Here is a 113,273-nt window from a genome sequence, read left to right on the forward strand (position 1 = left end):
GACCCCGAGAGCGGCGCGGAGACGGTCGGTGAGCCAATCAGCCCCGACGACCTCGACTGGCTGACGACCTGGTGGCCCCCTCCCGCGAGCTCGTCCCACGCGGACCCTGATCTGACCTCGACCGACGCGACAAGCGGAAGCGAGTCGGGTTTCCGGGCAACCCCCAGCAGTGACCACCCACGAGCCGAGATCGGCCGAACGCGCGACGACGCCTGGGCGAGCGCGGTCCGAAAGATGGAACGCGGGCTCGCGGTGGCGGTCGACTACGGGCACCTGAGAGAGGGTCGACCGGTGGACGGGACGTTGACCGGTTACCGGGGTGGGCGGCAGGTGCCTCCGGTGCCGGACGGGTCGAGTGATGTCACAGCGCACGTGGCCATGGACTCGGTCGCCTCCGCTGGTGCACAGGTCGCCCGGTGTGCGTACTCCCTGGTCTCGCAGCGGGAGGCGCTGCGGGCGCTCGGGGCCGACGGCGGCCGACCGCCGCTGAGCCTGGCCGGCACCGACCCGGCGGGGTACGTGCGGGCGCTTGCCGCCGCGTCGGCGGTGGCCGAGCTGACCGACCCGGCCGGGCTCGGCGGGCACCTGTGGCTGCGCCAACCGGTCGGCATCGTGCACGAGCCGGCCGTGGCACGATGACGGGCATGACCACCGACGCCGGGGACCTCCGTGAACTGACCGTCGGCACCGGGGCCGGCCTGGTCGCCGGCACCGGCGACCAGCAGCTCGGCACCGACATGGTGCTGAACATCGGCCCGCAGCACCCCTCGACGCACGGTGTGCTGCGGCTGAAGCTGGTGCTCGACGGTGAGCGGGTGGTCTCCTGCGAACCGATCGTCGGTTACATGCACCGGGGCGCGGAGAAGCTGTTCGAGGTGCGCGACTACCGGCAGATCATCGTGTTGGCCAACCGGCACGACTGGCTCTCGGCGTTCTCCAACGAGCTGGGTGTGGTGCTCGCTGTGGAACGCCTGATGGGCATGGAGGTGCCGGAGCGGGCCACCTGGCTGCGGATGGCCCTGGCGGAGCTGAACCGGGTGCTGAACCACCTGATGTTCCTCGGCTCGTACCCGTTGGAGATCGGGGCGATCACGCCGATCTTCTACGCCTTCCGGGAACGGGAGACCATCCAGGCGGTGATGGAGGAGGTCTCCGGCGGCCGGATCCACTACATGTTCAACCGGGTGGGTGGCCTCAAGGAGGAGGTGCCGTACGGGTGGACCGGCCGCGCCCGCGCGGCGATCGGCGAGGTACGCCGACGGCTGCCCGACCTGGACCACCTGATCCGCCGCAACGACATCTTCCTGGCCCGCACCGTGGGCGTCGGTGTGCTCACCGCCGCCGACGCCGCCGCGTTCGGCGCGTCCGGGCCGGTGGCCCGCGCCTCCGGGCTCGACCTGGACCTGCGCCGCGACGACCCCTATCTGGCCTACGACGAGCTGGACGTGCCGGTCGTCACCCGCACCGCCGGGGACTGCCATGCCCGCTTCGAGGTGCTGCTCGACCAGGTGTACGCATCGCTCGACCTCGCCGAGCAGTGCCTGGACCGGGTGGACCAGCTGACCGGCCCGGTCAACACCCGGCTGCCGAAGGTGCTCAAGGCACCCGAGGGGCACACGTACGCCTGGACCGAGAACCCGCTCGGCATCAACGGCTACTACCTGGTGTCCCGGGGGGAGAAGACGCCGTGGCGGTTGAAGTTGCGGACCGCGTCCTACGCGAACGTGCAGGCGCTGGCCACCCTGCTGCCCGGCTGCCTGGTGCCGGATCTGATCGCGATCCTCGGTTCGATGTTCTTCGTGGTCGGCGACATCGACAAGTGAGCCGGACGGCCTGACCGCTCAGCGCCAACGGTCGCCGGGCGGGGTGCCACCGGCACGCGGTACGTCGTCCTGCGGTGGGTAGCCGTAGCGCTCGTCGACCCGGCGCCGACCGGTCCGCTCCGGCACGGGTTCGGCCTGGTGACCGCGCGGACGCGGTGGGCGCCACTCGTCCGGCACCGGAACACCGCCCGCCGGCAGCGCCGGCAGGTCCGCCGGCTCGCCCCGGTGGTACGACTCACGCTCCGGCTGCCGACGTGGCTCCCCGTAGCGCTGCGGCGCCTCGCGCTGGCGCGGCCCGTCATGCTGGCGCGGTTCCTCGTAGCGGCGCGGTTCCTCGTAGCGGTGCGGTTGCTCGTGCTGGCGGGGTTCCTCATGGCGGACCTCGGCCCAGCGGTCGGCCACCCGGTACTCGGTGCCGGTGGCGTCGGCGCGCACCTCGGCCCGGCGTTCGCCGACCCGCAGCTCAGTGCCGTTCTCGTCGTCGCGGACAGTTGCCCACCGGTCACCGGCCCGCAGCTGGGACCAGTACTCGCCCGTGTCGTCGGCCCGCAGGGCCGGCCCGGGCTGGGGAGCGGTCGGACCCGCCGGAGCGCGCTGTGCCGACCAACCGCTGTCGTCCGGGCTGTCCCAGGAGCCCGACGGTGGCCGCTCCGGCGCGTGGTGCGACCTGGCGGCCGGGTCAGGCTCGTCGGGTTGGGCGTACGTGTCGCGCGGATCGGTCCACTCCGGCTCGTCGTGGCGGCCCGTCCAGCCCGGCTCGGCCCCGTCGGCGCCGTGCCGGTCGGCACGCCGACCCGACGCCTGCCGCCCGCCGCTCCACTCGGGCTCCCCAGCGGTCGGCGGCTGCGGCCCCCACGCGCGCTCGCCGGGGCGGGACCGGTCGTCGTCGGGGCGTCGGTCGTCGTCGTACCCGGCCCGGGGCCGCTGCGCGGGCTCACCGCTCGGCCGGCCGGCCGAGCGGGCACGCTCATCCGCGCCGCCGCCTCGGGTCCACTCCTGCGCCGGTGGGGTCCACCGGCCCGGGTATTCGCCCTCGTAGCGCCCGGTCGGCTCGGCCGGCCCGCCGTCCACCACCGTGTGCCGGGTGGTGACGTGCACGGTTTCGGTGTGCCGGACGACGCCGACCGGCCGGTGTGCCGGCTCGGGGCGGTCGTGTTCCCGAGGACGGGCTGAGCCGTACACGGCGTCGGCCGGGCGCGCGGCGCCGTACGTTCGCGCGGTCGCCCGCGGCTCGGCGGGCTCCCGCGGGTAGGCGGGTTCGTCGTCGTGCGGGTGCGGAGCCCGGCCCCGCCGGGACGCGTCATCCGGGCCGGACACTCGGGCCCGGCCCGGCGGTGCGTCCCCCGGCGCCTGGACGCGACTCCGGGCTACCGGCGTGTTGTCCACCGGCGGCTCGACGCTCGGCACTCGTGCCCGGCCGGGGCCCGGCGGTTCCGCGACGGGGGCGGCGGCAGCGACGGGGGCAGTACCGGCGAGAGCGGCACCGCTGGCGTCCAGCCGGCGGCGGATCGCGGCGATCCCCTCCTGGGCCCGGTGTGCCTGGTCGAGCGCCTGGCTGCCGCGCTGGGTGGCGGTCGAGATCTCGGTACGCAGCTCCCGGCGCAGCTCCTCGATCTCGTCGAGCAGCTCGTCGGCTCGCGCACCCTCGCCGTCCGGTCGCAGTGCGATGGAGAGGCCGATCAGCACCACCGCGACGATGGCGAGCACCGCGGCGAAGCGCAGCGGGCCGTTGCCGTCGGCGACCAGCAGGATCAGCGCCGCCACCGGGGCGAGCGCGACGCCCGCCCAGAAGAGCACGGTCAGCAGCGGTGGTTGACGCCGGGCGTCAGAGGTGGCCGGGGCTGGCATGGATGTGCAGCCTACCGACGAGTTGCGCCGGAGGGAACGGGGTCCCGGGACGCGCGGACGCCCCCGCCCGATCGGGGCGGGGGCGTCCGTAGCAGGCCCAGAACGGGCTCAGTTCGTGGCGAACGCGCCGTCCGAGGAGAAGATCAGGCCCACGCTGATCGAGCCGTCCCGCAGACCGCTCTTGGTGAGCGGCCCGCCCTGGTCCAGCGAGGAGAACTTGCCCACCGACAGCCCGTACGTCTTCTCCAGGCCCGGCTTGCAGAACGGGCGCTGCTCGCACTCCGGCGGGCCACCCAGCACCGTCGCGCTGCCGGAGCACTTCGCGGCCAACTCGGAGAGGGTCCGCACGCCGTACTTGTCGGCGAACGCCTGGGTGACGGCGAAGGCGTTCTGGTCCTGGGCTGCGGCCGGGGCACCGAAGGTGATGCCGACCTTGTCGCCCTGGGCCTTGAGCGCGGTGACAGTGCTGTTGATGTCGGGCGAGGAGATCGGCGGCGGAGTGCCGCCCTTGTCCTTGGTGTTGAGGAACTCGGCCATTGTCGCCGCGTACTCCGGGACGACCTGGATCTCGCCCTTCTGCAACGCCGGCTCGTACAGCTCGCGGTTGCCGATCTGCTGCACCTTGACCTGGTAGCCGGCTGCGGTGAGCGCGATCCGGTACAGCTCGCCCAGGATCTGGCTCTCGGCGAAGTTGCCGGCGCCCACAGTGATGTCGCCGCCCGGTCCCTTGGCGATGCCGTCGGTGAGGTTGTTGGCGGCGGCGAACTCCTCGGCCGCCACCCGTGGCGTCTTACGCTCGTCGTTCACCGCCTTGTTGAGCTGGATCAGTTTCGGGGTGTCGAGCGCGGCGGAGACCTTGTCCAGTGCGGCGATCAGTTGCGGGTTGGCGACCTTGCTGTTGACCGCGGGGATGACGTTGTCGGAGTTCTGGAGCTTCTTGTCGTCCTGCAGAGCGATGAGCTGCTGGCCGGCGACCGGGGCGCATCCGGCGCCGGAGGCGCCCTGCTGCGGTGCGTCGGTGCCGGACGAGCCTTCCTTACCGCATCCGGTGAGGAGCGCTGCCCCGGCGACGGCGCCGATTACGCCGATCGCCAGCCGTGTACGTGCGCGCATGTGCCCGCCTTCCGTGTCCCGGCGCGGCCCGTCCCGGGCCGGCCGCGTGTCCGACGGACGAGCCTGACTGTTGGCCGCCCGCGAATATCCACCCAACATGCTCCGCAACCGACCGACAACTCAGGATGGACTTCGTCACCTCATCGTCACCGATCGGCCGGATGTGTGCGGTCGGCTCGACCCAGGGCTCACCCGGACGGGTCAGGCCCGCCCGGTGGCGTCCGCGGGCCGGGGCCGCTGCGTTCGTTGCCGTCCGCGCCGCAGCGGACGGGGAGTGACAAGGCGTTCGACCCCACCGAGAACCACCTCGGCGAGCAGCGCCAGCCCGGCCACCAGCACACCGCCGGCGACGATCTGCCCGCCACCGGCCGCGATGCCGATCCCGAAGCCGGTCCTGATGATCTGGCCGAGGCCGCCGCCGTTGACGAACGAGGCCAGGGCGGCGGTCGCGATCACCTGGACCGCGGCCGTCCGAAAGCCGGCGGCCAGGTAGGGCACCGCGAGCGGCAACTCGACGCGGCGCAGCAGCTGCCCGCCGGACAGGCCCATCCCCCGGGCCGCGTCGCGGGCCTCCGGGTCCACCTGTCGCACCCCGGTGTACGCGTTGGCGAGCAGCGGCGGCACGGCGAAGACGGCAAGCGCCACCACTACCGGCGTCCGTCCGAAGCCGCTGGCGAAGGCCACCGGCAGGATGGTGAGCAGCGCCAGGGTGGGGATGGCCAGGGTGGCGTTGGACACCAGCACCACCAGGCCACCACCTCGGCCGAGGTGCCCCAGCCAGAGCCCGAGCGGCCAGGCCACCAGGCAGCCGAGCGCCACCGCCAGGGCCGAGATCGTCAGGTGCTCACCGAGCCGGTCCAGCATGCCGCCCGGATTGGTCCAGTTCAGTGGGTCGTTGATCCAGGTGATCGCCTGGCCGATCGGATTCGCCGCGACGGTCACCGTGCGCTCCGGGTGGACCAGGGGGTCACCAACCGGGCGACCAGGACGAGCAGGAGGTCGAGCACTACCGCGAGCGCCACGCAGAGCAGCGCGGCGGTCATGATCTCCGCCTTGTAGAGGTTGTTCTGGAAGCCCGCGAAGATCAACTGCCCGAGGCCGCCATGCCCGACCAGCACCCCGACTGTGACCAACGCCACCGTCGAGACGGTCGCCAGTCGCACGCCGGTCACGATGCCCGGAAGCGCCAACGGCAGGTCGATCCGGAACAGCCGCCCCCACCGGCCGTACCCCATCCCCTCGGCGGCCTCGCCGACCTCCGGGGGCACCTGGTTGAGGCCGGCCACCACGTTGCGCACGATCAACAGCAACGCGTAGAGGACCAGCCCGACCAGCACGGTGGTGGTTCCGGTGCCCAGGTAGGGCGCGATGAACGCGAAGAGCGCCAACGACGGGATGGTGTAGACGACCCCACTGACAGCGAGGATCGGACCGGCGAGCGGCCGGAACCAGTACGCCAGCACGGACAACGGCAGCGCGATCAACACGGCGAGCAGCACCGCCCGCCCGGTGAGGGAGGCGTGTTCGCGCACGGCGGCGAGGATCGTGTCAGAGTTGTCCCGCACGTACTGCCAGGAGAACCAGGGGTTACCCGGGTCGGCCCGGTAGCTCAGGCGGAAGGACATACGTGGACGTTACCCCGGAGGCTGCCGACGCGGCCCGATCCCCTCGCGCGGCGTCGATCTCCCTACAGGGCATCAAGAAGCGCTACCCGAACGGCACCGAGGCCGTCCGGGAGCTCAGCCTGGACGTCCGGGCCGGCGAACTGGTGGTGCTGATCGGCCCGTCCGGCTGTGGCAAGTCGACGGTACTGCGCATGATCAATCGCCTGATCGAGCCGACCGCCGGCCGGATCACGCTCGGCGACGAGGACGTCACCGACGTCGACCCGGTGCAGCTGCGCCGCCGCATCGGGTATGTGATCCAGAACGTCGGCCTTTTTCCACACCAGACGGTCCGGGCCAACGTGGCCACAGTGCCGGGCCTGCTCCGGTGGCCGAAGCGGCAGACCCGGGCCCGGGTCGACGAGTTGCTCGACCTGGTCGGCCTGGACCCGGCCCAGTTCGGGGGCCGCTACCCGCACGAGCTCTCCGGTGGCCAGCGGCAACGGGTCGGCGTGGCCCGCGCGCTCGCCGCCGACCCGGTGGTGCTGCTGATGGACGAACCGTTCTCGGCCGTCGACCCGATCGTCCGGACCCGCCTGCAGGAGGAGTTCCTCCGCCTTCAGGCCGAGGTCCGCAAGACGACGGTCCTTGTCACCCACGACCTCGACGAGGCGGTCCGGCTCGGCGACCGGATCGCGGTCCTCTCCGAGGGCGGGCACCTGGAGCAGTACGACACGCCGGCCGCGCTGCTCGGCGCACCGGCCACCCCGTTCGTACGCGAGTTCGTCGGAGCCGACCGGGGCATCCGCCGGCTGGCGGTGACCCCACTCGACCGGGAGTCATTGGAGCCCGTACCCGGCGACGCCGCCGCGGACCTGCCCACCGTGGCACTTGACGGCACCGCCTACGACGCGCTGGCCGTGCTGCTCACCTCGGGACGGGACCAGTTGGTGGTGACCGACGCCGGCCGACCGGTCGGTGCCCTCAGCCGACACCGCCTGCTCGAGCTGGGCCGACCGACGAACTGACCCGACGCCCACCGGGCCGCCACCGTCGGCGGCCCGGTCCCGGCCACCCCCGCCCGACCGCCTCGGACCAGGTCAGGCGCGACCACCAAGGCTGGCGGTGCCGATGATCCACCCGGTGAGGAAGCCGTAGCCGGCGCCCGCGCTGGCGTCCTGCAACGCACCGAGCAGCGACGGATCCGGGGTGAGCACCGCCGCCAGCACGGCGGCCAGCCCACCGGCGAGCACGTACGCGGCCCAACCGGACAGAAACTGGCTCACCGGGCTGGGCACCCGGGCCACCTGCGCGGCGGGCAACAGGTAGAGCAGGGCGACCGCGAGGACCACGAGCAGCACGGCCCGCAGGTCGGCGGCGAACAACCCGCCGGCCTGCCCGTCCGCGTCCAGCCGCCAGGCCGGCCAGGCGAGCAGGCGCAGATAGTAGGCGCCGGCCGACTCCGGGTCGGTCTGGGTGGCAGCCCAACCGGTGTACGCCGGACTGCCGCAGATCCCGACCAGCAGCAACACGGCGAGCGCGCCGGTGCCGGCGGCGGTGCCGTAGCGGCTGACCCGGCCGGAGCGGTGCAGGAACGACGACGCCATCCGTCCAGGCCCCGACCCTGTCCTTCGGGCGGACCTGGGCTGCCCCGGGCGGTTCAGTGCTTCAGCAGGTAGTCGATGAAGGCGGCCCGCAGCAGCGGCGCGGACTCCTCGTAACCGTGACCGGTCAGCTCCCGCCACAGCGCGTTGGCCTCGTCGATGGTCGGGCCGATCGAGTTCGGTGCGCCGTCCAGCACCGTGGCCTCGTCCGCGTTCGGCAGGTGCCGCAGCACCGACCAGTAGAACTTGACGTCCCGCCGCTCCCGGGCCAGGGCGAACGCCCGCTCCCGCAACTCCTCGGTGGGCAACGCGTCAAGCTCGGCGAACGAGGTTCCGCCGGGGGTGGCGGCAGGTGTGTCGGTCATGTCGCCGAGCCTAACCGTCGAGATCAGCTCCGGCTCGGCGGACGTCACCCTGATCACCGCTCGTCGGCGTCCCACCGGCGCGGGCCGTCCTCCCACCGCGGGTCCCGCCAGGGGTCCACGGGTTGCGGTGCGGCAGGCGTCGGCAGTGTCGGCGGCCAGTTCTCCACCGACTGCGACTGCGGCATGGTCCACCCGGTGCTGATCGTGCCGTCGGTGACCGGTTCGGGTCTGTCGGTGCTGCCCGGCCGGGGCCGACCGAACGTCTCGACAAGCCGGGTGACGAGCAACCCGACACCGAGCGCGGCGCCACCCACCGCCCAGGTGCTCAGCGTCCAACCACGCTCCGGCGCGTACGCCTGGAAGACGGTGACCAGGCTGACCGCCAGCAACGTGCCGAACACACCGCCGCGACGCCCGTACGCGCTGGTGCCGGCGAGCAGGGCCACCCCGATCGCCAGGATCGTCCAGTCCAGCCCCGAGGTGGGCGTTACGGACCCCGGGTCCGTGGCCGTCCCGGAGTGGTTGGCGGCGATGAGGACACCGGCGAGGGCGGCCATCACTGTCGAGCTGACAAGCGCGACAGCGGTGACGACGGCGGCCACCGCGCCACGCCGACGAGCCGGGTCGGTGGTCGGCCGGTACCGGCCGACAAGTCGGCGGATCGCCCGGACCGCGCCGAACAGCCCGCCGAGGACGGCCACCGCCGCGAAGCCGGCGAACAGGTATCCGGCACTGCGCCCCGGGTCGTAGTCGCCCTGCACCAGCACGGGCGCCGAACGGCGTTCGATGAACACCACCACCCCGGCCGCACCGGCCAGGCTGGCTGCCCACCCCGGCACGTGCAGCAGCACCACGGTCAGCGCCAGCGCGAGCCCGCCAAGCGCGGCGAGCGCCACGGCCGGGCCGACCGACGCCGGCAGACCCCGATCACCCTGCTCGGCGTAGTGCAGGGCGGCGGCGACCGCGACCGGCCCGACGGCCAGGTTCGGTGCCGCCGTACGCAGGCTCAGCCCGGCGGCCAGGGCGAGCAGCCCCAATCCGACCGCGTCGACGAGCAGGGTGCGCAGGTTGTCGGCGCGCAGCAGGCTCTGATCCTCCTGCCAGAGCAGCCAGCCCACTGCCGCCACGCCGGCGAGCAGCAGCACCTCCCAGACCACCTGCACGCCGAGCCGATCCCGGCCGGGATCACCCTGCGTGGGGTCGTCGAAGACGTTCTCCAGGACGGCGGCGGGCACACCGGACGAGGGCTCGGTCGAGCGGTCCCGACCCGCTTCTTCGTAACCCATCACGCCGCCTCCCCAGTGGCCGACCGTCCCAGGTCCGGCGCGCGGACGGACCGGGGGTGGGCCTTGCTCTCCGATCGCAGGCACCGTACCCGCGCTCGGAGCCGGGCGTAACCCCCTGCTCAGCGCTGGCCGGGACGGCTCTCCCGTGGGTCCTGCTCGTGGTCGTCGTCCGGGCGCTCCGGCACCCGGCAGGAGCGCTCCAGCCACAGCGCGGCACCAACCAGAGCCAGCGAGGCGAGCAGGCCGCCGCCAGCAGCCGGTCGATCGTCCAGGGCCGCGCGGGTGGTTTCCATGAACAGCCAGCCGGTCAGCCCCGCGTAGAAGCCGGCGAAGATGGCCGCGGCCAGCGCCGACGCCTTGGCCAGCACCACCAGCCGGGCAACCAGCAGCGGGTCGACCGGGTCCCGGCCGGGCTTGCGCTCGATCCGGCCCCGGGTGTTGATCGCGGCGTACCCCTCGAGCACGGCGAGCCCGGCCAGCGTCACCACCGGCAGCCAGGGCAGCCTCGGGATGCCGCTGTAGTAGAGGCTGCTGATCAGCAACCAGGCCACCGCCGCGGCGGCCAGTGCGGCGACGACAAGTGTCGAGATCCGGGTGGGGCCCATCCGGGAGCGGTCCGGGCCCGACCCGCCCGGTGGTGGGGACTTCGCCTGCGTCATGCCGGCCGGCTCCGCTCGGTCATGCCGTCGACTCTAACGCCAACTCGGGCCGGGGACGCAGTTCCAGCGCGTCGTCCGCCGCGGGGCCGGTGGTGAGCAGATCGGTAAGCCAACCGTGGCCGGGCAACCGACCGTAGGGCTGGATGTCGATCCACGGCCGCAGCACGAAGGCCCGCAGGTGCGCCCGGGGGTGCGGCAGGGTCAACTCCTGCTCGTCGCTGAACACCGGCTCGTCGTCGTCGCCCCAGACCGCGATCACGTCCACGTCGAGGGTGCGCGGCCCGAACCGCCGCTGCTGGTCCCGGACCCGGCCGGCCGCCCGCTCCGCGTCGCGAGCCCGCTCCAGCCAGTCGCGGGGGGTCGCGGTCGCGTCCTGGGCGAGCACCACCGCGTTGAGGTACGCGGGCTGGTCGGCGTCGCCCCACGGTGGAGTCTCGTACACCCCGGAGGTCACCAGAACGGCGTCGCCGAGCGTGGCGACCGCGGTGCGCAGGTGGCCCAGCCGGTCGCCCAGGTTACTGCCGAGCGACAGCACGGCCCGGGTCACCGGCCCCTCGCCCGGGTCATGGTGACCGCCACGTCGGTGAAGGTGTGCGGCACCGGGGCCTCCGGTTTGTGCACAGTGACAGTGGCGGTGCGCACCCGCTCGTCGGCCAGGCAGACAGTGAGGAGTCGATCGGCGAGGGTTTCGATCAGGTTCACCGGCTCGCCGGTCACCACCGCCACCAGGCGTTCGGCCAACTCGCCGTAGTGGACGGTGTCGGTGACGTCGTCGCTGGCGGCGGCCGGGCCGAGGTCCAACTCCAGGACGGCGTCGACAACGAAGTCCTGCCCCTGTTCGCGTTCGAAGTCGTACACCCCGTGCCGGCCGCGCGCCCGCAGTCCGGTCAGGTGGATCCGGTCCGTCGTCATCGCCGTACCCCATGCTCGTGATCGTGATGCGCTCGCTCCGTGCCGTGCCCCGCCACGACCATGCGCGGGCTGCCGGTGGCGGTCCAGACGGCCAGCGCGTCGACGGTGGCCCGCACGTCGTGTACGCGGACGCCCCAGGCGCCCGCGGCGACGGCCAGCACGCTGGTGGCCACCGTGGCCGCCTCCCGCTGGGCGGTCGGTCGTGGGGTGCCGTCCGGGGCGGCGAGCAACCCACCGAGGTACGACTTGCGGCTGGCCCCGAAGAGCAGCGGACAGCCGAGATCCAGCAGCTCCGGCAGCCGGGCGCTGAGTTCCCAGTTGTGCGCGGCGGTCTTGGCGAAACCGAGCCCCGGATCGACGATGAGGCGGTCGGCGGCCACCCCGGCGGCCAGCGCCGCGTCGATCCGTTGGGCCAGTTCGGCCCGGACGTCGGCCACCACGTCGCCGTAACTGGCCAGGTCGCGCATCGCCCGGGAGTGGCCCCGCCAGTGCATCAGCACCCAGGGGCAGCGCGCGTCGCGAACCACGCGGGCCATGTCCGGGTCGGCCAGCCCGCCGGAGACGTCGTTGACCACCGCCGCCCCGGCCGACAGGGCCGCCTCCGCCACCCGGGCGCGACTGGTGTCGATGCTCACCGACACGCCGGCGGCCGTCAACTCGCGGATGACCGGCAGCACCCGGGCGACCTCGGTCGCGGCGTCGATCCGTTCGGCGCCCGGACGGGTCGACTCGCCGCCGATGTCGATGAGGTGCGCACCGGCGTCGCGCAGACGGACGCCGTGTCCGACGGCCGAGTCGAGGTCGGCGTACCGTCCGCCGTCGGAGAAGGAGTCCGGCGTGACGTTGAGGACGCCCATCACCACCGGGCCCGAGGCCCGCACCAGATCGGTCACGACTAGACGGTACCGGTCGCGGCAGCGGCGCCGACCGGCCCGGGTCGGCTCAACCGACCACCCCTGACGTGCTCGTTAGAACAGGTGTACGATCGGTCATTCGGGCGGCATCGGGCAGTCCCTTCGCGGCTTGTCGCAATCCGGGGCGGCCCGTACGCTTTGGAATTGGCCAGCATCGAGATGGCGAAGCTTGGAGGGAGGGCCGAAGCGGGGAAAATCCGCCCAAACCTCGCCACCCTCCGTGGTGAGTAACGAACGCAGGGTCAAGAACGCCATGCCCTGAGGAGCAGATTTCCCGTCCGGCTTGCCTATCGCACCGCCGCGGCACCGCCGGCCGCGCTATGGGGAGGTTCCAGTGATCGCCTTCGAGCTCATGGAGACGGCGTCTTCCAACGTCGCCCACGCGCTCTCCACCCTGGCGTCGACTCCGCTCGCGGAGCCGGCCCCAAAGGGGATCGACACCAACGGTGTCGTCACCTTCTTCGCCAGCAAGATCGCGCCGATCCTGCTTGCCGTCCTGGGCGTCATCTTCATCGGCCGAGCCAGCCGCGGCGAGATCTCCAAAGTGCTTACCAGCTCCGCGATCGCGATCGTCGGGCTCGCCTTCATCGCCGGCGCGGCAACGCTCTTCTTCGTCGGCGATTACCTGATCGACCTGATCTTCGAATAGGCGCGTTCACCAGATGCGGCTGCGCACCGACGACGACATCTACCGGGCCCGCCTGGTCTACCTCGGGCCGCCCGGTTACACCCTTCCGGTCCACCTGCCCTACGCCCAGTACGGGCTGTTCATCCTGCTGGTCCCCCTCTACATGTTCATCCACTGGCTGTTCACGTTCACTGTCGAGCTCTTCCCGGCCTGGGAGATCGCGCTCGCGATCGTGACCACGTCGTTCATCTTCCGGCACGTCGACCCCGATCGGCCGGCGCGGGTGGTCATCCGCACCGCGCTCACCGACTGGCGGCGCACCCGGGAGCCGGCGATCGAGCAGCGCGACCCGCGCCTGGTCGGCAGCCGGATCAGGATTCGGGAGGAGCTGGCATGACCGGGCGTACGTCGATCGGTTCGTCACACGACGCGGGTGGCAGCCTGCCGCCATCTCCTGAGGCGGTCGCATGAGTCGCTCGTCCACGCCGGATTCTCCGGCCGGCCACCAGCCGGTGCCTGCCGGTCACCGTGCGCAGTCATTCGACTACGGCGATGCCGAGGATGAGGTGGCGCTCGATCCTGCGCTTGTGACATCGCCCGGCCACGGTGCGGTGGGCGTGTTCCAGGCACCCCGGCCGGTCCCCCGGCGGACGCCACCCGCCGAGCCCAGTGCGGTGGCCGCCGGCGAGAACGCCGACATCGACTCGCCCTTCCTGGACCTCTTCGGTGGCGCACGAGCCAGCGCCACGCGAGCTGTTTCGGCTGGTCCGAGCACCCAGGAGCAGCCGGCGATCCCACCGCAGGCACCGCCGCAGATCGGCCCGGCACCGGCCCGTCCGAGCCCCGAACTGGAACCACCTTGGTCGCCCGACGACCAGCCCCGCGGCGGACGCCGGCCGGTCGAGCCACGCCACGGCGGTGGCCACCCGGTCAGCGAGTCCCGGGTGCCGCACCAGGCCGGCGACCGGCTGCCGATGGTCCGGCCCTCGGCTGAACCCGACCGGGCCCCCACCACACCACCGACCAGCACCGAGCCCGTCAACGGGTCGGCAGGCACCACGCCCAGACGCCGGACGCCTGCCCCACCGGCGGCTCGGCAGGCGCCGCAGGCAGCCCGACCGGCTGCTCAACCGGCCCGACAAACAGCCCCGGCTGAGCAGCCGGCGAACACCGGGCCCGCGGACCGGCCGGCGCTGGAGCGCACGCCGCGACGGGTCGCCGACTCGGATCGGGCCGAGGGCTCGGGCACCGTGCCGACCGGACGGGAGATCGCCCCGTCCCGAAAACGTGCCACGAGCCGACTGGACCAACCGACCAAGCCGACCCGGATTCGCGCCCCGAAGATCAAGTTTGGCGATCGGGACCCGTCGGTCGAGCTGGCCATCACCGAGATCGCCGGTCACCTGACCTTCACCCCCAACACCGTGACCGCCTGGTACTGGCTGCCCGAGGTCCGCTGGGCATTCCGGCCGGACGCCGAACGCGAAGCGCTGTTGTCAGCCATCTCCGAGCAGTACGCCGGCCTGGCCGGCTTCCGGCTGCACCTGCGGCGCACGACCCGGCCGTTCCCCGCCGACGAGTGGGCGCGCACCATCGACGCACACACCCCCGCGCCGCTCGCCGACGTGCCCGGCACCACCGGTTGGGCCGATCACCTGGTCGCCGCCCAGCGGCACCTGATGGCGGTCAACCACGCCGAGGGACAGACCTACCTGGGCGTCACCTTCGCCCGCCGCTCCCTCGGTGACTCGCTCACCGAGCGGCTGCTGCGCACCTTCGGTCGGGGCACCGCCGAGGGCGAACGCCGCAAACTGGGCCGCACCGTGGAGCAGTTCGACGAGGTGCTCGGCGCGTTCGGCATGCGCGGCCGACGGGTCACCGCCCAGGAGCTGGAGTGGCTGCTCTACCGCTCGGTGGCGCTGTGCATGGCCCCGCCCGGCACCCTCTCCCCGGTCACCGACGGGCACTGGGAACGCGGTGACCTGCTCGCCCTTACCGAACAGGTCGAGCGCTACCGCACCCCGTACGGCTCGACGGTGAAGCTCGTCAACCGGATGACCGGCGAGGAACGGCACGTGGCGGTGCTCGCCGTCGGCCGGATGGAGCCGCTGGAGATCCCCGAGCGGCACGAGCCCTGGCTGCACTTCCACGAGCGGCTGCCGTGGCCGATGGAAATCTCCACCCGCGTCGACATCCTCGGCTCCAATGACTCCTTCCGCAATCTCGAACACCGGCTGCGGATGATCCGCTCGCAACAGCTCGACTACGCCGAGCACGGCATCGACGCTCCCCCGGAGCTGGAGCGACTGGCCAAACGCGCGTTGGTGATCGGCGACGAGATGACCACCGGTCTGCCGGTCGACTCGGCCCGTGCGCACGGCTGGCACCGGATCGCCGTCGGCGGTCGGACCAGGGAGGAATGCCTGGAGCGCGCCCGCCGGCTCATCCAGCTCTACTCCCGGGAGTTGCGCATCTCCCTGCAACACCCCAAGAACCAGGACTGGTTGGCCCGCGAGTTCATCCCCGGCGAGCCGATCGCCAACACCGGCTACGTCCGCCGCATGCCGGTGCCACTGCTCGCCGCCGCGCTCCCCCAGGCCGCCTCGAACGTGGGCGACCGCCGGGGAGACCTGATCGGTAGGACGGCCGGCACCTGCCGTCGACCGGTCTTCCTCGACCTGCACTTCCCGATGGAGGTCCGGGAACGCTCCGGGCTGGCGGTCTTCGTCGCCGAACCGGGCGGTGGCAAGTCGACCCTGCTCGGCGCGCTGGGTTACCTGGCCGCCCGCAGAGGTGTCCAGGTGACCCTGCTCGACCCGTCCGGGCCGCTGGCTCGACTCTGCGCGATGCCCGAACTGCGACCGTACTCCCGGGTGTTGAACCTGACCGGCTCCGAGCACGGCACCCTGGCGCCCTACTCACTCATCCCCACCCCGCTGCGTACCGAATTCGCTGCCGGCGCGGCTGGTGACCGCGAGTTCGAGATCGCGGTCTCCAACGCCCGGGCCGAGCGGCGGATGCTGGTCCAGGACATCTGCATGATGCTGGTGCCACCACAGGTGGCCCGTGAGGCGTCCACCGCCACCCTGTTCCGGCACGCGGTCCGGCAGGTCCCCGCCGAAGAGACGTCCACCCTGGACGACGTGGTGAGCTGCCTCGGTCGTCTCGACGACGACGCCGGCAAGGAGCTGGCCAACCTCCTGCTGGACACCGCCGAGATGCCACTGGCCATGCTCTTCTTCGGTCGACCACCGGAAGGGCTGCTCGGCGCCGACGCCGCCCTCACCGTGATCACCATGGCCGGGCTGCGGTTGCCCGACCTCAAGATCGAACGGGAGTACTGGTCCGCCGAGGAAGCGCTGGCCCTGCCGATGCTGCACACCGCGCACCGGCTCGCCGTCCGCCGCTGCTACGGCGGGTCGATGTCCTCACGCAAGCTCGTCGGCCTCGACGAGGCGCACTTCATGGAGGGTTGGCGGTCCGGACGGTCGTTCCTGGTCCGGCTCGCCCGGGACTCCCGCAAGTGGAACCTCGCCGCCCTGGTCGCCTCGCAGAACCCCCGCGACATCCTCGGCCTCGACGTGCAGAACCTGGTCTCCACAGTCTTCGTCGGCCGGATCGCCGAAGACGCAGAGATCGCCTCCGAAGCGCTACGACTGCTGCGGGTGCCGGTCAACGACGGGTACGAAGCCACCCTCGCCTCGCTCTCCGCCGCCGACACCAGCTCCGCCAACCGCCTCGGCTTCCGCGAGTTCGTGATGCGCGACGTCGACGGCCGTGTGCAGAAGGTCCGCGTCGACGTCTCGTACGTCGAAGGGCTCTTGGACCACCTCGACACGACACCCGCCGCGATCGCCGCGGCGGCCGGCGTGCTACCGAGCATCTCCCTGCCGGATCTGGAGGCGTGACATGGCGAGGGCCCGGGCAAGGATCACGTCGTTCCTGCTCACCCTCGGCGTACTGGCCGGGGCCACCCTGTCCTGGCCGCTGATCGGCGCGGAGGCCGCAGCCGCCGCACCGCCCGTCGCCCAGGCCCGCGCCGACCTCTGCACGACCAAGGAGTGGCAGGCCGACTTCCGCACCTGCGTGGACAAACTGCAAGCGGTAAGCGAGGACGAGGTCAAGTGTCGTAACGCACCGACCCCAGGAACGCCGGACTCCGGACTCGCCGGCTGGTTCGCCGGCCGCCCAGACTCTGCCAAGGAGCTTGGGCCCAAAGGGCTCTACAGCGACTACGGCTACGCGGGCTACAGCTACCCGACGTACGACATCCCGGGCGGCTGCGCGTCGTCTGTCCTGCATCCGGACTACAAGTTCACCACGACCGTGGCGAATGGCGAGTTCATGATGGCCACCGCGATCGTGGGGGCCTCGAACGCGCTGCGCGAGCGAGCCTGGGATCCGCGATCGATGTGGGGTTGGGCCGACCCGCTGGTGGAGCAGGCGACCAAGGCCGTGTACCAGAAGGTGTTCAGCGTCTTCGGCATCGTCACCCTCTGTGTTGTGGGGCTGTACCTCCTCTGGCGGTCCCGCCAGTCGGACATGAGTAATGCGATGACCACCGCAGGCTGGGCGCTGCTGGTGATGGTCGCGGTCACGGCACTGGCGGCCTGGCCGGTCAAGTCGGCGAATATCGCGGACGGCACCCTGGTCACCAGCCTGGGTGTGGTGCACGATGCCGTGGGTCCCGCAGCCCGGGACACTCCACCTGACCAATGCGACGACTCAACTCCTGGAGCTTGCAAGGACAATCGGCCACCCGCCGTACGAGCCAGTGACACGGCCACCGAGGCAATGCTCTACCGCAACTGGCTACGGGGAGTGCTCGGCTCAGCCGACAGCGAGACCGCCCGCAAGTACGGCCCTGCGCTATACGACGCCAAGGCACTCTCCTGGGACGAAGCCGAGAAACTGCGCGCGAACCCGGCGACCCGGGAAGCGACTATCGCGGCCAAGCAGCAACAGTGGGCGCGGGTGGCCCAACAGATCCAGACCGAGGACCCGGAGGCCTACGAGTACCTCCAGGGCGTACGGGACATGGACCGGGTCGGGGCCGGGTTCATTGCCGTACTGGCCTCGGTGCTCTTCGCCATGTTCGACCTGACCGCGTCGCTGCTGGTCCTACTGGGCTTCCTGATCTTCCGCTGGGCGGTGATCGCCGCTCCGATCCTCGGCACGATCGGGCTGCTTCGGCCGGCCAGTGCTGGGCTGCGGCGCTTGGCGAACGCCGTGGTCGCCGCGGTCTTCAACATCGCCATTTTCGGCACCGGCGCGGCGATCTACCTGTTCGCAGTGGATCTGATCATGAGCACGCCTACCCTGCCCGGTTGGCTCCAGGTCGTGCTTGTCTGGCTCTGCGGGGTGGTCGGCTGGTTGTTGCTGCGCCCGTACCGGCGGATAACCCAGCTGGGCGGCAAGGACAGCAGCGAGGCGGTCAGCTCGGCCGGCTCCTGGCACCGTCGGTTCTTCCGCGACATGCGCGTCGCGGCACGGCTCGACGTGGTGGAGCCCGGCGGCACGGCCGAGCCGGTGGGCGGACGTCGCCGATCGCCGGACGCCGAGCAGACCCGGCTGCGCCCGGAGGCGCGCAGAGAGGACCCGGTGCCGACGCCGGCCGCTCCGGTCGGGGCCCAACGGGCCGGCGACGCGCGACCTGACGGTCGGGAAAACGCTGATGAGGCAACGAAGGAGGGGACGGGAGGCCGGAGCCGTAAGGTCCCACCCCAGCCTCGGCGACGGCAGCCGGCGACCTGGACCGAACCTGACGTGCCAGCCGAGAACCCGTCGTTCGTGGTCTACCGACCGGGCTCCGCTGAGCGCGCGCCGGACCGTACCGGACCGCGGGTGCGCTCAGAGGCGCGGTGACGGCGATGAGACGGGCGCTGGAGTTTCTCTTCACCCGGGCGCTTCGGTCCCGACTGGGAGTGGCGCTGGTGATGGTGGTGCTCATCTTCGGCGTTATCGGGGCTGCCCGCCTGGTCTCCGGTCCGCCAGGTCCGGCGGACGGACTGAGCAACCGGCCGGACCGGCCGATCACCACTGTGGATCCGACGGCCGGTGACGACGGCGTGAAGTCCACCGAGGCGCCGCCATCGCCTGTCACTCCAGCGGGTGCCCGCACCCCCGAGCAGACCGCCGACCGGTTCGCCAAGGCCTGGCTCGGCCAGCCCGGGATGGCCGCCGAACAATGGCATGCCGGCCTGCGCCCGTTGTCGACCCCGGCGTTGACCGACAAGCTGTCCGGCGCCGAACCCAGCGGGGTTCCGGCCGAAGAGGTCACCGGGCCGCCGGAGGTGCGGGCCCGCACCCAGACGTTCGTCGAGGTGCTGCTGCCCCTCGACAGCGGTCGGCTCCGGCTGGAGTTGGTGGCCGCCGCCGACGCCGGCTGGCTGGTCGACGTGGTGGATTGGGAACGGCAATGACCATGGGCGGTGACACGACCCCTCCGCGTCGCCCGCTGCGGATCGGGCTGATCATCACGATCCTCACCGGGGCGTTGCTCCTGCTCTGTTGTACCGGCGGCACCGCCGCGTTCTTCCTCAGTGGGCTCGGTGGCGACGCGGAGAACGGGGACACCCTGGCCGGCTGGGGGTGCGGCCCGATCCGCCCGGTGGACATCGCTGGCGAGCTGCCACGGTTCACCGAGTACGGCGACGCTCAGGTCCGCAACGCCGCGATCATCATCAAGGTCGGCCAGGACCTGGGGGTGCCATCGCGCGGCTGGGTGATCGCTCTGGCCACGGCGATGCAGGAGTCCGCCCTGCGTAACCTGGCCAACAGCGATGTTGCCGCGTCTCTGGCACTGCCACACGAGGGGGTCGGCGCCGACCACGATTCGCTGGGCCTTTTCCAGCAGCGGCCCGGCTGGGGCTCGGTCGCCGAGCGGATGACACCCGCGTACACCGCTCGCAAGTTCTACGAGAAGCTCGTCAAGGTGCGGAGCTGGCAACGTCGGCCACTGACCGTGGTGGCGCAGCAGGTGCAGGTCAGCGCCTATCCAGACGCGTACGCCAAGCACGAGGAGTTGGCCAGCAAGATCGTTGACGCCCTTGCCGGCGGGGCGGCCCGCACCGTCGAGATCAACGGCAAGGCAGTGTGCAACGCTGCCGAGCACGGCGAGATTGCCGCTTCGGGCTGGACCGCCCCGATCCCCGGCGACGTCGGTTCCGGATTCCGGACCGCCGAGCGTCCCAGTCACAACGGGGTCGACATCGGGGCGGCCAAGGGCACCGAGATCCGAGCCGCAGCCGCCGGGCGGGTGCTGGTGGCCCGTTGCGACCCGGACAACCAGGGACGACGGAACTGCGACGTGGACGGGTATCCCGGCAAGGGTGGCTGCGGCTGGTTCGTTGACCTGCTACACGCTGGCGGCAACATCACCCGGTACTGCCACATGGTGGTCCGCCCCCGGGTCGCACCGGACCAGATCGTGCCGGCCGGCGAGGTCATCGGGCAGGTCGGCAGCAGCGGAAACTCGTCGGGGCCCCACCTGCATTTCGAGGTGCACCTGCGCGGCGACCGGTCCAGCCGCGGCGCGATCGATCCGATCCCGTTCATGCGTGAGCGGGGTGCCCCCCTGCGCGCTGCCGAGTGAGGCCGCCACGGGCATGACCGGACCGATGCCGGACCCATTCGCCGACCAGCCCGACTGGGCGCCCCGGCCACCCCGCCCGCTGACCATGGTCCCCGCCACGGACCGGGTCGAGCTACGCGGGCGACGGGTGCTGGTCGGCCTGCCGGGCTTGGGGTGGCGAGGAGACCTGCGCGCGGACGACCGGGTGGTGCAGAGCGCCCGGACCTATGTGCCGGTGATTCCCGAGCACGAGTGGTACCGAGCCGAGGCCGACCAGGTCGAGGTGTTCGCGCCACTGGTGCCGGTGGAACGGGTTTGGGTGGAGACCGTTGGCAGCCGGCCGCAGGCGGACAGCCCTCGCGAAACCGGCATCCGGTTGGTCTCGCTGGACGGCCCGGCGCACCGGGCCCCCATCCCCGTCTTCGAGGCCGACGCCGTCACCGGCCGCCGGGTGGTACACGTCGAGGGCGGTGTGGAGCACCGCGACATGCGGGCAGTCACCGAGACCTACTCGGGTGCCGAAGGGGACATCTGCGTCCGGATCACGCCGGAGGTGGAGTGGTACCGCTGGGCCTGGCGTGGCCAGTCACCCACCACGTTGGAGGTTCCGGTACATCTCCTGTGGATTGAATGATGTCAGCTGGCCCGCGCACCGCCGCAGACTCGCCAGCCATCGTCGTCCTCGACGACGCTAAACGTCCAGTCCTCCCGCCGACCGCTCCGGGGAACGCCATTCGCGGACCCAGCGATGGTCAGCGTCGTGCCGACAGATTCCCCGCCCTGAGACGGCGTCCGGGTCAATGGGCCCCAACTGACTCGAACGGTGACGCCAAACTTCGATTCACGCTGCTCAGTCTCAACTCGGAGATCCCGAACGGCCTGGAGGTCCGACCCGCCCTCGCAGGTGAAGAGGTCTGCTCTCGCGTCGTTGCGGTCGACAAGAAACGCACGCAGATAGTTGTCCACGACCACGTCGGGTGCGCTGCGGTCTGGGGCGGACGCCCGGTGGTAGAGCACCACGCCCGCGATGAGCCCACCGAGGAGGAGCAGTGCGAGCACCCCGGCGACGACCGTGACCACCGTCCGCATTCGACGACGCGGCGGCTGCGTCTCCGGCGGTGCCGGGGCAGGCGGCAGCTGCTCGGATGGGGTCCGTTGGGCCGGTACGTGGGAGACCTGGGAACCGGCGGGGGGCTGCACTGATTCCACCTCCTGACGTTAACGGCTGGACGCTCCGGAGCCAATGCCTCAGATCCAGCGGATCGTGACGGACCCCTACCCATCGGTGAGATCCACGACATCGCTGGCGCAGCGCCGTGCCACCTCCCGGAGGTGCAGCCTCGGCTGGGATACCGTCTCTGCTCGGGAGGGGTTGCCAACCTCGGGCAGAGGGGGTGGACGCGGTGGCCGGTCCGAAGGCACGCACGAACCGCGCTGCTGCCCTGCATCGCCAGGCAGCGGCCGTCGCCACCGCTGCCGCCGGGATCCTGGACGAGATCCGGCCAGCTCCCGCGGACCAGCGTCGCCAGTACGAGCTGGCTGATCGCCTTCGGGTGGTCGCCGCGCGGTTGGCCCCGGGTTGGGCTGGTGCTGCGTTGGACTCGCTCACCGTGAACTCTCCGGCGGGTGACGGCCCGCCGCCGTTCGTCCGGGTCGGCACGGCGGCGCCGTTGGACGATGCTCGCTTTCCCGCGTTGGTGCCGCTGGTTGGCACGGGTCATCTGAGCGTTGACGCTGACGCTCGGGAGCCACGGGTGGCGGGGTTGCTCCGGGCCGTACTGCTGCGGTTGTTGGCGGCGACGCCGGCGGGTGCGTTGTTGATTCGCGCGGTGGATGCCACGGGTTCGGCGCTGGCCCCGTTCGGCTCGCTCGCTGACGCTGGCCTGCTGCCGCCGCCTGCGGTGGACCTGGCGGGGCTGCGCGCAGTGCTGACGGAGGCGGAGCAGTGGGTCACGCCGGGGGCGAGTGGACGACGTCGGCACGATCGCACGCTGTTGCTCGTGTTCGCCGCTCTGCCGGAGTCGACAGGTCCGACCGATCTGGTCCGGATCGAGGCGCTCGCCGAGCAGGGGCCTGCCGCCGGTCTGCATCTGGTGGTGGCCGGCTGGCCTCCGGCCGGCCCGTACGCGACGCGGGCCGCGCTGCCGCACAGCACACCGCTGGCGCTGCGCAACGCGTACGCGCTGCTCGGTGACCCGCCGAGGGCGTCCTTCGCGAGTCCGGGCGCGGACCCGCCGGGCGGACTGAACTCGCCGGTCTTCGTCGAGGTGGACCCACCGGTTGAGCTGGTCGACGCGGTGTGTCGACGGTTGGCCGAGCAGGTGGAGGCCGGCTCGCGGTTGGGGTTGGCGGCGCTGTTGCCGCCGACGGGTGAGCGTCTGTGGGAGTCGGAGTCCGTCGATGGGTTGACCACCACAGTGGGTGATGCCGGGGGGCGGTCGGTGCCGCTTGGTTTCAGCGAACTGACCCCGCACTGGTTGGTCAGTGGGCGGTCCGCGGCGGGTCGCGCGGCGTTCCTGACCACCGCGTTGCTGGGGTTGGCCGCCCGGTACGGCCCGGACGAGTTGGCGTTCTACCTGGTGGATCTCGGCGACGGTGAGTCGTTCGTGGAGTTTCTGCAGACGGAGCGGGACCGGTCGTGGATCCCGCAGGTGCGCGCTGCCGCGATGGCCGCCGACCGGGAGTACGTCCGGGACCTGCTCGACGAGTTGACGGCCGAGGTGCAGCGCCGGGCGGAGGCTGGGGCGCGCGCGGGTGGTCAACGTTTCGCCGAGCTGCGTCAGCACCAGCCGCTGCCCCGGATCGTCTGTGTGTTGGACAATGTGCCGTTGCTCTTCGCCGAGCGGGACCGGTTGGCTGCTGAGCTGGCCGCCCAGTTGGACGGGCTGGCTCGGGCCGGCCGGGCGTACGGCGTGCACCTGGTGTTGGCCGGTGCGGGCGAGCTGGGGTTGGGCACCCGGACCGATGGGGGTCATCGGGATTCGGTGCTCGGGCAGTTTCCGGTGCGGGTGGCGCTGCCCGGCGGCAGCCCGGTGTTGGAGCCGACGAACGATTCGGCCGCCGGTCTGCCGGTGGGCAGCGCGGTGGTGAACACCGCAGGCGGGCTCGGCGGTCCCCGGGGCGCGATCCGAGGTCATGAACGGCTGATCCGGCACCCTGATCCGCAGGACCACCCGGCGGTGGTGGAGGAGTTGCGGCACGAGTTGTGGGCCGCTCGGCCGGCCGGGGCGGTGCCGCCTGTGGTCTTCGCCGGCTATGCTCGCCCGCTGCTCGGCAACGATCCACGGCATCGGGCGGCGTTGGCGGGGCAGGCGCACGGGCCGGCGGCCCTGCTGGGTCGCGCGGTGGACGTGGCCCGTTCGACGGTCGCCGTGCCGTTGGGTCCGGCTGCGGGCCGCAACCTCGCGGTACTCGGGTCGGGTGCCGCGGCGGGCGGGTTGCTGGCGACGGCGGTTCGGAGCACCGCGGACCACCATGCGCCGGGCACCGCCCGGTTCCTGGTGGCGGCGCCGGATCCGGGCGCTCGGGCGCTGGCGAAGGCGTTGACGGCGGAGTTGGCCACCCGGCATTCGGCCGAGTTGGTGGATCTGCCGACGCTGCTGGCCGCCCCGGCCGACGAGCTGCCGACGTACCTGGTGGCCTTCGGGCTGGACCGGCCGGGCCCCCGGGAGCTGCCGGTGGACCGGTTGCGTGCGCTGCTCCGCAACGGGCCGCCGACGGGAAGACACGTGTTGGGTTGGTGGCGGGCGGTGCCCCCGTTCGCCGCGCTTGTCGAGCCGGCGGGAGAGGTCGACAAGTTGGCCGCCGTGGTCGTGCTTGACGTTCCGGTCGCGCAGCTCACCGCGGTCCTGGGTCGGGCGGTGGAATGGCAGCCTCGCCCTGACCGGGCGGTGCTCTGGGACGGTCCGGACGAGCGGGGCACGGTCCTGGTGCCGTTCGCCGACGAGGCCGGGTCCTCCGGTGACACGGACCGGGGGTGTTGAGATGAGTCCGGAGGCGACGGTGACCGGGCCGGGCCGGCAGCGGGTCGCCGCGACGGCTGGGGACGCCACCCAGCCGGCGGGCGAGCAGGGGTCGGCGTGGGCGGAATACCTGGCCGCGGCCCGCCAACTGGACGGGGTACGCCGCAGTGCGGCTGCGGCCGCCGGTGAGCAGGCCCGGTCGGCGGAGACCGCCCGGGAGGAGCTGATGATGGTCCGTACCGGGCTGGCGAGCCAGCAGGAACGGCTGCGCGAGTTGGGCGTACCAGCGATCTCCCTGGTGCCGTCGCCTCCGGAGCTGACCGAGGCATCCCGGTCGATGGCGGGCGGTCCGGCGGCCGTGCTGGCGGCGCTACGGGTCGCGCGGGGTCGGGCCGAGGCGGCGGACGCGGCCCTGGCGGCGCGGCGCCGGTTCCGGCCGGCGTCGTGGCCGGCGCGGGTGCGCAACCTGCTGGTGTACGGGCCGTTGGCGCTTGTGGTACCGCTGATCCAGGTCGCGGTCTGGGCGGCGACGGGGGTGGGGGCGGCAAGTGTGGCCGCGTTGATCTGCGGGCTGCCGATGCCCGCGGTCGCGCTCGTCGCCGGTTGGGTGGGGATCGGGCGGTTGTTCCGGGTGAGCCCCACCGAGCGACTGGACCGCACTGTGCGTTTCGGAGCGCTCGTGTGCCTGGTGCCGGCGGTGCTGGTGACGGCGGGCCTGCTGCTGGTCCTGCTCGCCGGCTGACCTGCCCGGCCGGCGATGGGCAGAAGAGCCGAGCGGCAGGAAAGGCAACGGCCGGCTGACCTGCCTGGCCGGCGATGGGCAGAGGAGCCGATCGGGCGGAATGGCAACGGCCGGCCAGCCCCGCAGGGTCGGCCGGCCGGTGCGTCGGACGGTCAGCGCGGGATGATCAGCGCCATTGCCTCGGCACGGGACTTGGAGTCCGTCTGCAGGATGCCGCGCACCGCTGACGTGATGGTCTTGGCACCGGATTTTTGGATGCCGCGCATCGCCATGCACATGTGCTCGCACTCAAGCACCACGACGACGCCGCGCGGGGCGAGTTTGCTCATCAGCAGGTCGGCGACCTGTGAGGTGAGCCGTTCCTGCACCTGGGGTCGGCGGGCGAAGACCTCGACCAGTCGGGCCAGCTTGGACAGTCCGGTGATCCGTCCGTCCGGCCCGGGGATGTAACCGATGTGCGCGCTGCCGCGGAACGGCAGCAGGTGGTGCTCGCAGAGGCTCATCACGTCGATGTCCCGGACGATGACCAGCTCTTCGTGGTTGGCCTCGAAGGTGGTGCTGAGCACCTGGGTGGGGTCGACCCGCAGGCCGGCGAAGAGTTCGGCGTACGCGCGGGCGACCCGGGCCGGGGTCTGCTGGAGTCCGTCGCGGTCCGGGTCCTCGCCGACGGCGATCAGGATCTCGCGGACGGCCTTCTCGATCCGGCCCAGGTCGACGGCGTCCTCGACCGGGCGACCGGTCAACCTACCGCTGATCAGGCGGGCGGCGACGTAGTCGAGCCCGTCGTCGCCGTCGGGTTCGGTCGCGGAGACGGCCAGCTCCCGGTGGGGGGAGCTGGCCGTCGGGTCGTTGCTCAGTGCGTGCCGTCCGAGTTGTTGGACGGCGTCCCGCCACCGACTGACGCCTGCGCGCCGTCGGCCTGGGCCTGCGCCTTGAGCTTGTCCTTCTCCGCAGGGGTGAGCACGGGCGGCTCGGTGGAGGGCTGGCGCTTACCGAAGCCGTTGTAGGGCGCCAGCGGCGGACGCTTGACCACCCGGGAACCGATCCGCGCCATGTCGGCGGTGGAGAGGGTTTCCTTCTCGATCAGCTCGAGCACGATGTTGTCCAGGACGTCCCGGTATTCCACCAGGATCTCCCAGGCCTCGTCGTGCGCCAGCTCGACGAGGGCTCGCATCTCGCCGTCGATCTCGGCGGCCACCGCGTCCGAGTAGTCCCGCTCGTGGCCCATGTTGCGGCCGAGGAACGGCTCGTCTCCGCTGGTGCCGTACTTGATGGCACCGAGTTTCGAGCTCATGCCGTACTGGGTGATCATCGCGCGGGCCAGTTGGGTGGCCTTCTCGATGTCGTTGCCGGCACCGGTGGTGGGCTCGTGGAAGACCAGCTCCTCGGCGGCCCGACCGCCCAGCGCGTACGCCAGGGTGTCGATCATCTCGGCGCGGGTCTGGGTGTACTTGTCCTCGGTGGGGAGCACCAGGGTGTGGCCCAGCGAGCGACCACGGGACAGGATCGTCACCTTGTGCACCGGGGCGGCGTGCGGCAGTGCCCAGGCGACAAGCGCGTGCCCAGCCTCGTGGTACGCGGTGATCTTCTTTTCCTGGTCGCTCATCACCCGGGTCCGTCGCTGCGGACCAGCGATCACCCGGTCGATCGACTCTTCGAGCGAGTCGTTGCTGATCGCCCGCTGGTCCTTGCGGGCGGTGAGCAGGGCCGACTCGTTGATCACGTTGGCCAGGTCGGCGCCGCTGAAGCCGGGGGTACGCCGGGCCACCGAGTCGAGGTCGACGTCGGGGGTGAACGGCTTGCCCTTGGCGTGCACCCGCAGGATGGCCTTGCGGCCCTCCATGTCGGGGGCGTCCACCGGGATCTGCCTGTCGAACCGGCCCGGGCGCAGCAGCGCCGGGTCGAGGATGTCCGGCCGGTTGGTGGCCGCGATCAGGATGACGCCGCCCTTGGTGTCGAAGCCGTCCATCTCGACGAGCAGCTGATTGAGCGTCTGCTCGCGCTCGTCGTGACCGCCGCCCATGCCGGCGCCACGGTGTCGACCGACGGCGTCGATCTCGTCGACGAAGACGATCGCCGGGGCGTTCGTCTTGGCCTGCTCGAAGAGGTCGCGGACCCGGCTGGCGCCGACACCGACGAACATCTCCACGAAGTCAGAGCCGGAGATGGAGTAGAACGGCACCCCGGCCTCACCGGCGACGGCGCGGGCCAGCAGCGTCTTGCCCGTTCCGGGCGGGCCGAAGAGCAGCACACCCTTGGGGATCTTGGCGCCCAGGGCCTGGTACTTGGCCGGGTTCTGGAGGAAGTCCTTGATCTCGTGCAGCTCTTCGACTGCCTCCTCGGCACCCGCGACGTCCGCGAAGGTCGTCTTCGGAGTGTCCTTGGTGATCATCTTCGCCTTGGACTTGCCGAAGTTGAGCACCCGGGAGCCGCCGCCCTGCATCTGCGACATGAAGAACAGCAGCAGGAGGACGAGCAACGCGATCGGCAGCAGGTTGACGAGCAGGCTCACCCAGATGCTGTCCGACGAGACCTTGGCGTCGGCCGGGCCGGTGACCCGGTTGGCCGCCTTGGCGTCCAGCACCTCGTTCCAGATCTCGTCACCGGCCTGGTACGGGAACTGAGCCTCGATCTTGTTGGTCTCGGTCTTGCCGAACTTGGTCTTCTCGGCCAGGTCCAGCTGGAGCGTCTGCTCCTTGTCCTGGAAGACCACCTTGTTGATCTTGGCGGTGTGGAGCTGATCGAGCGCAACGGAAGTGTCCACGCGGTGGTAGCTGGGACCAGCGGTGAACAGCTGACTGAGCACAACTGCGCCGAGGATGACCAGGATGATCCAGACCACCGGTCGGCGGAAGAAACGCGTACGTTCCATACTGTTGTCGAGCGCCGGAGCGCCCGCATCCTCCTGATCGACGTCCTGACCATCTGATTGGTGTCGCCGCGGTGAGCGGCGGTCGGAGCTGCCATGCGGGGCGGCCTCGACCCCGAGACGCGAAAACTGCCGCGCCGCGGTCATTCGACGGTACACCGTGTACGCGAGGAGCGAGCTCGCGAGCCCCGCACTGGGCGCACCTTTCATATCGATGGCGCGCACCGTGGGCAGGCCCACCAGCACCGCGACCCGCGTACGGCGGGTCCGGGTGGAAACCTGGCGTGGCGGGGAGTCCGGCCCGGCCAACCGACGGCCCGATCACTCGGGCGAGGGGGTCGGGCGCGGAGTAACCTCCGGGCCACCGGGTCCACGGTAACCGCAACAGCTGAGAGCGCGCTGAACGTCGGCTCGATGAAAGCCGATGCGAGTCGACCTCACGCCACTGCGGGACCGCCCCGGCGGGTCGACACCGGGGTCAGGAGCGCGCGTAGACCTCGGGCTTGAGCACCCCGACGTACGGCAGCTCCCGGTAGCGCTCACCGAAGTCCAGGCCGTAGCCGACCACGAACTCGGTGGGGATGTCGAAGCCGACGTACTTGACCGGAACCGGCACCTTTACCGCGTCCGGCTTGCGGAACAGCGCGACTACCTCCACGCTCGCCGCCGAGCGCGACTCCAGGTAGCGCAGCAGCCAGGAGAGCGTGAGCCCGGAGTCGACGATGTCCTCGACGACCACCACGTGCCGGCCGGCGATGTCCCGGTCCAGGTCCTTGAGGATGCGGACCACCCCGGACGAGGTGGTGCCCTGGCCGTAGGAGGAGATGGCCATGAAGTCGAGTTCGGCCGGGGGGCCATTGCGGCCCAGCGCCCGGGCGAAGTCCGCCATGAACATCACCGCGCCCTTGAGCACGCACACGAGCAGCAACCCGTCGGTGACGTGCGAGTAGTCGGCGGAGACCTGCTTGGCCAGCTCCGCAGTCTTCTCGCGAATCTGCGCCTCGGAGATGATCACGTGGTCGATGTCGGCGTCGTACCAGGAGCCGTCAGCCATGACTCCTAGCCTGCCGTACGTCTGATGGCCTCCGTCGGCGGGGCCGCACCTTTTGGCGCGGTCCCGCCGGGGTTTTTCTGGACAAAAGACGCTAATCACATCAGTTGGTACGGGACCGCCAGCGACGGCCATCGTCACTGGGCTTCCAGTCCGCCGAATCGTGGCTGTCGACGGTCAGGCCGGCCGCCGAGGCGGCGACGAGCAGGACGAGGAGAAGGAGAAAGAGCAGGAACTCCATGGCGGCGCTCACTTTCGCATGATTGCTGTCGGTTTCGCCGCCGGTGCGCACCGGACTGAGACCAGTCTGCGACTCTCCGCTCGACCCGGACAGTGGCAGGAATGCCATTGGTCATCGATTTACTGCCACCTGCCGGGTTACCCTCGTCACATGCTCCGGTCAATCGCCGTCCTCGCCCTCGACCAGGTGGCCCCCTTCGAGCTCGGCGTGCTCGCCGAGGTGTTCGGCACCGACCGCACCGCCGACGGTTTCCCCGGCTACCGCTTCCAGGTGTGCAGCCCCGACGGCGCTCCGGTGCGTACCTCATCCGGTTTCCACCTCACCCCGCACGCCGACCTCGGCCCGGTCGACGAGGCGGACCTGGTGGCCATCCCCGCGCACAGCCAGGGCACCACAGTTCCCGCCCCGGTGCTGGACGCGCTGCGGCGGGCCGACGCCCGCGGCGCACACCTGTTGAGCGTCTGCTCGGGCGCCTTCCTGCTCGGCGAGGCCGGCCTGCTCGACGACCGGGAATGCACCACCCACTGGCGGTACGTGGACGAGCTGCAACGCCGGCACCCACGCGCCCGGGTGCGCTGCAACTCGCTCTACGTCCAGGACGGTCGGCTGCTCACCAGCGCCGGCACGGCGGCCGGCATCGACGCCTGCCTGCACCTGATCCGCCAGGAGCACGGCTCGGCCACCGCGACCCGACTGGCCCGGCGGATGGTGGTCCCGCCGCACCGCGACGGCGGCCAGTCCCAGTACGTGGAGGCGCCCATCCCGAAGGCGCCCGAGGCGCCCACCCTGGAACCGGTGCTGGAGTGGCTGATGGGCCACCTGGACCGGACCACCACGGTGGAGGAGTTGGCCGCCCGAGCCGGCATGGCACCCCGCACATTCGCCCGCCGGTTCCGCGCCGAGACCGGCACCACCCCGCACGACTGGCTCACCAACCAGCGGGTGCTGCTCGCCCGGCGGCTGCTCGAGGAGACCCCGTTGAGCGTGGAGGCCGTCGCCGACCAGGCCGGCTTCGGCGACGCCGCGGCGCTACGCCACCACTTCAGCCGCCGGGTCGGCGCCACCCCGCACAACTACCGGAGCACTTTCCGGGACCGGACACACAGCGCGTGAACGGCATTCTCACGCCGACCGGACGGGCGTCAACCGGTCGGCGCGACGGAGCACCCGGACACCCCCGGGCAGGTCGGTCGGCCCCTGGCCGTGCCAGGCGGTGACCAGCGCGTCCAGCGCGTTGACGTGCCGGTGCGACAACGCTCCGGGCCGGGCACCCAACTCCCGCGCCCAGGTGTGCAGCACCCGGCCCCGCACCGCGGGGTGCAGACCGCTGAGCGCCGGCACCGAGAGCCCCCCTTCGGGGCACCGCGCCGCCGCCAGCGCCGCCGCCGCGAACTCGTCGAGCGCGGCGTTGTCGGCCGCCACCAGACCTGCGGTACGCGCGAGGTTGTCCACCACTCCGGGCCCGAGCGCCCGGACCAGCGCTGGCAGCAGGTCGACCCGAACCCGGGAGCGGGCGTACGACGGATCGCTGTTGTGCGGGTCCTGCCACGGGCTCAACCCGAGCACGGCGCAGGCGGCGCGCGTCTGCTCCCGACCGATCTCCAGCAGCGGACGCAGCAGCGGCACCCCGTGCAGATCCCGCCGTGCCGGCATCCCGGCCAGCCCGCGTGGCCCAGCCCCCCGGGCGAGCGCGAGCAGCACCGTCTCCGCCTGGTCGTCGCGGGTGTGCCCGGTCAGCACCGCTACCGCGTGCTGCTGCCGGGCCGCCTCGGCCAACGCCTGGTAACGGGCCTCCCGGGCGGCCGCCTCCGGCCCGCCTGGACGCCCAGCCACCTCCACCCGCACCACTGTCGTCGACGCGAACCCGAAACCGCCCGCCCAACTGGCCACCGCCTCGGCACGCTCCGCGGAGCCGTCCTGCAGACCGTGGTCGACTGTGACAAGCACGGCGGCGCGGCCCAGTCGAGGCGCCACGAACGCGGTGGCCGCCGCGAGGGCGAGCGAGTCGGCGCCCCCGGAACAGGCGACAAGCACCGGCCCACCGGGCGGCAGCCGGGTCAGGGTGCGCCGGACCGCCACCCGGATCGCGGCCACCGGCGGAGCGAGCGCGGCCACCGGCGGGCGGTCAGCCAGCGGCCGGAATGGTGCCGGCCGGGCCGTGCACCCGGGCCACCCAGGCATCCGGGTCGGCCAGCTCGGACAGCCGGGGCAGCGTGAGCGGCGAGTTGAAGATCGAGTTGAACCCCTCCATGCCGACCCGCTCCACCACACCGTGCACGAACTTGCGCCCCTCGGCGTACTGGCGCATCTTGACGTCCACGCCGAGCAGCCGGCGGATCGCCTTCTCCAGCGGGTTGCCCGCTTCGCGGCGCCTGTTGAACGACGCCCGAATCCGCTCCACGCTCGGAATCACCTGCGGACCGACGCCGTCCATCACGAACTCGGCGTGCCCCTCCAGCAGGGTCATCAACGCGGTGAGCCGGTCGAGCACCGCCCGCTGCGCCGGAGTCTGCACGATGTCCAGCACGCTGGTGCGGCTCTCCGGGTCACGGACCGCCTCGGACAGCGTGGCCACCCCGCGCCGCAGCCGCTCGACGAGATGCTCGCTGCCGCTGGACGAGGCGTCGACGAACGCCTGCACCTCGCCGAGGAAATAGGCCCGCATCCACGGGACGGCGGTGAACTGCGTCCGGTGGGTGACCTCGTGCAGGCACACCCAGAGCCGGAAGTCCCGCGGGTCCGCACCGAGCTTGCGCTCCACCTCGACGATGTTCGGCGCGACGAGCAGCAGTTGGCCCGGGTCGGCCGAGAAGACCTCGTACTGCCCGAGCACCCGACCGGAGAGGTAGGCCAGCACGGTGCCGGCCTGCACCCCGGTCAGCCGGGACCCGACCGCCTCGGTCAACGCGCTCGACTGCTTGTCGCCGGACAGCCGGCTCACCAGCGGGGTGATCACCTCGCGGAGGCCGGCGATGTTGGTCGCGGCCCAGTCGCGCCGGTCGACCACCCGGACCGGCGGATGCGCCACCTGCGCCCGCAACCCCGTGTAGTCGGCCACGTGCCCGGCCGCCTCGTCGGTAAGCCGACGCAGGTCGCCGACCACGTCGGTGGCCTCGGCATACGACACCCGAGGGCCCGACTTGCTCAACGCCCCCGCGGTGGCGGCGGCCAGATCCCAGTCCACGAACTGCGCCATGGACCCACCGTACCCGCGCCGCGACACCCCGGCCCGGGCTCGCGTTGCCGATCGACGGCGCTGGCGGCTCCGGTCCGGGGCCGCAGTGCCCGAGCCGGTGACGGTCAGCGGCAGCCGCAGCCAGCCAATGCGGCGGTGATCCGATCCAGCGCCGGTTGGGCGGTTTCCTTCCCACCGGGCACCCGATCCGTGAGCACCGCGAAGGTGAGTAGCCGACCGTCGGCGGTGGTGACCAGGCCCGCAATCGAGTGCACAGCGGTGAGGGTGCCGGTCTTCGCCCGGACGCTGCCCGCCCCGGCGGCGGTGCCGGCGGCGGTGCGGTAGCGCTCGTCCAGGGTCCCGGACCAGCCGCCCACCGGCAGGCCGCCGAAGACCCCGGCCAACTCCGGATGGTCCGGGCTGGCTGCCAGTCGGATCAGGTCGGTGAGCAACGACGGGCTGATCCGATTGTTGCGGGACAGCCCACTGCCGTCGGAGAGGGTGATCTCGTCGGCGGGTAGGCCCAGCTCGGCCACCTCCGCGTCCATCGCGGCAGCCCCGCCGTCGAACGAGGCCGGCTGGTTGCGGGCCATCGCGACCTGACGGGCCAGCGCCTCAGCCACCAGGTTGTCGCTCTCGCTGATCATGATGTCGACCAGCCGGATCATCGGCGGAGACTGCACCACGCCCAGCTCGGTGCCCGGCGCCGGGGAGCCACCGGCGGCGGCGGGAGCCGGTGCCGTGCCACGCTTCACCGCCTCGCTCGGCACGCCGAGCAGCCGGGCGAACGCCTTGCCGGCGGCCAGGTCCGGCTCGGCGAACCGCGCCGCGGCCCCGTGCGGGACGCTCGGGTCCCGGCGACCGCCGTCGGTCATCAACGCCGTCACCGCGCCACCAGACCCGCCGGTGGGGATGTCGTCGTCCCAGCCCGGGCCGTAGACCGGGCCGGAGTAGACCGAGCCGTCGACGGTGACGCTGGTCGGGCTGGTGCCGCCGAGCGCGGTACGCACCTGGGCGGCCAACTCGTCGAGTCGGGCCGCGCCCGGGTAGTAGCCCTTCTTGTTGATCGCGAGGGTGGGATCGCCACCACCGATGATCACTACCTCGCCGGCCTTCGTACCGGCCACCGCGCGAGTGGGAATCCGGTAGCCGGGCCCCCGGGCGGCAAGTGCCGTCACCGCGGTCGCCAGTTTGGTCACCGAAGCGGGCACGGTGCCGTCGTCCGCCCCCTTGTCGAACAGCGTCTGACCGGAGATGACATCGGCCACCGAGACGTTGACCCGATCGCCCAGGGCGGCGACCCCGACAAGCGGGTCGAGCGCGGCACGAACCCCGTCCGGGGTGGGGACCGGGGCGTTCGGGTCCGGGCCGGGAAGCACGTCCGACGGGACCGGGTCCGGGGTCACGCCAGCGGCGTTCGGTGCGGATCCGGCGTCGTCGCCGAGCCATCCCGCGACCGGGCCGGGCCGGACGACGACCACCCCGACGCCGGCGAGCACCAGCAGCAGCACGACGGCCAGCACCACCGGCAGCCGCCGACGAGGCGGCGCGTCCGGCGTGGGTGCCGGCGCGTCACCGGCCGGTGACGGCAGCGCCGAGATCGGCGGACCCAGCGGTGGGACGCCACCGGGGGCGGCGGTCGGAACGGGCCACGGGCCGGGAGGGACCGGGCTCACCGGCACCGACGCGCTGCCCCGCGACGGGCCGCCCGAGGTCGGGCCGGGCGGGACCGGGCCGGGCGGGGCCGGGCTCACCGGCACCGACGCGCTGCCGCGCGGCGGGCCGCTCGTCGGCCGATCACCGCCGAGCGCCGGGAAGCGACCGTTGTTCGGGCTGGGCGGGACCGGGCCGGTCGGCGGACGCCAGGGCAGGGGTGGGTTCACCTCAGCTGCCGGCGTCCCTGGCTCGGGAGCCCGTGGCAGGTGGGCCTCGGGCACCGGAACCCGACCCGTGGCGCCACCGGAGCCGGATCGTCCGGTACCGTGCGCCGAGCCCCCGTCCGGGCGGTAGTGTGAATCTTCCCTCCCCACGACCCCCTCCTCCCCCAGCGAAAATCAGCTTGGGTGACACTACTTCGGTCCGAAGACTATGCGGCGGCCGGAGTCGGCGGGTGGGCATTCACCTGTCCGGAGGGGCCGCCAGTGGTTCCGTTAGCCAGCGTGGGCAGACGAGGGAGCGTGCAGATGGATTTCGACGTGACGGTTGAGATCCCCAAAGGTCACCGGAACAAGTACGAGGTGGACCACAAGACCGGCCGGATCCGGCTGGACCGCACCCTCTTCACCTCGACCCAGTACCCGGCCGACTACGGGTTCATCGAGGGCACTCTGGGCGAGGACGGCGATCCGCTCGACGCCCTGGTGCTGGTCCCCGAGCCGACCTTCCCGGGCTGCCTGATCCGCTGCCGCACCATCGGCATGTTCCGGATGACCGACGAGAAGGGCGGGGACGACAAGGTCCTCTGCGTGCCCTACGAGGACCCTCGCCAGGAGCACCTGCGCGACATCCACCACCTCGGCGAGTTCGACCGGCTGGAGATCCAGCACTTCTTCGAGGTGTACAAGGACCTGGAGCCCGGCAAGTCGGTGGAGGGCGCGACCTGGGTCGGCCGCACCGAGGCCGAGGCCGAGATCCACGCCTCCTACCAGCGGGCCAGGGACGCCGAGGCGCGCGGCGAATCCGCCCACTGACGACCACTCACGCACCGGGCCCGGGGGCCGCTCAACCGAGCAGCCCTCGGGCCCGGTCGTACAGGTCGAGCACCGCACAGGCGATCGGCACCACGGCGACCGCCAGGGCCGTGTCGGTGAGGTCCGCGACCCTCCCGAGGTACGGCGAGACCGGCCGGCGGGCGTATCCGGTGCCGCTGGCAGCGGCCACCAGGGCCACCGCCGCACCGCCCAGGACCAGCGCCAACCGCCCGACGTCGTCGGCCCGGCCGACAAGCACCGCGCCCAGCACGGTGTAGCCGGCCAGCCCGGCCAGCACCGTCGGGACCCGGTGTCGCAACGCCACGAACAGCCGCGACCGCAGCAGCAGCACCGCCGAGGTGACCGCCAGCAGCACCCGACCGGCCGTCGCACCGGCGACCCCGAGGACGACCGCGGCGGCCACCGCCAGCAGGGCGTGTCCGATCAACATTCCGGTGAGCACCTCCTCGGTGCGGGTCACCGCGGCGTGCACCCGACTGCGGTCCGGCAGATCCCGGGCCCGCTCCGGCCCCTCGGTGGCTGCCGGGGTCGGCAGGGTGATCGGCGGCAGCGGCAGCTTGCCCAGCCGGATGGCCAGCAGTGGAATCACCCCGACGGCGAAGACAAGTGCGCTGAGCAGCACCGCCGCCGTGCCGGCCGGGGTCAGCAGCAGCCCACCGAGCGCCGCCCCGGCGCCGACCAGGCCGACCGTGACACCGGCCACGAAGACCCGCAGCCGGCTGGCCACCCCGAGCAGGCCGATCAGCGCCACCAGTGACAGCGCCACCGAGCCGGCCAGCAGCTCGGGCGCGCCCACCCAGCGGACCGGCCCGAACGGGCCTACCGGGTCGCCGGAGCCGACCGCGAGGGCGCCGGCCGTGAACGCGTACGGCAGCGCGTAGCCACCGAGGGTCGCCCCGGCGGCACCGTCGCCGTTGGCGCGTGAGGCGACCGTGCCGGCCACGGTGAGCAGCAGCGCCACCACCGCAGCCGCCAGCCAACCAGCCCGGTACGTCGGGCCGCCGGCGAGCAGGGCGAGCAGCCCGACGGTGAGTGGCACCGCCGCACCGGCCAGCCCGGCGGCCCGGGTGGCGGTGGGCGACCAGGCGCCACCGCGGCGGCGGGCACCGTCGGCGATCGCCTCGACCACGTCGTCGTACTCCAGCTCGGGCCAGTGGGCGCGGGCCGGCACGAGGTGCAGCACCTCACCGTCACGGACCCCCTGGGACAGCAGCGCCTGAGCGGTCGTCAGCAGCGCGCCGTCGGTGCGGCGCAGCACCCAGCCGCCGTGCTGCTCGCCATCGTCGGCCAGCCCGACGCCGGCGTGCCGGAGCACGTCGGGCAGCAGCTCGGCCAGGGGCACCTGCTCCGGCAGGGCGACGTCCACCCGTCGTTGCGGCGCGCTGATCGTGACGCGGGCCAGACCGGTAGTCATCGACTGGTCTCCATATCGACTGGAATCGGAGGCTGCGCGGACGACAGGACTTTACCTACCATGAGTCCGGCTCGGGTTACCCAGCGCTGTCAGGAGGCCGAGTGTCGACAGTCGTCATCAAGCGTCCGCCACGTCGACCGGCACCGGAGATCCCCGCCGGCGAACTGCCGGTCGAGGCACCACCGGAGATCCCCGTGGTCGCCGGCGGGCGGTGGCAGCAGATGCTCATGCTGCTGCCCATGCTCGGCGGCACCGTGGCGATGGCGATGATGTTCGGCCGGGGCGGTGGCGCCTACTCGTACGTGGTGGGTGGGATGTTCGGGCTCTCCTCGCTGGCGATGCTGGTGACCTCCTGGGGCAGCGCATCCGGCACGCCGAAGAAGTCCGAGATGATGGCCGCCCGGCGGGAGTACCTACGCCACCTGGCCACGTTGCGGCGGCGGGTCCGCCGGACCGCGGGACAGCAGCGGGCCGGGCTCTACTACCGGCACCCGAACCCGGGCGGGCTCTGGTCAACCGTGGACAGTCACCGGGTCTGGGAACGACGCCCCGCCGACCCGGACTTCGCGGTGGTGCGGGTGGCCGTCGGTCCACAGACCCTGGCCACTCCGCTCGTGCCACCTGTCACCCGGCCGCTGGAGGAGCTGGAGCCGATGACGGCGGGGGCGCTGCGCCGTTTTCTGGACGCGTACTCCGTGGTGCCGGACCTGCCGGTGGCCCTGTCGCTGCGCAGCTTCGCCCGGGTGCACGTCCGGCCCGCCGGCCGGGCCGGAGGTGGCACCCCGACCACCGGTGGGCCGACCAGTGGCGACCCGGCGGCGCAGGCGCTGGTCCGGGCGGTGCTCACCCAACTCGCGGTCTTCCACGCCCCGGACGAGCTGCTCGTCGCGGTCTGCGCCGGACCCGAACGCAGGGCCTGCTGGGAGTGGGTGAAATGGCTCCCGCACGCCCACCATCCCGGCCGCACCGACGCGCTCGGTCCGGTCCGGCTGGTCACCAGCTCCGCCGCCGAGTTGGAACGGCTGCTCGCCGACGTGCTGGCCAGCCGGTCGCGGTTCAGCCCGGCCGGCCCGGCCACCGACGGGCCGCACGTGGTGGTGGTCCTCGATGGCGGCGACCTCACCGGTGCCAGCGACCTGACCGGTGACGGCGGCATCGACGCGGTCACCGTGCTGGACCTGGACACTCCGCCACCCCGGCTGCTCGACCGGTACGCGCTGCTGCTGGAGTTGCACGGCCGGCGACTGCACTCGCTGTCGTCCGACGGGCATGCCGAGGTGGGCACCGCCGACCAGCTCGACCTCGCCGACGCCGAGGCGGTGGCCCGACGGTTGGCGCCGCTGCGGCTCGCCGGCGCGGCCCGCGGACCGGACGCCCCGTTCCAGGCCGACCTGGGCCTGCCCGAGCTGCTCGGGCTCGGCGACCCGGAGAGCTTCACCGCTGAGCAGGGCTGGCTGCCGCGCTCGGCACGCGACCGGCTGCGGGTGCCGATCGGGGTCGGCACGGACGGCGGCGCCATCGAGCTGGACCTCAAGGAGTCCGCCCAGGACGGGATGGGCCCGCACGGCCTGCTCATCGGGGCGACCGGCTCCGGCAAGTCCGAACTGCTCCGCACGCTGGTGCTGGGGCTCGCCGTCACGCACAGCTCCGAGCAGCTCAACTTCGTGCTCGTCGACTTCAAGGGCGGCGCCACCTTCGCCTCGTTCGACCGGCTACCGCACACCGCGGCGGTGATCACGAACCTGGCCGACGCGTTGCCCCTTGTCGACCGGATGGTCGATGCGATAAACGGGGAGCTGGTCCGCCGCCAGGAGCTGCTGCGCCGAGCCGGCAACTTCGCGAGCGTGCGCGACTACGAGCGGGCCCGGGCGGCCGGCAGCCCGCTGGCCCCGCTGCCGTCGCTGCTGCTGATCTGCGACGAGTTCTCCGAACTGCTCTCCGCCAAACCCGACTTCATCGACCTGTTCGTGCAGATCGGCAGGTTGGGTCGGTCGCTCGGCGTGCATCTGCTGCTCGCCAGCCAGCGGCTGGAGGAGGGACGGCTCCGCGGGCTGGACACCCACCTGTCCTACCGGATCGGGTTGCGTACCTTCTCCGCGCTGGAATCGCGCACCGTGCTCGGGGTGGCCGACGCCCACGAGCTGCCCCGCTCACCGGGTCACGGCTACCTGCGCGCCGGCACGGACCCGCTGGCCCGGTTCAAGGCCGCGTACGTCTCCGGTGCCGTCCGGCGTCGGGTGCTGCCGGCAGGCGCCCCCGCCGACGGTGGTGCCCGGCTGCTCACCTTCACCACGCACGTGGTGCCGGTGCCCGAGCCGGCAACCCCGGCCGTGCCTGTCGTGGCGGAGGAGGAGGGCCGGGAGACGCTGCTCGACCTGCTGGTGGACCGGCTCGTCGGGCAGGGCCCGCCGGCGCACCAGGTCTGGCTCCCGCCGCTCGGTCCGCCACCGGCCCTGGACGAGCTACTCGGCCCGGTCGAGGTGGACCCGACGCGCGGGCTCACAGTGGGCAACCCGGAGCTGCACGGCGCGCTGGGGGTGCCGCTGGCGGTGGTGGACAAGCCGTTGGAGCAACGTCGGGACCTGCTCTGGCTGGCGCTGGACGGGGCCGCCGGGCACGTCGCGGTGGTCGGTGCGCCGCAGAGCGGCAAGTCCACGGTGCTGCGTACGCTGATCTGTGCGTTGGCGCTCACCCACACCCCGGCCGAGGTGCAGGTCTACTGTCTCGACTTCGGCGGCGGCGGGTTGGCCGCGCTGCGCGACCTGCCGCACGTGGGTGGGGTGACCGGTCGGGCCGACCCGACGGCCGTCCGGCGCACCGTCGGTGAGATGAGCACCCTGCTCGCCGATCGGGAACGCCGCTTCGCCGAGCTGGGTGTGGAGTCGATGGCCGGGTACCGGCAGCGGCGGGCCACGACGGTTACCAGCGGTCAGCCGGGCGCTGACCCGTTCGGTGACGTGTTCCTGGTGATCGACGGTTGGAGCACGGTCCGGGGCGAGTACGACGACCTGGAACCGCTTGTCACCGACCTGGCCACCCGGGGCCTGTCGTACGGGCTGCACGTTGTCGCCACCGCGCTGCGCTGGCTGGACTTCCGGCCGGCGATCCGGGACCTGTTCGGCTCCCGGCTGGAGCTGCGCCTCGGTGACCCGTCCGACTCGCTGGTGGCCCGGCGGGCGGCCGCGAACGTGCCGGAGCGCGCCGGTCGGGGGGTGACCGCGGAGGGCCTGCACTTCCTCACCGCGCTGCCGCAGCTCGCCGACGACGGGGACACCGCCGATCTGGTCAAACGGGTCGCCGGCAGTTGGGGTGGCCCGTCGGCGCCCCGGGTGCGGCTGCTCCCGCAGGTGCTGCCGTATGCCGAGCTGGACCTGGCCGCGGCGACCGGGCTGCGGCTGCCGATCGGGATCGCGGAGGCGGACCTGCGCCCGGTGCTGCTCGACTTCGCCACCGAGCCACACTTCGTGGTCTTCGGGGACTCGGAGTGCGGCAAGTCGTCGTTCCTGCGCGCGCTGGCCACCTCGATCATCACCCGGTTCACTCCCGAGCAGGCCCGGGTGATCCTTGTCGACTACCGGCGCAGCCTGCTCGGCGCCATCGAGACGCCGCACCTGATCGGGTACGGCACCGCCGCGGCGCACACCGCCGACCTGGTCGAGTCGGCCGCCGGTTACCTGGAGCGGCGGGCCCCGGGGCCGGAGGTCACCCCGCAGCAGCTACGGGACCGCTCCTGGTGGTCCGGGCCGGAGCTGTTCGTGCTTGTCGACGACTACGACCTGGTGGCGGCCGGGCCGGCCAACCCGCTGCGGGCCCTGGAGGAGCACCTGCCGCACGCCCGCGACGTCGGGTTGCACCTGGTGCTGGCCCGCCGATCCGGTGGCGCGGGCCGGGCCCAGTACGAGCCGATCGTGCAGCGGCTGCGGGAGCTGTCCACCGCCGGTCTGGTGATGACGGGCAGCCCGGAGGAGGGGGCGCTCGTCGGACCGGTGCGGCCGGGTCCGCTGCCGCCGGGGCGTGGTCGGTTGGCCACCCGGCGGGAGGGCGTACGCCTCGTGCAGCTCGCCCAACTGCCGCCACAATGACCTGACTCGCCAGTTCCTCCCGTGACGGGTGAGGAAACCGGTAATCTCCGATCGTCATGGTTCCGTCGGGATGAATGGCTGGGGATGTGACAGGGGTGCGGCACAGCGGTCCGTCGGCGGCCCGACGGGCGACCGTCCGGGCGCTGCTCGGTGTGGCCGCGGCGCTCACCGTCGTCGCGCCGACGGCGGCGGCCGTGCCTGTCGCCGGGCCGAGCCGTGGTGGGCAGTTGGCCGGCGGGCCGACGGTGTTCGCCCCCGGCGACGCTGTCGCGCGCACCGATCAGGTCCGCGACGAGCAGTGGCAGCTCGACGAGTTGCGGGCCGAGACGGCCTGGCGCAGCTCGACCGGCCGGGGCGTGACCGTCGCGGTGATCGACTCCGGGGTGGACGGCAGTCACCCGGACCTGGTCGGCCAGGTGCTGCCCGGTCAGGATCTGGTCGGCTCGGGCGGGGGTGCGGGCCCCGATCCGGTGGGGCACGGCACGACCGTCGCCGGCCTGATCGCCGGGCGCAAGGACGACAAGCGGGGCGTGGTCGGCCTCGCGCCGGACGCGCGGATCCTGCCGGTCCGGGTGCTCGACGAGGACAACCGCTACGACGACGCGTTGATCGTGGCCCAGGGGGTCCGTTGGGCGGTCGACCACGGCGCCCGCGTGATCAACCTGTCGCTGGGCGGCAGCGGCGACAGCCCCGCCCTGGCGGCGGCCCTGGACTACGCGTTCGTCCGGGACGTCGTGGTGGTCGCCTGCACCGGCAACCTGGCCACCTCCAACAGCCCCAAGGTGTGGTACCCGGCGCGCGAGCCCGGGGTGATCGCGGTCGCCGGCCTGGAGCGCAACAGCGAAGACCTGTGGTCCGGGTCGATCACCGGCCGGGCGACGGTGCTCAGCGCCCCCGCCACCGGGCTGGTCGGCGCCAAATCTCCGAACGGATACTGGCGGGTGCAGGGCACCAGCTTCGCCGCGCCGCTGGTGGCGGCCACCGCCGCGCTGGTCCGGTCCCGCTACCCGCAGATGTCCGCGGGTGAGGTGGTCAACCGCTTGCTGGCCACCGCCCGGGACCTCGGGCCGACCGGACGGGACGACCGCTTCGGGTACGGCATGGTCGACCCGGTGGCCGCGTTGACCGCCGAGGTGCCGCCGGTGACCGCGAACCCGCTTGACGATCAGACGTCCCCGGGGGTCACCGGTTTCGGCCCGGCGCCCGGCTCGGCTGACGACTCGATGGCCGGTGCCGGCGCCGATCCGCTCGGTCTCGCCGCTCCTCGTCAACAGAGCCGGTGGACGGCCCGGGCGGCTGGTGGCGAGGACACGTCGGCGCCAGCGCAGTTGTGGACCGGGTTCGTGCTTCTCGTCGCCCTGACCGGCGGCGCAACCCTGCTGGTGCGCCGGTTCCGCCAGCGGTCCCGATGATCGAGGCGTCCCGGCAGGCCTGACCGGCCGACCGGTGGGGTAGAACCGTTCGCATGAGCGCGTCTGGTCCACGTACCCTCGGCACCGCCCGGCACTCGTCCTGGCGGCACCGCCGAGTCGACCCGGACCATGCGCTCGGGCTGCGGCTGACCCTGGCCACGACGGCGGCGTTCCTGGTGCTTGTGCCCTTCGCGCTGCTCGCGTTGTTGGTGCTCGGCGCCTGGGCGCCGCTGCACCGACTGGACACGGCGGTCACCGGGGCCTTGCACGGCTACGCCGTGCAGCACCCGGCCTGGGTCGCGCTGATGCGGATCTGGAGTGAGGTGTTCGCGCCCATGCCGCTGCGGGCTGTCGCCCTGCTCGTGGTGATCTGGCTGCTGCGCCGGGGAGCCCGCCGGCTGGCACTCTGGGTGACCACCACGATGGTGGTGGGTGGGTTGTTCGGTCCGTTGCTCAAGCTGCTCGTCGGGCGGGACCGGCCGGAGTTGCTGGATCCGGTGGCTCGGGCGGCCGGCTATTCGTTCCCCTCCGGTCACGCGCTCAACGCCACCCTGACGGCGGGGGTGCTGCTGCTGGTGTTCCTGCCATACGTGGGCCGAGGGCTGGCGCGGGTCGCGCTCTGGGTCGCCGCGCTGCTGCTCACCGTGGTGACGGGGTTGAGCCGGGTGGCGCTCGGCGTGCACTTCACAAGCGACGTGCTCGGCGGCTGGCTGCTCGGCGTGGCGGTGGTCGCGGCGACCACCGCCGCGTTCACCAGTTGGCGGGCCCACGTCGGCCTGCGGCCCGTCCAGCCGGCCCGCGAGGGCGTCGCTCCCGAGGTCGAGCGGGAACCTGGCGCGGCCTGAGGCGTGCCGGCGAGCCGCACCGGGTACTGGCCCACCCATGTCCGACACCCTGGTCCAGATCATCCGGCGGGTGCTGCTGCCGGTGTCCCTCCTGTTTGGCGTCATGGTGCTGCTCGGGGTGCTTGTCACCCGGGTCTTCGAGCGGACCTGGCCGTTCACCGTCGAGGACGCGGTGAACCGGGAACTCGCCGGCGACCGCACCGGCGGCTGGAACGACGTCTCGCTGGTGTTCAGCACGCTGGCCAGCACCCAGATGATCGTCGTGGTCACCGTGCTTGTGGCGTTGGCGTTGCGGCTCTGGTTGAACCGCTGGCGGGAGCCGCTGTTCCTGTGCGCGGCGGTGACCGCCCAGGCGCTGGTGTTCCTGCTGACCACGCTGGTGATCGACCGGCAGCGGCCGGCGGTGGAGCACATGGATGTCTCGCCGCCCACCTCGAGCTTCCCGTCCGGTCACACCTCGGCGGCGGTGGCGCTCTACGTCGGGATCGCCGTGCTGATGGCCCTGCGGGCGCGGAGCACCGGGGCGAGGGTCGCCTGGTGGACGCTGCTGCTGGTGGTGCCGCTGGGGGTGGCGTTGACCCGGCTGTATCGGGGGATGCACCACCCGAGCGACGTGGTGGCGTCCTTCCTCAACGGCGGCACCTGCGTCGCGATCATGGCCCGGGCGGTGCTGGACCGCGGGCTGCGGTGGGGGCGGGCGAAGTTGCCGAGCACGCGACAAGCCGCACCGGCGCCCAACTGACTCCGGACGGCGCTCAGGTGCACTCGCCGGTGCCGACCTGCCGGTTACGTTCGGCACCGGCCAGCGCCACCGGGCGGGCCTCGGCGGCGGTCACCGCGAAGCCGGTGTTCGGGTCGTCCGCCGCCGCCGCGAAGATCACGCCGAGCACCAGACCGTTCGCGGAGAGCAGCGGACCGCCCGAGTTACCGCTGCGGACCAGCGCCCGGATCGTGTAGATGTCTCGGGTGACGTCGCCGTCGGAGTAGATGTCCGGCCCTTTGATCTTGTCGACGTCGCGGATCCGGGCCGACTGCGCGTTGTAGGGGCCGTCGAGCGGGAACCCGAGCACTATGGCGTCGGTGCCGCTGCCCGCGTTTCCGGCGGCGAACCGCAGGGACGGACCGGGGAGTCCGGGTACGAGCAGCACGGCCAGGTCCCGGTCCGGGTCGTAGACGACCACCTTGCCGTCGTACCGCTCGCCGCCCAACTCCACGGCGACCGAGCGGGTCCCGGCGACGACGTGCGCGTTTGTCATCACCCGGTCGTCGGCGTACACGAAGCCGGAACCCTCGATGCGGCGTGAGCAACTGGGCGCGGAACCGAGCACCTTGACGACCGACCGCTGACCGTTGACCACCACCTGCGAGCCGGCCAGCGCCGGGTCGGGCGGCTCGACCTGCCGGACCCGGGTGGGCGCGAGACCGCCGAAGGGGTCCCGGAACCCGTCGGTGCCGAGGGTGTCCTGCAATGCCGTGGTGAGATCCTGCGCCTTGTTCGGCAGCACCCGGTTCACCGCGGTGATCAGCGCGCTGTTGCGCACCGCGGCGGCGATCCACGGCACCTCGGACGAGCCGAACGGCACGGCGATCAGCCACCCGAACAGGAGCACCGCGAGCAGCGAGACGGCGGCTCCGCCGATGTCGTCGGCCCGCCTGCCCACCTCACTGGTGATCGTCTTACGTAGGCGCGAGCCGAGCCAACCGGCGAGCGCCTGCCCGATCACCGCCAGCCCGAAGATCGTCACCAGCGAGATCAGCACCCGGGTGATCGGTTCCACGAACTGCTTGGCGAACAGCGGCCCGAGCTGGAGACCCAGCAGCAGGCCCAGGAAGAACCCGGCGAGCGACAGGACGCCGATGGCGAAGCCCTGGCGGTATCCGCTGATCGCGAACAGGAGCATGAGCAGGAGCAGCAGCAGATCCACGACGGACACGGGTCAAGCGTACGGGCAGTGTGCCCACGGGATGACCGCCGCTTGCGGAAAGTGAACGTGCGGTCAGCGCAGGGCAGTCTCGTCGGCGTCGTCGGTGCCTGCCGAGGGGGCCGGGGTTGCCCCGCTCGGCGGCAGCTCCACCACCCGGTCGCGCGGCCACGGACGGGCCCAGCCGCCCATCTCCAACAGGGTGGCCAGCACCCCTGCGGTGAAGCCCCAGACCAGCATCCCGCGGGCCGAGAACGCCGGACCGATCCAGCCGCTCGGGTGGCGAACCCGCAGCCGGTTGGCCGGGTCGACAAGCTCGCTCACCGGCAGGCGGGCCACGTGCGCCACTTCGGCAGGTTCCCGGGGGTGCACCGGGTGCGGGTCGTGCCACCAGGCCAGCACCGGGGTCACCACGAAGTCGCTTACCGGGATCCACAGTTTCGGCAGCTCGGCCAGCACTGTCACGGTTGTCGGGTCGAGGCCGACCTCCTCGTTGGCCTCGCGCAGCGCGGTGGCGCGTACGTCGGCGTCCTCCGGGTCGGCCGCGCCTCCGGGGAAGGCCGGCTGGCCGGCGTGCGTACGCAGGGTGGCGGCGCGTTGCAGGACCAGCACGTCGGGGCCGACGCCGGGCTGCTCGCCGAGCAGCACCAGTACGGCGCTCTCCCGGCCGCCCTCGGCTGGCGTGGTCAGCCGGGTGAAGTCCTCGGCGCGGGCGGTGCCGAGCCGGGTCAGCAGCGGCTCGATCCATTCGGGCGGTCGACGGGTCACGCGGACACCGTCAGGCCGAGGTGCGTGCGGACCAGTTCGGCGAGTTGGGCGTCGTCGAGCGCGCCGCTGGCGTCGATGTGCCGGACCCGACCATCGGCGTCGACGAAGATGGTCATGGGGAAGAAATTGCGCTCCAGCTGGCGTTGCAGGGCCTCACCCTGGTCGACGAGGATCGGGAACCGGATGCCGAAGTCCTCCCCGAGGGACTGCGCCGCACTGCGGCTGTCCCGACTGTTGACCCCGATCACCTGGAGCTGACCGGCGGCCCGCTCACTGAGGCGTTGGAAGGCGGGCAGCTCCTTCTGGCATGGCGGGCACCAGGAGGCCCACACGTTGATCACCGCGGGACCGGCCACGTCCCGCAGGGCGACGGGGGCACCGCCGGTGAAGCAGGCGAGCGTCAGCTCCGGCAGCGCCTTACCGCCAGCGGCGCCGGCCGTGGGGGCCCCACCGGTAGCGGAGGCCGCCGGGTCGGGCGCGGCAGTCGTGGCGGAGCCGGACGACGTGGCCCTGGGCGGTGTGCGCAGCGTGGAGCAGTCCCGGAACGGCGATGGTCGCTCGGCCGCGGCCCGGCTGGGGGTCGGAGCGCCGTCGTCCGCGCCGCTCGTGCAGCCGGCGAGGGTCAGCAGCAGCGGCAGGATCACCAGGGCGAGGCGGCGGTTCACGGCACCTCCGCGGCGATCGCCTGGGCGGGCACCAGCTCCGGATCGACCCCGGCGGCCACCGCCAGGTCCCGCGCCCGAGGGCCCTTGAGCAGCTTCGCGGCGGCGGCGGGCTCGGTCGGGCCGGTGCCGTACGAGGGGCAGAGCTTCGCCAGTGTGCACGCGCCGCAGGCGGGCTTGCGGGCATGGCAGACCCGTCGCCCGTGGAAGATGATCCGGTGCGACAGCATGGTCCAGTCGCGTTTCGGGTACATCGCGCCGATCGCGTGCTCGATCTTGACCGGGTCGGTCTCGCTGGTCAGCCCCCAGCGATGCACAAGCCGCTGAAAGTGCGTGTCGACGGTGATGCCGGGTACGTCGAAGGCGTTGCCGAGGATCACGTTTGCGGTCTTCCGGCCGATCCCGGGCAGCGTCACCAGGTCGGCGAGCCGGCCGGGGACGCGGCCGTCGTACCGGTCGAGGAGAGCCTGACCGAGCTTGATCAGCGAGTCGGTCTTGTTCCGGTAGAAGCCGGTGGGCCGGATCAACTCCTCCATCTCGCCACGGTCGGCCCCGGCGTACGCGGCGGCGCTCGGGTAACGGGCGAAGAGTTTCGGAGTGACCTCGTTGACCTTCTTGTCCGTGCACTGCGCGGACAGGATCGTGGCGACGGACAACTCCAGCGCGCTTGAGTGGTCCAGTTCGCAGTGCGCGTCGGGATGCGTCTCGGCGAGCACCCGGCCGATCTTGCGGGCGCGGCGTGTGCGCCCGAGGTCGGTCTCGCTGACGCCGGGGGGACTACTTGTCACGACGGTCAGCCTACGTCGCGCCCCGGCCGCTCCCCCGGGTCAGCCGCCCGTGGGCGGGGAGATCTTGCCCGGACCGTCGAACCGGGCACCGCTCTTCGGGAAGTCGCTCCGGCTCAGGTCGCCGATCAGGCCCAGGCCCCGGTCGTTCGGGTCGAGCGTCGGCTTACCGGCGTCGTTCATGTACGTCGAGGTGAACGAGCCACCGGCCCAGGCGCCGTCCGGCTTCAGCGACACCTTCAGCACCCCGCCCCACCCGAGGCGGCCGTCGTTGTTGAGCGAGTTGCCGCCGCCGGCGAAGTTGCCGAGGCTGTACGCGATCAGCCGCCCCTGGTAGAACTCCATGCCGCGCAGCACGTGCGGCCCGTGCCCGACGATCAGATCGGCACCGGCGTCGATCATCGCGTGTGAGAACTTGACCGGGTCGCCCCGGTTCTCGCCCAGGAACATCTCGGTGCCCGGCTTGACCCGGGTCTTCTCCGCTCCCTCGCCACCCATGTGCACCTGCACCACGACCAGGTCGGCCATGGTGGCGGCCTTGGCGATCACCGTCTTCGCCGTGGCGATGTCGACAAGGCTGTTGGACCAGACGTACGACGAGAAGCCGACCACCGCGACCTTGACGCCCTTGACGTCGACCACTGTGATCTGGTCCGGCGCACCTGTGTGCTTCAGGTCGTACTTCTCCAGCGCCTGCTGGGTGTTCTGGTAGCCCTTCGGCCCGTAGTCGTAGCCGTGGTTGTTGGCCTGGTTGAGCACGTGGAAGCCGGCGTCGCGCAGGTGCGCTGCGTACTCCGGTGGGGCCCGGAACTGGAAGCAGCGGGTGGAGTTGGCCCCGCACTTGCCGGTGCCGGTGTCCACGGTCAGCGGCTCTTCCAGATTGCCCATCACCAGGTCGGCTTTGAGCGCCTCGGTGACGGAGGCGAAGAACCCCTTGCCGCCGCCGGCGGGCAGTCGGCTCGGCGCGTTGCCCATGATGATGTCGCCGGTGGCGGAGAGCGAGATCACGCCGCCCGCGGCGGAATCCTCCGGGCCAGTGGTGGTCACCGGAGCGCCGGTGCCACCGCCGCCGGCACCGGGCTGCCAGACGGGGGCGGGGGCGCCGCCGGGGTCGCTGCCGCAGCCGGCGGCGAGCAGGGTGGCCAACAACGCGGCGAGGCCGAGGACGACGTGGCGACGCCGGCGGGACGCGGGAGGGGTCGGAGAATACATCGCTCGCGACCCTACCGGGCCGACAACGCGCCGACGACAGCCGATCGGCTGGAAGTTCAGCCCCGGAACTGCTCTGACCAGGGCACGACTGCCCGCGCACCCCCGGCGCGCACCGCCGCGTGCACCGCTCGGGCGAGCGGGGCACCCCAGGTGGAGCGCGGCCCCCCGTACGCGGCCTCCGGCCCGTCGACCGGGCAGAGCACCGTGACCGCGTCGGTCGGGGTGCCGGTCCCCGGCAACCCGAGTTCAGTGATCGCCTGGGTCTTCGCCTCGGTCGCCGTGGCCACCGCGTTGACGAGCGCCGAGTCGGCGAGTCGGGCCGGCACGTACACCACGATGTTGACGGTGCCGACCCGGTGGGCCAGCTCGACCGGGGCCGGCGCGGCCGCGAGCAGCGGCGTGCCGAGCCCGACCGTCGCCCAGGCCCGCACCCCGGTGTCGGTCCGCGCCACCACCTCGGCCACGTCGACGCCGGTCAGCAGACCGACGCCGGGTCCGTCGAGGGCGAGGTCGGCGGCGAGCGCGCTCAGGTGGGCGGCCGGGTCGTCCCGGTCGTACGACATCGGCACCGTCGCGTTCAGCACCCAGTGTCGGGCGCCGATTCCACCGCCGAGTGGGCCGCTGCTGACGGCGCGTAGGGGTCCGTCGGCGCGCCACAGGAGCAGCGGGATGTCCCACCCGTCCTCGGGGCGACTGGTCAGAGTCGGCTCGCTCAGCACGTCGGGCAGGTTACGCCCAACGATCAAGATTCCAGGGGCGACCTCTGATTCATGCTCATGTGCGCCTAGACTTGGCGGCGCGCGAGGGGATCAGCGGACGGCGACCCCGGCCGACGGACGGCCCGCGTAACCGGAGGTGCGCGATGGACGAGGTACTTGCCCGCAGCGGGATCTTCCAGGGTGTCGACCCGGAAGCTGCCGAGGCGCTTGCCAAGGAGATGGAGACGATCGAGGTCCGCAAGGGCGAGGTCGTCTTCAATGAGGGCGAGCCCGGTGACAGCCTCTATATCCTGCTGTCCGGGAAGATCAAGGTTGGTCGGCGCGCCGCGGACGGCCGGCAGAACCTGATCGCGGTGATGGGGCCCTCGGACATGGTCGGTGAGCTGTCGCTCTTCGACCCGGGTCCGCGTACGGCGACCGCCACCGCGGTAACGGACACCCGCCTGGTACGACTGCGCAAGCAGGCGCTGCGGCCCTGGCTCGCCAACCGGCCGGAGATCGCCGAGCAGCTGCTTCGGGTGCTCGCCCGACGCCTGCGGCGGACGAACGACTCGCTCGCCGACCTGATCTTCACGGACGTGCCGGGTCGGGTCGCGAAGAACCTGCTCCAGATGGCTGGCCGGTTCGGCACCCGCGACGGTGGCGTCCTGCGGGTGACCCACGACCTCACCCAGGAGGAGATCGCCCAGCTCGTCGGCGCCTCCCGGGAGACGGTCAACAAGGCGCTCGCCGACTTCGCCTCGCGCGGCTGGCTGCGGCTGGACGGCAAGAGCATCATCATCCTGGACCCGGAGCGCCTGGCCCGTCGCGCCCGCGTCTGATCTGAGCGGTACGTCGCGTCCCCGCCTTCCGTCACCGACGGGCGGCGGGGACGTTTCGTCTGCCCGCCGCAGAAATGCTGGCTCGGGGACGGCCGAAGCGGTGAGGGTGGGGCCATGGTGAACAGAGTTGCTGTCCTCTCCGATATTCACGGCGTACTCCCCGCGCTGGAGGCCGTGTTGGCCGAGCCGGACGTCGCCGCCGCCGACCTCCTCGTGCTGACCGGCGACATCGCGTCCGGCCCGCAGCCGGTCGAGGTGCTGGACGTGCTCGCCAACCTGGGTGACCGGGTCTGCTGGGTGGGCGGCAACTGCGAACGTGAGCTGGTCGACGCGCGGGCCGGCCGGCCCGCCGCTTTCGAGGTGTCCAACTGGGCGGCCGGGCAGCTCCGCGAGGACCAGGTGGCCCGACTCGCGGCCCTGCCGGCGACGGCGACTGTCGAGATCGACGGTCTCGGGCTGACGCTGTTCTGTCACGCGACCCCTCGTGACGACGAGGAGGTGGTGCTCGTCGACTCCCGGATGTCCCGCTGGGCGGAGGTGTTCGCGGGCCTCCCGGCGGAGGTCTCGACGGTGGTCTGCGGCCACACCCACATGCCGTTCACCCGGCTGGTCGATCGACGTCTGGTGGTCAACCCGGGCAGCATCGGCATGCCGTACGGGGGTGCGGGCGCGTGGTGGGCGCTGCTCGGGCCGGGCGTCCAACTGCGCCGCACCGCCTTCGACGTGGACGCGGCGTGCGCCCGGGTGGCCGCGGAGTCCACCTTCCCCGACGCGGCGGCGTGGGCCGACGAGTACCTGCGCTCCGAGCACAGCGACGCCGACGCGCTGGCCGTCTTCGGCCCCCGCGACGGCCGCTGACCCGGCCGGTCGGGGACCTGGGTGAGCGTGCCTTCAGAGCTGACTCGTCTGCGACATCAGCTCCGAAGGAAGCACACCGCAGGCCAACCGCTGAGCCACGTCCCCCCACCGCCGCGAGTTCAGTGCGGCAACGCGGCACACAAAAAAAGTCAGTCTTGACTGTTTGTTTCGGAGGCAGCAGGCTGTTCCCGTGTCCACCGCATCGACGCGCGTCCCTCAGCAGGAACGCAGCCGTGCCACCCAGGCCCGGCTGCTGGACGCGACAGTCGACTGCCTGATCGAGCACGGCTGGTCCGGCACCACGACCACAGTCGTCGCCGCGCGGGCCGGTGTCTCGCGCGGCGCCCAACTGCACCACTACCCGACCAAGGCGGCCCTGGTGACGGCCGCCGTGGGTCATCTCGCCGAGCGGCGGGCCGCCGAGTTACGCACCGAGGCCGAGGCGTTGCCGGCCGGCCCGCAGCGGCTGGACCGGGTGATCGACCTGCTCGGCGTGGCGTTCACCGGGCCACTGTTCGTGGCGGCTCTCGAACTCTGGGTCGCCGCCCGGACCGACCGGGAACTCCGCGACGCCCTGGTGCCACTGGAGGCCACTGTCGGCCGGGAGATGCACCTCCTCACCGTGGCGCTCCTCGGTGTCGACGAGCGCCGACCCGGCGTCCGCGAGGCGGTCCAGGCCACTCTCGACCTGCTCCGCGGGCTCGGGGTGGCCAACCTCCTCAGCGACGATTCGACCCGCCGTGCTGCCCTGCTGAGCACCTGGAAGCGCCAACTCGCCACAGTGCTCACGCCCTGACCGCCGGCCACGCCGGCCACTACCGACCGGAGGCACCCATGGTCGACCACACCGACCTGCTCGCGGATCTGGCCGCCGAGTCCGCCCAACTGGATCGCCTGGTGGCGCCGTTGCCGGCGGCCGACTGGGCCCGCCCGACCCTCGCGCCGGGCTGGAGCATCGGGCACCAGATCGCCCACCTCGCCTGGACCGATCACGTGTCGCTGCTGGCGGCCACCGATACCGAGGCGTTCTTCGCGGCGGTGACCGCCGCACCCGACCCGACGCGGATGGCCGACGACGGCGCCGAGGAGTTCCTCGCCCCACCGGCGGAGCTGCTCGCCCGCTGGCGGGCCGGCCGGACGGCGCTCGCCGACGCGCTGGCCGCCGTCCCGGCCGGCGAGAAACTGCAGTGGTTCGGCACCCGGATGTCGGCCACCTCGATGGCGACCGCCCGGATCATGGAGACCTGGGCGCACGGCGAGGACGTGGCCGAGGCGCTCGGCGTCGTCCGACCCGCGAGCGACCGGCTCCGGCACATCGCGCACCTCGGTGTGCGTACCCTCGGGAACGGCTTCGCCGCCCACGGCCGGGACATCCCGACGACGCCGATCCGGGTCGAGCTGGTCGGGCCCGGCGGCGACCTCTGGACCTGGGGTCCGGCGGACGCCGCCGACCGGCTGAGCGGGCCCGCCCTGGACTTCTGCCTGCTCGTCACCCAGCGCCGACACCGCGCGGACCTCGCCCTGGTCGCCACCGGGCCGGTCGCAGACGAGTGGCTCGACGTGGCGCAGGCGTTCGCCGGGCCGCCCGGCGACGGCCGGAGGCCCGTCGGCGAAGACGGCACGCCTACATGATCCGGATCGGCAACGCCTCCGGCTTCTACGGTGACCGGTTCACCGCCTGGCAGGAGATGCTCGACGGCGGCGAACTGGACGTGCTGACCGGTGACTACCTGGCCGAGCTGACCATGCTGATCCTCGCCCGGGATCGGCTGCGCGACCCGAACCTGGGCTACGCGAAGACCTTCCTGCGGCAACTGGAGACGTGCCTCGGCACCGCCCTGGAACGGGGGGTGCGGATCGTGACGAACGCCGGCGGGTTGAACCCGGCCGGTCTGGCCGCCGCCATCGGCGCGCTCGCCGGCCGGCTGGGCCTACCGGCCCAGGTCGGGTACGTCGAGGGCGACGCCATCGGGCGACCGGACGCGTTGAGCGTGAACGCCTACCTCGGCGCGTTCGGCATCGCGGCCTGCCTGGACGGCGGAGCGGACGTGGTGGTCACCGGCCGGGTCACCGACGCGTCGCTGGTGACCGGCCCGGCCATCGCGCACTACGGCTGGAGCCGCGACGACCTCGACGAACTGGCCGGGGCAACAGTCGCGGGGCACCTGATCGAATGCGGCGCACAGGTCACCGGTGGCAACTTCAGCTTCTTCACCGAACTGCCCGACGGTGGGCACCGACCCGGATTTCCGATCGCCGAGGTGCATCCGGACGGCTCGACGGTGCTCACCAAACACGCTGGCACCGGCGGCGCTGTCACTGTGGAGACGGTCACCGCACAGCTGCTCTACGAGATCGGTGGGCCTGCGTACCTGGGGCCGGACGTGGTGGCCCGGCTGGACACCGTGGCGTTGCGCCAGGACGGGCCGGACCGGGTCCGGGTCTCCGGCGTCCGGGGCACCCCGCCGCCGCCAACGCTCAAGGTGGGCGTCAACAACCTCGGCGGCTTCCGCAACTCGATGACCTTCGTCCTCTGCGGACTCGACATCGAGGCCAAGGCCGCCCTGGTCCGCGGGCAGGTCGAGGAGGCGGTGGGGAAGGACGGGCTGGAGTTCACGCTGGCCCGGACCGACCACCCGGACGCCGCCGACACCGAGGCCGCCAGCGCCCTGCTGCACGTACACCTGCGCGACGTCGACAGGGCGCGAGCCGGGCGGGCCTTCTCGGCCGCCGCTGTGGAGTTGGCGCTGGCCTCGTACCCGGGCTGCACGCTGACCACCCTGCCCGGCGACGCGACCCCGTACGGCGTCTTCACCGCCGACGCGGTGCCGCAGGACGCGGTGGCGCACGTCGCGGTGCTGCCCGGTGGTGAGCGGGTGCCGATCGCCCCACCGATCCGCACCGCGCCGGTACCCGTGGACGAGACGGTCCCCGACGGCGTCGCGCCGGTCGGCGGCCCGACCTGGCGCGGGGCGCTCGGCGAACTGGTCGGCGCGCGCTCGGGCGACAAGGGCGGTGACGCCAACCTCGGGGTCTGGGCCCGGACCGACGCCGGGTACGCGTGGCTGCGCGCCTGGCTGACCGTCGAGCGGCTGGCCGAGCTGTTGCCGGAGACCGCGCCGCTGTCGGTGCGGCGCTACGAGCTGCCGAACCTGCGCGCTGTCAACTTCGTGATCGAGGGCCTGCTCGGGGCGGGGGTGGCCGCGTCCACCCGGTTCGACCCGCAGGCCAAGGCGCTCGGGGAGCTGCTGCGCGCCCGCATCGTCGACCTGCCCGCCGATGTGCCGCCGGGGGTGACGCCGTGAGCATCGTGGACACGCCGGAGCGGCGGCAGCTACGCGAGTTGACAAGGGCCTTCGTGACCCGGGAGGTGCTGCCGCACCTGGACGACTGGGAGCGGGCCGGCGAGGTGCCCCGGGCGTTGCACGCGAGCGCCGCGAAGCTCGGCCTGCTCGGCATCGGCTTCCCCGAGTCGGTGGGCGGCAGCGGCGGCGACCTGCTCGACACGATCATCGTGACCGAGGAGTTGATCCGCTCCGGCGGCTCGTCGGGGCTGGTGGCGGCCCTGTTCACGCACGGCATCGCGGTGCCGCACCTCGTCGCGGCGGCCGGTGCCCGCACCGGTGGGTCGCTTGGCGGTCGGCTCGGCGGCACCGCGTCCCCGGGCGACGACGATCTGATCGAGCGGTACGTCCGGCCCACCCTGGCGGGCACGATGATCGGCGCGTTGGCGATCACCGAGCCGGACGGCGGTTCGGATGTGGCCGGCATCCGCACGACCGCCCGCCGGGACGGCGACCACTACGTGGTGAACGGGTCGAAGGCGTACATCACCAGCGGGCACCGGGCCGACTTCGTGACCACAGCTGTGTGCACCGGATTCCCCGGCAGCGGTGGACTGACCCTGCTGGTCATCGACAAGGGGTCGCCCGGCTTCACGGTGGGGCGCCGGTTGGAGAAGCTGGGCTGGCACTGCTCGGACACCGCCGAGCTGTTCTTCGCGGATGTGCGGGTGCCGGTCGCCAACCGGGTCGGCGCGGAGAACACCGGCTTCCTGGCGATCATGCAGCACTTCGCCGCGGAGCGGCTGTCGCTGGCGACCCAGGCGTACGCGACGGCGCAGCGCTGCGTCGAGCTGGCGACGCGCTGGTGCCGGGACCGGGAGACCTTCGGGCGTCCACTGGCGAGCCGGCAGTTGATCCGGCACCGGTTGGCCGAGATGCACACCCGGGCCGAGGCGGCCCGGTCGTACGTGCACGAGGTGGCCGCCCGGGTGGCCGCCGGTGAGCCGGTGGTGACCGAGGTGGCGATGGCGAAGAACGTGGCGGTGGCCGCCTGCGACCACGTCGTCGACCAGGCGTTGCAACTGCACGGCGGCTTCGGCTACCTGCGCGACGCCGAGGTGGAGAGGCACTACCGCGATGCCCGGATCCTGGGCATCGGCGGCGGCACCACCGAGATCATGAACGAGATCATCGCGAAGGGCATGGGCCTGTGAGCGCGAGGAGTGAGCCGGGTCTGCGAGCCCCGCAGTCGCGAACGAAGGAGCCACTGTGAGCATCCTGGACAGCGCGGTCGACCCGGCCGCTCCCGGGTACGCGGCGAACCGGGCCGCACTGCTGGAGCGGCTTGCCGAGCTGGACGCCGCGCTGGACCAGGCGCGGGCGGGCGGCGGCGAGAAGTACGTGTCCCGGCACCACAAGCGCGGCAAGCTGCTCCCCCGGGAGCGGATCGAGCTGCTTGTGGACGCGGACAGCCCGTTCCTGGAGCTGTCACCTGTCGCCGCGTACGGCACCGACTTCCCGGTCGGGGCCAGCGTGGTCACCGGCATCGGTGTGGTCGAGGGTGTGGAGTGCCTGATCGTCGCCAACGACCCGACGGTACGCGGTGGCGCGGTCAACCCGTGGTCGCTCGCCAAGACCCGGCGGGCCGGTGAGATCGCCCTGGCCAACCGGCTGCCGATGGTCAACCTTGTCGAGTCGGCCGGGGCGGACCTGCCCACCCAGGCGGAGATCTTCATCCCGGGTGGTCGGGTGTTCCGGGACCTGACCCGGCTCTCGGCGGCGGGCATCCCCACTGTCAGCGTGGTCTTCGGCAACGCCACTGCCGGTGGCGCGTACGTGCCGGGGATGTCCGACCACGTGATCATGATCAGGGACCGGTCGCAGGTCTACCTGGCCGGGCCGCCGCTTGTGAAGATGGCGACCGGCGAGGTCACCGACGACGAGTCGTTGGGCGGCGCGGAGATGCACGCCGGCACGTCCGGGCTGGCCGACTATCTGGCCTCCGACGAGCGCGACGGCATCCGGCTGGCCCGGCAGTGCGTACGCCGGCTGAACTGGCGCAAGCACGGCCCGTCGCCGCGGACGGCGGTGCCGCAACCGCCGAAGTACGACCCGGAGGAGCTGCTCGGCATCACCAGTGCCGACCTGAAGGTGCCGTTCGACCCGCGCGAGGTGCTGGCCCGGATCCTGGACGGCAGCGACTTCGACGAGTTCAAGCCGGCGTACGGGGACGCGCTCGTCACCGGCTGGGGCGAGCTGCACGGGTACCCGGTGGGCGTGCTGGCGAACGCCCGGGGGGTGCTGTTCAGCGCGGAGGCGCAGAAGGCGGCCCAGTTCATCCAGCTCGCGAACGCTGCCGACACGCCGCTGATCTTCCTGCAGAACACGACCGGCTACATGGTGGGCACCGAGTACGAGCAGCGCGGCATCATCAAGCACGGCGCGTTGATGATCAACGCGGTGTCGAACTCGACGGTGCCGCACCTGACGGTGAACCTGGGCGCCTCGTACGGTGCCGGCAACTACGGCATGTGCGGTCGGGCGTACGAGCCGAGGTTCCTGTTCACCTGGCCGAACGCGAAGTCGGCGGTGATGGGCCCGGCCCAGCTCGCCGGGGTGCTGTCCATCGTGGCCCGGCAGGCCGCCGCTGCCCGGGGACGCTCCTTTGACGAGGAGTCCGACACCGCGATGCGGATGATGGTCGAGCAGCAGATCGAGTCGCAGTCGGGCGCGCTCTTCCTCTCCGGCCGGCTCTACGACGACGGGGTGATCGATCCCCGGGACACCCGTACCGTCCTCGGGCTCTGCCTCTCGGCGATCCACAGCGGACCGGTGAAGGGCGCCGACGGTTTCGGCGTCTTCCGGATGTGAGAGGGCTACGCGGATGATCCAGAGACTGCTTGTTGCCAACCGGGGTGAGATCGCCCGTCGGATCTTTGCCACCTGCCGCACGCTCGGCATCACCACGATCGCCGCGTACTCGGACGCGGACGCCGACGCGCCGTTCGTCGCCGAGGCCGACCTGGCCGTACACCTGCCGGGAAACACGCCTGCCGAGACGTACCTGGACATGGTGCAGATCCTGCGAGCGGCCCGCCGGTCCGGCGCGGACGCCGTGCACCCCGGCTACGGATTCCTGGCCGAGAACGCCGAGTTCGCCATGCGGGTCGCCGAGCACGCCGGGCTGACCTGGGTCGGCCCGCCGGCCAAGGTGATCGCCGCGATGGGCGACAAGATGGCCGCCAAGGCGTTGCTCGCCGACGCGGGCGTGCCGATGCTGCCCACGTGGACCGACGCCGGGCAGGTCACCGACTACCCCGTGCTGGTCAAGGCCACAGCGGGCGGCGGCGGCCGGGGCATGCGGGTGGTCCGCGACCCGGACGGGCTCGCGGAGGCCGTCGCCTCCGCGCGCCGCGAGGCGGCTGCGGCGTTCGGCGACGGCACGGTCTTCATCGAGCGGTACGTCGAGCGCGGCCGGCACGTCGAGGTGCAGATCTTCGGCGACACCCACGGCACTGTGGTGGCCCTCGGGGCGCGTGACTGCTCGATCCAGCGCCGGCACCAGAAGATCGTCGAGGAGGCTCCCGCGGTCCTGACGCCGGAGCTGCGGGACCGGCTGCACGCCGCGGCGGTGGCCGCCGGCCGGGCGGTCGAGTACGTGGGCGCCGGCACTGTCGAGTTCCTGCTCGCCCCCGACGGCCAGTTCCACTTCCTGGAGATGAACACCCGCCTCCAGGTCGAGCACCCGGTCACCGAGGCGGTCACCGGGCTGGACCTGGTCCGGCTGCAACTGCTTGTCGCCGAGGGTGAGCCGCTACCGCTCACGACAACTCCGCCGGCCGACGGTCACGCAATCGAGGTACGGCTCTGCGCCGAGGATCCGGCCCAGAACTTCCGCCCGGTCACCGGCACCCTGCACCGATTCACGATCCCCGGGTTGACCAGCGAGTTCACCCCGACGAAGGGCCTGCGCCTGGATTCCGGTGTGCTGGCCGGGTCGAGCGTGAGCGTGCACTACGACTCGATGCTGGCCAAGCTGATCGCCTGGGCGCCCACCCGCGCCGAGGCGGCCCGGGCGCTGGCCGGCGCACTCGCGCGGGCCGAACTGCACGGCGTGACCACCAACCGGGATCTGCTGGTCCGGGTGCTGCGCAGCCCCGACTTCGCCGCGCTGGAGGTCGACACCGGCTTCCTCGATCGGCATGCGGAGGTGTTCGAACCGCTGCTGCCCGCCGAGCTGCTGCCGGTGGCGGCGCTGGCCGCCGCGCTGGCCTCGGCCGCCGCGCGTCGGGCGAGCGCCCCCGTGCTCGCCGGGCTCCCCTCGGGTTGGCGCAACGTGCCGGCGTTTCCGCAGGTGGCCCGGTACGCCGATCGGACCGGGCGGGAGATCGAGGTCCGCTACCGGCTGGCTCGGGACGGCGGCCTCGCCGAGTGGTCGACGGATCCGGCCAGCGAGATACCGGCCCGGCTGGAGGAGGCCACCCCGGACCGGGTGGTGCTCACCGTGTTGGAGAGCCGGTGGCAGTTGCGCGTACACCGGGTGGGTTCGGAGGTGTTCGTGGACGGCCCGGCGGGGGCGGCGAGCCTGACCGAGCTGCCGCGTCTCCCGCTGCCCACAGTGGAGCTGGCGGCCGGTTCGCTGCTCGCGCCGTTGCCCGGCGTGGTGACCCGGGTGCACGTCGAGGTGGGCCAGCGGGTCGCGGCCGGCGATCCGCTGCTCACCCTGGAAGCGATGAAGCTGGAACATCAGGTGCTCGCCCCCGCCGACGGTGTGGTCGCCGAGTTGCCGGTGCCGGCCGGCGGTCAGGTACGCACCGGCGCCGTGCTTGCCGTCATCGAAGACTGATGAGGAGAACCCCTTGATGACCTTCGACCTCACCCCCGAGCAGGACCAGCTCCGCGACGCCGTGCGGGCGTTGGGCCGCCGCTACGGTCATTCCTATTTCGTGGCGAAAGCGAAATCGGGGGAACACACCACCGAGCTGTGGGCCGAGGCGGGACGGCTCGGCTACCTGGGGGTCAACATCCCCACGGAGTACGGCGGTGGTGGCGGCGGCATCACCGAGCTGGCCATCGTCTGCGAGGAGCTGGCGGCGGCGGGGTGCCCGCTGCTGCTGCTCGTGGTCTCTCCCGCCATCGCGGCGACAGTGCTCAACCGGCACGGCACCGAGGAGCAGCGCAAGCGGCACCTGCCCGGCCTCGCCGACGGCTCCCAGAAGATCGTCTTCGCGATCACCGAGCCGGAGGCCGGTTCCAACTTCCACCGGCTGGGCACTGTCGCCCGTCGCGACGGCGACGGGTGGCTGCTCAACGGCCGCAAGTGCTACATCTCCGGGGTCGACGAGGCAGGCCACGTCCTGGTGGTGGCCCGTACCGAGGATTCCGCCACCGGCAAGCTCAAGCCGGCGCTGTTCCTGGTGCCGACCGACGCCGCCGGGCTGACCCGGTCCAAACTGGACATGGAGATCGTGTCCCCGGAGAACCAGTTCCTGCTCTACCTGGACGACGTGCGGCTCCCCGCCGACGCGCTGCTCGGTGAGTCGCTGGACGCCGGACTGCCGGCGCTCTTCGCCGGGCTCAACCCGGAGCGGATCACGGTGGCCGCGATGGGTGCCGGCACCGGCCGCTACGCCATCGAGCGGGCCAGCGAGTACACCGCGACCCGCAAGGTCTGGGGTGGCCGGAGCATCGGCTCGCACCAGGGCGTGTCCCATCCGTTGGCACACGCGGCGGTGCAGGTGGAGTTGGCCCGCCTGATGATCCAGAAGGCTGCCACCCTGTACGACGCGGGCCGCGACCTGGAAGCCGGGGTGGCCGGCAACATGGCCAAGTACGCGGCCGGCGAGGCAGCAGCCCTCGCTGTCGACACCGCCGTCCAGGTGCTCGGCGGGGCCGGCATGACCACCGAGTACGGGGTGGCCACGCTGCTCGGTGCGGTACGGGCCGGCCGGATCGCCCCGGTCAGTCGGGAGATGATCCTCAACTTCGTGGCCCAGCACGTCCTCGGTCAGGAGAAGTCCTACTGAGCCGACCCGCCCGGCCTGCCCGGCCCGCCCGGCCTGCCCGGCCTGCCCGGCCTGCCCGGTCTGCCCGGCCCGGATGATCGACTCGGTTTCTTTGAGCCGGGGGTGTCCACGGCCCATCGATGCCCCGACTTTCACGAGAACCGAGTCGATCACCTGCGGTCCGCGTCCTGCCTACGCTTCGGACGTCCCCGGCCGCTCGCGGTGGTGCAGGATCACCACGGCCACCGCGAAGAGCAACACGGGGGCCAGCACCAGCGTCGACCACTGCGCCCAGGTGAGCGCATCGAGGACACCGTCGTGGCCGGAGCGCTCCAGGAACGTCCCGGGAGTCCCGAGCCCCACCCGGGTGAGCAGCAGGATGACGCCGACCGGAACGACGAGCGCGAGCAGGCGCAGTCGGAGCACCGTCGGCGTCGACAGGACGGCAATGGCGAAGAGCAGGTATCCGGTGCTCAGCAGGATCGCCTCGACCCGACCGACACCGACGGTGAATACCAACGAGCCGTAGATGGGCGACGTCGAGCTGTCCGCGGCGGTCAGCAGGGCGATGCTCGGCGCACCGACGCTGACAAGCGTCGCCGCCGCCAGTGTGCCGAGCCGCCAGCGTGCGAGGGTGGCAGTGGCGGAACGGGGAGCGCGGACGGCGAGGGCCAGCGGGACCAGCGCGGCGACCACGGCCGGCCAGAGGTTGAAGACAGTCGAGTACTGCAGGTAGGCCTCAGCGACCCGAACCACCTCGAACGCCGCGCCGCCAACGGCGATGGCGGCTGCGGCCCGGCCCCACCCGGATGCGGCGAACACCGCAACGACGAGCCACAGCGCCGCCACGAGACCAACCGGCCAGAAGACGAACTCCTCACCGATCCCGTCGGGATAGCTCTCCGCGAACATGGCGAGGTGCAGCACCGGAACGCGCGCGTCGCGCACGAACAACAGCAGCGCGGCGACAAGGCCGAGCAGCTGCGCCGCATCCCGCCACGCGTCGACCGAGAACCGGGCGCCGACCTGTCGGACGTGCGCCCGCACCGCCCCACCGAGCAGTGCGAGCACGTCTCGTGCGGCCGGTCTGCGCTGGCCCGGCGCGGCGTCGTCGAGCAACACCCCGATCAACTCGTCCTCGTACTGCCGCCGGTACGCGCGGGGGTAGCAGGCCAGCAGCCACCGGTATGCCTGGTGCAACGTCATGCCACACCGCCTTCGAAGATGAGGCCGGCACGGCGTAGCCGCACGCTCGCCGCGTCGGCGTTGCTCCGCAGCCGCGCCGACTCCTCGGCCAGGCGTTGCACCCCGGCGGCGGTGAGTCGGTAGTACCGACGCAACCGGGACTGCACCTGCTCCTCGCGCTCGATGTCGACGAGGCCTTCGGTACGCAGCCGGTCCAGCGCCGCGTAGAGGGTGCCGGCGCGCAGGTCGACGCGCCCGTCGGAGATTCGGCGGACCTCGTCGAGGACCGCGTAACCGTGCCGGGGGGCCTCGACGAGCGCGGTGAGGATCAGATAGCTCGCCTCTTGCATGGACGCCTTCGTCATTGCCACAGCATATACATTTGGTCTGCATATGCGGGCACCGTCCGACCGCCGCGTCGGAAATACTGAGCCCGTGCGCGACGACGTCGAGTTCGACCGGCTGGTGGAGGGGCTCTACGGCGCCTTCGCCCACCACCGGATGCCCGCCGACATGGAGGCCTGCCCGCACTGCGTGGACCCGGCGTACCTGGCCCGCTTCGCGGCTACCCCGCTGCGGAAGCTGACCACCGACCAGCTCGAGTCCTACCTGGGCAATCGGGGCACCTGGGGGGACGGGACCGAGATCCCGCACCTGCTGCCCCGGTTGCTCGACGCGTTCGCCGGTGGCGAGCTGCCACACCTGCCACCGGAGGCGGCCACCGAGCGGATCCGGGACCAGTGGCCCGGCTGGCCGGCCGCCGAGCGGGCCGCCGTCGAGCGGTTCCTCCTCGGCTGGTGGCGACGGACCCTCGGGGAGTTCCCGTCCACCACCTCGGCCTGGAACCTGCTGGAGGCGGTCGCCGGGCTGCAGATCGACCTCGGGCCGTACCTGGCCGAGTTCGCGCTCACCACGGGCGAGGACACCGCGCGGCACCTGGCCGAGGTCGTCAACGGCTGGTCGTGCCGGGATCCCCTGCCCGACGAGGCGCAGGAGTCGATGCGGCGCTGGCTGGCCGGCGCCACACCCACCGACGTGCTGTGGACCGCCGCCATCAACGCGACAAACCCCCAGATCGCCGACGAGTTGGCCGACGCCGCCGACGCGACGGCACGCCTGCCGCACTGATCGGACCTGCCGCCCGCCACTGGTTCAGCCGGGGATCCGACAGGCGGCGTCGATGCGGTGCACCGGACGGACCCGACGGCCCATGCCCTCCAGCAGCGAGTCCTCGACGTGGAAGTCGCGGATGCGCAGCTGGTACCGGGGCAACTCCTCCTCGCTCGGGCAGAGCACCTGCGCGCGGACCCGATCGACCGGCACGTACCGCACCCCACCCCGCTCCTGCAGGATCACCATGTTGACGTCGTCGGTGGTGATCACGTGCCCGCGGACGTCCTCGGTGGGCCCGTTCTCCGCGCCCACCGTCGTCACGGTGAGCGGCAGCACCGGTGTGCTGATCACCGGCACCGCGGCCCAGAGCAGCATGGCGAGCATCGCCACCTCGGTCACCGACGCCAGCGGCCGGATCACCACGCCCGGCAACGGCCCCGCGATGAAGAGAGCCAGCAGCGGCGGCACCACGAGCAGCGCCAACACCAACAGCTCGCCCTGCTTGCCGGCGTCCCGCAGCGTCGGCAGCAGCAGCCAGCCGTACCCGGCGAGCAGTGCGACGATGATGACAAGTCGTGGCACCACCCGTTGGTGCAGTCGCCCGGGGCGCAACTGGAACGCGGCCGCGAACGCCGGCAGCAGCAATGGCAGATAGAGCAGCGGCCAGGTGATCAGGGCGAGCAGGAAACCGGCAAGCACCACCCAGGCCGGGGTGAGGTCGGCCCAGCGGGCGAAGAGCGGACGACGGCGGGCCCCCGGCGGCAGCCGGTCCGCGCCGACGGCCAGCACCGCCCCGAGCGCGAAGACGGCGACCATGCCGGTGGAGAGCAGCCGGGCCGCAGTGGTCAGGAAGCCGGCGAGCAGGTTGACCGGCCCGACGTTCGCCACCAGCAGCAGTGTGGTCTGAAGTTCGCCGCCCGCCTCCACCCCGAGGCGGAGCACCGAGAAGATCGCCGGTACGCCCACCAGTGCCGTCCAGAAGGACTGACTGGCCCGGGCCCGCCGCTCCGCCGGGTCCCAACGGATCCGCCCGGGCTCGACGTCGGCGACGACCGGGTCGGCTGGCTCGGCGACCGGCCGGTCGACGCGGTCCACCGCCCCCGCCGGCGGTTCGGCTACTGCCGTACCGTCGGTGGCCGGTGCGGCGGCGACGCCCGGCACGGACGTGCGGGGTGGCGGAACCGGGCCGTCGGCGCCGGTTGTGGTCGGCGCCGTGCTCACTTCGCGGGCGCCTTGTCGTCGAAGTCGACAAGCTTCGGCACCTTCAGCGGCTGAGGCTGGCGTTTCTCGACCTTCAGCCACGGGCCCAGGGTGCTGTTGTACGCGCTCTGCCAGGGGCTCACCTCCCCGTTGCGGCCCCGCTCGTAGCTTCGTTGCAGGAAGAACGCGACGAGGTCACGCAGCGCGGGATCGCCGATCGGCACGCCGATGCCCAGCAACTCGCTGGTGCCGAAGGGCATGTCCACGACCTCGAACTCCCTGGGGTAGGTGGCCAGGAATCCGGCGAGGATCGTCTCGTCCGAGCTGACCGCGTCGTACCGGCCAGCCCGGATGCCGTCGACGCAGTCCCCGACGTCCTTCACCACGAACGTCCTGACGCCGTGTTTCTCCAGCTCCGCCTCGGTGGTGGATCCGCCGCTGGTGCAGACCTTGTAGGCCGGGTCACGCAGGTCCTCGATGGTGCGGATCCGGTCCCGGAGGCGGACCGGCACCATCACCTCCTGTGTGGTGACGAAGTACGGCCCGGCGAAGCTGACAAGCTTTTCGCGCTCCTCGGTCATCGAGAAGCTGGACACCACGAGGTCGACGGTGCCGCCCTGCAATGCCGGAATCCGATTCTCGGTGGCCACCGACACGAACTCCAACCGCTGGTCGCCCTCGTAGCCCAGGGAGCGGGCGATGTACCTGCCGATCTCGACGTCGAAGCCGACGTGCTGGCCGTTGCGCAGGTCGCCCATCAACGGCTCCTTGGTGGCGACGCCGATGCGTAGCTGTGCCTGCCGGTAGATGTGCGACTCACGGATCTTCTGCTGCACAGACGGCAGCTCCGGCTCCTGCCGGCTGTCGCAGCCGGCGGCGGCGGCCAGGGTGAGGGTGAGGGCGACCGCCAGGGTCGTCGCGACCGAACGGAGCCGGGACCGGGAACTCTGCACGTTCATGCGGTGACCTCGCTGACGAAACAGCCTGCGGAACACTCAGGGTAGCCAGCGCAAGCTTCTCCGTAGCGACGCCAACCGGACAGCTGGGATGCTCCGAACGAGTGCTGGTTCGGCGCGGCGACCCGACTGCGCGGTTGACAGTCGCCGATGTCGCGACATGCTGGACGAATGAGTCGATTGTCCAGGCCCGACGCGCGGACGGTGGCGGTGCTCGCGGCACTGGGAGCTCTCGTGCCGCTGGCCCTGCTTGTCGTCTGGCGCCGACAGGACCTTGTCGGCGTGGTTCTCGCCCTGCTCTGCGTCCTGCTGGCGACGGTCGCCGGGGTCGCGTTCTCCGCCGCCCGTCAGGCCGACGGCCCGGAGCCGGAGGACCGATCGGCGACCACCGGGCCGCCCGAACTGATGCCGTACGGGATCGACGCGGACACCCTCGACGCCCTGGACAGTCGGGATGCCCTGCGGGCGGTGCGGGACCGGCGACGCGGCTCGGACGGGATCAGCGGCCGGTGAGGGTGGGCGCGGCGAGCGCGTCCGCGCCCCGGCCGGCCAGACACCGGTACGTCCGGTCGATGCTCCCGTCGACCGGGGGCAGCACCTCCAGGTGCCAGCCGCGCGGCTCGGTGATCCCGGTGGTCAACCGGAACGTGGTGGCGCTGCAGACCTGCCGCACCTGCTCGGCGGCGACCACGTCGGCGTAGCCGGCGCCCACCAGGGACACCGGCAGGATGCCCTCGGCGTACGTCTCCCAGGTGTGCCGACCGGTGCAGGACAGCCGGGCCGCCTCGGCGCGGTCGCCGCGGATCCGCATCGGGCCGAAGCACTCCAGCTCGGGCAGGCACCGGGCCCCCTCGGGCAGCACTGTGGGCGTGCCGGCGCCGGTGGTGCAGCCGGGCAGCAGCCCGGTCGCCGGTGCGGCGACCTGGGTGACAGTCGGGTTCGGGGTCGGCGGTGCCGCGTGGTCGGCGAACCACGCCCCGGCGGTGGCGGAGCCGGCGAGCGCGAGGACCCCGGCTCCGCCGAGGAACCAGCGCCGCCAGCGTCGGACACCGGGGGCCGCCGGCTGGGTGTCCTCGATGGGCGGTCGGGGCACCGGCTGGGTGGACACGTACGGGCCGGGGCGGGTCCCGCCACCGCTGACCGCGCCACCGCTGACCGGGGCGCCGCTGACCGGGGCCGACGGTGGGCCGAACGGCAGGTTGGCGAGCAACTCGTGCAGTTCGAGGGCGGAGGGGCGCTCGGCCGGGTCGTTGGCCATGCCGGCACGCAGCACGTCGATCAGCTCGTCCGGGACGCCGGGCAGCGCGGGGAGCGGCTGGTTGAACATCTCCAGGACGGTGATCAGGCTGGGGTTGCGCTCGGACTGCCAACGGGGCGGCCGACCGTGCATCACCGCGTAGAGGGTGGCGCAGAGCGCGTACACGTCGACGGCCGGTGAAGGCGGGCTGTGGCTGAACATCTCCGGCGGCGCGTACGCCGGGGTGAGCACCTCCAGGGTGACCGAGGCATCCCGGTGCTCGGCGAGCACGGCCAGCCCGAAGTCGGCGAGCACCGCCGAGTTGAAGGCCGAGTGGAGGATGTTCGCCGGTTTCACGTCCCGGTGCAGCACCCCGGCCGCGTGCGAGTGGGCCAACGCGTCGGCGATCTTGATGCCGAGGTCGCGGGCCTCCACCGGGTCGAGTGGCGAGGTCCGCATCCGTTCGGCGTACGAGCCGTCGCAGAGCTCCATGATCAGGTAGGGGTGCTGGTCGACGGTGACCCCGACGTCGAAGAGGTCCACCACGTGCGGGTGTGACGACATCCGGCCGGCAGCCCGCGCCTCGCGCAGGAAACGGGCCTGGTCCCGCTCGCTGTCGAGCGTCCGGTTCTCCACCTTGACGGCGACCTCACGGCCCACCGAGATCTGCGTGGCCTGGTAGACGGTCGCATACCCACCCCGGGCAAAGACCCGCAAATCAGTCAGACCAGGCACGATCGGCACCGGTGGGCCGCCGGTCGGGGTGTCGGTCACCGCTCGAAAATACCCAACCCGGCCGGCGGCTCAGCGCACCGTGTCCGCCGGAGCGGCACCGGCCGAACCGGTACCCTCCTCGGCGGGCGTCGCGACCGCAGCGGCGTCGGACGAGGCGACAGCACCGGCCGACGCGCCCCGGCGGGCATCCAGGCGCAGGCCGACGGCGGTGGCCACGGCACCAAGACCCTCCCAGGCCGCCACCCCGAAGAACCGGTCCGGAGCGATGTCGGCGAGCACCGCGATGGTGAACACGGTGAACGTGACAAGCCGGAAGACCACGGTGAATCGATAGAACACCCGCCACTCGGTGATCGTGGCGAGCAGGTAGTAGACGCCCATGTTGAACGCCGCCATCGAGGACGCCAGCAGGAACGTGCCGGTGTAGTCACCGGCAGCACGCGTCTCCGGCACCTCGAACCCGAGCAGGCGCAACTGCGCCTCCGGCCAGAGCAGCCCGACCGCCCCCATCACCAGCGCCAACACGCCGAAGACCGCGATGGTCCAGCCCGCGATGGAACGCGGCAGCTTCATGAAGGGCCTCCCCAGGCACGGCGACGGCCCCCACTGTGGACCGGCACACGGTGGTGACACGCTAGCCCCTCACCCCCACCACCACATCCCCAGAACCGGCAAAAACCGTGCCACCTCCGCCCCTGCCCCATCGATCGAAGGGCTCGGTCAGGAAGCCGTCACCAAGGGTCAGGCGGGGATGGCCAGCCGGGCACGGAGGGCGTTGGCGGCAGCGCGTTCGCTGCGCTGCTCGGTCGCGTACGCCAGGCGGACCGCCTCGTCCGCGGAGGACCGCGCCTCCGTCGGGTAACCACAGGCAGCCAGCGCCTCGGCCAGCACACTGGCCGCGATCACCTGGCTACGCACGTCCTCGGCCGGCGCGGCGACCGCCCGCCGGGCCCAGTCCAACGCCTGCTCCCGCTGACCGTGCGCGAGCAGGGCCGCCGCGTACTGGGCCATCGTCTGACGGCGGGAGAGCAGCAACGAGGGCGCGTTCGCGGCGGCCGTCGCCACCGGGGCGAGCAGCCCGACAGCGGTCGCCGAGTCGCCAGCGGCCAGCCGGGCCGTCGCCAGCAGCACCCGGGGTGCCACCTGGGCGGGGGCCTGCGGGTTGTGCGGCTCCACGGCCGTCAGCACCGAGCGGGCCGCCCGCTCGGCGGTCTCGCAGTCGCCCAGGTCCAACGCCACGAAGCCGCGCAGCGTGCCGGCCATCCCGGTGAGCAGCGGGTGCGAGGTGCGCTCGGCGTACGCCAGGGCGTCGGCGAGCAGGTCCGCCGCGTGCTCCGGTTCGCCCAGCCCACGCGCCACCACCGCCCGGACCACGAGCGCGAACCCGCGCCCCCAGTCGTCGGAGGCGGCGGCGAACTCCCGGTACGCCCGCCGCGCCTCCCGGTCCGCCTCGGCCAGGTCGCCCAACTCGGCGGTGGCGAACGCCGCCACCGCACGGAGCGTGCCCACCGCCCACGCCTCACCGACCCGCTCGCCGAACGGCAGGAACACCTGCGCCATCCGGCACGCCTCGCGGAGTCGACCGGCGAGCAGCCGGGCGAACGCCGTGGTGCCGCGCAGCCAGGCCCGCCCGTACGGGTCCTTCAGCTCGGCGAAGAGCCGGGCGGCCCGGCCGAGCACCGCGTCGGTGCCGGCGAAGTCACCCCTGGTGGTGGTCACCCAGGCCAGGTTCTGCAGCGACCACGCCTGCCCGCGCCGGTCCTGCGCACCGAGGCTGACCTGGTACGCGGCAGCCAACCGGCTGCTCGCCTGGCTCAGCCGCCCGGCCACGAAGTCGGCCATGCCGAGCCGGCGCATCGCCGTCGCCCGCTGCACGGGCAACCCCGCGGCAGTGGCGACCTGCAACGCCTCGTGCCAGGCGGTCATCGCCCGACCTTGATCACCAAGTGTCTCCTGGGCCTGCCCGGCGAGCAGCAGGGCACCGACCCGGGTGGCCTCGTCCCCCGCGTTCGCGGCGATCTTCTCCGCGTACGCCAGCGCGTCGGCGACCCGGCCCACCTGGAGCAGCGCCCGCGCGTGGACCACCCGATCGGCCGCCGGCACCCCGTCGCGGGCCAGTTCGGTGGCGCGTTCGGCGTACTCCACGGCCAACACCGGCTCACCGTCGGACAGCGACCGGCGGGCGGCCCGACCCAGCGCGGCGACGCCGAGCGGCACCACCGCCCGCGCCGGCGCGTCCGGGCGCAGCTTCACCGCGTCGGCGAGCGTCGCGGCCCGCTCCACGTGCGTCGCCACGAAGTCGTCCCGGGCCTCGTCGGTGAACCCGCCCACGGCGCTGCCCGCGGCCCCGTCCGCCGGTGCGGCCCAGCGGGCCAACGCGGCGTGCCGCTCGGCCAACTCCGCCTTGCTCACCCCGGCGTACGCGGCCTCCCGCATCAGCGGGGTCGCGAACGAGTAGCCGACCCGGGAGCGGTGCAGCATCCGGCGTTGCAGCAACTCCTCGACAGCTCGGTCCAGCTCGACGGCGACCACTGCCGACGGCCGGCCGTCCCGGCCGGAGCGCTGCTCGCGCATCGCCTCCAGCGCACCGGTCGGCACCGTGTCGCCGATCACCGCGGCGTCGCGCAGCACCGAGCGGGCGTCCGGCGGCAGCGCGTCGATCCGGGCCGCGAGCACGGCGGCGAGGTCACGGGAGAGCAGCCGGCTGCCGAGCGAACCGGGCACCAGCCGCCAGCCGGCCGACGAGCTGGGGTCCCGGTCGCCGGAACCGGGCCGGGCGCCGCGCGCCGTTTCCGTGGTGAGCGCCCCACGCTCGATGAGCAGGGTGACCAACTCGGCCAGGTAGAACGGGTTGCCCTGTGCGGTGGCGAGCAGCCGGTCCGCGTCGGCCGGCGGCAACTTGCCACCGCCGAGGTAGCTGGTGAGCAGCCGCGCCGCGTCGGCACCCCGCAGCGGCGGCAGGGAGTGCACCTCGGCGTCCGCGACCCGGGTCAGCGCGCCGGCGGTACGCACCAGCTCGGGGCGGCCGAGCAGCAGCACCAGCACCGGGCCGGCGAGCCGGGACAGGGTCAACCCCAGCGCGCCGATCGTCTCGGCGGTGGCGTCGTGCAGGTCGTCCACCACGATCACCAGTGGCGCCTCCGAGGCGAGCCCGCTGAGCAGGTCGGCGACCGCGTTCGGCAGCACCTCGGCATCCGCGGTCGAGGCGCCCGACCCGCTCCACTCGCCGGCGTCGGTGCCGGCGTGTGCCGACAGTTCGGCGTACCCGAGCAGAGCGAGCAACTGCTCGGTGGCGATCGGCGGGGTTTCCCCGCCGGAGCGGGCGAGCCGCTGCCCGAGCCGTCGCAGCCGCTCCTCCACCGCCGGTCGGGTAAGCGCGGTGGCGGCGTCAGTGGGCAGGCCGACGGCGGCCCGCACCAGGTCGGCGAGGGGCGCGAGCCGGCGTCGCTCACCGAACGCGGCGCAGCGCACCGAGAGCACCCGGGCGCCCGTGTGCGCCGCGTACCGGCCGGCACCCACGTCGTACCCGGCGGCGAGGCGCTCCACCTCCGCGGCGAACCGGGACTTGCCGATGCCCGCCTCGGCGGTCATCAGCAGCACCCGCGGGTCACCCTGGTCGATCACCTCGGCGAGCCGCCCGGCGATCCGGCCGATCTCCGTCTCCCGGCCGACGTACGGCGCCTCGTCACCGAGCCCCGACCGGGTGCCGGGCGCGTCCAGCAGACCCAGCAGCTCGTACGCCTCGACCGGCTCACGCTTGCCCTTGAGCCGCAGCGGACGCAGTGCCCGCCAGGAGGACACGTGCCGGGTGGCGGCGGCGGTGCGCCCGCCGGCGTAGACCGCGCCGACAGCGGCGGCGTCGGCGAGCCGGGCGGCGGTGTTCACCGTGTCGCCGATGACCGTGTATTCGATGGCGGCCTGGATGCCGGCGATCACGTCGCCGGTGTTCAACCCGACCCGCAGCCCGAGCGGCGCGCCGCCGCCCCGCTCGTCGTCGAGCACCCGGCGGACGGCCCGCTGCATCGACAGGGCGGCCCGGACCGCGCGTTCGGCGTCGTCCTCGTGCGCCACCGGCGCACCGAAGACCGCCATGATGCCGTCACCTGTCAACTTGTCGACGTGCCCGCCGAAGGTCTTCACCGCGCCGGCGAGGGCGGCCAGCACCCGGTCGGTGACCGCGCCGACCCGTTCCGGGTCGAGGTCCTCCGACCAGGAGGTGAACTCGGAGAGGTCGCCGAAGAGCACGGTGACCACCCGACGCTCGGCCGCCGGCAACGTGGCGGCGGCCGGCAGCGCGGCACCGCAGTTGTGGCAGAACCGCGCACCGGGAACGGCTACGGTTCCACACACGGGGCAGGTCACATGTGCTCCAACCCACTGACCCCGGGTGCGGATTCCCCGCTGCCGACACCCAGATATTCCAACTGCGCGCGGACCGACCACTCAGCCGCCCACCAGAGCGAGCGGTCCACGTCCGCGTAGACCACCGCGACCACGTCGGCGGGCGTGTCGGCGCCGGCCGCGACCGCGGCCCGGACCTGGTCCAGCCGGGCCCGGCGGTGCGCGAGGTAGAAATCGGCGGCGGCGGCGCAGTCGGCGAGCGCCGGGCCGTGCCCGGGCAGCGCCGGAATTCCCCGGTACGCGGACAGCAACTCCAGGCTGGTCAGGTAGTCACCGAGGTGCCCGTCCGGGTGTGCGACAACGGTGGTGCCCCGGCCGAGGATGGTGTCACCGGTGAGCACCACCCGCTCGTCGCCGTGCTCGACCAGGAAGCACACCGAGTCGGCGGTGTGTCCCGGGGTCTTCAGCAGACGGACCGCCAGGCCGAAGTCGCCGAAGTGCTCGCCCGGCTCGCTGAGCGGCTCGGCGCCGATGGTGTGCGCCGGGTCGACGGCGAGGACGTGGACCCCGCCGAGCAGCTCACTCAGCTGGGCCGCGCCCTCGGTGTGGTCGGGGTGGCCGTGGGTGATCAGGATCAGCCCGATGGGGCCGTGTTCGGCGATCCGGGTCAGGTGCCCCTCGTCGGCCGGCCCGGGGTCGACCACGATGGCGGACCCGGCTGTCGGGGCGCGCAGCACCCAGGTGTTTGTGCCGTCGAGGGTCATCGGCCCCGGGTTCGGCGCGCGCAGCAGTGTCACCCAGGTCGGCAGTCCGTCGGCAAGCGCCGCCGCCGGCGCCGTCACGTGCCCGCTCATGGCTGCGATGGTACGACCCCGCCCACCCCGCCCCACGATCTTGCCCACCGAACCAGAAGGAAGGGCCCCTGATCAACGCTTATGTGGAGAAAGGGGCCCTTCCCGACGGCGGACGGGCGAGCGACGCCGAAGCGTCAGGCGACCTCGACGATCAGTTCGATCTCCACCGGGGCGTCCAGGGGCAGCTCGGCCACCCCCACGGCACTGCGGGCGTGGCGGCCGGCCTCGCCGAAGACGGTGCCGAAGAGGTCGGAGGCACCGTTGATCACTGCGGGTTGACCGGTGAAGCCCGGCGCGGAGGCCACGAAACCGGTCACCTTGACCACCTTGACCACGTTTTCCAGGCCGACAAGCGAGTCGACAGCGGCCAGCGCGTTGAGCCCGCACCGCTGGGCCAGATCCTTCGCCTGCTCGGCGGAGATCCCGGCGCCGACCTTGCCGGTCGCGAGCAGCTTGCCCTCGGCGATCGGCAACTGGCCCGAGACGTACACGTGTTGACCGGACTGCACCGCCGGCACGTAGCTGGCTACCGGCGGCACGACCTCGGGCAGGTCGAACCCCAGCTCGGCGAGTTTCGCGTGCGGACCGTTGCTCACGCCTTCGGCCGCTTCAGGTAGGCGACCAGCTGGTCGGGGTTGGGCCCGGGGACCACGGCGACGAGTTCCCACCCGTCCTCGCCCCAGTTGTCGAGGATCTGCTTGGTCGCGTGGACCAGCAGCGGGACCGTGGAGTATTCCCACTTCTGCATCGCTGAAGGGCTCCCTCTCGGTGCGGAATTTGTTCGAGGGACAGCCTACGGTCCGCTGGCCGGGCGAGGCGCGGGACGCTGCTCCGGCGCGGCCGGCACCTCCCCGCAGAGCCCTTCGTGCTCGTACCCCTGGGGGCAGCGGGACCGGTCGGGCAGCAGCAGGTCGCAGAAGACCCGGTGCCGATTGTTCTGGTCGTCGGCGTTGGAGACGGTGGTCTCGCCCGCATCCAGCTCGGGTAGGAAGCCCAGCGACACCGCGACCCGGCCGGCCAGCACGGTCGCCGCCGCCAGGCTCGGCACCCGGATCGGTAGGTGGATGACGAAGCCGGGCTCGTCGTCGTCGCGGGCCCGCTCGGCGGCGTGGCCCGGTGCCCGGCCCGCCTCCACCTGCTCCGGCATCCGGCGGTACGACCGTTCGTTGACCGGCTGGCCACCGACCTGCCCGCCGGCCGGGACCATGGGCCCGGACCGGTGCGGCCGTTCGTTGGTCGGGAACTGGGTGCGAGGGATGTTGTCCACGTCGCGCATGCACTGCCTCCGGTCGTACCGCTCGGATCACTCTTCCGGTCCGGACCCATTCGTCCGTTCCGGCCCCCGCGCCGGGACGAAGGTAGGTCCGGGGCCGCAGTCCCGCCAATAGGACGCGCCCGAATGGCCACCTACAGTCACATATGCGACAGAGGCCAGGTAAATGACCAGATGGTGCTCCGGACGCCCGGTCCGGCCGGCCGGGTCGGTGGGCAGCCGCGCGGCACGGGCGACACCACTGCGGTCATCGACCGCTACCCTTCCGGTCGGGCGGTCGCGCAGCGCCCGGCAGCCCGCTCGATCACGCTCGACGCCAGGGGTGGCGGCGGGCGCCGCACCCCCCGGGGGAGAACGATGACCCAACCGCCAAGCGGCGACCAGGCCCGCCCACCCGCTCTCCCGCCGACCCAGCCGGAACCCACGGATCAGCCCGGCGTCGCGGCCACCCCCACCCAACCGGCCGCCGCCGCGCCGACCGGGCAGCTCGCGCTCCCGGCGCCGCCCGCACCGGCGGCGCTGCCCGCGCAACCGACCATTCCCGGCCCGGCGTTCCCGGCACTGCCCGCGCAACCGACCATCCCCGGCCAGCCGGCCTTCCCGGCGCCGACCGGCGGGGCTGACGCTGCCGGCACGTCGGCCGCGATCCCTACCCAACCCGGCACGCCGGGCCCCTCGACCATCCCGCCACCCCCACCGGCGTACCCGCCCTATCCCGGGGCGGCCGAGCCGAAGAAGAAGCGCGGTCTGCTGATCGCGGTGATCGCGCTCGTCGTGATCATGGTGCTCTGCGTGGGCGGTGGCGTGCTGGCGTTCCTGACCCTGCGCAACGCCGAGACCGGCGAGGGCGCCAAGGAGCCGGCGGTCGCCGTCGACGAGTTCCTCACCGCGGTCTACAAGGACCGTGACGCGACCAAGGCGGCCAGCCGGGTGTGCGCGGCCTCCCGCGACGACGGCAAGATCGCCGCGAAGGTGGCCGAGGTGCAGAAGTACGCGTCCGAGTACCAGAACCCCCGGTTCAAGTGGACCACCCCGAAGGTGGACAACCAGACCGGTGACCGGGCCACCGTCTCCACCCGGGTCACCATGACCACCGCCGACGAGAAGGTGGCCGACCAGGACCTGCGCTTCACAGTGGTGCAGAAGACGGGTTGGTGGGTCTGCGAGGTCGCCTGACCACCGGGCGTGGATAGGCTCGACGGGTGTGTGCAGCTGAGCGGCCGTTCGACCCGGCCGGTACCGGATGGTCGGCCCGCCTCCACGTGGTGACCGGCAAGGGTGGCACCGGCAAGACCAGCGTCGCGGCGGCCCTGGCCCTCGCGCTCGCCGCCGGGGGCCGGCGCACCCTGCTTGTCGAGGTCGAGGGGCGGCAGGGCATCGCCCAACTCTTCGGCATCGATCCGCTGCCCTACGAGGAGCGGCACCTCGCCGAAGCGCCGGACGGCGGTGAGGTGCGCGCCCTCGCGGTGGACGCGGAGGAGGCGCTGCTCGAATACCTGGACATGTTCTACAAGCTGGGTGCGGCGGGGCGGGCGCTGCGCAAGCTCGGTGCCATCGACTTCGCCACCACAATCGCACCGGGTCTGCGGGACGTGCTGCTCACCGGCAAGGTGAAGGAGGCCACCACCCGCACCTCGGGGCAGCGGCGGGCGTACGACGCGGTGGTGCTGGACGCCCCACCGACCGGGCGGATCGGTCGGTTCCTCAACGTCACGGCGGAGACGGCCCGGCTGGCCAAGGTGGGCCCGATCAAGACCCAGAGCGAGGGGGTAGCCGCGCTGCTGCGCTCCCCGATCACCGCGGTCCACGTGGTCACGCTGCTTGAGGAGATGCCGGTGCAGGAGACGGTGGACGCCATCGCCGACCTGACCGCTCTCGGTTTCGGCGCCGGCAAGGTGATCGTCAACGGCACCCGGCCCCCGCTGCCCGCCGGCCAGGCGGTCACCGCCGCCGAGCTGAGGCGTGGGCTGGTCGCCGCCGGACTGCCGGCCGATCGGGACACCGTGGCCGGTTTGCACCAGGAGGCGCGAGACCAGGTCATCCGGCGGGAACTGGAGGATTCGCTCCGCGCCGACCTGGTGGAGATGGGGCTGCCGATGGTCGAGCTGCCGTTGCTGCCCGACGGGGTGGACCGGGCCGGGCTCGCGACACTGGCCCAGGCCCTCGTCCGCGCCGATTGACTCACACCTGGGCGCAGCACGGGCGCGTGGACCCACCCGGCCCGATACGCTCGATTGGTGCCTTCCGAAGACGCGGCGCCGCAGCTGGACGTCGACCAGATCCTCGCCGACCCCGGCGTACGGATCATCGTGTGCTGCGGTGCCGGCGGGGTGGGAAAGACGACCACGGCCGCGGCGCTGGCGCTGCGGGCGGCCGAGCACCACGGCCGGCGCACTGTGGTGCTCACCATCGACCCGGCCCGCCGGCTGGCCCAGTCGCTGGGCCTTACCGAGCTGGACAACACCCCCCGCCAGGTCAAGGGGATCGACGTCGAGAGCAGCGGCGGCGAGCTGCACGCCATGATGCTCGACATGAAGCGCACCTTCGACGACGTGGTGTTGCAGCACACCGATCCGACGAAGGCCGCGGAGATCTTCGCGAACCCGTTCTACCAGGCGATGAGTTCGACCTTCGCCGGCACGCAGGAATACATGGCGATGGAGAAGCTCGGCCAGCTGCACGCCCGGGGCGACTGGGACCTGATCGTGGTGGACACTCCGCCGTCCCGCTCGGCACTTGATTTCCTGGATGCCCCGGCCCGGCTCTCCCGCTTTCTCGACGGCCGGATGCTGCGGCTGCTGCTGGCTCCGGCGCGCAGTGGCGGACGGAGCATGTTCAGCCTGGTCACCGCCTCGTTCGGGATGTTCTCGAAGGTGGTGCAGAAGGTCCTCGGGGCGCAACTGCTCACCGACCTGTCCGGCTTCGTGGCCGCACTCGACTCGATGTTCGGGGGTTTCCGGCAACGGGCCGAGCAGACGTACCGGATCCTGCAGGCGCGGGAGACGGCCTTCCTGCTTGTCGCGACGCCGGAGCCGGACGCGGTCCGGGAGGCCGCCTACTTCGCGGGCCGGCTGCGGGAGGAGCGCATGCCGCTGGCCGGCCTGGTGCTCAACCGGGTGCACCGACCAGCGGTGCCGGAGCTGGACGCCGAGCAGAGCCGGGTCGCCGCCGAGCGACTGACCGAGCTGGGTGGGCACGAGGCCACCGCCGACGTGCTGCGGGCGCACGCGGCGCTGGCCCGTCAGGCGGTACGCGAGCAGCAGGTCGCGGCGCGGTTCACCGAGGCGTTCCCGGGGGTGCCGGCGGTGTCGGTGACGGCACAGCCCGCCGACGTGCACGACGTCGACGGGCTACGGACGATCGGCGCGGCGATCAGCCGGCCGTGACCGTCGTCAGTTGGCCGCACTGACGAGGATCTTGTCCTTTCCGGCCTTTTCCTTGCTGTTCTTCTTCATCGCGGCCTCGAACATCTTGCGCCAGCTCGTCACCTGCGGGTGTCGACGCAGCAGCGCCCGCCGTTCGCGTTCGGTCATGCCGCCCCACACACCGAACTCGATCCGGTTGTCAAGCGCGTCGGCCAGGCACTCGTACCGAACTGGGCAGCTCCGGCAGATCCGCTTCGCCACGTTCTGTTCGGCGCCCTGTACGAACAACGCGTCCGGGTCCCCGTTCTGACACGCCGCCAGCGACGGCCAGTCAGTGATCATGCCCATGTGTACACGTCCCCCCTTGCAGTACCTACCGACCTCGTCGATGCACGCCAGCCGGCAATTCCCCCCGATCGCCCGGCTCGCCTTCCCCAAGGCGGCACGGACGACATGTGGCGCTGTCGCCGACCCCATCATGCTCTGTAGTCGACTGATTACGCAACGTTGTCGGCGAAATCCATCATTCCGGACACTCCCGGCTTCCCGGGCCTTCGACCGCCGCTTACCCCGCCGAGGTCGGCGATAACGCTGCGCCGCCTCATCCGATCGGAGGAGACTCACGCCGGGTCACACGCAACCAAGCACCGGGGGTCGTGCGTTTAGCACAACGAGGGCAGCGCGCGCAGGAAATGGGGAAAGAACGCCCCGGCAGCCCTCGTTCCCTACTCGCGTACCCTGTCGAGGTGACCTGGATGCGGAAACGTGACCACAATGTGCTGACCAACGCCGCATCGCTGCTGGTGTGTGGCCTGTTGGCCGGCGTGGTGGTCGCTGCGGCGGCCTTTCCCGCGGTGGCGATGTCCGGCTTGGCCGCCAAGGCCGGCGCCGAGACATTCGGCGCCCTGCCCACGGAGCTGACGGTGGCCCGCGCGCCACAGATCAGCTACCTGTTGGCGTCGGACGGCAAGACACCACTCGCGACGATGTACGACGAGAACCGGCGCGACGTGAAGCAGGCCGACATCTCTCCGTACATGCAGAAGGCCATCATCGCGGCCGAGGACCACGACTTCTACAAGCACAACGGCGTCGACATCAACGGTGTCGCCCGGGCGTTCGTCAACAACCAGAGCGAAGGCTCCGGCCGGCAGGGTGCCTCCACGCTGACCATGCAGTACGTCCGGCTGGCCATCGCCTACTCGGCCACCCACCCGGCCGACGTGGTCGCGGCGACCGAGGACACCAGCGCCCGCAAGCTCCGGGAGATGCGGCTGGCCCTCCAGGTCGACAAGGAATTCTCCAAGGACGAGATCCTCACCCGCTACCTCAACCTCGCCTCGTTCGGCAACGGCGCGTACGGCATCTACGCCGCCAGCCAGGTCTACTTCGGTAAGCCGCCGAGCAAACTCAAGATCGAGGAAGCGGCGCTGCTGGCCGGCATGGTCAAGGCACCCACCACGAACGACCCGACCACCGAGGCCGGCTACCCGCTCGCCAAGGACCGGCGCGACTACGTCATCCAGAACATGGTCGAGATCAAGGCCATCACGCAGCAGGAAGCCGACGCGGCCAAAGCCGTCGAGCTGAAGGTGAAGGACAAGCGCACCCCGAACGGCTGTGTCGCCGCGAACGTCAACAGCTGGGGCTTCTTCTGCGACTACTTCTACCGCTGGTGGTTGCAGCAGGAGACGTTCGGTTCGAGCAGGTACGACCGGGATCGGCGGCTGAAGAGTGGCGGCTACACCGTGGTCACCTCGATCGACGTGCAGGCCCAGAAGGGCGCCGACGCGGCGGTCCGCCGGTCCAAGAGCGAGAACAGCAAGGAAGCCGCGATGGTAGCGGTGGTCGAGCCCGGCACCGGCCGGGTCCGGGCGCTCGCGGTCAACCGGCAGTTCAAGCTGGACGACCCGAAGAACCCGAAGAACAAGATCTCCAGCGATCCGGCGAAGAGCAAGAAGAAGATCCGGGGCAACTACCCGGCGACTGTCAACCCGCTGCTCACCGGCGGTGACGGCATCACCGGTTACCAGGCCGGCTCGACCTTCAAGATCTTCACCATCCTGGCCGCGCTGGAGAAGGGCCTCCCGCTCAGCTACACCATCAACGCGCCACAGCAGTTCAAGTCGGAATACATCATCAGCCCCAGCAGCGACGCGGCGTGCCCCGGTACCCACTTCTACTGCCCGACCAACTCCGGCCTGAAGGCCGGTGGCGTACAGAACATGTGGACCGCGTTCGCCCAGTCGGTCAACACCTACTTCGTCCCGCTCCAGCAGCAGGTCGGCGCGGAGAACGTGGTCAGCGCCGCCAAGCGGGCCGGCATCCAGTTCCGCACCGACGAGGACCTGACCCTGGAGAAGGGGGCGCACCAGTGGGGTGCCTTCACCCTCGGCGTCTCGCAGACCACCCCGCTGGACCTCGCCAACGCGTACGCGACCCTGGCGGCGGACGGCACGTACTGCGAGCCGATCCCGGTGCAGGAAATCCGCGACCCGGACGGCAACAAGCTGGACATCGCCAACCCCCGCTGTGAGAAGCGGTTCAGCACCGACGTGGCCCGCGCCGCCGTGGACGCCGCCCGCTGCCCGGTCGGCGACAACTCCACCACCAGCAAGTGCGGAAGCAGCCGCACCGCCGGCGTCGTGAAGGGCATCGTCGACGCGCCGGTGGCCGGCAAGTCCGGCACCACCGACTCGGAGAAGACCGCCGCCCTGGTCGCCATGACCAAGCAGTACTCGGTGGCCGGCATCATGGCCGACCCGGACTGGCCGCAGACGAACGTCAAGATGAAGCACAAGGAGAAGGACGGCATCAACCCGCCGGTCTACGAGACGTTGCGGGATGCCATGAAGGGCAAGGACCGCATTCCGTTCGCCGCGCCGGGCCAGAAGATCTCCGAGGGTGACCAGCGCAGCATCCCCGACGTGAAGTGCGTCTCGGTGGATCAGGCGAAGTCCCGGCTCAAGGGCGCCGGTTTCGAGCCGGTGGTCTCCGACGCGAAGGTGCCGTCGTCCTGCCCCGCGGGCACCGCACACGGCACCAGCCCGGACGGGCGCACCATCAAGGGTGGCGTGGTCACCATCCAGGTGAGCAACGGTGGCGGCGGCGGCACGCCGGGCACTCCCGGCGGCGCCGGCCAGCCCGGTCAGCCCGGCGGCCAGCCGGGTCGACCCGGTGGTCGACCCGGCGGCTGAGTCGGCGAGGAAGACACGACGGGCGGGCACCCACAAGGGGTGCCCGCCCGTTTCCGTAGGTCCGGACCACCGCAGCCCGCTGACGCTCCGGGGAACGCCGACCGGGACGCCGGTGGATCAGAGGCCGAGCTGTCTGCGTACCTCGGCGGCCACCCGGCCACCCTCGGCCTGGCCCGCCACCGCGGCCTGGGCCGCCTTCATGGCCGGGCCCATCTGGGCCTTGCCGGTGAAGCCACCCGCGGCGAGCGCCCCCGACACCAGCTCGGTCAGCTCGGCGTCGGAGAGCTGCTTGGGCAGGTAGCGGTCCAGCACCTCACCCTCGGCGGTCTCCTTCGCGGCCTGCTCGGCGCGGCCGGCGTCGGCGAACGCGGTGGCCGCCTCCCGGCGCTTCTTGGCTTCCTTGGTCAACACCACGAGCACCTCGTCATCGGTGAGCTCGCGCTTGGCCTTGCCGGCGACCTCGGCGGTGCCGACGGCGGCCAGGGCCATCCGCAGCGTGGAGGTGGTCAGCTCGTCGCGCGCCTTGAGCGCGGAACGCATGTCGGCGGTGAGGCGGTCCTTCAGCGTGCTCATGGACGGTCAAACTACCCTGAACGCCATGCGAAAGCGCACACTATTCCGGCTTGCCGCCGGAACCGCCACGGTCGGCGCGGCCACGCTCGCGTACGCGTCGCTCATCGAGCGCAACATGTTCACCCTGCGGCGGTACGACGTGCCGGTGCTGCCGGCCGACGCGGAGCCGCTGCGCGTGCTGCACCTCTCGGACCTGCACATGATGCCCGACCAGGCGCGCAAGCAACGCTGGGTGGCGTCACTCGCCGCTCTCGACCCCGACCTGGTGGTGGTGACCGGCGACAACATGGCCCACCCGAGCGCGGTGCCCGGAGTGCTGCGGGCCCTGCAACCGCTGCTCGACTACCCCGGGGCGTTCGTGTTCGGCTCCAACGACTACACCGGCCCGGTGTTGAAGAACCCCTTCACCTACTTCCTGCCCGACCGCGAGTACACCGAGGGCGTCGAACTGCCCTACGAGGAGCTGCGCCAGGTGTTCACCGGCGCCGGCTGGGCGGATCTCAACAACGCGCGGACCACGCTGAAGGCCGGCGGTCGGCAGGTCGACCTGGTCGGTGTGGACGACCCCCACATCGACCGGGACGACTACCCAAGCGTCGCCGGGGCGGTCTCGTCCTCGGCGGACCTGTCCATCGCGGTGACGCACTCCCCCGAGCCGCGGGTGCTCGACCAGATGGCCGCGGACCGCTTCGGGCTGCTGCTCGCCGGGCACACCCACGGCGGTCAGGTCTGCGTACCGGGCTACGGCGCCCTGGTGACCAACTGCGGCCTGCCCCGGTCGATGGCGCGCGGTCTGCACCGCTGGCCCGGCTCCGACTCCTGGCTGCACGTCTCCGCCGGCCTGGGCACCCACCCCACCGCCCCGGTCCGCTTCGCCTGCCCCCCGGAGGCCAGCATCCTCACCCTCATCCCCCGCTGACCGCCCCCGGAGGGCGGGGGTACCGAGTTTGACCATCCGAGCGGGTGGGCTACTATTTGTCGGCACGCCTCGGGGTGTGGCGCAGCTTGGTAGCGCGCTTCGTTCGGGACGAAGAGGTCGTCGGTTCGAATCCGGCCACCCCGACCGAGGTCAGGGGCCACTCTCCATCGATGAGAGTGGCCCCTGATGCATTCCTACAGCAGCGGCGGTCACCGCAGGCTCTCCACCAGGCGCTTGCGGGCGTCGCGGGTGGGCGTCCGAGGAGGTGGGAACCACCTCGTTGACCCAGGTCTGCACGTCTTGTGCCTCGACTGTCAGCTGTCGAGCTGTGGTGAGCCGAGTTCTTTTCGCAGTTGCCATACCAGGTTCCGGAAGGCGCTCTCCGCGGCTTTCTTGTGAGCCTCGTCAGAGTCGGGGCTGAGGTCGTAGAGAGCCCTCGCCACATCATTCGCCAGCGACACCGTCCGAGCGCTGCACAGGAGACTGAGGGTAGAGCGCGCGGACTGCATCCGGCTTCGCCACTCCCGTCGGTCGTCCTGATCCATGCCCACCTCACCCACCCTTCGATACTGGCTGAGCAAGTACCGCGTGCTGGTGAGGTAGTCGACCGCGCCTCGCAGCTTCTGATCACGGAGCCATTGCCGACGCTCCCGTTGGGCCTGAAGCCACGCGCCAAGGGCTACAACGACGAGGCTGGCGAGGGCGCCGAAGCCCGCCGCAGCAAGGTTCCCCATGGCGATGGAGGGTACGGATCGGTCGTTGCCGTGGCTAGAGCGATGGGCGTAGGCCGATGCGTGTGCCGCATGGTTGCTCGTCAGGAGTGCCGGCGGGCGAAGAGGAACGCGCCGTGCCTGTTCTCGTCGGGGCGGTGCAGCAGTTGGGCCTCGACGGTGAACCCGGCGTCGGTGAGCCAGGCGGCGACCCGGTCCGGTGGGCGGCGGTGCACGTACACGTTCATCGGGTGCCCGCCGTAGCCCTCCGTCTTCAGCCGACGCCCGGCGCCGACGTGGAAGGCGAGCAGCACTGTGCCGTTGGGACGCAGCACCCGGTGGAAGTGGGCCAGGACCGCTGGCACTTCGTCGTCCGGGATGTGGATGATGGAGAACCAGGCCAGGATGCCGGCGACGCAGGAGTCGGTGAGGTCGAGGTCCGTCATGGAACCCACAGCGAACCGCAGGCCAGGATGGTCGCGCCGGGCAATGTCGATCATCGCGGGTGAGAGGTCGATGCCGAAGGCGTCGACGCCGAGGCTGTGCAGGTGGGCGGTGATCCGTCCCGGCCCGCAACCGATGTCGACAACCGGTCCCTCACCGCTGCGGGTCAGTTCGGCGAACAACGCCAGGACCGCCCGTTCGTACGGCGCGTCGTCGAGTGCGTCGCGCAGCATCGCGGCGTAGCTCCCGGCCACCGTGTCGTACGACGTCCGGGTGTCGGCCAGCCAACCGTCGGCGCTCATCCGGGCACAGTAGTGCAGCAGTCGACACCGCCACCGCCCACGGCGGGCGGCCAGGGACGCCACGATGTGCCCGCGGCCGGCCTTCAACCTTTCGGCCCTCGACGGAGTCGTGATGGGTAACCAACCGAGGCGGGGGCTTATGGCAGTTGACGACGAGCATTTTCGAGAGTTCGTCGAGACGCGCTACATGGATCTTCTGCGCGTGGCGTACCACCTCACCGGTTCGGCGCAGGATGCCGAGGATCTGGTGCAGACGGCGCTGGTGAAGGTGATGCGTCGCTGGCGTCGGGTCGACGATCCGATGGCCTACCTGCGCCGGGTCATGATCAATCAACACATCAGCAGCTGGCGCCGCCACCGGGTGCACGAGGTGGTCACGTCGATCCTGCCGGACCGGACCGCTCGGGACATGACCGAGGCGGTGCCGGAACGGCACGCCCTGTACGCGGCGATGCGGGAGCTGACCCCGCGTACCCGGGCCGTGATCGTGCTCCGGTACGTGGTCGACCTGCCGGAGGTGGCGGTCGCGGCCACCCTGGGCTGCTCGGTGGGATCGGTCAAGAGCCGCGCGTCGAGAGGTTTGGCCCGCCTGCGGCTGGCACTGACATCCGACGCGCCGACGCCCGAACAGGTGCCGGTGACGACGACCGCAACGGCAACCGAGCCGGTACCGACCGGTACAACGACGATGACGGGAGCAACACCATGACTGTCGATGAGGAGGTGGGCCAGGCCCTGGCCGAGCTGAGCAGGACCCTGACCCCACAGCCGGATCCGTACGGAAGGGCCAGAGCGCGTTACCGGCGGGACCGGCAGCGCCGCCTTGGCGGGCTGGCCCTGGCCCTGGTGGTCTCACTGGGCGGAGCGGCATTCGCGATCGCCGACCCGGGTCGGACCACCCAACCACGACCAGCGGACTCGACCGAAACCATCGCACCCGTGCTGGCCTGGTCGAACAAACTCGTTCAGTCACCACCGCAGGGCGTCGTCGGTCAGGACCGCGACTACGTCGACCAACTCGCGCAACTCCTGTCGGCCGCGCAGCGTCAGGGCGCCTTCCCCCGGCTGACGCTGCCGTTGCAGATGCTTGACGAGCCGAACACGGTGAAGGTGCTCTTCGTCGACGACGTCGGCGGCCGGCGGATCGCGCTTGCCGCCTTCGTCCGCGGCCGGCCACACCCGGGCATCGACTGGCCGAGCGCCTCGATCTGGCTGGCCGCCGACGAGGGCGCCAGCGCCGAGCAGCTGGCCAGCCCGGCCGCCGTGCACAGCGTCGGCGACGGCCTGGAGCCCTACGAGAGCCTCACCCTCGACGACCCGGCCGGTCCGGGAAAGGCCGTCCACGTGGCGATCGCACCCGCCGGGTGTGTCTTCCTCACCGCACCGTTGCCCGATGGTGAGCCGTTCCGGTGGACCCCGGAGCCGACCGGGTCCTACCTGACCCGTACGCCGCAGACCCAGCGACCCGAGTGGTGGCGGGTCGACTGCGGCACTGTGACGCGCAAGGTGACCCCGGGTCCGGGTTCGCTGGCGTCGCGGCCGATCACCGATGCGCAGCTCGCGACCGCGATGTCCCGCGTTCGCGGCAGTGTCCCGACGCAGCGTGCCCGAGTGTTGGTGTCGCAGTACGCCCAGTCGGCGGGATACCGGCTGACCGCCCTGCCGAGCGTGGTGTGGGGCGGGCAGGTGGCCGACCTTCCCGCCCGTCCCACCGGCGGATCGCCGGGCGTTGCCGGGCGTTCGGTGGAGAGCGGCAGGGCGACACTCCTGGCCGCCCCCGTGTACGGCGGCGGCTGGGTCGGCGAGGTGACGATCGATCTCGACCAACCGAGACCCGACGGCGTACTCGGCACCGGCGCGTCCTTCACCGCCGCGACGGACCCGACCGACCCGGCCAGCGTCCTGGTGGTGCCGATCGACGGTGACGTCATCGGCGGCGAGGGCCAGCGGTCCCTGTTGGTGGTGACACCAGCGACAGCCACCACAGTACGGGTGACGCAGGACGGACGCTCGGTGACGACGGCCGTGAGCGGCTCCGGGGTGGTGTTGACAGTGCCCGACGCCCTGACGGGCCTCGTCGTCGAGGCGCTCGACGCGTCCGGGCGGACACTCGCCAGCGGGCAGGTGGCCAGCCAGGGCGCGTTGATGTCCCCCGAGACGGACACCTGGAACCAGGACTGACAGTGCCGGAACTGCCGCCAACATAGGTACTTCTGCCGACCCTGGGCGGCCACAGCGAGGTGGCCGCCCACCGTCAGTCCTGTCGTTCGGTGCGTTCGATCTCGGCGAACGCGGCGGCCAGGTAGTCGTCGAACGGCACGCTTGTCGTCGCCAACAGGTCGGCCACCAGGATCGGGGCGTGCCGGGCCAGCGCCACTGCGTCGGGCGGCGACTCGTCGCTCTCGGGGTCGTACACGCCGAGCGCGCCGGCCAGCAGGACGAGCACCACATGCGGGTCAACGTCCGACCGCCACCGCGTCGCGCCCTGCACGCACCGGGTCAACACCTGGCGGATGTCGTCGCCGGTGAGCCCGTCCGGGTGGCTCTCCTCGAGCAGCAGCCGGACCACCGCACCGAGCACCAGACCGGATCGCTCGTCGGCGGCAAGACCAACGACCGCCTCGTCGTACGCCTGACCGTCGCGTGCCTGGGCGGCGGCGACGGCTGCGGCCGCGGTCACCGCGATGGCGCGGGCGGTAGCGGGCAGATGTCGCCAGGTGCCGGTCATCGGGCCAGCATCGCAGACCCGGCGGACACCGGCCGGCCGCCACCGAGCCGAGTCGATCATCGTGGGATTGGTCACCGGACGGCCCGGCGACGGCTCGGGGCGGCGAAAACGATTCGCGGAGTGTCACACCTGACGAACAGAATGCCGGACATGCTGCGTCGTGCCCTGCCCCGCCGGCCGGATGCCCGCCGGATCATGCTCGGCACTCTGCTGTCGGCGATCGGGCGCGGTCTGACCCTGCCGTTCCTGTTCATCTACCTGACCGACGTACGCGGGCTCACCGACGCCCGCGCCGGGCTCGTGATCGGCTGGTACGGCGCCGTCACCCTGGTGCTGTCGCCGCTGGGCGGGACGCTCATCGACCGGTTCGGCGCCCGCCGGGTGGTGGTGCCCTGCCTGGTGCTGGAGGCGATCGGCACGGGCTCGCTCGCGCTGGTCCACTCGACCGGTTCGGCGCTGCTGGTGATGACGGTGATCGCCATCGGCAGCTCGGCGATCTGGTCCGGGCAGAACACGATCCTCGCGTCGTTGACCGACGACGATGAGCGGCAACGCGTGTTCGGGCTGAACTTCGCCCTGCTCAACCTCGGTATCGGCATCGGCGGCATGACCTCCGGCGCGATCGTCGACACCGCCCGGCCCGGCACCTTCCAAACGATCTACCTGCTGGACGCGGTCAGCTACCTGCTGCCGGCGCTGATCCTGCTCACCCTGCCCAGCGTGGGCCAACGCCTCGGCACCCGTCGGGGGGTCGGCGAGCCGTCGCCCGGCGGCTACCTGACAGTGCTGCGGGACCGTCCGTTCCGGCGGCTGGTGATCTTCGGACTGGTCCTCACCACCTGCGGGTACGCGCAGATCGAGGTGGGTTTCGCCGCGTACGCCATGCGGGTGGTCGAGGTGAACCCCCGGGTGGTGGCCTGGGCGCTCGCGGCCAACACGGTGATGATCGTGCTCGCACAACTGGTGGTGATCCGCCGGATCGAGGGGCGCAGCCGCACCCGGGCACTGGCGGTGGTGGGGGCGGTGTTCGCCACCGCCTGGTTGGTCCTCGGCGCGGCCGGTGTGGTGACCGGGGAGAGCGCCGTGTTCGCTGCCCTGTGCGTGGTGGCCTGCTCAGCGATCTTCGGCTTCGGTGAGACGATGCTGTCGCCGGTGATGCCCGCGCTCACCAACGCCCTGGCCACGGACGAGCTGCGCGGTCGGTACAACGCGATGAGTTCGATGATCTTCGGAATCAGCGGGGTGATCGGCCCGGTGACCGCAGGCCCGCTCATCGGCGCAGCCGACGGCCGAGTCTGGGTGGCGACGGTGGTCGGCGGTTGTCTGGTCGCCTCGTTGATCGCGCTCTCCCTGCGCCGACTGCTCAGCGCCGATCAGGACGGCCGACTGACGCCGACCGTCACCTCCCCCGAGCCGGCCCCCACCCCCGCCTGACCCACCCGGCGCCCTCGCGCCCCGGCGCGCTCAAGATCCGCGCAAGTTCCCCCGCAAGATCACGCTCGATCCTGGATCGAGTGGCATCCACGCTCCCGGAGGCCACTACTTCCATGTTGCAGCGTGATCATGCGGCCGACACATCGGGCGGACGACCGGGCGGGGCGAGACGGGATGTGGACTGGACAGAGCCGGGGACGGGTCGGGCCCCGGAGCGTTCGCTCCGGGGCCCGACGTCGCGGGGTCGGCCGTCAGGCGGCGGGGACCTCGGCGGTGGTGCGGATCCGGTCCAGCGTCGGCGCGGACACCGGCGACTGCGCGGTCAGGTAGTCCACGAACGCGTCCAGGTCGATCTGGCCGGTGACCTGGTTGGTCCCGGCGGTGAGGGCGCTGAAGCCGTCACCGCCCCCGGAGAGGAAGTTGTTCACCGTCACCCGGTAGGTGGCGGCGGTGTCGACGGCGGCCCCGCCGATGGTGAGGCTGCCCCGGACCACCCGGGTGCCGGCGCACGGGTCGGCGACCGTACCGGTGGTGCCGTTCGGGTCGACCACGTAGCCCACCGTGGCCGACGGGTACAGCGTCCGGCCGGTGACGAATTGCTGCTCCAGGACGCAGTAGAGCTGCGCACCGGTCAGGTCCAGCGTCACCAGGTTGTTGGCGAACGGCTGAACCGTGAACGCCTCCTCGTAGGTGACCGGGCCGGCGTTGAGGTCGGCCCGGACACCACCTGGGTTCATGAAGGCGGCGACAGCGCCCTGTTCGTCGTCGGTGGCCGCGAGTTGCGCATCGGCGATCACGTTGCCCAGTGGCGATTCGCCCAGACTCGTACCGAAGAGGGTTTCCTGGGTCTTGGTGATGGCCTCGGTGGTCTCGCCGACCTGACGGTCGGCGACCGGGCCGAGCACCGTCTTGTACCTGTCGATCAGGGCGGTCTGCTTCGGGTCCTTGGCGACGTCCCGGGTGACCACTACGTTGTTCGCGGCGGCGGAGATGACGTCCCCGCTCCGGCGGTCGATCTTCAGGTCGATGTCGGTGACCAGGCGGCCGAACGAGCTGGCGCTGGTCACCAGCTTGCCGTTGATGTCGCAGTTGTACGCCTGGTGGGTGTGCCCACTGACCACCACGTCGATCGACGGGTCCATCCGGTTGGCGATGTCCACGATCGGCCCGGTCATGCCGACGCAGTCGTTGATGCCACCTGTCGCCGCCTGGGCACCACCCTCGTGCAGCAGCACGACGATCGTCTCCACGCCCTTGCGGCGCAGTTCGCGGGCGTACCGGTTCGCGGTGTCCGCCTCGTCGGCGAAGGTGAGGCCGGCGACGCCCTGCTGGCTGACGATCTGCGGGGTGCCTTCCAGGGTCATCCCGATGAAGCCGACCTTGACGCCCTGCACCTTGTGGATCGCGTACGGCGCCATCAGCGGCTTGCCGGTGGCGGTCTTGAAGGCGTTCGCGGACAGGTACGTGAAGCCGGCGCCCCGGTACGGGGTGCCGTCGGCGCAGCCGTCCACCGGGTGGCAGCCGCCGTTCTGGATCCGCAGCAGCTCGGCGGCGCCCTCGTCGAACTCGTGGTTGCCGACGCTCGCGTAATCCAGGCCGGCCATGCTCAGCGCCTCGATCGTCGGCTCGTCGTGGAACGCGGCGGAGAGCAGCGGGGACGCGCCGATCAGGTCACCGGCGGCGACCGTGATGGTGTTCTGCTTCTTGGCGGCGGCGCGCAGCTCGGCCAGGTGGGTCGCCAGGTATTCGACGCCGCCCGCTGTCTGCCCGGCGATGGTGCCGCTGGACCCGCTCGGCGGTTCGAGGTTGCCATGGAAGTCGTTGAGGGCCAGCAGGGTGACGTCGACCGGCTTCGGTCGCGCGTCGGCTTGTTCTGGGCTGGTGGCGACCGCGCCGAACGCGGCCACCGCGAGCGCGGTCAGACCGACAGCGGCCCGTCGCATCCCGGTTGTGGACATGGATCTCCTCGGAAGAATCGGCGCCCGCGGGCCCGGCCTCTGGGTCGACCGGGCCGCCGCGCGACGCCGTCGTCAGGGTCGCGGTTGGCGGCGGTTGGGGATGGCCGCCTTGCTCCGACAGCCTCTCACCTGGATGCCGCCGGGTCGACCCGGGCAGCACATCGGAGCTGCGGGTACGCCGGCCACCACGGAGCGAGCACCGGTTACCGCGGTCTGCCGGTAATCGTCGTGGGCAGGGTCTAGAAAGGACGAGACGGTTGACGCGGACGGAGACAGCATCGTGAGTGACATGACACCGCCGGTGGAGCAGGTCCGATCGGCTGACGGCACGCCCATCGCGTTCGAGCGGTCCGGTGCCGGGCCGGCGATCGTCCTGGTCTGCGGGGCGTTCGGTGACCGCGCTACGACCCGTGCACTGGCCACGGCTCTGGCACCGGATTTCACAGTTTTCGGCTATGACCGCCGAGGGCGGGGCTACAGCGGCGACACCGCGCCGTACGAGATCGGCCGCGAGATCGACGACCTGGCCGCCGTGATCGCGGCGGCAGGTGGTTCCGCCGCCGTCTACGGGATCTCCTCCGGCGCGGTCCTGGCCGCCCTCGCCACCGCGCAGGGCCTGCCGGTGACCGGGTTGGCGCTGTTCGAGCCGCCGTTCCAGGTCGGCCCGCACATGGGCGTCCGGAAGGACATCACCGCGCAGCTCATCGAGCTGATCGCCGCCGACGACCGGGACAGCGCGGTGGAGACCTTCCTGCTCGCCTCGGTGGGGCTGCCCGCCGAGGCGGTCGCCGGGATGCGGACCCAACCGGTCTGGGGTGGGCTGACCGCAATCGCGCACACCCTGCCGTACGACGCGATCGTCACGGCGGGCGGGCGACTGCCGGCTGACCAACTGGCCACCATCACCGCGCCGACCCTCGCGGTGGACAGCACCGGCAGTCCACAGTGGCTGCGCGACGGCAGCCGGGCCGCGGCGGAGGCGGTCCCGGGCGGCCGATCCATCAGCCTCGACGGCGGTTACCACGAGGTGCCGCCGGCGACGCTCGCTCCCGCGCTGCGGGAGTTCCTGCTCGGCTGACGGCCTGCCCGGTTACCAGCCTGGCCGGTTGACGGCCTGCCGGCCGCGCCACGCCGGCGGTCACGCGTCGGCGAGCACCTCGCTGACCAGGGCCGCGATGGCGTCGGGGGCCCATCCGTCGGCCACGCCGGGCCGGGCGGCCAGATAGCTGGTGATCCGCTCGGTCGACCAGCCATGCGCCTCACGCAGACCGCGGGCGATCATGCCGAGGTAGATCGGCGCGGGTGGCCGGCACCGGCTCGTCGACGCCCCGCCGGGCGCGGTGAAGGTGAGCAGGGGGACGCCGCTGTGGCTGCCGGGGCAGACCAACGTCTCGTACCGGCCGGGGCCGAGCGTCGCCCGCCCGTCGGCGATGGCCGCCTCGATCGCCGCACCGGTCGCGGGGATCAGGTCGGCGGCACCCGCCGGGCGGTACATCTCCTGGGCGGCGATGTCGGCGAACTGCTCCTCGGTGACCAGGTAGGCACGGGCTGCGGCCGAGCCCGGCAGGTGCGGGTCGTAGAAGGCCATGCCTCCGGTCCAGGCCCGGGACTCGCCGGCGAAGTAGATCCCGCCCGGCAGGAACACCGGGACCGACCGGCTGGGTGGGCGTCGGTCCCGGCAGCCCGGGTACGTCCGCCTCCCCCCGGGCGGGCAGCCGCCACCGATGTACCACAGCAGGCGGGCGGCGTGCATGTTCGAGCCGTAGGCGACGTACCAGAGCACCACGACGCCCTCGTCTCAGTAGCCGGCGAGCTGCGGGGCCAGCGCGAGCGTCACGAACCTGATCGCCCGGCCCAGCAGGCACGTCGCCGCGAAGGCGGCCGGGCGCATGGGTGTGCGTCCCAGGTAGACGCTCGCGGCCAGCAGCGGTGGTAGGCCGGTGACGGCGCTGACCAGCAGCATCCCGGTCGACTGGTGGGGGCGTTCCAGCACCTCCACGAGTCGTGCGCCGGCCGCCTTCGGACGCGCCAGCATCGCGCCCAGTCGACCTGGTCGCTCGGGTGCGGCAGGCGGGCGTCGGTGGAGCCGCCGTTGCAGCCACGCCGAGCGGATCGCGCCGCGCGCACCGAGGAAGATCAGGACCTTGCCGACGGTCTGACCGGCCGCGGCGGCCACGCCGAGCGCCACGGGCGGCGCGCTGGTAGTGGTCACTGTCGCGATCAGGTACGGCTCGGCCGGGGTGAACGGCAGGAAGGCCGACAGCAGCCCGACGCCCGCCGCGCCCAGGACGGCGATCATGGTTGGGTACGCGGGAGGCCCGCCGGCAGCTTGGCGGCGCTCACCAACGAGACGGCCTTCACCGCGGTGACCGCGAGGGCGAACGTGACGGCCACTGCCACCGGCGCGAAGATCGCCAGCAGCACCACCGCCGCGGTGTTGAGCGCCTTGGCCGGCGGGGACCAGTTCCACAGGTAGATGCGTTTGTCGACCCGGGCGAAGTAGTTCGGGCTGAGCAGCGGCCAGCGCAGGAACATCAGGCTCAGCAGTTGGTCGATGACCATGAACTGGACGAGGAACACAGCGATCGGCAGGGCGGTGCCGGGCCGCAGCACGATAAGTGCGGCGGCGCAGGCCGACGTGCAGGCCCGGTCCGAGACGATGTCGAAGACCGCGCCGGTGCGGGTCTCCTGTCCCAGGCTCCGGGCGGCGGCACCGTCGAGGATGTCTCCGATCCAGTAGAGCAGGTAGGCGGCGATCAGCAGATGCGCGCTGCGCTGGGTGAGCGCCGCAACGGCGAGCCCGACGGCACCGGCCGTGCGGACGGCGGTGATGGTGTTGGGGACGTTGATGAGGGTGACCGGCGGGCTGAGGCCGAGGGCTGTCATTCGGCGTCCTTGAGGATGCGTTGCATGTCCGCGGTGCGCCGGTTCAGGTCGGCCAACTGCGCGCTCACGTCGGTGAGCAGGCGCTGGGTCTCGGCGGCCTGCTCGGCGTACTGCCGCTGTAGTTCGCCGGCGACGGCCGTCCGGGTGCGGACGCCCGCGTACCAGACGACCGAGATGAGCACGGCGGCGACGACGACGAGGAAGACCGAGGCGGTGACGTCCATCTAACTTGTTCCTTTCGGTGGGGCATCGCCGTCTGCGGCGGTGCTCAGGGTGGTGGCGGCGGTGGCCACCACGTCTGGCGTGAGGTGCAACGAGAACGGGGCGGTCTCGTAGTACTTGAGTGCCTTGCCGTCCTCGGACAACTCCAGATGCGCGGTGACCAGCCCGGCCTTTTCCAACTTCTTGAGGTGCACCTGCAGCAGCGCGCGGCTGATGCCCAGATCGCGGGCGAGCTGTGAGACGTACGCGCGCCCTCCGGTCAGTGCGGCGAGCACCCGCAGCCGGTGCGGGCTGGCCAGCGTGGCAAGGACCTCGACCAGCCGGTCACCGCTCAGCTCTCCCATAGCTCACCTTGGCTCATGCCAATTATTATTGGCAGGCGCAAACACTGCTGTCAACTCGAATGCCAGACGGCTCCACCCACAGGCCGTGTCCACAGCCTGTGGATAGCACGTGTGTACGAACCTGGGGTTCCCGCCACCGTGGGTACGCTTGATCGCGCGGCTCGGCGCCGGCCGACCCCTCCCCTACCTGGAACGACGTGCGAGTGGATCATCAGCGAGTCAGCCGTGACGTCAGCGCGCGCCTGCCGATGGCGTCGAACGTGCCGGAGGCCTGTCGATGGACGGTCACCGCACTGTCCCGCCACACCAGCGCGACGATCTCCGTGCTGCTCGCGGTCCACGACCGGCTGCGCTGCGTCGCCGCGACCGGGGCCTGGCAGATCTTCGCGACAGTGCCGGCGCGCACCGGCATCGTCGGACGGGTGTACGCCACCGGCACCTCCGCCGTCGTCCCGGACGTCACCGTCGACCCGGACTACCTTCCGGTACGCCCGGACGTGATCGCCGAACTGTGCGTACCGGTGCTGGACCCGACGGGCCGGGCCATCGGCGTGCTGGACCTGCAGTGGAGTGAGCCCGCCGACCTGGAGCTGTGGCGGGAGACGACCCAGCGGCTGGCCGACCGGCTCGGCGCGCGGATCGCCGCACTCGGCGGCCCACCCGAGGAGAGCCGCAGCGAGAAGTTGCTCCGGCACACCGCCGCCCTCTCCGCCGCACTCACCGAGGGAGAGCTGATGGGCGCGGCGGCCCGCGCCGCCCGGGAGGTCTCCACCCTCTCCACCGCGCTGCTCCTGATCGCCGGCCAGCTCGGTCCACCAGCGGCGACACCGGGCGACCTGGAATCCCGCATCCGCGCCGAGCTGACCGAGGCTGGCCCGGCGGCCCTGGCCCGGATGGTCGACCGGGCACACCGCTACGGCGCCGGGTACACGCTGGGCGAGGCGGGGCACCCCCCGACCGAGGACTACCGGCCGCTGACCCGCGCCGGGGTGCACACGTTGGTCGCCGTCCCGGTCGGGTCACCGGAGGCCGGCGGGGTGCTGCTGGTCGCCGACGAACGCGCCCTGCGCCCCGACCCGACCACCGTCAGCCTGATGGAACTGCTCGCCGGGCAGGCCTGGACCAACCTGGACCGGCTCCGCACGCTGGCCCGACTACGGGAGCAGGCCAGCTCCGACCCGCTCACCGGCCTGCGGCACACCGGCCCGTTCGGGCAACGGATCGCGGCGGCCACCCCGGGGCGTACGGCCCTGCTGGCGATCGACGTGGACGGCTTCAAGACCGTCAACGACACGTACGGCCACCAGGCCGGCGACCGGGTGCTTGTCGGGTTGGCCCGCGCGCTGGAGGAGGCGCTTCGGCACGGCGACGAGCTGTACCGGATCGGCGGCGACGAGTTCGTCGCGGTGATCGAGGTGAGTCGCCCCGAGGAGGCGGTCCGGATCGCCGAACGGCTGACCGAGGCGGCCCGGCGCATCGGCCGCACAATCAGCGTGGGGGTCGCGCTCCCGCACCCCGGCGAGTCCCCCGACCGCACCCTGAGAAGAGCCGACCAGGCCCTCTACGCGGTGAAACGCCAAGGCCGGGACGGCGTGCACCTCTCCGCCGCCTAACCCCCCACCGCCCCGTCGATCATGGAGTTGTGGCGAGGACGTTTGCCTCTCCCGCGGCCAAAGCGCCCACCACAAGTCCATGATCGACGCGGCCGCGGCCGCGGCCGCGGCCGCGGCGGGGCGGTCAGGGGTTGCGGAGCTCCTTGGCGAGCAACTCGGCGATCTGGGCGGTGTTGAGGGCCGCGCCCTTGCGGAGGTTGTCGCCGGTGACGAAGAAGTCGAGGGCGCGCGGGTCGTCGAGGGCGCGACGGATCCGGCCTACCCAGGACGGGTCGGTGCCGACCGCGTCGATCGGCATCGGGAACTCACCGGCGTCCGGGTCGTCGACCACGATCACGCCGGGTGCGTTGCGGAGTGCCTCGCGGGCGCCCTCGGCATCCACCTCGGTGCCGAAGACCGCGTGCACGGCCACCGAGTGGCCGGTCACCACGGGCACGCGCACGCAGGTGGCGGAGACCTTGAGGTCGGGCAGGCCGAGGATCTTCCGCGACTCGTTGCGGATCTTCATCTCCTCCGACGACCAGCCGTCGTCGGCCGCCGAGCCCGCCCACGGCACCACGTTGAGCGCCAGCGGCGCCGGGAAGGGACCGAGGTCCTCGCCGACCGCCTGGCGGACGTCGCCGGTGCGCGAGCCGAGCGCGCGATCCCCGGCGACCTTGGTGAGCTGGTCGTGCAGGATGTCGACGCCGGCCTGGCCGGCTCCGGAGACCGCCTGGTAGGAGGCGAGCACCAGCTCCCGCAGGCCGTACTCGCGGTGCAGGGGGGCCACCACCACGATCATCGCGAGGGTGGTGCAGTTGGCGTTCGCGATGATGCCCCGGGGCCGGTCGCGGACCTGCTCGGGGTTGATCTCCGGAACGACGAGCGGGACGTCCCGGTCCATCCGGAACGCGCCGGAGTTGTCGACGGCGATCGCGCCGCGGGCGACGGCGATCGGCGCCCACTCGGCGGAGACCTCGTCGGGCACGTCGAACATCGCCACGTCGACGCCGTCGAACGCCTCCGGGGTCAGCGCCTGGACGACGACGTCCTCGCCTCGGCAGCGCACCCGCTTGCCGACCGAGCGTTCGGAGGCGATCAGCCGGATCTCACCCCAGACGTTGCGCCGTCCGGTGAGCAGCTCACACATCACGGTGCCGACGGCACCTGTCGCTCCGACCACGGCGAGGGTGGGCAGCGCCGCCATCGGCGCTACCTACCTGTCCCCGCGTAGACAACGGCTTCGGTATCGCCGCCCAACTCGAACGCGTCGTGGATGGCGCGGACGGCGGCGTCGAGGTCGGTGTCCCGGCAGACCACGGAGACCCGGATCTCGGAGGTGGAGATCATCTCGATGTTGACCCCGGCAGCGCCGAGCGCGGCGAAGAAGCCGGCTGCCACCCCGGGGTGCGAGCGCATGCCGGCACCGATCAGCGAGACCTTGCCGACGTGGTCGTCGTAGAGCAGGCCCTTGAACTTGACCGGCTCCTGGATCTTGCTGAGCGCGGCCATCGCGGTCGGGCCGTCGGCCTTGGGCAGGGTGAACGAGATGTCCGTCCGGCCGGTGCCCTCGGTGGAGACGTTCTGCACGATCATGTCGATGTTGATCTCGGCGCCGGCGACGGTGTCGAAGATCCGCGCGGCGGCACCCGGCTCGTCGGGCACCCCGACGATCGTGATCTTGGCCTCGCTGCGGTCGTGCGCGACCCCGGTGATCAGTGCCTGCTCCACGGAAAGGTCCTCCATCGATCCGGTGACCATCGTGCCGGTGTTGGTCGAGTATGACGAACGGACGTGGATCGGCAACCCCGCCCGACGGGCGTACTCCACGCTACGCAGGTGCAGCACCTTCGCGCCGCAGGCGGCCAGCTCCAGCGTCTCCTCGTAGGTGATGTTCCGGATGTGCCGGGCGTTGGGCACGATCCGCGGGTCGGCGGTGAAGATGCCGTCCACGTCGGTGTAGATCTCGCAGACGTCGGCGTGCAGGGCGGCGGCGAGCGCCACGGCGGTGGTGTCCGAACCACCCCGGCCCAGCGTCGTGACGTCCTTGGTGTCCTGCGAGACCCCCTGGAAGCCGGCGACGATGACCACCGACCCCTCGTCGAGCGCGCCCTTGAGCCGCCCGGGGGTGACGTCGATGATCCGCGCGCGGCCGTGCACCGAGGTGGTGATCACACCGGCCTGCGAGCCGGTGAACGAGCGGGCTTCGTACCCCAGGTTGTGGATGGCCATGGCGAGCAACGCCATGGAGATCCGCTCCCCGGCGGTGAGCAGCATGTCCAGCTCGCGACCCGGCGGCAGCGGGCTGACCTGGTTGGCCAGGTCCAGCAGCTCGTCGGTGGTGTCCCCCATCGCGGAGACCACCACCACCACGTCGTCGCCGGCCTTGCGGGCGGCGACGATGCGCTCGGCCACCCGCTTGATCCGCTCGGCGTTGGCGACGGAGGACCCGCCGTACTTCTGCACCACGAGTGCCACGACGGTGCACTCCCTCCCAGCGACCCTGAGCGTGCCGACGCCGCCGGAACCGGGGCCGGCGGCGCGTGTCAGTCCCCCTGAGGGTATCCGGCGGGTAACGACGCCGGGTCAGGTGATCCCACCATCCGGCCCGCGCGGAGCGACCGGACCGCTCCCACCAGCCCCCGGGGGTACGCGGTGACGGCCGGTCCGACACGCCGGAACAGCCCATTACGTGCCGGCGACCACCAAACAGTCCGCACCCACCAGAATGGGCCGGTGTCCGTCCTCACCCGCCCGGCCGTCCGCGTGCTCGGGCCGCTCCTGTTCGCCCTGCCAGCACTCCTGGTCGCCTGCACCGATGCGCAGCCGCCGACGCCGCCGCCCGCCGACCCGGGACCGGTCGCGGTGGACGCCGCGCGGGACGAGTTGGCCGCCCTGGCCGCGGCGGCCCAGGATCGCCACCTGACGGCCCAGTACGTCTACGGCCAAGCCGGTCAACCGGCTCGCACCATCACGTTCACCAGCGCGAACGACGGCAGCTGGCGGGTGGACGTGCCGGGTGGCGCGTTGGGCGGCACTGCCGACATCTCACTGGTCGCCACGAACGACGGGCTGTTCCAGTGCGCCCTGCCGTCGGCCGGGCGACCGGAGTCGGCGAGCTGCGTACGCCTCGGTGAGCGCGACGACGCGATCCCTCGCCGATCGGACCCCCGGGTCCAGCATCCGCTCACCGACTGGCTGGACGTGCTCACCGACCGGCGCGCGGCGCTCGCGGTGGCTCCCGCCAGCCCACCCGAGGGCCTGACCGGCACCTGTTACTCGGTGGACTCCACCTCTGCGTCGCTGAACGCCCCGGTCGACGTGGGCATCTACTGCTACGAGCGGGACGGCACGCCGACCGGGGTGCGGACCGGAGCGGGGACACTGCGGCTGGCCACACCGCCCGGCCCGGCACCGGCCACCGTGCAGTTGGCCGGCCCGGTGGTGGTCGACCGGGACCCGCTCGACACCGCAGCGCCACCGTCTCCTGATCCAACGGACAGCCCGAGCGCGGGAACGCCCTGATCTTCATACCGTTACGGGTGCGTTTGCCCACATTTAGCGAACCCAGCCTGAGTGGCGAATCGCCCATACAGGACGATTCCCCTCATGGTTGACCTGACTCCGCTGCTCGCCTTCCGCTGGAGCCCTCGGGCCTTCGACCCGTGCGCCGAACTGACCCCGGACGAGGCGGCCTCGCTGCTGGAGGCGGCGCGCTGGGCACCGTCGACGGACAACGGGCAGCCCTGGCGGTTCGCCCTCGGCCACCGGGACGACGAGAACTGGAAGCGGATCATGATCAGCCTCCCGGGCGACGACCAGTGCTGGGCCCGGCACGCCGCGACCCTGGTGGTCGGCGCGCACACCGGCGACGACGCCGAGCGGGCCGCGTACGACCTGGGTCAGGCGATAGCCCACCTGACGGTGCAGGCCACCGCGCTCGGCCTGCACGTGCGCCAGCTCACCCGCTTCGACCAGGCCGGCCTCGCCACCGAACTCGACCTGCCCGGCGGGGTCCGTCCGCTTGTGGTCGCTGCCGTCGGCCAGCTCGGAGACCCGTTCACCCTGCCGGCCGATCTGCGCGCCCGGGAGACCGGCCTGCGCCGCCGCCGCCCGCTCGCCGACCTGCTGCTCGCCTAATCACCCACCTCGGCTGGCCCGGACCAGGACCCTCGCGGCGTCGGTGTTGCGGTAGAGAACGTGCCGACCCTGCCGGGTCCGGGAGGTCAGGCCGGCGGCGTGCAGCGCGGCCAGGTGCTGGGAGACGTTCCCCGCGGACATCCCGGTGAGTCGGGCCAGGTGGGTGGTCGTCGACGCCGTGTCGAGCAACTGCAGCAGCGCGGCGCGGCCGGGGCCGACCACCCGGGCCAGCGCGTCGCCGGGCGGTGGCGCGGCCGTCTCCCAGAGCGTTCCGATCGCCCGGACCGGGTACGCGCCGGCCGGCAGCGAATCCTCCAGCAGGTTCCACAGCACGTGCTGCTCGGTGAACACCGTCGGGTTCAGCGCCAGCCCCCGACCGCGGAGGTCGAAGTCCCGCTCGAACGTGTCGTCACTGATCACCCTGTCGCCGTGCCAGTGCAGGCTCGGGTGGAGCTGCTCGAAGAACCGACCAGCGCCGCTCTCGGCGAGCTGCGCGGCCCGGTACGCCACATCGGCGTCGAGCAGCGCCCGCATCCGCGGCCAGTCCGGGGCGATCGCCTCGTCGTACCAGACCCGCACCGCCTCGACGACCTGCGGCAGCAGCCCGCCGGGGTCGGCGAGCAGCGCCCGCCCGAACGGGCTCAGCGGTTTTTGCCAGGTGGTCGACAGCAGGTCTTGGACCACCACGGCTGGCGGTGTGGCGGCGATCTGGTCGAGCTGCTCGGCCATCTCCACGTTCGGTCGGGCAGCCGGGGTGAGGAAGTCGGGCAGCCAACGACCCGGCGCGGCCAACCCCACCAGAGGTCGGACCCGCTCGGCGACCTCGGGGCGGCGCAGGGTCACCCGGGCGCGGTCGATCCAGGGCAGGTGCACCGCGTAGCGGACCGGGTTGGCCATCGCCCACATGCTCATGACCGTCTCGTTGACCGGTGACACGGCGAGCCGGACGCCCGCCACGTCGGCCAGGCTGAACCGCAACTCGGACACGCGCCCTCCCCCGGGAGCAGGATTCGATCCAGCCTAAAAGGCTCGACCGATGTCGTGGGGGCCCGGTTCACTTGCCGGCCATGGGGGCCAGAGACACCATCCGTACCGCTGTGGCAAACGTCGTACCGCCCGCCGGGTTGACCCGTGCGCTGGCCGTGCAGGCCATGGTCTACGCCGTCGGCAGCGGCCTGTTCCACGCCGGCAGCGCCGTCTTCTTCACCCGGGCGCTGGGGCTCAGCGCCGCCCAGGTCGGGCTGGGCCTGTCCATCGCGGCAGGGGTGTCGCTGCTCGGCACGGTGCCGCTGGGCGGGCTCACCGACCGGTACGGGCCGCAGCGGGTCTGGATCGTCGGGCTGGTGCTGGACGCGGCGCTGTTCGCGTCGTATCCGTTCGTGGGCGGCTTCGCGAGCTTCCTCGCCGTGGTGGTGGCGCTCGCGGCCGTGGACGCGTCGACAGGCGTGGCCCGGCAGGTCTACTCGATCAACGCGCTCCCGCCGGCCGAACGGGTCACGGCGATGGCGTACCAGCGGTCGTCGTTGAACGTCGGCTTCGGGCTGGGCGCGGTGATCAGCGGCGTGGTGCTGACGGTGGACACGATCGAGGCGTACCGGGGGATGGTCTGGTTCATCGCGACGGTGATCCTGGTGACGGCCCTCTTCGTACGACGACTGCCCCGGCTGCCGCAGGTGGCCCGGGCGGTGGAGCCGATGAGTCGGCTCGCCGTACTGCGGGACCGGCCGTTCATGGCGGTGTCCCTGCTGTCCGGGTTGCTCACCGCGCACGGGGTGCTCTACCTGACGGTCCTGCCGCTGTGGATCCTCACCCACACCGACGCACCGAAGACGGTGATCGCCGCCCTGGTGCTGCTCAACACTGTCCTGATCGTGCTGCTCCAGGTACGCGTGAGCCGGGGCGCGGACACCGCCGCGGGAGCGGCACGGGCCTCCCGCCGTGGTGGCCTGCTGATCGCCGTGTCCTGTCTGGTCCTGCCGATCTCCGGGGTCACCCGGGGCCCGCTCACCGTCGTGGTGCTGGTGGCCGCCGCGACGCTGCTGATCCTGGCCGAACTGATCCAGTCGGCGGGCGCCTGGGGGCTCACCGCCACCCTGCCGCCGGCCGGCCAACGCGGCGCGTACGTGGGGGCGTTCCGGCTCGGCGAGCAGGTGCAGTACCTGATCGCCCCGGCCGGGTTGACCGCGCTCGGCGTGACCACCGGCGGCTGGGGTTGGTTACCGACGGCAGCGATCTTCGTGCTGGTCGCAGTGGCGATCGTGCCTGCGGTGGCCTGGGCCGAACGGACGCCGAGGCTGGGCGTCGAGGTCCCGGAGCCGGCCATGACTCCGGTCCCATAGTCCGGACCGGCCTTCCCACCCCCCGTTCCATCACGTAGGGTGACTTGGTCATGTGGCGGGCGCTTCTCCTTCTTAGCCGCCGCGACGAGGCCTGATCGGCCGGCACCTCGTCGCGGAGTCGCATCGCGCCGTCCAGCACATCCGATTTTTCCTCTCGGCACCGCCGCGCATCGTCGCGCGACCGCTCGCCGAAACCTTCCGATCTGCTGACGCCACATGTTCCAGGGAGCACTCTGAGATGGCTCAACCTGTCACCGAAGCCGATACCGATCCGATCGCGCGGCAACGCCCGAGCCGGATGCCGTACCACCGCTACCAGCCGTACCGGGAGCAGTTCCGGATCGACCTGCCGGATCGCACCTGGCCCACCCGTACCGTCGAGGCCGCTCCGCGCTGGTGCGCTGTGGATCTCCGGGACGGCAACCAGGCGCTGATCGACCCGATGTCGCCCGAGCGCAAGCGGCGGATGTTCCAGCTGCTGGTGCAGATGGGCTACAAGGAGATCGAGGTCGGCTTCCCGTCGGCCAGTCAGACCGACTTCGACTTCGTCCGGCAGCTCATCGAGCAGGACATGATTCCGGAGGACGTCACGATCCAGGTGCTCACCCAGTGCCGGGAGCACCTGATCGATCGGACGTTCGAGTCGCTGCGCGGCGCCAAGCGGGCCATCGTGCACTTCTACAACTCGACCTCCACCCTCCAGCGCCGGGTGGTCTTCGGGCTGGACAAGGACGGCATCGCCGACATCGCCACGACCGGTGCGCGGCTCTGCCAGAAGTACGCGGAGATCCACACCCCGGACACCGAGATCTTCTACGAGTACTCGCCGGAGTCGTACACGGGCACCGAGCTGGAGTACGCGCTTGAGGTCTGCTCCCGGGTCATCGACGTGATCGACCCGACGCCCGACCGCCCGCTGATCATCAACCTGCCGGCCACCGTCGAGATGGCCACCCCCAACGTGTACGCCGACTCGATCGAGTGGATGCACAGGCACCTGCCGCGCCGCGACAGCGTGATCCTGAGCCTGCACCCGCACAACGACCGGGGCACCGGGGTGGCCGCCGCCGAGCTGGGCCTGCTGGCGGGTGCCGACCGCATCGAGGGTTGCCTGTTCGGCAACGGCGAGCGCACCGGCAACGTCGACCTGGTGACGCTGGGGCTCAACCTCTTCTCCCAGGGCATCGACCCGATGATCGACTTCTCGAACATCGACGAGATCCGGCGCGCCGTCGAATACTGCAACCAACTGCCTGTGCACGAGCGCCACCCGTACGCGGGCGACCTGGTCTACACCGCCTTCTCCGGCTCCCACCAGGACGCCATCAAGAAGGGCTTCGACGCCCTCGCCGCCGACGCCAAGGCCGCCGGGGTGCCGATGGACGAGCACACCTGGGCCGTGCCGTACCTGCCGATCGACCCCAAGGACCTGGGCCGCACCTACGAGGCGGTCATCCGGGTCAACTCGCAGTCCGGCAAGGGTGGCATCGCGTACATCATGAAGAGCGAGCACCAACTGGACCTGCCGCGCCGGCTCCAGATCGAGTTCTCCGGGGTGGTGCAGCACGTCACCGATCACGACGGCGGCGAGGTCGACCCGGCCGCCATGTGGGAGATCTTCGCGACGCACTACCTGCTCGACCACCAGCCCGACCCGGCGGTCCGGCTGAGCAGCTACACGATCGGCACCGCGGACGGCAAGGTCGAGATCGAGGCCCAGGTCGTCACGGCCACCGAGCGGCACTCGCTCACCGCGATCGGCAACGGCCCGATCGACGCGTACGTCAACGCGCTCCAGTCGGTAGGGGTGGGCGTACGGGTGCTCGACTACCACGAGCACGCGCTCTCCTCCGGTGGGGACGCGCAGGCCGCCGCGTACGTGGAGTGCGAGGTCGACGGTCGGACGGTGTGGGGTGTCGGCACCGACGCCAACATCGTCACCGCCTCGATCAAGGCCGTCACCAGCGCCGTCAACCGCGCCCGCAGCTGAGTGTGAAGGAAGGACCCCTGATCAACTTTCCACCTTGACCAGGGGCCCTTCCTTGCCCGCTAGCGCGGGGGCGTGGCGGCGGGTAGCGAATGGCAGGGCTGCGACGGTGGGGCCGCGCGGGGCGGCCGGCGCACCAGCACGAGCGCCAGCACGGCCCCGGCCAGCAACAATCCCGCACACCAGGCCAGCGCGCCCCGGAATGCGTCGGTCAGCTCGGCCTGCTGCGCGTAGCCGCTGCCGGAGAGGCCGACAAGTAGCGGCAACGCGGCCACGGCGAGCAGACCGCCGGCCCGGGACGCGGCGTTGTTGAAGCCGCTCGCCACCCCGGAGAACCGGTCCTGCACGGCGGCCAGTACCGACGCGGTGAGCGGTGCCACCACCAAGGTCAGCCCGATGCCGAAGAGCAGCACCCCGGGCAGCACGTCGGTCCAGTACGACGCGCCCGGTGCGACGCCGCGCAGCAGCAGCAGACCGACCGCGGCGAGCACCGGCCCGACGGTCAGCGGCAGGCGCGGGCCGATCCGCGCCGCGAGCGCTCCGGCGCGGGCCGACCCGGCCAGCAGCAGCAGGGTCATCGGCAACAACGCGATGCCGGTGCGGAAGGCCGACCACCCGACCACGTTCTGCAGGTAGACGGCGAAGAAGAAGGTGAAGCCGCCGAGCGCCGCGTAGACGACCACTGTGAAGATGTTCAGCACCGAGAAGAGTCGGCTGCTGAACAGCCCGGTGGGCAGCATCGCGGCGTCGCCACGCCGCCGTTCGAGCAGCACGAATGTCACAGCGGACAGCACCCCGACCAGCGCCGCGATCAGCACCGGGGCCGAGTCGAAGCCCCGCGCGGGCGCGTCGATCAGGGCGTACGTGACGCCGGCCAGCGCGAGCGCGCCGAGCAGTGCGCCGCCGATGTCGAACCGCCGTCGGGTCCGACCCGGCCCGGCGGTCCGCGAGGCGCTCTCGTCCCGGCTCTCCGGCACCCAACGCGTCGCGGCCAGCACCACGAGCACGGCGATCGGTAGGTTGAGGAAAAAGATCCAGCGCCAGGACAGCGCGTCGATAAGCCAGCCCCCGATGAACGGGCCCAGCGCGGTGGACACCCCGGACAGTCCGGCCCAGGCGCCGATGGCCCGACCTCGGTCGTCCGGGTGGAAGCTGGCCTGGAGCACGGAGAGCGATCCGGGGGTGAGCAGGGCACCGCCGGCGCCCTGGAGGAACCGGGCGGCGATCAGCCAACCGGTGTCCTGGGCCAGCCCGCACAGCACCGAGGCGGCGGTGAACCAGATCACCCCGATGAGGAAGATCCGTCGGCGGCCGAAGCGGTCCCCGAGCGCGCCGCCGAGCAGCACGAACGCCGCCAGCATCAGCAGGTAGCCGTTGACAGTCCACTGGAGATCGGCGACGTTCGCGCCGAGATCCTGCCCGAGCTTCGGCAGCGCCACGTTGACGACGGTGCTGTCGAGGAAGACCATGCCAGAGGCGAGTACGGCGGCGAGCAGCGTGCCCCGGCCGGCGGTGGTGCCCATCCGTAGTGTGCGTGCCGGCGCGGGAGTGGTCATCCCACCAATCTGCCTTGCATCATGTGGGAGACGCCACGAATCGCCGAAACCATTCCCGGGTACTGTGCGCAATCGCCGGGAGACCGCAAGCTGGAGAGGTGTCGTCTGTGCGTACCAGATCAGGACCCCGAGCGGCGGCGACCGCGCTCGCCGCGACGCTGGCGCTCGGCGTGGCCGGTTGCGTCCCGCCGGACGAGCCGGTTACGCCTCCGCCGTCGAGTGACGGCGGCAACGCGGCAGAGCAGCTGAGCCAGCTCACCGTGGCCGCCGCCGGCTCGATGAAGGGCTACAGCCGGGACCGCTTTCCGCACTGGCGGAACACTGGCAAGAACTGCGACGTGCGGGACAGCATCCTCCAGCGCGACGGCAAGGACGTGAAGCTCTCCGGCTGCAACGTGGTCGGTGGGCGTTGGGAGAGTGTGTACGACGGTCGCAGCTTCTCCGATCCCTCCGACGTGGACATCGACCACATGGTGCCGTTGGCGAACGCGTGGCGCTCGGGTGCCGACGAGTGGGACGACGCGAAGCGGGGTGATTTCGCGAATGACACCACCCGGCCGCAACTCTTTGCGGTTTCCGCGTCCTCCAATCGGGCAAAGGGTGACCAGGACCCGTCCCAGTGGAAGCCGGCAAACCGGTCGTACTGGTGCAAATACGCTCAGGACTGGGTGACGGTCAAGCACTACTGGCGGCTGACGGTGACAAGCGCCGAGAAGGCCACCCTGACCGACATGTTGGAGGGCTGTTGAGTGGGGAGCGAGACGTGACCGCCGCCGGGCAGGACGGCCCGGCCGCCGCCGGCATGACCGCGGACGGTGCCGCCGAGACTCCCGCCGCGGTGCCGGGCGCCGGCATGGTCGCGGATTCGGGCGGCGCGGCCGGCCCGCAGAGCCGCACCACCGACATCGTGCCCGGCCCCGGCGGCGTGATGACCGACGAGGTGGGCGTCGTCACCGGTGACCTGACGCTGCGCACCGAGTACGCGGACGGCAAGGTCACCCTGCGGGTGCAGTACAAGGACGCCGACGAGTGGTATGCGGTGACCGGCACGACTGTCGCGCTCGCCGACCCGGCCGGGTTGGACGCGGTACACGGCGTCGCTGTGGGGTTGCTGCACCGCCCGGAGGGCTGAGGCACCCGGAGCACGTACCGGCCACAGGGGCCGTCCGGCAGCGGACGGCCCCTGTGCGGCGTCACGGGGTGGGGATCAGCTCGCCCGGCGGGTCGACCGGGCCGGTGCCCTCGCTCGGGCGGACCAGCTCCACCTCGACCTCGTGCGGCCGGATCCGGCCGGCGGCGATGTCCTCGGCGAAGTGGCAGGCCACCCGGTGTCCGCCGACCACGTCCCGTAGCTCCGGGCGTTCGTCCGAACAGCGGGTCGGCTGCGCCCACGGGCACCGGGTGTGGAACCGGCAGCCCGACGGCGGGTTGCTCGGCGACGGCAGGTCGCCGGCGAGCAGGATCCGCTCGCGGCGGTCCTCGACGACCGGGTCGGGCACCGGCACCGCGGACATCAGCGCCCGGGTGTACGGGTGCATCGGCTCGCGGTACAGGTCGTCGCTGGACGCCTCCTCGACCAGACCGCCGAGGTACATCACGCCCACCGTGTCGGCGATGTGCCGGACCACAGCCAGGTCGTGCGCGATGATCAGGTACGTCAGACCGCGCTCGTTCTGGAGGTCTTCGAGGAGGTTGAGCACCTGCGCCTGGATCGACACGTCCAGTGCGGAGACCGGCTCGTCGGCGACGATCAGGTCCGGGTTGAGCACCAGGGCCCGGGCGATGCCGATGCGCTGGCGCTGACCGCCGGAGAACTCGTGCGGGTACTTGCTGAGGGCGGACGCGGGCAGACCCACCGCCTCCAGCGTCTCGCGCAGTCGCCGGTCCGTCTCGGCCTTGTCGGCAGCCAGCCCGTGCGCCTTCAGGCCCTCCACGAGCAGCGACTCCACCGACTGTCGAGGGTCGAGACTGGAGAGCGGATCCTGGAAGATCATCTGCATCCGGCGGCGGGCCTGCCGCATCGCCTCGCCCTTGAGCGCGCGGACGTCGGTGCCGTCGAAGACGATCTCGCCCTCGGTCGGCTCGACGAGGCGCAGCAGGCCACGACCGAGCGTCGACTTGCCGCAGCCCGACTCGCCGACCAGGCCGTACGTCTCACCCTTGCGGATGCTCAGCGACACCCCGTCCACCGCGTAGACGTACCCGATGGTGCGGTCGAAGAGCAGGCCGCTCTTGATCGGGAAGTGGACCTTGACGTCGCGCAGCTCGATCAGCGCAGTGGTCTCGTCGGTCATCGGACCGCCACCTCCTCGGGGACGGGGTTGTTGCAGCGGAGGTCGCCGCCGGTGGCGGTGGGTTCGAGCGGCGGCGGCCCTTCGAGGCACGCGTCCACGACGTTGTCGCAGCGCGGCGCGAAGGCGCACCCCTCGGCCCACGGGATGTTGTCGGCTACCGAACCGCGGATCGCGTGCAGTCGCTCTCCGCGCGGGGAGTCCAGCCGGGGCACCGAGTTGAGCAGCCCGTGGGTGTACGGGTGCCGAGCGTGCGCGAACAACTCGTGCCGCCGCGCCCGCTCGATCACCTTGCCGCCGTAGAGCACGTTGACCGTGTCGCAGAGTCCGGCCACCACCCCCAGATCGTGCGTGATCATGATCAGGGCCGTGCCGGTCTCGTCCACCAACTGCTTGAGCAGGGTGAGGATCTGCGCCTGGATCGTCACGTCGAGCGCGGTGGTCGGCTCGTCGGCGATCAGCAGCCGGGGCTTGCAGGCCAGCGCGATGGCGATCAGGGCGCGCTGGCGCATGCCGCCGGAGATCTGGTGCGGGTACTCGCTGAGTCGCCGCTGCGGGTCGGGGATGCCGACGGCGTCGAGCAGCTCTCGTGCCTCCCGCAGCGCCTGCTTGCGGTCCCGGCCCTGGTGGCGTTCCAGCACCTCGGCCACCTGCACGCCGATCGGGATGACCGGGTTCAGCGACGACAGCGGGTCCTGGAAGATCATGCCGATGTCCCGGCCGCGCCGGTCACGCATGTCCCCCGGTCGCAGCTTCAGCAGGTCGGCGCCGTCGAACAGCACCTCTCCACTGACCTTGTTGCCGCGCTTGGGCAGCAGGCCCATGATGGCCAGGCTGGTCACGCTCTTGCCGCAGCCGGACTCGCCGACCAGGCCGACGGTCTGCCCCGGCTCCACCGTGAAGCTGACCTTGTCGACGGCGTTGAAGGGTCGCTCGCCGCGCCGCTGGAACACGACGCTCAGGTCACGTACGTCGAGCAGGCTCATCGGGTCACTTCCTCACTGCTGTGGTTCATCGCTCGCGATGCGCACACGGCGGTCACCGCCGGTTCTTCGGGTCGATGGCCTCGCGCATCGCCTCACCGAACAGGGTGAAGCCGAGCGCCACCACGATGATCGCCAACGCCGGGTAGTAGGCCAGTTCGGGGCGTACCTCGAAGTAGCGCACGCCGGCGTCGCCGAGCATCGCGCCCCACTCGGCCCGGTCCCGATCGGGGTCGCCGAGGCCGAGGAACGACAGCGACGCGGCCTCGATGATCGCGACGGAGAGCGTCAGCGTCGCCTGCACGATCACCGCGGTCATGGCGTTGGGCAGCATGTGCCGCAGCACGATGTTGCGCTGCTTGACGCCCAGCGCTCGCGCGGCCAGCACGTGATCGCTCTCCCGCTGGGCGAGCATCGAGCCGCGCAGCAGCCGGGCGAAGATCGGCACGTTGACGATGGCCACCGCCATGATGACCGTCCACTGGCTCGACTTGCTGGCCAGGGCGACCAGGGTGATCGCCAGCAGCAGGGCGGGCAGGGCCAGCATCACGTCGGTGATACGCATGAGGATGTTGTCCACCCAACCGCCGACAGCGCCGGCGATCGCGCCCAACAGCACGCCGATGGCGAGCCCGATGAGGGTGGCGAGGACACCGACGAAGAGTGTCTGCCGGCTGCCGTAGACCAGGCGGGACAGCAGGTCCCGGCCCAGCTCGTCGGAACCGAGGGGGAAGCCGTCCATGGGCCCGGCGATGTTGTTCGGGGTGAGCTGGTCAGTCAGCGCGTCGAAGCGCTGCACCGGGTCGTGCGGGGCGATCAACGGCGCGAAGATCGCCACCAACACGAAGAGCGCGATGAGGGTGGCGCCCACGATGGCCGCCGGGTTGCGGCGCAGCCGACGGAACGCGTCGCGGAGGAGGCTGACGCCGCCCGGGGCGGCGGTCGACTGGGCCAACTCGTCCAGGCGAGCCTTCTTACGGTCACTGAGGCGGTTCCGGCCCGCGCCGGACGCCTGCTCCTTGCCGCTGCGGGGAGCCGGGGCGCCGGCCTGCGTGGTTGGTTCGGTCATCGCACACGCACCCTCGGGTCGATGAAGGCGTAGGAGAGGTCCACCAGCAGATTGACCACCACGAAGACCAGTGCGGACAGCAGGATCAGCGCCTGGAGGATCGGGTAGTCGCGGCTGCCCGTGATCGAGTCGGTGATCAGCGTGCCGAGACCACCCCAGTTGTAGACCTTCTCGGTGAGGACCGCGCCGGACAGCAGCGCGCCGGTCTGGAGGCCGATGGTGGTGACCACCGGCAGGAGCGCGTTGCGCAGGATGTGCCGGCCCCGGACCGTACGGTTCCGCAGGCCCTTGGCCTCGGCCGTGCGTACGTAGTCCTCGTTGAGCACGTCCAGCACGCTGGCGCGGGTCATCCGGACGATGACCGCCAGCGGGATCGTGGCGAGCGTGAACGCCGGGAGGATCAGGTGCCAGAGCGCGTCGGCGGTGGCGTCGAACTCCCGGGTGAGCAGGCTGTCCAGGACGAAGAAGCCGGTGATGTTGGTGTTGTCCAACCCGATGCCGACCCGGCCGGACGGCGGGAACCAGTGAATGTTCTGGGTGAAGACGTCCTTGAGCAGGTAGCCCAGGAAGAAGATCGGGATCGAGACGCCGAGCAGCGTGCCCACCACCGTCAGGTGGTCGAGGAGCCGGCCGCGCCAGCGGGCGGCGAGATAACCCAGTGGGACGCCCAGCCCGACCGCGATGAGCATCGCCGCGAGGGCGAGCTCCACGGTGGCCGGGAAGGCCCGGCTGATCACTTCGGTGACGGGATCGCCGGTTCGGATCGAGTTGCCCAGGTCACCGGTGAGGATCCGCTGCATGAACTTGCCGTACTGCACGAGGATCGGCTGGTCGTAACCGAGCGCCTTGGTCAGCAGAGCACGGGTCTCGGGGGTCGCCCGTTCACCGAGCAGCGCGTCGACCGGGCCACCGGGCAGGTTCCGCAACCAGACGAAGATCAGCGCTGACAGTGCTATCAGCGTCACCACCAGCTGTAGCAGGCGGCGGACTATCACTCGCAACATCTCTCACACACCAGACTTTCGATAGTCGCGGAATCGGCCCGGGCGGGGGAAACCCCCAACCCGGGCCGATTCCGCCTACGGCGTCAGCCGATTGACGTCACTTCTTGACGCTGACGGTGTTGAACCGCTCGTCAGTCAGCGGGCTGGCCTTCAGGCCCTCGACGTCCTTGGTGACGACGATCGCCGGCGGCGCGTGCCAGACCGGCACGGCCGGCAGCCACTTGGCGGCGATGTCCCGGTTGACCTGCTCCCAGGCGGCCTTCTTGCCGGCGTCGTCGACGGTGCCGTCGGCCTTGGCGATCGCGTCGAACATCTCGGTCATGGCCTGGTCGCCGAACTCGGCCTTGCCCCGGCCGAAGAACGTGCCGACGAAGTTGCCCGGGTCGTTGTAGTCACCCGTCCAGCCGAGGATGTGCAGGTCCTGCTTGCCGAACGTCTGCACGTCGTCCTTGAAGCCGCCGTTCCACGGGCGAGGCACACCGTTGACCTTGATGCCGACGGCCTGGAGGTCGTTGGCGAGGATGGTGAAGATCTCCTGCGGGTTCGGCATGTACGGCCGGGTGACGTCCGGCGGGTAGTAGAAGTTCAGCGTCAGACCCTCGGCGCCGGCCTCCTTGAGGAGCTGCTTGGCCTTGTCCGGGTTGTACTCGTACTTCTGCACGTCCGGGGCGTAGCCGAGCACGGTGTCCGGCATGAACTCGTCGGCGACCTTCGCGCCGGCCGGGCCCTTGGTCTGCGCGAGCTGCTGGCGGTTGAGCGCGTAGGCGATCGCCTGCCGCACCCGCAGGTCCTTCAGCTTCGGGTTCTTCTGGTTGATGCCCAGGTAGAGGATGTTGAACGCCGGGCGGGCGACGACCTGGAAGCCCTCGTCGGAGAGCGCCTTGGTGTCGGCCGGGGCCGGGAAGTCGATGCCCTGGACGGTACCGGCGCGCAGCTCCTGCTTGCGGGTGTTCTCGTCCTTGATGATCTTGATGATCATCTTGTCGACCTTGGCCTTCTCACCGAAGTAGTCCGGGTTCCGGTTGAGGGTGATCTCGCCCTTGGTCTTGTCCCAGCCACCGAAGGTGAACGGGCCGGTGCCGACCGGGTGCTCGTTGGCGAACGCGCTGTACGCGAACGAGTCGCCGTTCTGCTTCACCGTGTTGGCGTCGTACTTCTTCAGCGCCTCGGGGCTCGCGATCGAGAGCGAGGTGAGCGCGAAGGCACCCGGGAAGGCACCCTTGTACTTCTTGAGCGAGAGGACGGCGGTGCCCTCGTCCTTGGCCTCGCACTTGTCGTAGATCGACTCGCTGGCGCCCTCGGCCTCGTTCTTCGCGAAGCCACCGAAGACGTCCATGTAATAGATCATGTTCGCCTGGGCCGCGGCGCCCTGCATGTTGTACCAGCGGTCGAAGTTGTAGCAGACCGCCGCCGCGTTGAAGGGGGTGCCGTCGTGGAACTTCACGCCCTGCCGCAGCTTGAAGGTCCAGACCTTGCCCGCCGGATCGTGCTCCCAGCTCTCCGCCAGGCCGCCGGTCAGATCAGCCGTACCCGGCTTGTGGCTCACCAGCGTGTCGAACATCTGCCGGACCGGCCGAAACGACTCACCGTCGTCGTTGAAGATCGGATCGAAGTTCTTCGGGTCACCGGCACCCGCGAAGATGAAGGTGCCGCCAGTCTTGGCCTCGCCACTGTCGCCGTCGCGCTCGCTCTCCGCGCAGCCGGCCGCGCCGACCGCCAGGGCGGCAACGGCCGCGATGGCCACGGCCGTTTTAAGCCTTCTCGCCTGCATCTCTCACCTCTGTCATGCGCATGACCACGCCGAGCTGTGGCTCGGTCCGTGTGCGGGAGGCTATGACATGTCACACGCGCAGCGGAACGGGCGTTAGGCAATCGCTACCAAGCCGACACCTTGCGCAGACGTCTGACAGTCGACGGCAAGGCGAACACATCGAGCGACACATCGATCCGTGCCCGGGCCGGACACCGGAACGGGGGCGGCACCGTCGACAACGGCACCACCTCCGCGCGGTACGACTCAGACGGCCCGGCGGCCCTCGAAGGCCCGGCCGAGGGTGATCTCGTCGGCGTACTCCAGGTCGCCGCCGACCGGCAGACCGCTGGCCAGCCGGGTCACCGCGATCCCCATCGGCTTCACCATCAGCGCCAGATAGGTGGCTGTCGCCTCGCCCTCGGTGTTCGGGTCGGTGGCCAGGATCAACTCCCGTACCCCGCCACCACCGAGGCGGATCAGCAACTCCCGGATGCGCAGATTGTCCGGACCGATCCCCTCCAGCGGATTGATCGCGCCACCCAGCACGTGGTAGCGACCGCGGAACTCACCGGTCCGCTCGATGGCCACCACGTCCTTGGGCTCCTCCACCACGCACAGCACCTCGTCGGTGCGGCGCGGGTCGCGGCAGATCCGGCACTGCTCAGACTCGGCCACGTTGTAGCAGGTGGTGCAGAACCGCACCAACTCCTTGACCTTGCGCAGTGCGCCGGCCAACCGGTTGACGTCGGCAGGATCCGCCGACAGGACGTGGAACGCGATCCGCTGAGCGCTCTTCGGACCCACGCCCGGCAACCGGCCCAACTCGTCGATCAGGTCCTGGATGGCACCTTCGTACATCTGCCGGCTCAGAAACCGGGCAGGCCGAGGCCGCCCATGCCACCGGCGACCGGGCCCATCTTGCGCTCGGTCAGCTCCCGGGCCGCCTCGGCGGCGTTGTGCACCGCCGCGACGACCAGATCCTCAAGCGTCTCCACGTCGTCCGGGTCGACGGCCTTCGGGTCGATCTTGATGGCCTTGAGCTCACCAGCGCCGGAGACGGTCGCGGTGACCAGCCCACCGCCGGCGGTGCCGGTCAGCTCGGCCTCGGCCAACTCGGCCTGAGCGGCGGCGATCTGCTGCTGCATCTTCTGCGCCTGCTTCAGCATCTGCTGCATGTTCGGCTGTCCACCTGGGCGCACGGATGGCTCCTTCTCGCACTCGTCTGCTCGGCCGCCGCCCAGCCTATCCGCTGGGACCGACCACACCCCGCCCGGGAACACCGTCCACCCCGTCGAAACACCTGCCCGGTACGGCTACCACTACCCCGAACCGGCCGCCTGGTGGTAGTGCGCCCACGCCCGCCGCACTGGTCTGCTCGTGGCATGAATCTCAACCGAACCGGCCGGATCGGCGCGCTGTGCTGGCTCGCGGCGGCGCCCATCTTCCTCGTCGCCAGCCTGATCACCGGGCTGCGGTGGCGGGAGCCGACCTACAGCTGGGCCACCCACAACATCAGCGACCTCGGCAACGCCCACTGCGGCGTCTGGGACACCACCAGACCCCGCTACGTCTGCTCGCCCTGGCACCCACTGATGAACGCCGCGATTCTGGCGACCGCCGTCCTGCTCGCCGCCGGGCTGGTGCTGACCTGGCGGCTCCTCGGCCAGGGTGGCGTGGTGCGCTCGGCGCAGGTCCTCCTGCTGCTGGCCGCCGGCGGTTACGCCCTCGCGGCCGTCTACCCGGCCGACGTCGACGAGAACCTGCACGTCCTCGGCGCATTCCTGATCATGGTGTTGGGCAACATCGGGCTACTCCTCGCCGGGTTCGCACCACCCGCCACGACGCTCGGACGATGGCGACGGCTCACCCTCACCGCCGGGCTCGTCGCACTTGCCGGGACCGTGCTGTTCGTCGCCCAGCAGGGCCTGGGCATCGGGGTGGGCGGCATGGAACGAGTCGCCGTGTTGCCCTTCCCCAGCTGGGCCTGCTGCCTCGGCGTCCTGCTCGCCGAGCGGCCTGTCGTCCAGGCGTCGCACGCCCGGTCGACAGTGGCGAACTAGCGGGCGTCGACCTCGTCGATCTTCTCGGCCCCGAACGTCTCGCGCAGCAGCCGTACCGCCTGCTCCTCGCTGGACTCCCGCGCCGTCTTCTCGTCGATGATCTCGTCCAGCGGCTCGTCGCCCGGGTCGAACCCCTCGTACACCGGGGTCGCCGCGCCACCCGGCCGACCGGCCCGCGCCGGGCCGTCGAAGTCCGGGTCGTAGGGCGGCTCGCCGGCCCACTCGGCGTCCGCGACGGGCCGGGCCGCCGCTCCGGTACGCGCACCGCGCCCCGCCGCCGCCGCGCGAGCCGCGGCGATGGCGCTGCTCACCGGGGCACCACCGGCTGCCGCCGGCTGCCGGGCCGCCGGTGTCGGGTTACCCCGCCCACCCGGGTTGCCGCCGCCGGCCGCCGGCTCGGGGCGACCCGAACCGCCCGGTCCACCACCGTTCTGGCCACTGCCATTGGCGTGACCGCCGATCGGGCCGCCGCCGTTCGCACCGCCACCCTGGCTGCCGCCGCCGTTCGGGCCGCCGCCGCTCGGGCTGGTCGGAATCGACGCCGAGCCGGGACCGCCCGGTCCGGCATCAGGGCCCGAGGCGTTCCCGGCCGACCCGCCACCCGGACGGGCGGCCTCCGGCCAGTCCTCGTCGTCGGTCGCCTCGGCGGCGGGT

106 protein-coding genes and 1 tRNA gene (2 of these 107 running past the window's edge) are annotated in these 113,273 nt (G+C 71.8%); 47 read left to right on the forward strand and 60 right to left on the reverse strand.

Translation table 11 applies throughout. The features are described from left to right. Both AB0B86_RS19035 and AB0B86_RS19040 read left to right on the forward strand, forming a co-directional pair. Positions 1-639, forward strand: the 3' portion of a protein-coding gene (locus AB0B86_RS19035; RefSeq protein WP_357404044.1) for an SAM-dependent methyltransferase. It extends 573 nt beyond the left edge of the window; the window shows 639 of its 1,212 coding nt (coding positions 574-1,212); its start codon lies beyond the left edge, outside the window; its stop codon occupies positions 637-639. Continuing rightward, positions 636-1,823 carry an NADH-quinone oxidoreductase subunit D gene (locus AB0B86_RS19040; protein ID WP_357404043.1) on the forward strand — a complete coding sequence of 396 codons (1,188 nt, stop codon included), beginning with the start codon at positions 636-638 and terminating at the stop codon, positions 1,821-1,823. Before AB0B86_RS19035 ends, AB0B86_RS19040 begins: the two co-directional genes overlap by 4 nt. An 18-nt stretch (positions 1,824-1,841) precedes the next feature. Here the strand turns inward: AB0B86_RS19040 and AB0B86_RS19045 are convergent, their stop codons facing one another. The 4 genes from AB0B86_RS19045 to AB0B86_RS19060 form a co-directional block, all read right to left on the reverse strand. Next, a complete protein-coding gene (locus AB0B86_RS19045; protein ID WP_357418800.1) occupies positions 1,842-3,671 on the reverse strand; it encodes a hypothetical protein in 1,830 nt (609 codons plus the stop codon). Positions 3,672-3,779: 108 nt separating this feature from the next. Beyond that, positions 3,780-4,784, reverse strand: coding sequence for a glycine betaine ABC transporter substrate-binding protein (locus AB0B86_RS19050; RefSeq protein ID WP_357404038.1), 1,005 nt, complete (start codon positions 4,782-4,784; stop codon positions 3,780-3,782). A gap of 201 nt (positions 4,785-4,985) precedes the next feature. Beyond that, positions 4,986-5,726: an ABC transporter permease gene (locus tag AB0B86_RS19055; RefSeq protein WP_357404036.1), complete on the reverse strand. Its 741-nt coding sequence runs from the start codon at positions 5,724-5,726 to the stop codon at positions 4,986-4,988. Continuing rightward, positions 5,723-6,409 carry an ABC transporter permease gene (locus AB0B86_RS19060; RefSeq protein ID WP_357404034.1) on the reverse strand — a complete coding sequence of 229 codons (687 nt, stop codon included), beginning with the start codon at positions 6,407-6,409 and terminating at the stop codon, positions 5,723-5,725. Before AB0B86_RS19060 ends, AB0B86_RS19055 begins: the two co-directional genes overlap by 4 nt. 2 nt (positions 6,410-6,411) lie before the next feature. Between AB0B86_RS19060 and AB0B86_RS19065 the strand changes: the two genes are divergently transcribed. Continuing rightward, on the forward strand, positions 6,412-7,416 hold the full coding sequence (locus AB0B86_RS19065; RefSeq protein WP_357404032.1) for an ATP-binding cassette domain-containing protein: 1,005 nt from the start codon (positions 6,412-6,414) through the stop codon (positions 7,414-7,416). Between the two features lie 72 nt (positions 7,417-7,488). Here the strand turns inward: AB0B86_RS19065 and AB0B86_RS19070 are convergent, their stop codons facing one another. The 7 genes from AB0B86_RS19070 to folP form a co-directional block, all read right to left on the reverse strand. Beyond that, positions 7,489-7,995, reverse strand: coding sequence for a hypothetical protein (locus tag AB0B86_RS19070; RefSeq protein ID WP_357404030.1), 507 nt, complete (start codon positions 7,993-7,995; stop codon positions 7,489-7,491). Between the two features lie 53 nt (positions 7,996-8,048). Then, positions 8,049-8,357 (reverse strand): hypothetical protein, encoded by a 309-nt coding sequence (locus tag AB0B86_RS19075; protein WP_357404028.1) that lies wholly within the window; start codon positions 8,355-8,357, stop codon positions 8,049-8,051. 53 nt (positions 8,358-8,410) lie between these two features. Beyond that, a complete protein-coding gene (locus AB0B86_RS19080) occupies positions 8,411-9,643 on the reverse strand; it encodes an ABC transporter permease (protein WP_357418803.1) in 1,233 nt (410 codons plus the stop codon). Positions 9,644-9,762: 119 nt separating this feature from the next. Then, positions 9,763-10,302 carry a DUF3180 domain-containing protein gene (locus AB0B86_RS19085; protein WP_357404024.1) on the reverse strand — a complete coding sequence of 180 codons (540 nt, stop codon included), beginning with the start codon at positions 10,300-10,302 and terminating at the stop codon, positions 9,763-9,765. 19 nt (positions 10,303-10,321) lie between these two features. Next, on the reverse strand, positions 10,322-10,849 hold the full coding sequence (gene folK / locus AB0B86_RS19090) for a 2-amino-4-hydroxy-6-hydroxymethyldihydropteridine diphosphokinase (protein ID WP_357418806.1): 528 nt from the start codon (positions 10,847-10,849) through the stop codon (positions 10,322-10,324). Beyond that, positions 10,846-11,214 carry a dihydroneopterin aldolase gene (gene folB / locus AB0B86_RS19095; protein ID WP_357404020.1) on the reverse strand — a complete coding sequence of 123 codons (369 nt, stop codon included), beginning with the start codon at positions 11,212-11,214 and terminating at the stop codon, positions 10,846-10,848. Before folB ends, folK begins: the two co-directional genes overlap by 4 nt. Beyond that, positions 11,211-12,107 carry a dihydropteroate synthase gene (folP, locus tag AB0B86_RS19100; RefSeq protein WP_357404018.1) on the reverse strand — a complete coding sequence of 299 codons (897 nt, stop codon included), beginning with the start codon at positions 12,105-12,107 and terminating at the stop codon, positions 11,211-11,213. Before folP ends, folB begins: the two co-directional genes overlap by 4 nt. A gap of 355 nt (positions 12,108-12,462) precedes the next feature. On the opposite strand from folP, the gene AB0B86_RS19105 reads away from it, so the two are divergent. From AB0B86_RS19105 to AB0B86_RS19135, 7 genes are all read left to right on the forward strand, one after another. Then, a complete protein-coding gene (locus AB0B86_RS19105) occupies positions 12,463-12,777 on the forward strand; it encodes a hypothetical protein (RefSeq protein ID WP_357404016.1) in 315 nt (104 codons plus the stop codon). Between the two features lie 13 nt (positions 12,778-12,790). Continuing rightward, positions 12,791-13,153: a hypothetical protein gene (locus AB0B86_RS19110; RefSeq protein ID WP_355032620.1), complete on the forward strand. Its 363-nt coding sequence runs from the start codon at positions 12,791-12,793 to the stop codon at positions 13,151-13,153. Between the two features lie 70 nt (positions 13,154-13,223). Further along, positions 13,224-16,664, forward strand: a complete 3,441-nt coding sequence (locus tag AB0B86_RS19115) for an ATP-binding protein (protein ID WP_357418808.1) — start codon at positions 13,224-13,226, stop codon at positions 16,662-16,664. Position 16,665: 1 nt separating this feature from the next. Then, positions 16,666-18,621: an MFS transporter gene (locus AB0B86_RS19120; RefSeq protein ID WP_357404011.1), complete on the forward strand. Its 1,956-nt coding sequence runs from the start codon at positions 16,666-16,668 to the stop codon at positions 18,619-18,621. Beyond that, a complete protein-coding gene (locus AB0B86_RS19125) occupies positions 18,618-19,178 on the forward strand; it encodes a hypothetical protein (RefSeq protein WP_357404010.1) in 561 nt (186 codons plus the stop codon). Before AB0B86_RS19120 ends, AB0B86_RS19125 begins: the two co-directional genes overlap by 4 nt. A 2-nt stretch (positions 19,179-19,180) precedes the next feature. After that, positions 19,181-20,350, forward strand: a complete 1,170-nt coding sequence (locus AB0B86_RS19130) for a M23 family metallopeptidase (protein ID WP_357404160.1) — start codon at positions 19,181-19,183, stop codon at positions 20,348-20,350. Between the two features lie 13 nt (positions 20,351-20,363). Then, entirely contained in the window at positions 20,364-20,963 is a 600-nt protein-coding gene (locus tag AB0B86_RS19135; protein ID WP_357404158.1) for a hypothetical protein, read from the forward strand. Positions 20,964-20,965: 2 nt separating this feature from the next. Here AB0B86_RS19135 and AB0B86_RS19140 read toward each other — a convergent pair whose 3' ends face one another. Then, on the reverse strand, positions 20,966-21,529 hold the full coding sequence (locus AB0B86_RS19140; protein ID WP_357404008.1) for a hypothetical protein: 564 nt from the start codon (positions 21,527-21,529) through the stop codon (positions 20,966-20,968). Between the two features lie 194 nt (positions 21,530-21,723). Between AB0B86_RS19140 and AB0B86_RS19145 the strand changes: the two genes are divergently transcribed. Both AB0B86_RS19145 and AB0B86_RS19150 read left to right on the forward strand, forming a co-directional pair. Next, complete coding sequence (locus AB0B86_RS19145; protein ID WP_357418811.1) at positions 21,724-24,312, forward strand: FtsK/SpoIIIE domain-containing protein; 2,589 nt, start codon at positions 21,724-21,726, stop codon at positions 24,310-24,312. A gap of 1 nt (position 24,313) precedes the next feature. Beyond that, complete coding sequence (locus AB0B86_RS19150) at positions 24,314-25,033, forward strand: hypothetical protein (protein ID WP_357418813.1); 720 nt, start codon at positions 24,314-24,316, stop codon at positions 25,031-25,033. Positions 25,034-25,185: 152 nt separating this feature from the next. On the opposite strand, the gene folE is transcribed toward AB0B86_RS19150, so the two are convergent. The 4 genes from folE to AB0B86_RS19170 all read right to left on the reverse strand — a co-directional run bounded on the left by folE (position 25,186) and on the right by AB0B86_RS19170 (position 29,206). After that, positions 25,186-25,851, reverse strand: a complete 666-nt coding sequence (gene folE, locus AB0B86_RS19155) for a GTP cyclohydrolase I FolE (RefSeq protein ID WP_357404156.1) — start codon at positions 25,849-25,851, stop codon at positions 25,186-25,188. 35 nt (positions 25,852-25,886) lie between these two features. Beyond that, a complete protein-coding gene (ftsH, locus tag AB0B86_RS19160) occupies positions 25,887-27,905 on the reverse strand; it encodes an ATP-dependent zinc metalloprotease FtsH (RefSeq protein WP_357404002.1) in 2,019 nt (672 codons plus the stop codon). 475 nt (positions 27,906-28,380) lie between these two features. After that, positions 28,381-28,956 carry a hypoxanthine phosphoribosyltransferase gene (gene hpt / locus AB0B86_RS19165; protein WP_179781302.1) on the reverse strand — a complete coding sequence of 192 codons (576 nt, stop codon included), beginning with the start codon at positions 28,954-28,956 and terminating at the stop codon, positions 28,381-28,383. Between the two features lie 100 nt (positions 28,957-29,056). Beyond that, on the reverse strand, positions 29,057-29,206 hold the full coding sequence (locus AB0B86_RS19170; RefSeq protein ID WP_357404162.1) for a hypothetical protein: 150 nt from the start codon (positions 29,204-29,206) through the stop codon (positions 29,057-29,059). 138 nt (positions 29,207-29,344) lie between these two features. On the opposite strand from AB0B86_RS19170, the gene AB0B86_RS19175 reads away from it, so the two are divergent. Continuing rightward, positions 29,345-30,307, forward strand: a complete 963-nt coding sequence (locus tag AB0B86_RS19175; protein WP_357404000.1) for a helix-turn-helix domain-containing protein — start codon at positions 29,345-29,347, stop codon at positions 30,305-30,307. Positions 30,308-30,316: 9 nt separating this feature from the next. Here the strand turns inward: AB0B86_RS19175 and tilS are convergent, their stop codons facing one another. The 3 genes from tilS to dacB form a co-directional block, all read right to left on the reverse strand. Continuing rightward, a complete protein-coding gene (tilS, locus tag AB0B86_RS19180) occupies positions 30,317-31,309 on the reverse strand; it encodes a tRNA lysidine(34) synthetase TilS (protein WP_357418816.1) in 993 nt (330 codons plus the stop codon). A 10-nt stretch (positions 31,310-31,319) separates the two neighbouring features. Then, the gene (locus tag AB0B86_RS19185) at positions 31,320-32,390 is read right to left on the reverse strand and encodes a zinc-dependent metalloprotease (RefSeq protein WP_357418818.1); all 1,071 of its coding nucleotides are present in this window, start codon (positions 32,388-32,390) and stop codon (positions 31,320-31,322) included. A gap of 104 nt (positions 32,391-32,494) precedes the next feature. Continuing rightward, entirely contained in the window at positions 32,495-33,961 is a 1,467-nt protein-coding gene (gene dacB / locus AB0B86_RS19190) for a D-alanyl-D-alanine carboxypeptidase/D-alanyl-D-alanine-endopeptidase (protein WP_357404154.1), read from the reverse strand. Between the two features lie 591 nt (positions 33,962-34,552). Between dacB and AB0B86_RS19195 the strand changes: the two genes are divergently transcribed. Next, complete coding sequence (locus tag AB0B86_RS19195) at positions 34,553-35,059, forward strand: inorganic diphosphatase (protein ID WP_109816465.1); 507 nt, start codon at positions 34,553-34,555, stop codon at positions 35,057-35,059. A 31-nt stretch (positions 35,060-35,090) separates the two neighbouring features. Here the strand turns inward: AB0B86_RS19195 and eccD are convergent, their stop codons facing one another. Beyond that, a complete protein-coding gene (gene eccD, locus AB0B86_RS19200) occupies positions 35,091-36,494 on the reverse strand; it encodes a type VII secretion integral membrane protein EccD (protein WP_357403994.1) in 1,404 nt (467 codons plus the stop codon). 101 nt (positions 36,495-36,595) lie between these two features. On the opposite strand from eccD, the gene eccCa reads away from it, so the two are divergent. The 4 genes from eccCa (at position 36,596) to AB0B86_RS19220 (ending at position 43,575) form a co-directional block, all read left to right on the forward strand. Beyond that, positions 36,596-40,576 carry a type VII secretion protein EccCa gene (gene eccCa / locus AB0B86_RS19205; protein ID WP_357418820.1) on the forward strand — a complete coding sequence of 1,327 codons (3,981 nt, stop codon included), beginning with the start codon at positions 36,596-36,598 and terminating at the stop codon, positions 40,574-40,576. 74 nt (positions 40,577-40,650) lie between these two features. Further along, on the forward strand, positions 40,651-41,988 hold the full coding sequence (mycP, locus tag AB0B86_RS19210; protein WP_357403990.1) for a type VII secretion-associated serine protease mycosin: 1,338 nt from the start codon (positions 40,651-40,653) through the stop codon (positions 41,986-41,988). A 53-nt stretch (positions 41,989-42,041) separates the two neighbouring features. Continuing rightward, positions 42,042-42,833, forward strand: a complete 792-nt coding sequence (locus AB0B86_RS19215) for a phosphatase PAP2 family protein (protein ID WP_357403988.1) — start codon at positions 42,042-42,044, stop codon at positions 42,831-42,833. A 37-nt stretch (positions 42,834-42,870) separates the two neighbouring features. After that, the gene (locus AB0B86_RS19220; RefSeq protein ID WP_357403986.1) at positions 42,871-43,575 is read left to right on the forward strand and encodes a phosphatase PAP2 family protein; all 705 of its coding nucleotides are present in this window, start codon (positions 42,871-42,873) and stop codon (positions 43,573-43,575) included. Between the two features lie 13 nt (positions 43,576-43,588). Here AB0B86_RS19220 and AB0B86_RS19225 read toward each other — a convergent pair whose 3' ends face one another. From AB0B86_RS19225 to AB0B86_RS19250, 6 genes are all read right to left on the reverse strand, one after another. Further along, positions 43,589-44,767 (reverse strand): MarP family serine protease, encoded by a 1,179-nt coding sequence (locus AB0B86_RS19225; protein ID WP_357403983.1) that lies wholly within the window; start codon positions 44,765-44,767, stop codon positions 43,589-43,591. Between the two features lie 63 nt (positions 44,768-44,830). After that, the gene (locus tag AB0B86_RS19230) at positions 44,831-45,523 is read right to left on the reverse strand and encodes a CoA pyrophosphatase (RefSeq protein WP_357403981.1); all 693 of its coding nucleotides are present in this window, start codon (positions 45,521-45,523) and stop codon (positions 44,831-44,833) included. Continuing rightward, positions 45,520-46,188, reverse strand: a complete 669-nt coding sequence (locus AB0B86_RS19235; protein WP_357403979.1) for a TlpA disulfide reductase family protein — start codon at positions 46,186-46,188, stop codon at positions 45,520-45,522. Before AB0B86_RS19235 ends, AB0B86_RS19230 begins: the two co-directional genes overlap by 4 nt. Further along, a complete protein-coding gene (nth, locus tag AB0B86_RS19240) occupies positions 46,185-46,973 on the reverse strand; it encodes an endonuclease III (RefSeq protein WP_357403977.1) in 789 nt (262 codons plus the stop codon). Before nth ends, AB0B86_RS19235 begins: the two co-directional genes overlap by 4 nt. Before the next feature lie 39 nt (positions 46,974-47,012). After that, on the reverse strand, positions 47,013-48,182 hold the full coding sequence (locus tag AB0B86_RS19245; RefSeq protein WP_357403975.1) for a CapA family protein: 1,170 nt from the start codon (positions 48,180-48,182) through the stop codon (positions 47,013-47,015). 56 nt (positions 48,183-48,238) lie between these two features. Continuing rightward, entirely contained in the window at positions 48,239-48,901 is a 663-nt protein-coding gene (locus tag AB0B86_RS19250) for an adenosylcobinamide amidohydrolase (protein WP_357418824.1), read from the reverse strand. Between the two features lie 143 nt (positions 48,902-49,044). Between AB0B86_RS19250 and AB0B86_RS19255 the strand changes: the two genes are divergently transcribed. The 9 genes from AB0B86_RS19255 (at position 49,045) to AB0B86_RS19295 (ending at position 59,890) form a co-directional block, all read left to right on the forward strand. Beyond that, the gene (locus AB0B86_RS19255) at positions 49,045-49,722 is read left to right on the forward strand and encodes a Crp/Fnr family transcriptional regulator (protein ID WP_076467173.1); all 678 of its coding nucleotides are present in this window, start codon (positions 49,045-49,047) and stop codon (positions 49,720-49,722) included. A 114-nt stretch (positions 49,723-49,836) separates the two neighbouring features. Continuing rightward, a complete protein-coding gene (locus AB0B86_RS19260; protein WP_357418826.1) occupies positions 49,837-50,580 on the forward strand; it encodes a metallophosphoesterase family protein in 744 nt (247 codons plus the stop codon). 190 nt (positions 50,581-50,770) lie between these two features. Beyond that, complete coding sequence (locus AB0B86_RS19265) at positions 50,771-51,376, forward strand: TetR/AcrR family transcriptional regulator (protein ID WP_357403968.1); 606 nt, start codon at positions 50,771-50,773, stop codon at positions 51,374-51,376. 38 nt (positions 51,377-51,414) lie between these two features. Then, positions 51,415-52,212 carry a TIGR03084 family metal-binding protein gene (locus AB0B86_RS19270; protein ID WP_357418828.1) on the forward strand — a complete coding sequence of 266 codons (798 nt, stop codon included), beginning with the start codon at positions 51,415-51,417 and terminating at the stop codon, positions 52,210-52,212. After that, complete coding sequence (locus AB0B86_RS19275) at positions 52,209-53,885, forward strand: acyclic terpene utilization AtuA family protein (protein WP_357418831.1); 1,677 nt, start codon at positions 52,209-52,211, stop codon at positions 53,883-53,885. The genes AB0B86_RS19270 and AB0B86_RS19275 overlap by 4 nt, the downstream gene beginning before the upstream one ends. Next, entirely contained in the window at positions 53,882-55,078 is a 1,197-nt protein-coding gene (locus tag AB0B86_RS19280; protein WP_357403962.1) for an acyl-CoA dehydrogenase family protein, read from the forward strand. Before AB0B86_RS19275 ends, AB0B86_RS19280 begins: the two co-directional genes overlap by 4 nt. 55 nt (positions 55,079-55,133) lie before the next feature. Next, positions 55,134-56,735 carry a carboxyl transferase domain-containing protein gene (locus AB0B86_RS19285; protein WP_357403960.1) on the forward strand — a complete coding sequence of 534 codons (1,602 nt, stop codon included), beginning with the start codon at positions 55,134-55,136 and terminating at the stop codon, positions 56,733-56,735. Between the two features lie 13 nt (positions 56,736-56,748). Further along, a complete protein-coding gene (locus AB0B86_RS19290) occupies positions 56,749-58,710 on the forward strand; it encodes a biotin carboxylase N-terminal domain-containing protein (protein ID WP_357403958.1) in 1,962 nt (653 codons plus the stop codon). 16 nt (positions 58,711-58,726) lie between these two features. Beyond that, positions 58,727-59,890, forward strand: a complete 1,164-nt coding sequence (locus AB0B86_RS19295; protein ID WP_357403956.1) for an acyl-CoA dehydrogenase — start codon at positions 58,727-58,729, stop codon at positions 59,888-59,890. A 171-nt stretch (positions 59,891-60,061) separates the two neighbouring features. Here AB0B86_RS19295 and AB0B86_RS19300 read toward each other — a convergent pair whose 3' ends face one another. Both AB0B86_RS19300 and AB0B86_RS19305 read right to left on the reverse strand, forming a co-directional pair. Further along, a complete protein-coding gene (locus AB0B86_RS19300) occupies positions 60,062-61,075 on the reverse strand; it encodes a hypothetical protein (RefSeq protein WP_357403954.1) in 1,014 nt (337 codons plus the stop codon). Further along, positions 61,072-61,419 carry a PadR family transcriptional regulator gene (locus AB0B86_RS19305; protein WP_357403952.1) on the reverse strand — a complete coding sequence of 116 codons (348 nt, stop codon included), beginning with the start codon at positions 61,417-61,419 and terminating at the stop codon, positions 61,072-61,074. The genes AB0B86_RS19300 and AB0B86_RS19305 overlap by 4 nt, the downstream gene beginning before the upstream one ends. 70 nt (positions 61,420-61,489) lie before the next feature. Between AB0B86_RS19305 and AB0B86_RS19310 the strand changes: the two genes are divergently transcribed. Further along, a complete protein-coding gene (locus AB0B86_RS19310; RefSeq protein ID WP_357403950.1) occupies positions 61,490-62,182 on the forward strand; it encodes a hypothetical protein in 693 nt (230 codons plus the stop codon). Positions 62,183-62,206: 24 nt separating this feature from the next. Here the strand turns inward: AB0B86_RS19310 and AB0B86_RS19315 are convergent, their stop codons facing one another. Further along, positions 62,207-63,388: a hypothetical protein gene (locus AB0B86_RS19315; RefSeq protein WP_357403948.1), complete on the reverse strand. Its 1,182-nt coding sequence runs from the start codon at positions 63,386-63,388 to the stop codon at positions 62,207-62,209. Beyond that, positions 63,385-64,326, reverse strand: a complete 942-nt coding sequence (locus tag AB0B86_RS19320) for a transporter substrate-binding domain-containing protein (protein WP_357403946.1) — start codon at positions 64,324-64,326, stop codon at positions 63,385-63,387. Before AB0B86_RS19320 ends, AB0B86_RS19315 begins: the two co-directional genes overlap by 4 nt. 168 nt (positions 64,327-64,494) lie before the next feature. Here AB0B86_RS19320 and AB0B86_RS19325 point away from each other — a divergent pair, with 168 nt between their 5' ends. Further along, positions 64,495-64,836: a hypothetical protein gene (locus AB0B86_RS19325; protein WP_357403943.1), complete on the forward strand. Its 342-nt coding sequence runs from the start codon at positions 64,495-64,497 to the stop codon at positions 64,834-64,836. Here AB0B86_RS19325 and AB0B86_RS19330 read toward each other — a convergent pair. The 7 genes from AB0B86_RS19330 to AB0B86_RS19360 form a co-directional block, all read right to left on the reverse strand. Further along, positions 64,823-66,334, reverse strand: a complete 1,512-nt coding sequence (locus AB0B86_RS19330) for a serine/threonine-protein kinase (protein WP_357403941.1) — start codon at positions 66,332-66,334, stop codon at positions 64,823-64,825. The two genes, AB0B86_RS19325 and AB0B86_RS19330, sit on opposite strands and share 14 nt — an antisense overlap. A 30-nt stretch (positions 66,335-66,364) precedes the next feature. Beyond that, a complete protein-coding gene (locus AB0B86_RS19335; protein WP_357418835.1) occupies positions 66,365-66,868 on the reverse strand; it encodes a hypothetical protein in 504 nt (167 codons plus the stop codon). A 168-nt stretch (positions 66,869-67,036) separates the two neighbouring features. Beyond that, positions 67,037-70,657, reverse strand: a complete 3,621-nt coding sequence (locus tag AB0B86_RS19340; protein ID WP_357403937.1) for an adenylate/guanylate cyclase domain-containing protein — start codon at positions 70,655-70,657, stop codon at positions 67,037-67,039. Continuing rightward, on the reverse strand, positions 70,654-71,490 hold the full coding sequence (locus AB0B86_RS19345; protein WP_357403935.1) for an MBL fold metallo-hydrolase: 837 nt from the start codon (positions 71,488-71,490) through the stop codon (positions 70,654-70,656). Before AB0B86_RS19345 ends, AB0B86_RS19340 begins: the two co-directional genes overlap by 4 nt. Before the next feature lie 134 nt (positions 71,491-71,624). Further along, entirely contained in the window at positions 71,625-72,086 is a 462-nt protein-coding gene (locus AB0B86_RS19350) for a RidA family protein (protein WP_357403933.1), read from the reverse strand. Further along, positions 72,083-72,238, reverse strand: a complete 156-nt coding sequence (locus AB0B86_RS19355; protein WP_007466198.1) for a DUF4177 domain-containing protein — start codon at positions 72,236-72,238, stop codon at positions 72,083-72,085. Before AB0B86_RS19355 ends, AB0B86_RS19350 begins: the two co-directional genes overlap by 4 nt. Positions 72,239-72,283: 45 nt before the next feature. Then, complete coding sequence (locus tag AB0B86_RS19360) at positions 72,284-72,766, reverse strand: hypothetical protein (RefSeq protein ID WP_357403931.1); 483 nt, start codon at positions 72,764-72,766, stop codon at positions 72,284-72,286. A gap of 678 nt (positions 72,767-73,444) precedes the next feature. On the opposite strand from AB0B86_RS19360, the gene AB0B86_RS19365 reads away from it, so the two are divergent. Genes AB0B86_RS19365 through AB0B86_RS19375 form a run of 3 tightly spaced genes read left to right on the forward strand, consistent with a single transcriptional unit; the run spans position 73,445 to position 76,149 of the window. Further along, positions 73,445-73,939 carry a hypothetical protein gene (locus AB0B86_RS19365; protein ID WP_357404152.1) on the forward strand — a complete coding sequence of 165 codons (495 nt, stop codon included), beginning with the start codon at positions 73,445-73,447 and terminating at the stop codon, positions 73,937-73,939. A gap of 26 nt (positions 73,940-73,965) precedes the next feature. Continuing rightward, on the forward strand, positions 73,966-74,943 hold the full coding sequence (locus tag AB0B86_RS19370) for an ArsA-related P-loop ATPase (protein WP_357403929.1): 978 nt from the start codon (positions 73,966-73,968) through the stop codon (positions 74,941-74,943). Between the two features lie 54 nt (positions 74,944-74,997). Further along, positions 74,998-76,149, forward strand: a complete 1,152-nt coding sequence (locus AB0B86_RS19375) for an ArsA-related P-loop ATPase (protein WP_357403927.1) — start codon at positions 74,998-75,000, stop codon at positions 76,147-76,149. A gap of 6 nt (positions 76,150-76,155) precedes the next feature. Here the strand turns inward: AB0B86_RS19375 and AB0B86_RS19380 are convergent, their stop codons facing one another. Beyond that, on the reverse strand, positions 76,156-76,476 hold the full coding sequence (locus AB0B86_RS19380; RefSeq protein ID WP_184179440.1) for a WhiB family transcriptional regulator: 321 nt from the start codon (positions 76,474-76,476) through the stop codon (positions 76,156-76,158). 407 nt (positions 76,477-76,883) lie between these two features. On the opposite strand from AB0B86_RS19380, the gene AB0B86_RS19385 reads away from it, so the two are divergent. Further along, positions 76,884-79,325, forward strand: coding sequence for a transglycosylase domain-containing protein (locus AB0B86_RS19385; protein WP_357418839.1), 2,442 nt, complete (start codon positions 76,884-76,886; stop codon positions 79,323-79,325). Between the two features lie 117 nt (positions 79,326-79,442). Here AB0B86_RS19385 and AB0B86_RS19390 read toward each other — a convergent pair whose 3' ends face one another. Further along, positions 79,443-79,898, reverse strand: coding sequence for a GatB/YqeY domain-containing protein (locus AB0B86_RS19390; protein WP_357418842.1), 456 nt, complete (start codon positions 79,896-79,898; stop codon positions 79,443-79,445). A 25-nt stretch (positions 79,899-79,923) separates the two neighbouring features. Between AB0B86_RS19390 and AB0B86_RS19395 the strand changes: the two genes are divergently transcribed. Both AB0B86_RS19395 and AB0B86_RS19400 read left to right on the forward strand, forming a co-directional pair. Then, the gene (locus tag AB0B86_RS19395) at positions 79,924-80,817 is read left to right on the forward strand and encodes a metallophosphoesterase (RefSeq protein ID WP_357403921.1); all 894 of its coding nucleotides are present in this window, start codon (positions 79,924-79,926) and stop codon (positions 80,815-80,817) included. Between the two features lie 70 nt (positions 80,818-80,887). Beyond that, positions 80,888-80,961, forward strand: a tRNA-Pro gene (locus AB0B86_RS19400). A 170-nt stretch (positions 80,962-81,131) separates the two neighbouring features. Here AB0B86_RS19400 and AB0B86_RS19405 read toward each other — a convergent pair. Both AB0B86_RS19405 and AB0B86_RS19410 read right to left on the reverse strand, forming a co-directional pair. Further along, the gene (locus AB0B86_RS19405) at positions 81,132-81,551 is read right to left on the reverse strand and encodes a hypothetical protein (RefSeq protein ID WP_357403875.1); all 420 of its coding nucleotides are present in this window, start codon (positions 81,549-81,551) and stop codon (positions 81,132-81,134) included. An 80-nt stretch (positions 81,552-81,631) separates the two neighbouring features. Further along, positions 81,632-82,273, reverse strand: coding sequence for a class I SAM-dependent methyltransferase (locus AB0B86_RS19410; protein ID WP_357403873.1), 642 nt, complete (start codon positions 82,271-82,273; stop codon positions 81,632-81,634). 139 nt (positions 82,274-82,412) lie between these two features. Here AB0B86_RS19410 and AB0B86_RS19415 point away from each other — a divergent pair, with 139 nt between their 5' ends. Together AB0B86_RS19415 and AB0B86_RS19420 are read left to right on the forward strand one after the other, a co-directional pair. Further along, entirely contained in the window at positions 82,413-82,982 is a 570-nt protein-coding gene (locus AB0B86_RS19415) for a SigE family RNA polymerase sigma factor (protein ID WP_357403871.1), read from the forward strand. Next, positions 82,979-84,454, forward strand: a complete 1,476-nt coding sequence (locus AB0B86_RS19420; RefSeq protein ID WP_357403869.1) for a hypothetical protein — start codon at positions 82,979-82,981, stop codon at positions 84,452-84,454. The genes AB0B86_RS19415 and AB0B86_RS19420 overlap by 4 nt, the downstream gene beginning before the upstream one ends. A gap of 73 nt (positions 84,455-84,527) precedes the next feature. Here AB0B86_RS19420 and AB0B86_RS19425 read toward each other — a convergent pair whose 3' ends face one another. Further along, the gene (locus tag AB0B86_RS19425; protein ID WP_357403867.1) at positions 84,528-85,001 is read right to left on the reverse strand and encodes a hypothetical protein; all 474 of its coding nucleotides are present in this window, start codon (positions 84,999-85,001) and stop codon (positions 84,528-84,530) included. 150 nt (positions 85,002-85,151) lie between these two features. Here AB0B86_RS19425 and AB0B86_RS19430 point away from each other — a divergent pair, with 150 nt between their 5' ends. Further along, complete coding sequence (locus tag AB0B86_RS19430) at positions 85,152-86,435, forward strand: MFS transporter (protein ID WP_357403865.1); 1,284 nt, start codon at positions 85,152-85,154, stop codon at positions 86,433-86,435. 251 nt (positions 86,436-86,686) lie between these two features. On the opposite strand, the gene AB0B86_RS19435 is transcribed toward AB0B86_RS19430, so the two are convergent. Further along, positions 86,687-88,393, reverse strand: a complete 1,707-nt coding sequence (locus AB0B86_RS19435) for a bifunctional metallophosphatase/5'-nucleotidase (RefSeq protein WP_357403863.1) — start codon at positions 88,391-88,393, stop codon at positions 86,687-86,689. 289 nt (positions 88,394-88,682) lie between these two features. On the opposite strand from AB0B86_RS19435, the gene AB0B86_RS19440 reads away from it, so the two are divergent. Then, positions 88,683-89,471 carry an alpha/beta fold hydrolase gene (locus AB0B86_RS19440; protein ID WP_357404150.1) on the forward strand — a complete coding sequence of 263 codons (789 nt, stop codon included), beginning with the start codon at positions 88,683-88,685 and terminating at the stop codon, positions 89,469-89,471. A gap of 60 nt (positions 89,472-89,531) precedes the next feature. Here AB0B86_RS19440 and AB0B86_RS19445 read toward each other — a convergent pair whose 3' ends face one another. From AB0B86_RS19445 to AB0B86_RS19465, 5 genes are read right to left on the reverse strand one after another with little or no spacing between them, the layout of a single operon-like run. Further along, positions 89,532-90,179, reverse strand: coding sequence for a histone deacetylase (locus AB0B86_RS19445; protein WP_357403861.1), 648 nt, complete (start codon positions 90,177-90,179; stop codon positions 89,532-89,534). Positions 90,180-90,191: 12 nt separating this feature from the next. Further along, positions 90,192-90,692, reverse strand: coding sequence for a hypothetical protein (locus tag AB0B86_RS19450; protein WP_357403859.1), 501 nt, complete (start codon positions 90,690-90,692; stop codon positions 90,192-90,194). Next, positions 90,689-91,279: a CDP-alcohol phosphatidyltransferase family protein gene (locus tag AB0B86_RS19455; RefSeq protein WP_357403857.1), complete on the reverse strand. Its 591-nt coding sequence runs from the start codon at positions 91,277-91,279 to the stop codon at positions 90,689-90,691. Before AB0B86_RS19455 ends, AB0B86_RS19450 begins: the two co-directional genes overlap by 4 nt. Beyond that, positions 91,276-91,503, reverse strand: a complete 228-nt coding sequence (locus AB0B86_RS19460; protein ID WP_357403855.1) for a hypothetical protein — start codon at positions 91,501-91,503, stop codon at positions 91,276-91,278. The genes AB0B86_RS19455 and AB0B86_RS19460 overlap by 4 nt, the downstream gene beginning before the upstream one ends. Continuing rightward, a complete protein-coding gene (locus tag AB0B86_RS19465) occupies positions 91,504-91,845 on the reverse strand; it encodes a helix-turn-helix domain-containing protein (protein WP_357403853.1) in 342 nt (113 codons plus the stop codon). 203 nt (positions 91,846-92,048) lie between these two features. Between AB0B86_RS19465 and AB0B86_RS19470 the strand changes: the two genes are divergently transcribed. Further along, positions 92,049-93,458 carry a sensor domain-containing diguanylate cyclase gene (locus AB0B86_RS19470; RefSeq protein ID WP_357403851.1) on the forward strand — a complete coding sequence of 470 codons (1,410 nt, stop codon included), beginning with the start codon at positions 92,049-92,051 and terminating at the stop codon, positions 93,456-93,458. A 124-nt stretch (positions 93,459-93,582) separates the two neighbouring features. On the opposite strand, the gene AB0B86_RS19475 is transcribed toward AB0B86_RS19470, so the two are convergent. Together AB0B86_RS19475 and AB0B86_RS19480 are read right to left on the reverse strand one after the other, a co-directional pair. Then, positions 93,583-94,644: an aspartate-semialdehyde dehydrogenase gene (locus tag AB0B86_RS19475; RefSeq protein WP_357418869.1), complete on the reverse strand. Its 1,062-nt coding sequence runs from the start codon at positions 94,642-94,644 to the stop codon at positions 93,583-93,585. 5 nt (positions 94,645-94,649) lie between these two features. Further along, a complete protein-coding gene (locus tag AB0B86_RS19480) occupies positions 94,650-95,915 on the reverse strand; it encodes an aspartate kinase (RefSeq protein WP_357403847.1) in 1,266 nt (421 codons plus the stop codon). Between the two features lie 258 nt (positions 95,916-96,173). On the opposite strand from AB0B86_RS19480, the gene AB0B86_RS19485 reads away from it, so the two are divergent. Together AB0B86_RS19485 and AB0B86_RS19490 are read left to right on the forward strand one after the other, a co-directional pair. Beyond that, entirely contained in the window at positions 96,174-96,962 is a 789-nt protein-coding gene (locus tag AB0B86_RS19485) for a hypothetical protein (RefSeq protein ID WP_357403845.1), read from the forward strand. Between the two features lie 84 nt (positions 96,963-97,046). Continuing rightward, a complete protein-coding gene (locus AB0B86_RS19490; RefSeq protein WP_357403843.1) occupies positions 97,047-97,577 on the forward strand; it encodes a nitroreductase family protein in 531 nt (176 codons plus the stop codon). Here AB0B86_RS19490 and AB0B86_RS19495 read toward each other — a convergent pair whose 3' ends face one another. Then, positions 97,578-98,564, reverse strand: coding sequence for an ArsR family transcriptional regulator (locus tag AB0B86_RS19495; protein WP_357403841.1), 987 nt, complete (start codon positions 98,562-98,564; stop codon positions 97,578-97,580). Between the two features lie 80 nt (positions 98,565-98,644). Between AB0B86_RS19495 and AB0B86_RS19500 the strand changes: the two genes are divergently transcribed. Then, positions 98,645-99,916, forward strand: a complete 1,272-nt coding sequence (locus tag AB0B86_RS19500) for an MFS transporter (protein ID WP_357403839.1) — start codon at positions 98,645-98,647, stop codon at positions 99,914-99,916. Positions 99,917-100,154: 238 nt separating this feature from the next. Then, positions 100,155-101,906, forward strand: coding sequence for a 2-isopropylmalate synthase (gene leuA / locus AB0B86_RS19505; protein WP_357403837.1), 1,752 nt, complete (start codon positions 100,155-100,157; stop codon positions 101,904-101,906). A gap of 59 nt (positions 101,907-101,965) precedes the next feature. Here leuA and AB0B86_RS19510 read toward each other — a convergent pair whose 3' ends face one another. Then, complete coding sequence (locus AB0B86_RS19510) at positions 101,966-103,459, reverse strand: MFS transporter (protein ID WP_357403835.1); 1,494 nt, start codon at positions 103,457-103,459, stop codon at positions 101,966-101,968. A gap of 107 nt (positions 103,460-103,566) precedes the next feature. On the opposite strand from AB0B86_RS19510, the gene AB0B86_RS19515 reads away from it, so the two are divergent. Together AB0B86_RS19515 and AB0B86_RS19520 are read left to right on the forward strand one after the other, a co-directional pair. Beyond that, complete coding sequence (locus AB0B86_RS19515; RefSeq protein ID WP_357403833.1) at positions 103,567-104,208, forward strand: HNH endonuclease family protein; 642 nt, start codon at positions 103,567-103,569, stop codon at positions 104,206-104,208. Then, positions 104,205-104,591, forward strand: a complete 387-nt coding sequence (locus AB0B86_RS19520) for a hypothetical protein (RefSeq protein WP_357403831.1) — start codon at positions 104,205-104,207, stop codon at positions 104,589-104,591. The genes AB0B86_RS19515 and AB0B86_RS19520 overlap by 4 nt, the downstream gene beginning before the upstream one ends. A gap of 61 nt (positions 104,592-104,652) precedes the next feature. On the opposite strand, the gene AB0B86_RS19525 is transcribed toward AB0B86_RS19520, so the two are convergent. The 7 genes from AB0B86_RS19525 to AB0B86_RS19555 form a co-directional block, all read right to left on the reverse strand. After that, on the reverse strand, positions 104,653-105,753 hold the full coding sequence (locus tag AB0B86_RS19525) for an oligopeptide/dipeptide ABC transporter ATP-binding protein (RefSeq protein ID WP_357403830.1): 1,101 nt from the start codon (positions 105,751-105,753) through the stop codon (positions 104,653-104,655). After that, positions 105,750-106,736 (reverse strand): ABC transporter ATP-binding protein, encoded by a 987-nt coding sequence (locus AB0B86_RS19530; protein ID WP_357403828.1) that lies wholly within the window; start codon positions 106,734-106,736, stop codon positions 105,750-105,752. The genes AB0B86_RS19525 and AB0B86_RS19530 overlap by 4 nt, the downstream gene beginning before the upstream one ends. 52 nt (positions 106,737-106,788) lie before the next feature. Continuing rightward, complete coding sequence (locus tag AB0B86_RS19535) at positions 106,789-107,802, reverse strand: ABC transporter permease (protein ID WP_357418895.1); 1,014 nt, start codon at positions 107,800-107,802, stop codon at positions 106,789-106,791. Further along, positions 107,799-108,806, reverse strand: coding sequence for an ABC transporter permease (locus AB0B86_RS19540; protein WP_357403824.1), 1,008 nt, complete (start codon positions 108,804-108,806; stop codon positions 107,799-107,801). The genes AB0B86_RS19535 and AB0B86_RS19540 overlap by 4 nt, the downstream gene beginning before the upstream one ends. A gap of 97 nt (positions 108,807-108,903) precedes the next feature. Then, complete coding sequence (locus AB0B86_RS19545) at positions 108,904-110,577, reverse strand: ABC transporter substrate-binding protein (protein ID WP_357403822.1); 1,674 nt, start codon at positions 110,575-110,577, stop codon at positions 108,904-108,906. A gap of 246 nt (positions 110,578-110,823) precedes the next feature. Then, positions 110,824-111,417, reverse strand: coding sequence for a recombination mediator RecR (gene recR / locus AB0B86_RS19550; protein WP_179781356.1), 594 nt, complete (start codon positions 111,415-111,417; stop codon positions 110,824-110,826). A gap of 8 nt (positions 111,418-111,425) precedes the next feature. After that, positions 111,426-111,734: a YbaB/EbfC family nucleoid-associated protein gene (locus AB0B86_RS19555; RefSeq protein WP_238433593.1), complete on the reverse strand. Its 309-nt coding sequence runs from the start codon at positions 111,732-111,734 to the stop codon at positions 111,426-111,428. A gap of 207 nt (positions 111,735-111,941) precedes the next feature. Here AB0B86_RS19555 and AB0B86_RS19560 point away from each other — a divergent pair, with 207 nt between their 5' ends. Continuing rightward, a complete protein-coding gene (locus tag AB0B86_RS19560) occupies positions 111,942-112,619 on the forward strand; it encodes a DUF998 domain-containing protein (protein WP_357403820.1) in 678 nt (225 codons plus the stop codon). Here AB0B86_RS19560 and AB0B86_RS19565 read toward each other — a convergent pair. Beyond that, positions 112,616-113,273, reverse strand: the end of a protein-coding gene (locus AB0B86_RS19565) for a DNA polymerase III subunit gamma and tau (RefSeq protein WP_357403818.1). 2,447 nt of this gene lie beyond the right edge of the window; 658 of the gene's 3,105 nt are visible here — the last part of the coding sequence; its start codon lies off the right edge, out of view; it ends in the stop codon at positions 112,616-112,618. The two genes, AB0B86_RS19560 and AB0B86_RS19565, sit on opposite strands and share 4 nt — an antisense overlap.

It is taken from the genome of Micromonospora sp. NPDC049047, from assembly GCF_040649135.1.
GTDB lineage: Bacteria > Actinomycetota > Actinomycetes > Mycobacteriales > Micromonosporaceae > Micromonospora.

Bases quoted from the DNA above. Each gene is read 5' to 3' on its own strand.
- AB0B86_RS19385 (WP_357418839.1), top strand. From the start codon at position 76,884: ATGCGGAAACGTGACCACAATGTGCTGACCAACGCCGCATCGCTGCTG.
- AB0B86_RS19510 (WP_357403835.1), bottom strand. From the start codon at position 103,459: ATGACCACTCCCGCGCCGGCACGCACACTACGGATGGGCACCACCGCC.
- AB0B86_RS19410 (WP_357403873.1), bottom strand. From the start codon at position 82,273: ATGAGCGCCGACGGTTGGCTGGCCGACACCCGGACGTCGTACGACACG.
- AB0B86_RS19150 (WP_357418813.1), top strand. From the start codon at position 24,314: ATGAGTCCGGAGGCGACGGTGACCGGGCCGGGCCGGCAGCGGGTCGCC.
- AB0B86_RS19050 (WP_357404038.1), bottom strand. From the start codon at position 4,784: ATGCGCGCACGTACACGGCTGGCGATCGGCGTAATCGGCGCCGTCGCC.
- AB0B86_RS19135 (WP_357404158.1), top strand. From the start codon at position 20,364: ATGACCGGACCGATGCCGGACCCATTCGCCGACCAGCCCGACTGGGCG.
- AB0B86_RS19300 (WP_357403954.1), bottom strand. From the start codon at position 61,075: ATGACGTTGCACCAGGCATACCGGTGGCTGCTGGCCTGCTACCCCCGC.
- AB0B86_RS19465 (WP_357403853.1), bottom strand. From the start codon at position 91,845: ATGGGAGAGCTGAGCGGTGACCGGCTGGTCGAGGTCCTTGCCACGCTG.
- AB0B86_RS19320 (WP_357403946.1), bottom strand. From the start codon at position 64,326: ATGAACGTGCAGAGTTCCCGGTCCCGGCTCCGTTCGGTCGCGACGACC.
- AB0B86_RS19275 (WP_357418831.1), top strand. From the start codon at position 52,209: ATGATCCGGATCGGCAACGCCTCCGGCTTCTACGGTGACCGGTTCACC.
- AB0B86_RS19530 (WP_357403828.1), bottom strand. From the start codon at position 106,736: ATGAGCCTGCTCGACGTACGTGACCTGAGCGTCGTGTTCCAGCGGCGC.
- AB0B86_RS19355 (WP_007466198.1), bottom strand. From the start codon at position 72,238: ATGCAGAAGTGGGAATACTCCACGGTCCCGCTGCTGGTCCACGCGACC.
- AB0B86_RS19245 (WP_357403975.1), bottom strand. From the start codon at position 48,182: ATGTATTCTCCGACCCCTCCCGCGTCCCGCCGGCGTCGCCACGTCGTC.
- AB0B86_RS19115 (WP_357418808.1), top strand. From the start codon at position 13,224: ATGAGTCGCTCGTCCACGCCGGATTCTCCGGCCGGCCACCAGCCGGTG.
- AB0B86_RS19290 (WP_357403958.1), top strand. From the start codon at position 56,749: ATGATCCAGAGACTGCTTGTTGCCAACCGGGGTGAGATCGCCCGTCGG.
- AB0B86_RS19425 (WP_357403867.1), bottom strand. From the start codon at position 85,001: ATGACCGGCACCTGGCGACATCTGCCCGCTACCGCCCGCGCCATCGCG.
- AB0B86_RS19080 (WP_357418803.1), bottom strand. From the start codon at position 9,643: ATGGGTTACGAAGAAGCGGGTCGGGACCGCTCGACCGAGCCCTCGTCC.
- AB0B86_RS19475 (WP_357418869.1), bottom strand. From the start codon at position 94,644: ATGGCGGCGCTGCCCACCCTCGCCGTGGTCGGAGCGACAGGTGCCGTC.
- AB0B86_RS19215 (WP_357403988.1), top strand. From the start codon at position 42,042: ATGAGCGCGTCTGGTCCACGTACCCTCGGCACCGCCCGGCACTCGTCC.
- AB0B86_RS19415 (WP_357403871.1), top strand. From the start codon at position 82,413: ATGGCAGTTGACGACGAGCATTTTCGAGAGTTCGTCGAGACGCGCTAC.
- AB0B86_RS19255 (WP_076467173.1), top strand. From the start codon at position 49,045: ATGGACGAGGTACTTGCCCGCAGCGGGATCTTCCAGGGTGTCGACCCG.
- AB0B86_RS19555 (WP_238433593.1), bottom strand. From the start codon at position 111,734: ATGCAGCAGATGCTGAAGCAGGCGCAGAAGATGCAGCAGCAGATCGCC.
- AB0B86_RS19450 (WP_357403859.1), bottom strand. From the start codon at position 90,692: ATGATCGCCGTCCTGGGCGCGGCGGGCGTCGGGCTGCTGTCGGCCTTC.
- AB0B86_RS19325 (WP_357403943.1), top strand. From the start codon at position 64,495: ATGAGTCGATTGTCCAGGCCCGACGCGCGGACGGTGGCGGTGCTCGCG.
- AB0B86_RS19295 (WP_357403956.1), top strand. From the start codon at position 58,727: ATGACCTTCGACCTCACCCCCGAGCAGGACCAGCTCCGCGACGCCGTG.
- ftsH (WP_357404002.1), bottom strand. From the start codon at position 27,905: ATGGAACGTACGCGTTTCTTCCGCCGACCGGTGGTCTGGATCATCCTG.
- AB0B86_RS19455 (WP_357403857.1), bottom strand. From the start codon at position 91,279: ATGACAGCCCTCGGCCTCAGCCCGCCGGTCACCCTCATCAACGTCCCC.
- AB0B86_RS19540 (WP_357403824.1), bottom strand. From the start codon at position 108,806: ATGTTGCGAGTGATAGTCCGCCGCCTGCTACAGCTGGTGGTGACGCTG.
- AB0B86_RS19435 (WP_357403863.1), bottom strand. From the start codon at position 88,393: ATGTCCACAACCGGGATGCGACGGGCCGCTGTCGGTCTGACCGCGCTC.
- AB0B86_RS19130 (WP_357404160.1), top strand. From the start codon at position 19,181: ATGGGCGGTGACACGACCCCTCCGCGTCGCCCGCTGCGGATCGGGCTG.
- AB0B86_RS19040 (WP_357404043.1), top strand. From the start codon at position 636: ATGACGGGCATGACCACCGACGCCGGGGACCTCCGTGAACTGACCGTC.
- AB0B86_RS19560 (WP_357403820.1), top strand. From the start codon at position 111,942: ATGAATCTCAACCGAACCGGCCGGATCGGCGCGCTGTGCTGGCTCGCG.
- AB0B86_RS19545 (WP_357403822.1), bottom strand. From the start codon at position 110,577: ATGCAGGCGAGAAGGCTTAAAACGGCCGTGGCCATCGCGGCCGTTGCC.
- AB0B86_RS19260 (WP_357418826.1), top strand. From the start codon at position 49,837: ATGGTGAACAGAGTTGCTGTCCTCTCCGATATTCACGGCGTACTCCCC.
- eccD (WP_357403994.1), bottom strand. From the start codon at position 36,494: ATGACTACCGGTCTGGCCCGCGTCACGATCAGCGCGCCGCAACGACGG.
- AB0B86_RS19535 (WP_357418895.1), bottom strand. From the start codon at position 107,802: ATGACCGAACCAACCACGCAGGCCGGCGCCCCGGCTCCCCGCAGCGGC.
- AB0B86_RS19220 (WP_357403986.1), top strand. From the start codon at position 42,871: ATGTCCGACACCCTGGTCCAGATCATCCGGCGGGTGCTGCTGCCGGTG.
- AB0B86_RS19085 (WP_357404024.1), bottom strand. From the start codon at position 10,302: ATGACGCAGGCGAAGTCCCCACCACCGGGCGGGTCGGGCCCGGACCGC.
- AB0B86_RS19360 (WP_357403931.1), bottom strand. From the start codon at position 72,766: ATGCGCGACGTGGACAACATCCCTCGCACCCAGTTCCCGACCAACGAA.
- AB0B86_RS19175 (WP_357404000.1), top strand. From the start codon at position 29,345: ATGCTCCGGTCAATCGCCGTCCTCGCCCTCGACCAGGTGGCCCCCTTC.
- AB0B86_RS19460 (WP_357403855.1), bottom strand. From the start codon at position 91,503: ATGGACGTCACCGCCTCGGTCTTCCTCGTCGTCGTCGCCGCCGTGCTC.
- mycP (WP_357403990.1), top strand. From the start codon at position 40,651: ATGGCTGGGGATGTGACAGGGGTGCGGCACAGCGGTCCGTCGGCGGCC.
- AB0B86_RS19345 (WP_357403935.1), bottom strand. From the start codon at position 71,490: ATGAGCGGGCACGTGACGGCGCCGGCGGCGGCGCTTGCCGACGGACTG.
- AB0B86_RS19490 (WP_357403843.1), top strand. From the start codon at position 97,047: ATGGTTGACCTGACTCCGCTGCTCGCCTTCCGCTGGAGCCCTCGGGCC.
- recR (WP_179781356.1), bottom strand. From the start codon at position 111,417: ATGTACGAAGGTGCCATCCAGGACCTGATCGACGAGTTGGGCCGGTTG.
- AB0B86_RS19335 (WP_357418835.1), bottom strand. From the start codon at position 66,868: ATGAAGCTGCCGCGTTCCATCGCGGGCTGGACCATCGCGGTCTTCGGC.
- AB0B86_RS19075 (WP_357404028.1), bottom strand. From the start codon at position 8,357: ATGACCGACACACCTGCCGCCACCCCCGGCGGAACCTCGTTCGCCGAG.
- leuA (WP_357403837.1), top strand. From the start codon at position 100,155: ATGGCTCAACCTGTCACCGAAGCCGATACCGATCCGATCGCGCGGCAA.
- AB0B86_RS19185 (WP_357418818.1), bottom strand. From the start codon at position 32,390: ATGGCGCAGTTCGTGGACTGGGATCTGGCCGCCGCCACCGCGGGGGCG.
- AB0B86_RS19420 (WP_357403869.1), top strand. From the start codon at position 82,979: ATGACTGTCGATGAGGAGGTGGGCCAGGCCCTGGCCGAGCTGAGCAGG.
- AB0B86_RS19060 (WP_357404034.1), bottom strand. From the start codon at position 6,409: ATGTCCTTCCGCCTGAGCTACCGGGCCGACCCGGGTAACCCCTGGTTC.
- AB0B86_RS19120 (WP_357404011.1), top strand. From the start codon at position 16,666: ATGGCGAGGGCCCGGGCAAGGATCACGTCGTTCCTGCTCACCCTCGGC.
- AB0B86_RS19405 (WP_357403875.1), bottom strand. From the start codon at position 81,551: ATGGGGAACCTTGCTGCGGCGGGCTTCGGCGCCCTCGCCAGCCTCGTC.
- AB0B86_RS19395 (WP_357403921.1), top strand. From the start codon at position 79,924: ATGCGAAAGCGCACACTATTCCGGCTTGCCGCCGGAACCGCCACGGTC.
- AB0B86_RS19270 (WP_357418828.1), top strand. From the start codon at position 51,415: ATGGTCGACCACACCGACCTGCTCGCGGATCTGGCCGCCGAGTCCGCC.
- AB0B86_RS19500 (WP_357403839.1), top strand. From the start codon at position 98,645: ATGGGGGCCAGAGACACCATCCGTACCGCTGTGGCAAACGTCGTACCG.
- AB0B86_RS19045 (WP_357418800.1), bottom strand. From the start codon at position 3,671: ATGCCAGCCCCGGCCACCTCTGACGCCCGGCGTCAACCACCGCTGCTG.
- folB (WP_357404020.1), bottom strand. From the start codon at position 11,214: ATGACGACGGACCGGATCCACCTGACCGGACTGCGGGCGCGCGGCCGG.
- AB0B86_RS19070 (WP_357404030.1), bottom strand. From the start codon at position 7,995: ATGGCGTCGTCGTTCCTGCACCGCTCCGGCCGGGTCAGCCGCTACGGC.
- AB0B86_RS19110 (WP_355032620.1), top strand. From the start codon at position 12,791: ATGCGGCTGCGCACCGACGACGACATCTACCGGGCCCGCCTGGTCTAC.
- AB0B86_RS19305 (WP_357403952.1), bottom strand. From the start codon at position 61,419: ATGACGAAGGCGTCCATGCAAGAGGCGAGCTATCTGATCCTCACCGCG.
- hpt (WP_179781302.1), bottom strand. From the start codon at position 28,956: ATGGCTGACGGCTCCTGGTACGACGCCGACATCGACCACGTGATCATC.
- AB0B86_RS19380 (WP_184179440.1), bottom strand. From the start codon at position 76,476: ATGGGCATGATCACTGACTGGCCGTCGCTGGCGGCGTGTCAGAACGGG.
- AB0B86_RS19440 (WP_357404150.1), top strand. From the start codon at position 88,683: ATGACACCGCCGGTGGAGCAGGTCCGATCGGCTGACGGCACGCCCATC.
- AB0B86_RS19195 (WP_109816465.1), top strand. From the start codon at position 34,553: ATGGATTTCGACGTGACGGTTGAGATCCCCAAAGGTCACCGGAACAAG.
- AB0B86_RS19430 (WP_357403865.1), top strand. From the start codon at position 85,152: ATGCTGCGTCGTGCCCTGCCCCGCCGGCCGGATGCCCGCCGGATCATG.
- AB0B86_RS19525 (WP_357403830.1), bottom strand. From the start codon at position 105,753: ATGACCGACGAGACCACTGCGCTGATCGAGCTGCGCGACGTCAAGGTC.
- AB0B86_RS19390 (WP_357418842.1), bottom strand. From the start codon at position 79,898: ATGAGCACGCTGAAGGACCGCCTCACCGCCGACATGCGTTCCGCGCTC.